The 113,767-nt window shown below is 67.5% G+C and carries 106 protein-coding genes (2 of these 106 running past the window's edge); 46 read left to right on the top strand and 60 right to left on the bottom strand.

The window, feature by feature from the left end:
- Positions 1–389 carry the 3' portion of a hypothetical protein gene (locus tag ACIBH4_RS07490; protein WP_362768610.1) on the top strand. Its footprint begins 1,411 nt before the window's first position, so the window shows 389 of its 1,800 coding nt (coding positions 1,412–1,800); its start codon lies beyond the left edge, outside the window; its stop codon occupies positions 387–389.
- Here the strand turns inward: ACIBH4_RS07490 and ACIBH4_RS07485 are convergent.
- Positions 373–990, bottom strand: coding sequence for a helix-turn-helix domain-containing protein (locus ACIBH4_RS07485; RefSeq protein WP_362520665.1), 618 nt, complete (start codon positions 988–990; stop codon positions 373–375). The genes ACIBH4_RS07490 and ACIBH4_RS07485 overlap by 17 nt on opposite strands.
- Positions 991–1,214: 224 nt before the next feature.
- On the opposite strand from ACIBH4_RS07485, the gene ACIBH4_RS07480 reads away from it, so the two are divergent.
- Positions 1,215–2,795 (top strand): NCS1 family nucleobase:cation symporter-1, encoded by a 1,581-nt coding sequence (locus ACIBH4_RS07480; protein WP_362520538.1) that lies wholly within the window; start codon positions 1,215–1,217, stop codon positions 2,793–2,795.
- Positions 2,795–3,535: an aspartate/glutamate racemase family protein gene (locus tag ACIBH4_RS07475; RefSeq protein WP_362520533.1), complete on the top strand. Its 741-nt coding sequence runs from the start codon at positions 2,795–2,797 to the stop codon at positions 3,533–3,535. The genes ACIBH4_RS07480 and ACIBH4_RS07475 overlap by 1 nt, the downstream gene beginning before the upstream one ends.
- Before the next feature lie 102 nt (positions 3,536–3,637).
- Here the strand turns inward: ACIBH4_RS07475 and ACIBH4_RS07470 are convergent, their stop codons facing one another.
- A complete protein-coding gene (locus tag ACIBH4_RS07470) occupies positions 3,638–4,288 on the bottom strand; it encodes a hypothetical protein (RefSeq protein WP_362520531.1) in 651 nt (216 codons plus the stop codon).
- Between the two features lie 532 nt (positions 4,289–4,820).
- Here ACIBH4_RS07470 and ACIBH4_RS07465 point away from each other — a divergent pair.
- On the top strand, positions 4,821–5,369 hold the full coding sequence (locus tag ACIBH4_RS07465) for a pyridoxamine 5'-phosphate oxidase family protein (protein WP_362520528.1): 549 nt from the start codon (positions 4,821–4,823) through the stop codon (positions 5,367–5,369).
- Here the strand turns inward: ACIBH4_RS07465 and ACIBH4_RS07460 are convergent.
- Both ACIBH4_RS07460 and ACIBH4_RS07455 read right to left on the bottom strand, forming a co-directional pair.
- The gene (locus ACIBH4_RS07460; protein ID WP_362520525.1) at positions 5,329–6,462 is read right to left on the bottom strand and encodes a glycosyltransferase; all 1,134 of its coding nucleotides are present in this window, start codon (positions 6,460–6,462) and stop codon (positions 5,329–5,331) included. The genes ACIBH4_RS07465 and ACIBH4_RS07460 overlap by 41 nt on opposite strands.
- Before the next feature lie 215 nt (positions 6,463–6,677).
- The gene (locus ACIBH4_RS07455; RefSeq protein WP_362520522.1) at positions 6,678–6,890 is read right to left on the bottom strand and encodes a DUF397 domain-containing protein; all 213 of its coding nucleotides are present in this window, start codon (positions 6,888–6,890) and stop codon (positions 6,678–6,680) included.
- A gap of 158 nt (positions 6,891–7,048) precedes the next feature.
- Between ACIBH4_RS07455 and ACIBH4_RS07450 the strand changes: the two genes are divergently transcribed.
- Positions 7,049–7,579: an ATP-binding protein gene (locus ACIBH4_RS07450; protein WP_362520519.1), complete on the top strand. Its 531-nt coding sequence runs from the start codon at positions 7,049–7,051 to the stop codon at positions 7,577–7,579.
- A 271-nt stretch (positions 7,580–7,850) separates the two neighbouring features.
- On the opposite strand, the gene ACIBH4_RS07445 is transcribed toward ACIBH4_RS07450, so the two are convergent.
- From ACIBH4_RS07445 to ACIBH4_RS07395, 11 genes are all read right to left on the bottom strand, one after another.
- Complete coding sequence (locus tag ACIBH4_RS07445) at positions 7,851–8,225, bottom strand: nuclear transport factor 2 family protein (RefSeq protein WP_362520516.1); 375 nt, start codon at positions 8,223–8,225, stop codon at positions 7,851–7,853.
- 544 nt (positions 8,226–8,769) lie between these two features.
- Positions 8,770–9,684, bottom strand: coding sequence for a LysR family transcriptional regulator (locus ACIBH4_RS07440; RefSeq protein ID WP_362520513.1), 915 nt, complete (start codon positions 9,682–9,684; stop codon positions 8,770–8,772).
- A 117-nt stretch (positions 9,685–9,801) separates the two neighbouring features.
- Complete coding sequence (locus tag ACIBH4_RS07435; protein WP_362520509.1) at positions 9,802–10,974, bottom strand: glycine C-acetyltransferase; 1,173 nt, start codon at positions 10,972–10,974, stop codon at positions 9,802–9,804.
- Between the two features lie 118 nt (positions 10,975–11,092).
- The gene (tdh, locus tag ACIBH4_RS07430; RefSeq protein WP_362520504.1) at positions 11,093–12,121 is read right to left on the bottom strand and encodes an L-threonine 3-dehydrogenase; all 1,029 of its coding nucleotides are present in this window, start codon (positions 12,119–12,121) and stop codon (positions 11,093–11,095) included.
- Between the two features lie 385 nt (positions 12,122–12,506).
- Entirely contained in the window at positions 12,507–13,604 is a 1,098-nt protein-coding gene (locus ACIBH4_RS07425) for an SPFH domain-containing protein (protein ID WP_362520501.1), read from the bottom strand.
- A 75-nt stretch (positions 13,605–13,679) separates the two neighbouring features.
- Complete coding sequence (locus ACIBH4_RS07420) at positions 13,680–14,117, bottom strand: NfeD family protein (protein ID WP_362520496.1); 438 nt, start codon at positions 14,115–14,117, stop codon at positions 13,680–13,682.
- 171 nt (positions 14,118–14,288) lie between these two features.
- On the bottom strand, positions 14,289–15,434 hold the full coding sequence (gene fahA, locus ACIBH4_RS07415) for a fumarylacetoacetase (RefSeq protein WP_362520493.1): 1,146 nt from the start codon (positions 15,432–15,434) through the stop codon (positions 14,289–14,291).
- Complete coding sequence (locus ACIBH4_RS07410) at positions 15,434–16,513, bottom strand: hypothetical protein (RefSeq protein WP_362520490.1); 1,080 nt, start codon at positions 16,511–16,513, stop codon at positions 15,434–15,436. The genes fahA and ACIBH4_RS07410 overlap by 1 nt, the downstream gene beginning before the upstream one ends.
- A gap of 143 nt (positions 16,514–16,656) precedes the next feature.
- On the bottom strand, positions 16,657–17,826 hold the full coding sequence (locus tag ACIBH4_RS07405; protein WP_362520662.1) for a homogentisate 1,2-dioxygenase domain-containing protein: 1,170 nt from the start codon (positions 17,824–17,826) through the stop codon (positions 16,657–16,659).
- Positions 17,827–18,055: 229 nt separating this feature from the next.
- A complete protein-coding gene (locus tag ACIBH4_RS07400; RefSeq protein WP_362768612.1) occupies positions 18,056–18,508 on the bottom strand; it encodes a DUF1801 domain-containing protein in 453 nt (150 codons plus the stop codon).
- A gap of 174 nt (positions 18,509–18,682) precedes the next feature.
- Entirely contained in the window at positions 18,683–19,039 is a 357-nt protein-coding gene (locus ACIBH4_RS07395) for a VOC family protein (protein ID WP_362520484.1), read from the bottom strand.
- A gap of 217 nt (positions 19,040–19,256) precedes the next feature.
- Between ACIBH4_RS07395 and ACIBH4_RS07390 the strand changes: the two genes are divergently transcribed.
- A complete protein-coding gene (locus ACIBH4_RS07390; RefSeq protein WP_399171626.1) occupies positions 19,257–22,037 on the top strand; it encodes an ATP-binding protein in 2,781 nt (926 codons plus the stop codon).
- Positions 22,038–22,074: 37 nt separating this feature from the next.
- Here the strand turns inward: ACIBH4_RS07390 and nhaA are convergent, their stop codons facing one another.
- The 3 genes from nhaA to ACIBH4_RS07375 form a co-directional block, all read right to left on the bottom strand.
- Complete coding sequence (gene nhaA, locus ACIBH4_RS07385; protein ID WP_362520478.1) at positions 22,075–23,391, bottom strand: Na+/H+ antiporter NhaA; 1,317 nt, start codon at positions 23,389–23,391, stop codon at positions 22,075–22,077.
- Between the two features lie 250 nt (positions 23,392–23,641).
- Positions 23,642–24,454, bottom strand: coding sequence for an SAM-dependent methyltransferase (locus tag ACIBH4_RS07380; protein WP_362520475.1), 813 nt, complete (start codon positions 24,452–24,454; stop codon positions 23,642–23,644).
- Positions 24,455–24,578: 124 nt separating this feature from the next.
- Positions 24,579–25,211 carry a helix-turn-helix domain-containing protein gene (locus ACIBH4_RS07375; RefSeq protein WP_362520472.1) on the bottom strand — a complete coding sequence of 211 codons (633 nt, stop codon included), beginning with the start codon at positions 25,209–25,211 and terminating at the stop codon, positions 24,579–24,581.
- Between the two features lie 282 nt (positions 25,212–25,493).
- On the opposite strand from ACIBH4_RS07375, the gene ACIBH4_RS07370 reads away from it, so the two are divergent.
- Entirely contained in the window at positions 25,494–25,859 is a 366-nt protein-coding gene (locus ACIBH4_RS07370; RefSeq protein ID WP_362520469.1) for a response regulator, read from the top strand.
- A 60-nt stretch (positions 25,860–25,919) separates the two neighbouring features.
- On the opposite strand, the gene ACIBH4_RS07365 is transcribed toward ACIBH4_RS07370, so the two are convergent.
- Entirely contained in the window at positions 25,920–26,579 is a 660-nt protein-coding gene (locus ACIBH4_RS07365) for a response regulator transcription factor (protein WP_362520466.1), read from the bottom strand.
- Positions 26,580–26,755: 176 nt separating this feature from the next.
- Here ACIBH4_RS07365 and ACIBH4_RS07360 point away from each other — a divergent pair, with 176 nt between their 5' ends.
- Positions 26,756–28,627, top strand: a complete 1,872-nt coding sequence (locus tag ACIBH4_RS07360) for a DUF4118 domain-containing protein (protein WP_362520462.1) — start codon at positions 26,756–26,758, stop codon at positions 28,625–28,627.
- Between the two features lie 59 nt (positions 28,628–28,686).
- On the opposite strand, the gene ACIBH4_RS07355 is transcribed toward ACIBH4_RS07360, so the two are convergent.
- A complete protein-coding gene (locus tag ACIBH4_RS07355; protein WP_362520459.1) occupies positions 28,687–29,433 on the bottom strand; it encodes a HAMP domain-containing sensor histidine kinase in 747 nt (248 codons plus the stop codon).
- 458 nt (positions 29,434–29,891) lie between these two features.
- Here ACIBH4_RS07355 and ACIBH4_RS07350 point away from each other — a divergent pair, with 458 nt between their 5' ends.
- Complete coding sequence (locus tag ACIBH4_RS07350; RefSeq protein ID WP_362768618.1) at positions 29,892–31,202, top strand: hypothetical protein; 1,311 nt, start codon at positions 29,892–29,894, stop codon at positions 31,200–31,202.
- Positions 31,203–31,224: 22 nt separating this feature from the next.
- On the opposite strand, the gene ACIBH4_RS07345 is transcribed toward ACIBH4_RS07350, so the two are convergent.
- Together ACIBH4_RS07345 and ACIBH4_RS07340 are read right to left on the bottom strand one after the other, a co-directional pair.
- Positions 31,225–32,901 (bottom strand): hypothetical protein, encoded by a 1,677-nt coding sequence (locus tag ACIBH4_RS07345; RefSeq protein WP_362768620.1) that lies wholly within the window; start codon positions 32,899–32,901, stop codon positions 31,225–31,227.
- A 689-nt stretch (positions 32,902–33,590) separates the two neighbouring features.
- Complete coding sequence (locus ACIBH4_RS07340) at positions 33,591–33,806, bottom strand: EF-hand domain-containing protein (protein WP_350945705.1); 216 nt, start codon at positions 33,804–33,806, stop codon at positions 33,591–33,593.
- 200 nt (positions 33,807–34,006) lie between these two features.
- Between ACIBH4_RS07340 and ACIBH4_RS07335 the strand changes: the two genes are divergently transcribed.
- A complete protein-coding gene (locus tag ACIBH4_RS07335) occupies positions 34,007–34,330 on the top strand; it encodes a hypothetical protein (protein ID WP_362520449.1) in 324 nt (107 codons plus the stop codon).
- 379 nt (positions 34,331–34,709) lie between these two features.
- On the opposite strand, the gene secD is transcribed toward ACIBH4_RS07335, so the two are convergent.
- The gene (gene secD / locus ACIBH4_RS07330; protein WP_362520446.1) at positions 34,710–36,986 is read right to left on the bottom strand and encodes a protein translocase subunit SecD; all 2,277 of its coding nucleotides are present in this window, start codon (positions 36,984–36,986) and stop codon (positions 34,710–34,712) included.
- A 208-nt stretch (positions 36,987–37,194) separates the two neighbouring features.
- Positions 37,195–37,587 (bottom strand): hypothetical protein, encoded by a 393-nt coding sequence (locus tag ACIBH4_RS07325; protein ID WP_362768623.1) that lies wholly within the window; start codon positions 37,585–37,587, stop codon positions 37,195–37,197.
- Between the two features lie 117 nt (positions 37,588–37,704).
- On the opposite strand from ACIBH4_RS07325, the gene ACIBH4_RS07320 reads away from it, so the two are divergent.
- A complete protein-coding gene (locus tag ACIBH4_RS07320) occupies positions 37,705–39,366 on the top strand; it encodes an alpha-amylase family protein (RefSeq protein WP_362768626.1) in 1,662 nt (553 codons plus the stop codon).
- Positions 39,367–39,529: 163 nt separating this feature from the next.
- On the opposite strand, the gene ACIBH4_RS07315 is transcribed toward ACIBH4_RS07320, so the two are convergent.
- The gene (locus tag ACIBH4_RS07315) at positions 39,530–40,171 is read right to left on the bottom strand and encodes a TetR/AcrR family transcriptional regulator (RefSeq protein WP_362768629.1); all 642 of its coding nucleotides are present in this window, start codon (positions 40,169–40,171) and stop codon (positions 39,530–39,532) included.
- 78 nt (positions 40,172–40,249) lie between these two features.
- On the opposite strand from ACIBH4_RS07315, the gene ACIBH4_RS07310 reads away from it, so the two are divergent.
- A complete protein-coding gene (locus ACIBH4_RS07310; protein WP_362768632.1) occupies positions 40,250–40,984 on the top strand; it encodes an SDR family oxidoreductase in 735 nt (244 codons plus the stop codon).
- Positions 40,985–41,022: 38 nt separating this feature from the next.
- Here the strand turns inward: ACIBH4_RS07310 and ACIBH4_RS07305 are convergent, their stop codons facing one another.
- Entirely contained in the window at positions 41,023–41,439 is a 417-nt protein-coding gene (locus ACIBH4_RS07305) for a VOC family protein (protein ID WP_362768635.1), read from the bottom strand.
- A 333-nt stretch (positions 41,440–41,772) separates the two neighbouring features.
- On the opposite strand from ACIBH4_RS07305, the gene ACIBH4_RS07300 reads away from it, so the two are divergent.
- Positions 41,773–41,910, top strand: a complete 138-nt coding sequence (locus tag ACIBH4_RS07300) for a hypothetical protein (protein ID WP_362768638.1) — start codon at positions 41,773–41,775, stop codon at positions 41,908–41,910.
- A 289-nt stretch (positions 41,911–42,199) separates the two neighbouring features.
- Complete coding sequence (locus ACIBH4_RS07295) at positions 42,200–42,418, top strand: helix-hairpin-helix domain-containing protein (RefSeq protein WP_362768640.1); 219 nt, start codon at positions 42,200–42,202, stop codon at positions 42,416–42,418.
- Between the two features lie 94 nt (positions 42,419–42,512).
- Here ACIBH4_RS07295 and ACIBH4_RS07290 read toward each other — a convergent pair whose 3' ends face one another.
- Positions 42,513–44,021, bottom strand: a complete 1,509-nt coding sequence (locus ACIBH4_RS07290) for a glycosyltransferase family 39 protein (protein WP_362520427.1) — start codon at positions 44,019–44,021, stop codon at positions 42,513–42,515.
- A gap of 589 nt (positions 44,022–44,610) precedes the next feature.
- Between ACIBH4_RS07290 and ACIBH4_RS07285 the strand changes: the two genes are divergently transcribed.
- Positions 44,611–45,099, top strand: coding sequence for a hypothetical protein (locus tag ACIBH4_RS07285; RefSeq protein ID WP_362768643.1), 489 nt, complete (start codon positions 44,611–44,613; stop codon positions 45,097–45,099).
- Between the two features lie 34 nt (positions 45,100–45,133).
- Here ACIBH4_RS07285 and ACIBH4_RS07280 read toward each other — a convergent pair whose 3' ends face one another.
- Complete coding sequence (locus tag ACIBH4_RS07280; protein WP_362522086.1) at positions 45,134–45,697, bottom strand: hypothetical protein; 564 nt, start codon at positions 45,695–45,697, stop codon at positions 45,134–45,136.
- 677 nt (positions 45,698–46,374) lie between these two features.
- On the opposite strand from ACIBH4_RS07280, the gene ACIBH4_RS07275 reads away from it, so the two are divergent.
- Positions 46,375–46,893 carry an FBP domain-containing protein gene (locus tag ACIBH4_RS07275; RefSeq protein WP_362522088.1) on the top strand — a complete coding sequence of 173 codons (519 nt, stop codon included), beginning with the start codon at positions 46,375–46,377 and terminating at the stop codon, positions 46,891–46,893.
- 239 nt (positions 46,894–47,132) lie between these two features.
- On the opposite strand, the gene ACIBH4_RS07270 is transcribed toward ACIBH4_RS07275, so the two are convergent.
- The 4 genes from ACIBH4_RS07270 to ACIBH4_RS07255 form a co-directional block, all read right to left on the bottom strand.
- The gene (locus tag ACIBH4_RS07270) at positions 47,133–48,200 is read right to left on the bottom strand and encodes an ABC transporter ATP-binding protein (protein ID WP_362522091.1); all 1,068 of its coding nucleotides are present in this window, start codon (positions 48,198–48,200) and stop codon (positions 47,133–47,135) included.
- Positions 48,197–49,708 (bottom strand): iron ABC transporter permease, encoded by a 1,512-nt coding sequence (locus ACIBH4_RS07265; protein ID WP_362522094.1) that lies wholly within the window; start codon positions 49,706–49,708, stop codon positions 48,197–48,199. The genes ACIBH4_RS07270 and ACIBH4_RS07265 overlap by 4 nt, the downstream gene beginning before the upstream one ends.
- Before the next feature lie 110 nt (positions 49,709–49,818).
- Positions 49,819–50,880: an iron ABC transporter substrate-binding protein gene (locus ACIBH4_RS07260; protein WP_362522097.1), complete on the bottom strand. Its 1,062-nt coding sequence runs from the start codon at positions 50,878–50,880 to the stop codon at positions 49,819–49,821.
- Between the two features lie 101 nt (positions 50,881–50,981).
- Positions 50,982–51,419: an ester cyclase gene (locus ACIBH4_RS07255; RefSeq protein WP_362764176.1), complete on the bottom strand. Its 438-nt coding sequence runs from the start codon at positions 51,417–51,419 to the stop codon at positions 50,982–50,984.
- Positions 51,420–51,798: 379 nt separating this feature from the next.
- Here ACIBH4_RS07255 and ACIBH4_RS07250 point away from each other — a divergent pair, with 379 nt between their 5' ends.
- On the top strand, positions 51,799–52,974 hold the full coding sequence (locus ACIBH4_RS07250; RefSeq protein ID WP_362522103.1) for a hypothetical protein: 1,176 nt from the start codon (positions 51,799–51,801) through the stop codon (positions 52,972–52,974).
- A gap of 149 nt (positions 52,975–53,123) precedes the next feature.
- Here the strand turns inward: ACIBH4_RS07250 and ACIBH4_RS07245 are convergent, their stop codons facing one another.
- The 3 genes from ACIBH4_RS07245 to ACIBH4_RS07235 all read right to left on the bottom strand — a co-directional run bounded on the left by ACIBH4_RS07245 (position 53,124) and on the right by ACIBH4_RS07235 (position 61,681).
- The gene (locus ACIBH4_RS07245) at positions 53,124–53,594 is read right to left on the bottom strand and encodes a hypothetical protein (protein ID WP_362522105.1); all 471 of its coding nucleotides are present in this window, start codon (positions 53,592–53,594) and stop codon (positions 53,124–53,126) included.
- Between the two features lie 126 nt (positions 53,595–53,720).
- The gene (locus ACIBH4_RS07240) at positions 53,721–58,058 is read right to left on the bottom strand and encodes a hypothetical protein (RefSeq protein ID WP_362764179.1); all 4,338 of its coding nucleotides are present in this window, start codon (positions 58,056–58,058) and stop codon (positions 53,721–53,723) included.
- Positions 58,059–58,576: 518 nt separating this feature from the next.
- Complete coding sequence (locus ACIBH4_RS07235; RefSeq protein ID WP_362764182.1) at positions 58,577–61,681, bottom strand: BTAD domain-containing putative transcriptional regulator; 3,105 nt, start codon at positions 61,679–61,681, stop codon at positions 58,577–58,579.
- A 245-nt stretch (positions 61,682–61,926) separates the two neighbouring features.
- Here ACIBH4_RS07235 and ACIBH4_RS07230 point away from each other — a divergent pair, with 245 nt between their 5' ends.
- From ACIBH4_RS07230 to ACIBH4_RS07195, 8 genes are all read left to right on the top strand, one after another.
- Positions 61,927–62,931 (top strand): MarR family transcriptional regulator, encoded by a 1,005-nt coding sequence (locus ACIBH4_RS07230; protein ID WP_362522111.1) that lies wholly within the window; start codon positions 61,927–61,929, stop codon positions 62,929–62,931.
- A 387-nt stretch (positions 62,932–63,318) separates the two neighbouring features.
- The gene (locus ACIBH4_RS07225; RefSeq protein WP_399171614.1) at positions 63,319–64,437 is read left to right on the top strand and encodes a hypothetical protein; all 1,119 of its coding nucleotides are present in this window, start codon (positions 63,319–63,321) and stop codon (positions 64,435–64,437) included.
- Between the two features lie 212 nt (positions 64,438–64,649).
- Positions 64,650–65,168 (top strand): YlcI/YnfO family protein, encoded by a 519-nt coding sequence (locus tag ACIBH4_RS07220; protein WP_362522115.1) that lies wholly within the window; start codon positions 64,650–64,652, stop codon positions 65,166–65,168.
- 132 nt (positions 65,169–65,300) lie between these two features.
- On the top strand, positions 65,301–66,149 hold the full coding sequence (locus ACIBH4_RS07215; RefSeq protein ID WP_362764186.1) for a DUF4097 family beta strand repeat-containing protein: 849 nt from the start codon (positions 65,301–65,303) through the stop codon (positions 66,147–66,149).
- Between the two features lie 21 nt (positions 66,150–66,170).
- Complete coding sequence (locus ACIBH4_RS07210) at positions 66,171–67,121, top strand: ATP-binding cassette domain-containing protein (protein WP_362522119.1); 951 nt, start codon at positions 66,171–66,173, stop codon at positions 67,119–67,121.
- On the top strand, positions 67,118–67,909 hold the full coding sequence (locus ACIBH4_RS07205; RefSeq protein WP_362522121.1) for an ABC transporter permease: 792 nt from the start codon (positions 67,118–67,120) through the stop codon (positions 67,907–67,909). Before ACIBH4_RS07210 ends, ACIBH4_RS07205 begins: the two co-directional genes overlap by 4 nt.
- Before the next feature lie 197 nt (positions 67,910–68,106).
- Complete coding sequence (locus tag ACIBH4_RS07200) at positions 68,107–69,306, top strand: cytochrome P450 (RefSeq protein ID WP_362764189.1); 1,200 nt, start codon at positions 68,107–68,109, stop codon at positions 69,304–69,306.
- A gap of 151 nt (positions 69,307–69,457) precedes the next feature.
- Positions 69,458–70,519: a hypothetical protein gene (locus tag ACIBH4_RS07195; protein ID WP_362764192.1), complete on the top strand. Its 1,062-nt coding sequence runs from the start codon at positions 69,458–69,460 to the stop codon at positions 70,517–70,519.
- Positions 70,520–70,542: 23 nt separating this feature from the next.
- Here ACIBH4_RS07195 and ACIBH4_RS07190 read toward each other — a convergent pair whose 3' ends face one another.
- Positions 70,543–71,337 carry an MBL fold metallo-hydrolase gene (locus tag ACIBH4_RS07190; RefSeq protein ID WP_362764194.1) on the bottom strand — a complete coding sequence of 265 codons (795 nt, stop codon included), beginning with the start codon at positions 71,335–71,337 and terminating at the stop codon, positions 70,543–70,545.
- A 74-nt stretch (positions 71,338–71,411) separates the two neighbouring features.
- Between ACIBH4_RS07190 and ACIBH4_RS07185 the strand changes: the two genes are divergently transcribed.
- Positions 71,412–72,005: a TetR family transcriptional regulator C-terminal domain-containing protein gene (locus ACIBH4_RS07185; protein WP_362764197.1), complete on the top strand. Its 594-nt coding sequence runs from the start codon at positions 71,412–71,414 to the stop codon at positions 72,003–72,005.
- Between the two features lie 90 nt (positions 72,006–72,095).
- Here the strand turns inward: ACIBH4_RS07185 and ACIBH4_RS07180 are convergent, their stop codons facing one another.
- Both ACIBH4_RS07180 and ACIBH4_RS07175 read right to left on the bottom strand, forming a co-directional pair.
- The gene (locus ACIBH4_RS07180; RefSeq protein ID WP_399171658.1) at positions 72,096–72,386 is read right to left on the bottom strand and encodes a hypothetical protein; all 291 of its coding nucleotides are present in this window, start codon (positions 72,384–72,386) and stop codon (positions 72,096–72,098) included.
- Between the two features lie 125 nt (positions 72,387–72,511).
- Complete coding sequence (locus ACIBH4_RS07175; RefSeq protein ID WP_362764200.1) at positions 72,512–73,978, bottom strand: MFS transporter; 1,467 nt, start codon at positions 73,976–73,978, stop codon at positions 72,512–72,514.
- A 698-nt stretch (positions 73,979–74,676) separates the two neighbouring features.
- Between ACIBH4_RS07175 and ACIBH4_RS07170 the strand changes: the two genes are divergently transcribed.
- Both ACIBH4_RS07170 and ACIBH4_RS07165 read left to right on the top strand, forming a co-directional pair.
- Complete coding sequence (locus ACIBH4_RS07170; RefSeq protein WP_362764202.1) at positions 74,677–76,029, top strand: hypothetical protein; 1,353 nt, start codon at positions 74,677–74,679, stop codon at positions 76,027–76,029.
- Between the two features lie 27 nt (positions 76,030–76,056).
- Positions 76,057–76,197 (top strand): hypothetical protein, encoded by a 141-nt coding sequence (locus tag ACIBH4_RS07165; RefSeq protein WP_362764204.1) that lies wholly within the window; start codon positions 76,057–76,059, stop codon positions 76,195–76,197.
- Between the two features lie 7 nt (positions 76,198–76,204).
- Here the strand turns inward: ACIBH4_RS07165 and ACIBH4_RS07160 are convergent, their stop codons facing one another.
- A complete protein-coding gene (locus tag ACIBH4_RS07160) occupies positions 76,205–76,624 on the bottom strand; it encodes a VOC family protein (RefSeq protein WP_362764206.1) in 420 nt (139 codons plus the stop codon).
- 79 nt (positions 76,625–76,703) lie between these two features.
- A complete protein-coding gene (locus ACIBH4_RS07155; RefSeq protein ID WP_362764208.1) occupies positions 76,704–76,844 on the bottom strand; it encodes a hypothetical protein in 141 nt (46 codons plus the stop codon).
- Between the two features lie 49 nt (positions 76,845–76,893).
- Here ACIBH4_RS07155 and ACIBH4_RS07150 point away from each other — a divergent pair, with 49 nt between their 5' ends.
- The gene (locus tag ACIBH4_RS07150; protein WP_362764211.1) at positions 76,894–77,517 is read left to right on the top strand and encodes a class I SAM-dependent methyltransferase; all 624 of its coding nucleotides are present in this window, start codon (positions 76,894–76,896) and stop codon (positions 77,515–77,517) included.
- Between the two features lie 99 nt (positions 77,518–77,616).
- Positions 77,617–79,359 (top strand): prolyl oligopeptidase family serine peptidase, encoded by a 1,743-nt coding sequence (locus ACIBH4_RS07145; protein WP_362764214.1) that lies wholly within the window; start codon positions 77,617–77,619, stop codon positions 79,357–79,359.
- Between the two features lie 942 nt (positions 79,360–80,301).
- Here ACIBH4_RS07145 and ACIBH4_RS07140 read toward each other — a convergent pair.
- Together ACIBH4_RS07140 and ACIBH4_RS07135 are read right to left on the bottom strand one after the other, a co-directional pair.
- Positions 80,302–81,750 (bottom strand): S1 family peptidase, encoded by a 1,449-nt coding sequence (locus ACIBH4_RS07140; RefSeq protein WP_362764216.1) that lies wholly within the window; start codon positions 81,748–81,750, stop codon positions 80,302–80,304.
- A 361-nt stretch (positions 81,751–82,111) separates the two neighbouring features.
- Complete coding sequence (locus ACIBH4_RS07135; RefSeq protein ID WP_362764219.1) at positions 82,112–82,978, bottom strand: ATP-binding protein; 867 nt, start codon at positions 82,976–82,978, stop codon at positions 82,112–82,114.
- 107 nt (positions 82,979–83,085) lie between these two features.
- Between ACIBH4_RS07135 and ACIBH4_RS07130 the strand changes: the two genes are divergently transcribed.
- Positions 83,086–83,592 carry a hypothetical protein gene (locus ACIBH4_RS07130; RefSeq protein WP_362764222.1) on the top strand — a complete coding sequence of 169 codons (507 nt, stop codon included), beginning with the start codon at positions 83,086–83,088 and terminating at the stop codon, positions 83,590–83,592.
- Between the two features lie 45 nt (positions 83,593–83,637).
- Here ACIBH4_RS07130 and ACIBH4_RS07125 read toward each other — a convergent pair whose 3' ends face one another.
- The 4 genes from ACIBH4_RS07125 to ACIBH4_RS07110 all read right to left on the bottom strand — a co-directional run bounded on the left by ACIBH4_RS07125 (position 83,638) and on the right by ACIBH4_RS07110 (position 86,303).
- The gene (locus ACIBH4_RS07125; RefSeq protein WP_362764225.1) at positions 83,638–84,141 is read right to left on the bottom strand and encodes a PIN domain-containing protein; all 504 of its coding nucleotides are present in this window, start codon (positions 84,139–84,141) and stop codon (positions 83,638–83,640) included.
- A 10-nt stretch (positions 84,142–84,151) separates the two neighbouring features.
- Positions 84,152–84,970, bottom strand: coding sequence for a hypothetical protein (locus ACIBH4_RS07120; protein WP_362764228.1), 819 nt, complete (start codon positions 84,968–84,970; stop codon positions 84,152–84,154).
- Between the two features lie 368 nt (positions 84,971–85,338).
- Entirely contained in the window at positions 85,339–85,968 is a 630-nt protein-coding gene (locus ACIBH4_RS07115) for an ATP-binding protein (RefSeq protein WP_362764231.1), read from the bottom strand.
- A gap of 5 nt (positions 85,969–85,973) precedes the next feature.
- Positions 85,974–86,303 carry a hypothetical protein gene (locus tag ACIBH4_RS07110; protein WP_362764233.1) on the bottom strand — a complete coding sequence of 110 codons (330 nt, stop codon included), beginning with the start codon at positions 86,301–86,303 and terminating at the stop codon, positions 85,974–85,976.
- 954 nt (positions 86,304–87,257) lie between these two features.
- On the opposite strand from ACIBH4_RS07110, the gene ACIBH4_RS07105 reads away from it, so the two are divergent.
- Complete coding sequence (locus ACIBH4_RS07105; protein WP_362764236.1) at positions 87,258–88,481, top strand: helix-turn-helix transcriptional regulator; 1,224 nt, start codon at positions 87,258–87,260, stop codon at positions 88,479–88,481.
- Positions 88,482–88,509: 28 nt separating this feature from the next.
- Positions 88,510–88,713 carry a DUF397 domain-containing protein gene (locus tag ACIBH4_RS07100; protein ID WP_362764238.1) on the top strand — a complete coding sequence of 68 codons (204 nt, stop codon included), beginning with the start codon at positions 88,510–88,512 and terminating at the stop codon, positions 88,711–88,713.
- Between the two features lie 61 nt (positions 88,714–88,774).
- Here ACIBH4_RS07100 and ACIBH4_RS07095 read toward each other — a convergent pair whose 3' ends face one another.
- The 3 genes from ACIBH4_RS07095 to ACIBH4_RS07085 form a co-directional block, all read right to left on the bottom strand.
- Positions 88,775–90,616 (bottom strand): DEAD/DEAH box helicase, encoded by a 1,842-nt coding sequence (locus ACIBH4_RS07095; protein WP_362764241.1) that lies wholly within the window; start codon positions 90,614–90,616, stop codon positions 88,775–88,777.
- Complete coding sequence (locus ACIBH4_RS07090) at positions 90,613–92,028, bottom strand: transcriptional regulator (RefSeq protein ID WP_362764244.1); 1,416 nt, start codon at positions 92,026–92,028, stop codon at positions 90,613–90,615. Before ACIBH4_RS07090 ends, ACIBH4_RS07095 begins: the two co-directional genes overlap by 4 nt.
- A gap of 105 nt (positions 92,029–92,133) precedes the next feature.
- Complete coding sequence (locus ACIBH4_RS07085) at positions 92,134–92,814, bottom strand: hypothetical protein (protein WP_362764246.1); 681 nt, start codon at positions 92,812–92,814, stop codon at positions 92,134–92,136.
- Positions 92,815–93,160: 346 nt separating this feature from the next.
- Between ACIBH4_RS07085 and ACIBH4_RS07080 the strand changes: the two genes are divergently transcribed.
- Both ACIBH4_RS07080 and ACIBH4_RS07075 read left to right on the top strand, forming a co-directional pair.
- Entirely contained in the window at positions 93,161–93,787 is a 627-nt protein-coding gene (locus ACIBH4_RS07080; RefSeq protein WP_362764249.1) for a hypothetical protein, read from the top strand.
- 136 nt (positions 93,788–93,923) lie between these two features.
- Entirely contained in the window at positions 93,924–94,112 is a 189-nt protein-coding gene (locus ACIBH4_RS07075) for a hypothetical protein (protein WP_399171604.1), read from the top strand.
- A gap of 186 nt (positions 94,113–94,298) precedes the next feature.
- On the opposite strand, the gene ACIBH4_RS07070 is transcribed toward ACIBH4_RS07075, so the two are convergent.
- On the bottom strand, positions 94,299–94,796 hold the full coding sequence (locus ACIBH4_RS07070) for a very short patch repair endonuclease (RefSeq protein WP_362764252.1): 498 nt from the start codon (positions 94,794–94,796) through the stop codon (positions 94,299–94,301).
- A gap of 95 nt (positions 94,797–94,891) precedes the next feature.
- On the opposite strand from ACIBH4_RS07070, the gene ACIBH4_RS07065 reads away from it, so the two are divergent.
- Positions 94,892–96,334 (top strand): DNA (cytosine-5-)-methyltransferase, encoded by a 1,443-nt coding sequence (locus tag ACIBH4_RS07065; RefSeq protein WP_362764255.1) that lies wholly within the window; start codon positions 94,892–94,894, stop codon positions 96,332–96,334.
- A gap of 91 nt (positions 96,335–96,425) precedes the next feature.
- A complete protein-coding gene (locus ACIBH4_RS07060; protein WP_362764258.1) occupies positions 96,426–97,172 on the top strand; it encodes an NgoMIV family type II restriction endonuclease in 747 nt (248 codons plus the stop codon).
- Between the two features lie 377 nt (positions 97,173–97,549).
- Here the strand turns inward: ACIBH4_RS07060 and ACIBH4_RS07055 are convergent, their stop codons facing one another.
- Positions 97,550–98,314, bottom strand: coding sequence for a transposase family protein (locus ACIBH4_RS07055; RefSeq protein WP_362764261.1), 765 nt, complete (start codon positions 98,312–98,314; stop codon positions 97,550–97,552).
- 531 nt (positions 98,315–98,845) lie between these two features.
- Here ACIBH4_RS07055 and ACIBH4_RS07050 point away from each other — a divergent pair.
- Together ACIBH4_RS07050 and ACIBH4_RS07045 are read left to right on the top strand one after the other, a co-directional pair.
- Positions 98,846–99,643, top strand: coding sequence for a hypothetical protein (locus ACIBH4_RS07050; RefSeq protein WP_362764264.1), 798 nt, complete (start codon positions 98,846–98,848; stop codon positions 99,641–99,643).
- A 666-nt stretch (positions 99,644–100,309) separates the two neighbouring features.
- Positions 100,310–101,851 carry a 3'-5' exonuclease gene (locus ACIBH4_RS07045; RefSeq protein ID WP_362764267.1) on the top strand — a complete coding sequence of 514 codons (1,542 nt, stop codon included), beginning with the start codon at positions 100,310–100,312 and terminating at the stop codon, positions 101,849–101,851.
- 136 nt (positions 101,852–101,987) lie between these two features.
- On the opposite strand, the gene ACIBH4_RS07040 is transcribed toward ACIBH4_RS07045, so the two are convergent.
- Positions 101,988–102,182, bottom strand: coding sequence for a hypothetical protein (locus ACIBH4_RS07040; protein WP_362764270.1), 195 nt, complete (start codon positions 102,180–102,182; stop codon positions 101,988–101,990).
- 200 nt (positions 102,183–102,382) lie between these two features.
- Complete coding sequence (locus tag ACIBH4_RS07035; RefSeq protein ID WP_362764273.1) at positions 102,383–102,811, bottom strand: hypothetical protein; 429 nt, start codon at positions 102,809–102,811, stop codon at positions 102,383–102,385.
- Positions 102,812–103,481: 670 nt separating this feature from the next.
- On the opposite strand from ACIBH4_RS07035, the gene ACIBH4_RS07030 reads away from it, so the two are divergent.
- Complete coding sequence (locus tag ACIBH4_RS07030; RefSeq protein WP_362764276.1) at positions 103,482–104,357, top strand: phosphotransferase; 876 nt, start codon at positions 103,482–103,484, stop codon at positions 104,355–104,357.
- A gap of 168 nt (positions 104,358–104,525) precedes the next feature.
- On the opposite strand, the gene ACIBH4_RS07025 is transcribed toward ACIBH4_RS07030, so the two are convergent.
- Positions 104,526–105,407, bottom strand: a complete 882-nt coding sequence (locus tag ACIBH4_RS07025; protein ID WP_362764278.1) for a TIGR03619 family F420-dependent LLM class oxidoreductase — start codon at positions 105,405–105,407, stop codon at positions 104,526–104,528.
- A 659-nt stretch (positions 105,408–106,066) separates the two neighbouring features.
- On the opposite strand from ACIBH4_RS07025, the gene ACIBH4_RS07020 reads away from it, so the two are divergent.
- A complete protein-coding gene (locus ACIBH4_RS07020; protein ID WP_362519595.1) occupies positions 106,067–106,597 on the top strand; it encodes a DUF6879 family protein in 531 nt (176 codons plus the stop codon).
- A gap of 401 nt (positions 106,598–106,998) precedes the next feature.
- Here ACIBH4_RS07020 and ACIBH4_RS07015 read toward each other — a convergent pair whose 3' ends face one another.
- Positions 106,999–107,487 carry a DUF1579 family protein gene (locus tag ACIBH4_RS07015; RefSeq protein WP_362519592.1) on the bottom strand — a complete coding sequence of 163 codons (489 nt, stop codon included), beginning with the start codon at positions 107,485–107,487 and terminating at the stop codon, positions 106,999–107,001.
- An 88-nt stretch (positions 107,488–107,575) separates the two neighbouring features.
- On the opposite strand from ACIBH4_RS07015, the gene ACIBH4_RS07010 reads away from it, so the two are divergent.
- The gene (locus ACIBH4_RS07010; RefSeq protein ID WP_362519589.1) at positions 107,576–107,914 is read left to right on the top strand and encodes a metalloregulator ArsR/SmtB family transcription factor; all 339 of its coding nucleotides are present in this window, start codon (positions 107,576–107,578) and stop codon (positions 107,912–107,914) included.
- Positions 107,911–108,336 (top strand): SRPBCC family protein, encoded by a 426-nt coding sequence (locus tag ACIBH4_RS07005; RefSeq protein ID WP_362764281.1) that lies wholly within the window; start codon positions 107,911–107,913, stop codon positions 108,334–108,336. Before ACIBH4_RS07010 ends, ACIBH4_RS07005 begins: the two co-directional genes overlap by 4 nt.
- A 12-nt stretch (positions 108,337–108,348) precedes the next feature.
- Here ACIBH4_RS07005 and ACIBH4_RS07000 read toward each other — a convergent pair whose 3' ends face one another.
- The 3 genes from ACIBH4_RS07000 to ACIBH4_RS06990 form a co-directional block, all read right to left on the bottom strand.
- Positions 108,349–108,792: a GNAT family N-acetyltransferase gene (locus tag ACIBH4_RS07000; RefSeq protein WP_362764284.1), complete on the bottom strand. Its 444-nt coding sequence runs from the start codon at positions 108,790–108,792 to the stop codon at positions 108,349–108,351.
- Positions 108,793–108,967: 175 nt separating this feature from the next.
- Entirely contained in the window at positions 108,968–109,786 is an 819-nt protein-coding gene (locus ACIBH4_RS06995; RefSeq protein ID WP_362764286.1) for a sugar nucleotide-binding protein, read from the bottom strand.
- A 138-nt stretch (positions 109,787–109,924) separates the two neighbouring features.
- Positions 109,925–110,176, bottom strand: coding sequence for a hypothetical protein (locus ACIBH4_RS06990; protein ID WP_362764289.1), 252 nt, complete (start codon positions 110,174–110,176; stop codon positions 109,925–109,927).
- Between the two features lie 133 nt (positions 110,177–110,309).
- Between ACIBH4_RS06990 and ACIBH4_RS06985 the strand changes: the two genes are divergently transcribed.
- The 3 genes from ACIBH4_RS06985 to ACIBH4_RS06975 all read left to right on the top strand — a co-directional run bounded on the left by ACIBH4_RS06985 (position 110,310) and on the right by ACIBH4_RS06975 (position 112,801).
- Positions 110,310–111,062: a DUF429 domain-containing protein gene (locus tag ACIBH4_RS06985; protein ID WP_362764292.1), complete on the top strand. Its 753-nt coding sequence runs from the start codon at positions 110,310–110,312 to the stop codon at positions 111,060–111,062.
- A gap of 156 nt (positions 111,063–111,218) precedes the next feature.
- On the top strand, positions 111,219–111,800 hold the full coding sequence (locus tag ACIBH4_RS06980) for a sigma-70 family RNA polymerase sigma factor (protein ID WP_362764295.1): 582 nt from the start codon (positions 111,219–111,221) through the stop codon (positions 111,798–111,800).
- Between the two features lie 2 nt (positions 111,801–111,802).
- Complete coding sequence (locus ACIBH4_RS06975) at positions 111,803–112,801, top strand: LCP family protein (protein ID WP_362764298.1); 999 nt, start codon at positions 111,803–111,805, stop codon at positions 112,799–112,801.
- 90 nt (positions 112,802–112,891) lie between these two features.
- On the opposite strand, the gene ACIBH4_RS06970 is transcribed toward ACIBH4_RS06975, so the two are convergent.
- Together ACIBH4_RS06970 and ACIBH4_RS06965 are read right to left on the bottom strand one after the other, a co-directional pair.
- Positions 112,892–113,206: a hypothetical protein gene (locus ACIBH4_RS06970; RefSeq protein WP_362764301.1), complete on the bottom strand. Its 315-nt coding sequence runs from the start codon at positions 113,204–113,206 to the stop codon at positions 112,892–112,894.
- A 176-nt stretch (positions 113,207–113,382) separates the two neighbouring features.
- On the bottom strand, positions 113,383–113,767 hold the 3' portion of the coding sequence (locus ACIBH4_RS06965; protein WP_362764303.1) for a hypothetical protein. The gene runs 203 nt beyond the window's last position; 385 of the gene's 588 nt are visible here — the last part of the coding sequence; its start codon lies beyond the right edge, outside the window — the gene reads right to left on this strand; it ends in the stop codon at positions 113,383–113,385.

Genomic DNA, 113,767 nt, shown 5'->3' with positions numbered 1-113,767 from the left:
ACTGGGGGTTCGGGCTGCTCGCCGAGCGGCGGCTGTTCGAGCGGGGACCCGAACTGCTCGACACGATGCGCACCGGCCGCAGGCCCGCCCCGAAGCCGGGCGCGCGCGGACGGCTCCCCTTCGACTCCCTGCCGCGCCACGAACAGATCATCATCGGGTTCTGCTTCACGGTCGGTGCGATCCCGCTGTTCCCGCAGGGACTGCTGGCCGGCTATCTCAAAGTCTCGGAGAGCCCGACGCGCTCGTGGTTTCTCGCCCTCTACCTGCCTCCGTGGCTGCAGTGGCCCACGATCGTGTTCATGGTCCTGCTGGGGGTGGCCCTCTACACGACGGGCGTGGTCCTCTCCTATCGCCGTAAGGAGTCTCCGACGATCAGTGATGGACGATGAGCCAGGTCGCGACGGCGGTGACGGTCTCCGAGCGGTTGCCGATGATGTGGGGGCGGCTGCACGGGAAGGTGATGGAGTCGCCCTCGGCGAGGGTGACGACCTCGGACTCGAAGTCGATGGTGAGCTCGCCCCTGGTCACGGTCCCGACCTCGTAGCCCTCGTGCTTGAGGAAGTGGCCGTGCGCGTTGGAGATCGAGTTCGGCGGATAGGTCGACTCGAAGAACTCGACGTCGGGTGAGGGGGCGGGCGAGAGCCTGCGGAAGGTGATGCCGCCGCTGAGCCGGATGGGGGCGACCTCCCACGAGCGCCGGATGGCGAACCCGGGGGGTGCGCTCGGCCCCGCCGGGTCGGCGTCGGGCGCCTCCGCGGTGTCGAACACGGCCGCGAGGGGCACGCCGATCGCGGAGACGAAGGCGATGAGCCTGCTGACGGACGGCCGCATCGTGCCGAGCTCGATCTGGGAGACGGCGCTGGGCGAGATGCCGAGCTCGCGCGCCAGGGCGCGCAGCGACATACCCGATCGGAGCCGCAGTTCGCGGAGCCTGCGGCCGAGGTGCTCGTTCGTGATCGCCTCGATCTCCGCGCCGGGTTCCGGGGTCATGGCTGTCACGGCCTCCACACCAATTGTCACAAGGCCTTTACGCGGCCGAAATTAGGGGTCGGGTGTCAAGGCATACATTGACGGCAGCTGTTAAGTGACCACTTAACAGCCCACGCCACAGCCCCTGCGGGGGCGACTGCGTCAATCCCGAGCACCTTCCGCCCTGGCACACCCGCGCGCGGGACACACCGGTCTCCCGCACCGTACCCCCCACGGAAGCCGACATGACCGAACACAGCGCACCGTCCCAGCCGAAACTACACGACGTCGTAGAGGCCGCGGGCATGCCCGTCGGCGACGGCCTCGTCAAGCCCGACTACGACCCCCGGCTCGCGAACGAGGACCTCGCCCCGCTCCGCGAGCAGAGATGGTCCTCCTACAACATCTTCGCCTTCTGGATGTCCGACGTGCACAGCGTCGGCGGCTACGTCACCGCGGGCAGCCTGTTCGCCCTCGGGCTGGCGAGCTGGCAGGTCCTCCTCGCCCTGATCGTGGGCATCGTCATCGTGAACGTGTTCTGCAACCTGGTCGCCAAGCCGAGCCAGGTCACCGGCGTGCCGTACCCGGTCATCAACCGGGCGATCTTCGGGGTGCGCGGCGCGAACATCCCCGCCATCATCCGCGGGCTCATCGCGATCGCCTGGTACGGGGTGCAGACCTACCTCGCCTCCCAGTCGCTCATCATCATCTTCCTCAAGTTCTGGCCCGCGTCGGCGTCGCTGAACGAGGGCGGCTTCCTCGGCCTGTCCGCGCTCGGCTACATCTGCTACGCCATCCTCTGGGTGGCACAGGCGGCCGTGTTCTGGAGGGGCATGGAGGCGATCAGGCGGTTCATCGACTGGGCGGGGCCCGCCGTGTACGTCGTCATGGTCGTGCTCGCCGTCTACCTGGTCAGCCAGGCAGGCTGGGAGAACATCAGCCTCGACCTCTCCGCGGGCGAGAACCTCGACTTCGGCGCGTCCATCCCGGTCATGCTCAGCGCGATCGCCCTCGTCGTCTCGTACTTCTCGGGGCCGATGCTGAACTTCGGTGACTTCTCCCGGTACGGGAAGTCGTTCGCGGCGGTGAAGAAGGGCAACTTCCTCGGGCTGCCGATCAACTTCCTGTTCTTCTCGCTGCTCACGGTGATCACCGCGTCGGCGACCGTGCCCGTGTTCGGCGAGCTCATCACCGACCCCATCCACACGGTCGAGCGCATCGACACACCGTTCGCGATCCTGCTGGGCGGGCTCACCTTCGTCATCGCGACGATCGGCATCAACATCGTCGCGAACTTCATCTCCCCGGCGTTCGACTTCTCCAACGTGAACCCGCAGAAGATCAGCTGGCGGACCGGCGGCATGATCGCGGCGGTCGGCTCCGTGCTGCTCACGCCGTGGAACTGGTACAGCAATCCCGACGCCATCCACTACACGCTCGGCATCCTCGGCGCCCTGATCGGGCCGCTGTTCGGGATCCTGATCTCCGGCTACTACATCGTGAGCCGCCAGCGGATCTGGGTGGACGACATGTTCACCCTCGAACCGACCGGCCGCTACTTCTTCCAGGGCGGCTACAACCCCAACGCGGTCTGGGCGACGGTCCTCAGCGGGGTCCCCGCGATCGTGTCGGTGCTCGTGCCGAAGATGCTGCTCGACCTGGAGCTCACCACGATCGACGTGACCTGGATCGCCGACTACAGCTGGTTCGTCGGCTGCGGGCTCGGGTTCGTGGCGTTCACCGTGCTGGAGCGGATGTCGCCGAGGATCGGCGGTCTCGACCGTGACACCGACCGGGTGTCGGACGGCACGACCCTGGTCGGTTGATGAACCGCGTCGAACTCCGGGTGATCAACCCCAACACCGCCCGGGCCATGACCGAGAACATCGGCCGGTGCGCCCGGGCGGTCGCGGCGCCGTCCACCGTCGTCACGGCCGTGAACCCGGCGATGGGCCCGGAGTCGATCGAGAGCCACTACGACGAGGCCCTCGCCGTGCCCGGCCTGCTGACGGAGATCGCGGCGGGCGAGGCGGCGGGGGCGGACGGATACGTCATCGCCTGCTTCGGAGACCCCGGCCTCGACGCCGCCCGCGAGCTCGCCTCGGGGCCGGTGGTCGGGATCGCCGAGGCGGCCATGCACGCCGCCACCCTGGTCGGCCGCAGCTTCAGTGTCGTGACGACCCTCGCCAGGACCACGGGCCGGGCGTGGGACCTCGCCACCCGGTACGGCTTCGCGGGCGCGTGCCGGGGGGTGCACGCCTGCGACATCCCCGTACTTGAGCTGGACGACCCCTCCTCGGACGCGCGCAAGGTGGTGACCGCCCTGTGCGCGGAGGCCGTGGAACGGGACGGATGCGACTCGATCGTGCTCGGCTGCGCGGGCATGGCCTCCTTCTGCGCGGACGTCTCCCGCGCCGTCGGCGTCCCGGTGATCGACGGCGTCACCGTGGCGACCAAGCTCGTCGAGTCGCTCGTCTCCCTCGGCCTGCGGACGAGCACCCGAGGCGAGTTCGCCCCTCCCCGCCCCAAGAGGTACACGGGTCTGCTCCGCGACTTCTCCGTCTGACGTACGAGACCCGGCGCCCTGTCCCTCGATGTCCCTCGACACCGCGGGACAGGGCGCCGGCCGTTTCGTTCGGGAACCTCGTACGTCTCCACCCTCGAAGAGCTACGTTCGGGGCGCCCCGTACCACCGCCAGGCGGTCAGGCGCGGGCGTCCGGGAAGTTCGGCGCGGCCGGTGGCCCACAGCAGGGTGGGCCAGGGGTCCGTGTCCGTCGGGGCGTCCGGGAACAGCCGGGCGAGCGTCCGCGCGCACAGGTCCGCGGGCGGGGTCCAGTCGAGCCCGAGCCCTTCGGCCAGGTCGTGGGTGTGCACCAGGGTCTCCACGATCCCCATCGCGGCGAAGCCCTCGGGGTCGGACGCCCCGTGGCCGTGGTGGGCGCGAACCTCCGGCGGCGTCGTCCGCACCATGGCGACCAGCAGCGCGCCGCACGCCTCCAGCGCCTGCAGCAGCCCGGCCGGCCCCGCCGCCCGGTCCATGTGGATCGCGTTCGCCGGACCCTGCGGGCTTCTGCGCTCCCATGCGAAGGGCACGGCACCCTCCATCGGCGGCGTCCGGGGGCCGATCTGGGCGGCGTAGGAGAAGAGGTCGTCGGCGAGGTGCTCGGCGGTCTCCCAGCAATCCCACTCCAGCGAGCCGGCCCTGCCCTCCCAGGCCGCCGGAGGCGCCTTGCGAAGGACACCGACGGCGAGCTGAACGGCCAGGTCAAGGTCGTCCGCCGACACGAGGGAAGATCCGGTTTCGGTTGATCGGTGCATGGAGGGAACGATATCTGGCGCTCTGTCCTTCGGCGCCGCGACGCGGAACAGGGTACCGGTTGCTCAGGAACCCTCGTAGAACCCTCCCGTAGCCTGGCGAATCGCATTCAGCACGAAAGTCTTGCCCAGACGGTGGCCCTCTGGACACTACGCCAAGTCACCATGGCTGCAGCACGGCATGAGCGTAACCCGGCGGCACGCGCACCGTCTGGAGATCAGGCTGTGGCACCCAGCCCAGGGCCTCCATGAGTTCGGCACGTGTTGGATTCCTCCGACGCAGATCCTTCGCGTTCTCCTTGTGACGAGGCTGTCCACCATTGCCGCAGTCAATCGCTACCTGTGGCCCCCTTTTTTTCTGGTGATTCCACAAGTCTTCATGGACCAAAGACAGACGGAGCCACTGCGCGACGTACGGTCCGCCAGATGGGGGAGAAACATGACACAAGGTGTCGGGTTTTGGGGCGAACATGGGCTCCTCGGTCGGCGTCGATGCTGGGCGTGGACCGGGCCCTACGGATAGACAAGGACTTCAATGCGCGAAACGCCAGCAGAGCTCAAAGAGCTCCAGGCCCTTCTCGATGACTCTCTCTCCCGCTCCACCTCGCACCTCCGCTCGATCATCAGCGACGAGCGCACCCTGAGCGCGCAGCAGCTCACCCAGATCCTCACCGGCATGTGCCCCCTCGCGCTTTCCACCGTGACGGCGAAGGGCGAGCCGCGGATCAGCGGGGTGGACGGGCACTTCCTGCACGGAAAGTGGCACTTCGGTACGGCGCGCAACGCCGCCAAGGCCCGCCACCTCGCCGCCCGGCCCGCCGTCAGCGCCGCGTACATGCGCGGTGAGGAACTTGGCGTGTTCACCCACGGCACCGTGGAGATCCTCAACCCCCAGGACGGTGAGCCCGCCGCGGACTGGCCGGACCTGCTCACGTACTTCAAGGACTTCTACGGCGACGACGCCTTCGACTGGACCAACGAGGTGGTCTACTACCGGCTGCATCCGCACTGGACGGCTGTCTACGCCGCCGACGTCGCGAAGCTCACCGCGCCGCCCCAGCACCGGCCACCGGGTAGCGGCTGAAGATCTCGGCTCGCTGCGTCGCCGACGGCCGGTGGAAGTAGAGCAGCTCGCCGGAGGTGTCCACGCACTGGACCGGGCCGGCCAGCTCGGCGCCGAGGGTCTCGTCGATGACGAGAAGATCGCTCGTCGCACCGCTGGCCGCCAACTCCGCCGTCGCGGCGTCGACCGTGTCCTCCTCGACCACCACGAGCCGGTAGGTGCCGGGCACCGGCAGCCGGCCGTCGAGGGCCCGCGCGGCGAGCTCGAAGCAGCGCATCGCCTCCACCCAGCCGATCCGCCGGCCGGCGGGGTTCATGGCCAGGCCGACGATCGACTGGATCGCCACTTCGGGCGCCTGATGCTTGGCCATCATGTAGGCGAGATTGCGGACCCAGTCGCCGTACATTCCGGCGTCTATCCCCCGGCGCCGCTGGTGGTAGGCCACGGCCGAGACGTTGAAGGCGAAGGCCAGTCCCGCCTGCCGCAGCCGATACCCCAGGTCGGTGTCCTCAAGTCCCCAGCCGAGAAACGCCTCGTCGAAACCACCGAGGCGGCGCAGGTGCTCGACGCGCACCGAGGCGTTGCAGGTGAACAGGAGATGCCAGCAGATGGCGAGCCGGTTCATGTTGCCCGAGAATTCGGCCAGCAGCTGCTCGCGCGGGTCACCCCAGGCGACGGCGGGCATGGCGTCAAAGGTGAATTCGCGGCGGAGGCGCTCCTCGTCGAAGTCTCCGTCTCCGAGGTCCGGGCGGGGGCCGATCACCACGAGATCATTCCTGAGCCGGTGATAACGGACGTGTTCGGCGAGATAGGTCGGCCCGACCACCGTATCGGCGTCGACCATGACGATGAGTTCCCCGGTGGCCTTGGCGATGCCCGCGTTACGGGCGGCTGCCCGGCTCGACCGATCGGTGCGCGGAAGGTGGAGGTAGGTCAGATTGTCACGGCCCGCCAGCTCGGCGACCATCTCGCCGGTGCCGTCGGTGGAGCCGTCGTCGGCGACGACGATCTCGAAGGAGTCTTCCGGATCGAGCACGCTGTGCGCGAGGGTGTACAGCAACAGGCGCAACTTGCTCCGCACGTTGAAGGCGGGAATGACGACGCTGACCTTCACGAAACCTCCTGTGAATGGGCGACAAAACGACCGTGGCGCGGTAGGGCAGCACCCTGAGCTCCCGGTTGTGACGGTGACGGTCGTGGTGATCACCCCGTCCACCGGGAGCTCTCTTGCTTCGTCAGGCGAAGGCCGGGCTCTCGATCACGCTGTGATCGGACAGCGGTCCTCAGCGGGATGAAAAAGGTTCGCCGCTGTGGCGTTTCCTTGGGTGGTCAGTCGAAGTGGCCGTTCTTCACGCCGGTGATGAAGGTGTTCCATGCGGTGGGGGTGAGGACGAGGGCGGTGGCGGTGGGGTTTTTGCTGTCGCGGATGCCTCGGTGGCCGTGGGAGAGGCTGGCGATCTCGACGCAGTTGCTTCCGTCTCCGCCGGAGAGGGGGGATTTACGCCAGTGGGCGGTGTGAAGTTCTTGGGTCAGGTCGTCCATCGCTGGATCGCCTCCTTGATCATGTCGTGTGAATCGCTCCGGGGTAGGGCATCCGCACGGATCAGGTCATATCTGAATTCTAGCCTTTTTACCTCTTCGACCCGCTCGCTCATCCGGTCCCCGGTGCTCTGGGAATCTCGGTCGGAAGGCGCAATCCCATGGAACCGGAGACGTTTAGCGAAATACTTCTGCTCGGTAATGTCGAAGCCGCTTCGAGGGCGCGGGAGAAGGTTCGTAAATGGCTGGGGGAGAGTCATCCGGCCTACGAGAACGCGCGGCTGGCCGTGTCCGAGCTGGTGACCAACGCCGTCCGGCACGCTCGGCACGGGGTGAGCGGGCAGGTCGGGGCCGGTGATGACGACCCGCTGATCCTGCGGTTGCCGGCGTACGGTGGCCTGCTGCGGGTCGAGGTCGTGGACGCGGGCCTGAGCGTCGAAGAGCCCCGCCTTCGGGCGGACCCGGTGTGCCTGCTGATGGAGAACGGCCGAGGGCTGGCCATCGTCGGCATGCTCTCGGGCGGAAACTGGGGCTACCGCTCCCACGGCCGGCAGCCCGGCCGGACCGTCTGGTGCGAGCTTCCCTCGGGTCCGCTCCCTGATGAGGACCTCCCTGAGCCGTCAGGCCCATCGGCCCCAGCAGCCCCGTCCGCTCCGGATGATCTCCTTCCCGGACCGCCCGCCTCCGTCTGAACGGAGGCCCGGCAGCGGCCGGGACCCTGAACCGCCCCCGGCGGGTAGTGGCACGCGGGTCCGTCCCCCAGGAACCCGCGACCTGTGCCGCCCCGGCTCCACCTCCCCCGTTGGAGCCTCCGCCGGGGGCCTCGCCACGATCAGCGGATACCGCCGCGCAGGGGCGAGGGGCGCCGCGACGCTTCGGTACAGCCGAATATCGACCTCGCGAAGACGGCAGACGCCCGGCGCGGTGTGCCGGAGTGCGTCCGGCATTCGGGTGAGCCGGAAGTCATTCCGGGGAGTCGGCGAAGATCACTATTTCGTCGATGTCGCCCTCGACGGTGACGTGCACCACGTCCATCCCGGTCAGCAGGCTCCGGCCCGAGGCGTCCTCGTAGCGCCACCCGAAACGCGCCCACTCGCCCGGTGCGTCCACCCGGGTCGTACGGACCATCCGGCAGGGGCCGGACGGGTGCCCCTGCACCACCTCGGTGATGAAGTCCTCGACCGCCTTGCGTCCGACACCTCGGCCCAACGGCCCCCAGAAGACGACGTCGGCGGTGAGGGCGCGGCTCAGAAGCGTGGCCCGCTGGGCCTGGTCACCGGTGTTGGCCGCCGCGATGAAGGCGTCAATGGCGTGATCATGAAGAGCGTCGTCTGTCACTTCGCGATGATAGCCAGCCGACCCGCGCCGCGAAGACGCGGGCGCACCTCGATGTTCCGCAGGAACGAACGCGGGCCGGCCCCATTCAAAGCGTCGAACACCCGAGAGGTGCGCTCACTTTCCCGGTGTGTTCACTCGGGGCGTGTGGGGCGTGCGGGATATGTGGGCCGGAAGAGGTCATTGGAGGGTGGGGGTGGGTAAATCGCATTTCAAGAAGATGCAACCCGCGATGCATCCATGTATCCCTTGCTTCACGAAAAGCCCCATACAGAACTTTAAGGATGGGGGGGACATATGTACTCGGTGCTCCAGGCAGTGGTCGCCGGGCTGGTCGCCACGACCGCTCTGATGATGGGGGCGGTGAGCCATCACTGGCGCCATCGCCGAAACCGGTTGCCCCTCCTGGCGAAATCGTGGACGGACGACGAGGAGCTCACCTCACCTCCGAAACCTCCGAAACCTCCGAAACCCGAAGGCGAGGACGACGGTCACCTCGCTGCCTCGTACATACCGAAGATGCCCTCGGTCGCGACGAGCGTCCGCGTCACTGGTATGGAGTCCTGTGCAGTGTCGTCGCAGCGTCCTGGAGGGCGTTCAGCAGGGGGACGAGCAGGGGGTGTCGTTCCGCGCCTCGGCGTACGGCGGTGAAGACGCGGCGTTCCGGGCCGGGCACCGGGCGGATCACCACGCCGGACGGGTCGGTGCCGCGCAGGGCCAGCCGGGGCACCATCGCCACCCCGGCCCCGGCGGCGGCGAGCGCGACCACCGCGCTGAAGTCGTCGGAGGAGTGGGCGAACTCGGGGGTGAAACCCGCGTGCTCGCAGGCCAGCGCGATCACGTCGTGACAGGGATTGCCGGGGTAGGGGCCGATCCACGTCTCGCCCGACAGGTCCGCGACCGTCACCTCGCTCCCGGAGAGGCGGTGGCCCCGGGGGAGCACCAGGTCGAACGGCTCGGAGTAGAGCGGGATGCGCGACAGCCGCCGGTCGTCCTCGGCGGGAGCTCCGCGATACTCCACGGCCACGGCGGCGTCCACTGCGCCGTCCAGGACCATGGTGAGGCTCTGGTCGCCCTCGGCGTCCAGGACACGCACCCGGATGCCGGGCTCCTTGTCCCGCAGGGCGCCGACCGCGGGAGCCACGACGAGCCCGATCGCGGTGGCGAAGGAGGCCACCTTCACCTCACCCGCCGTACCGGCCGTGTAGGCGGCGATGTCGGCTTCCGTCCGTTCCAGCTGGGCGAGGATCTCGTTGGCGTGGTCGAGGAGGATGCGCCCGACGGCGGTGAGCCGTACCCCCCGGCCGTCGCGGTCGAGCAGCCGGTGGCCGACCTCGTGCTCCAGGGCGGCGAGCTGTTGGGAGACCGCCGAGGGGGTGAGGTGCAGCGCGGCGGCGGCCGCGGTGACCGTGCGGTGGTCGGCCACCGCACGCAGGGTCCTGAGCCGCCGCGTGTCTATCACCTCTTTATTCTCGCCGAGGTCACTCGCTGACTACGACAAATGCTCTTTTGGAGGTGCCTGCCAGCGGGCTGAGCCGGCGTTCGGCCGCAAAAGGGTTCGTTCGTGGGCGAACGCCGTTCAGCCGCGGGCGGTGGCGAAGGCCTCCAGCGCGCGGTCGACGTCCTCGGACGAGTGGGCCGCCGAGAGCTGGACCCGGATGCGGGCCTCGCCCTTCGGGACGACGGGGTAGGAGAAGCCGATCACGTAGACGCCCAGCTCCAGCAGGCGTTCGGCCATCGCGGCGGCCTCGGCGGCGTCGCCGATCATCACCGGGACGATGGGGTGGTCACCGGGCAGGATGTCGAACCCGGCCTCGATCATGCCGATGCGGAACCGCTCGGTGTTGGCGCGCAGCCGCGTCCGTGCCTCGTCCGAGCCGCTGATCAGGTCGAGGACGCGCAGCGAGGCGGCGGCGATCACCGGGGCGAGGGAGTTGGAGAACAGGTAGGGGCGCGAGCGCTGGCGGAGCAGCTCGCAGATCTCCCTGCGCGCCGCCACGTAGCCGCCGCTCGCCCCGCCGAGCGCCTTGCCGAGCGTGCCGGTGAGGATGTCGACCCTGTCCCGTACGCCGTGCAGCTCGGGGGTGCCCCCGCCGCTGTCCCCGACGAAACCGACGGCGTGCGAGTCGTCGACCATCACCATCGCCCCGTACCGCTCCGCCAGGTCGCAGATCTCGTCCAGCGGCGCGACGTAGCCGTCCATGGAGAAGACGCCGTCGGTGACGATCAGCCTGCGCCGGGCGTCGGCGGACTCCTTGAGCCGCGCCTCCAGCTCGGTCATGTCACGGTTGGCGTAGCGCAGGCGCCGGGCCTTGGACAGGCGGATGCCGTCGATGACGCTCGCGTGGTTGAGCGCGTCGGAGATCACCGCGTCCCGGTCGTCGAGCAGGGTCTCGAACACGCCGCCGTTGGCGTCGAAGCACGAGCTGTACAGGACGGTGTCCTCCTGGCCGAGGAAGTCCGAAAGCCGCGCCTCCAGCTCCTTGTGCACCTCCTGGGTGCCGCAGATGAAGCGGACGGACGCCATGCCGAAGCCCCAGCGGTCGAGGGCCTCCTTGGCGGCGGCGACCACCTCGGGATGGTCGGCCAGGCCCAGGTAGTTGTTGGCGCAGAAGTTCAGCACCTCACCGCCGCCGGCCACGGCGATGTCGGCGCGCTGCGGGGTGGTGATGACCCGTTCGGGCTTGAGCAGCCCGGCTTCTGCGATCTCGTTCAGGGTCGTACGGAAGTCGTCGCGCAGGTTGTCGAACATCAGGCCGTCCAATCCGAGGTGATCTTTCCGGTTCCGCCGAAGGGAGGGCCGGACATCAGGGTGTCCAATCCGAGGTGGTCTCGCCGGTCGCGCCGGGGTCGCGGCAGGGGGCCGGGCATCAGGCCGTCCAATCCAGGATGACCTTTCCGGTCCTGCCTCCGGCGGCGGCGTCGAAGGCCGCGTCGAAGTCGCGGTAGGAGAAGCGGTCGGTGATCACGGGGGTGAGGTCGAGGCCCTTCTCCAGGAGTACGGACATGGCGTACCACGTCTCGTACATCTCCCGGCCGTAGATGCCCTTGATGGTGAGCATCGAGGTCACGACCGTCGCGAAGTCGACGGCGAACTCCTCGGCGGGCAGGCCGAGCATGGCGATCTTCCCGCCGTGCGACATGGAGGCGATCATGTCGCGGAGCGCCTTCGGGTTGCCGGACATCTCCAGGCCCACGTCGAAGCCCTCGCGCATGCCCAGCCCGTCCATGCCCTCCCGTACGGAGGTCTCGGCGACGTTCAGGGCGAGGGTGACCCCGAGTTTGCGGGCCAGCTCCAGCCGCTCGGGGCTGACGTCGGTGATGACCACGTTGCGGGCGCCCACGTGGGTGGCGACCGCGGCGGCCATCAGCCCGATCGGCCCGGCGCCGGAGACCAGCACGTCCTCGCCGACCATCGGGAACGTGAGGGCGGTGTGCACCGCGTTGCCGAACGGGTCGAAGATCGCGGCCACGTCGAGGTCGACCGGGACCCGGTGCACCCAGACGTTGGAGGCGGGGAGGGTGAGGTACTCGGCGAAGGCGCCGTCGCGGTTCACCCCCAGTCCGACCGTGCTGCGGCACAGGTGCCGCCGACCGGCCATGCAGTTGCGGCACTTGCCGCAGACCAGGTGCCCCTCGCCGCTCACCAGGTCACCGCGGATGATGTCCTCCACGCCCGGCGCCACCTCGACGACCTCGCCGCAGAACTCGTGGCCGACGACGATCGGCGTGCGCAGCGTCTGCCGGGCCCATGCGTCGAAACTCCGGATGTGCAGGTCCGTGCCGCAGATCCCGGTGCGCAACACCTTGATCAGCACCTCGCCGGGCCCGACGGACGGCTCCGGTATGTCGATCAGCCACAGACCGGGCTCGGCCCTCTCCTTGACCAGTGCCTTCATCGCGGATTCCCCCTCGGTTTCGACCATACGCACTGTGCCCGGTCGCCTTCGGGGGTGTCCATCGCGGTTTTCTTAACCCCGCCCACAGCGTTGCTTCACGCCCGGGTCCCGGGACCTGGAGGGATACCCAGACATTTCTCCCTGAACCGGCCGGACAAACGACCCCGACCGCGAGATCTCGGCTGGAGCACCGGTCAGGTGGTCCCATCAGCCCTTGATCAGGCGAGCGCCGGCTGCGACGACCCGATGCCGGGCGCGGATGCCCGCGCCGATGAACACAGGGCGAATCACCAAGTGATCGGTGTCCTGTGAGCTTCGGTCATGAAAAAAGGTCCTCCCGCCCGGATCGCCGGGCGGGAGGACCAGGAAGAGAAACCCTCCGGGGTCAGGGGCGGTGCTCCCCCTGAAGGTGACGCTCCTGCTGCGACTCCGTCTCCGCTCCGAGGAGGCCGTTGCCGGGAGGGGACGCCGGGGGCGCGTTGAGCTGGCGGGGACCGAGATCGGTCTCGGCGGCCTCGGCGACCGCGTCGGCGGCCGCCTGCTCGGCCTGCTTCCTCTCCTCGGCCGCCGCCTCGTTCACCCTGGGGGTCTCGCGGACGGCCGACGACTGCGGCAGCGCCTCGGTGAACGCCTTGGAGACGCCCTGGATGGCGGAGGTGACCTCGCTGGGAATCACCCAGAACGTGTTGTTCGGGCCGTTGGCCAGCTCGGGCAGGACCTGCAGATACTGGTACGCCAGCAGCTTGGGGTCGGGGTCGTTGCGGTGCACGGCCTGGAAGACCTCGTCGATGGCCTGCGACTGACCCTCGGCCTTGAGGATCGCGGCGCTCCGGTCACCCTCGGCCCGCAGGATCGCGCTCTGCTTGTCACCCTCGGCGGTCAGGATCTGCGACTGCCGCTGGCCTTCGGCGTTGAGGATCGCGGCGCGCTTGTCCCGCTCGGCGCGCATCTGCTTCTCCATCGCCTCCTTGATGCTCTTCGGCGGGTCGATGGCCTTGATCTCCACCCGGTTGACCCGGATGCCCCACTTGCCGGTCGCCTCGTCGAGCACTCCGCGCAACTGGCTGTTGATCGTGTCACGCGAGGTGAGCGTCATCTCCAGGTCGAGCGAGCCGACGACGTTACGCAGCGTGGTGACCGTGAGCTGCTCCACGGCCTGGATGTAGTTGGCGATCTCGTACGCGGCGGCCCGGGGGTCGGTGACCTGGAAGTACAGGACGGTGTCGATCTCGACGACCAGGTTGTCCTCGGTGATCACCGGCTGGGGCCTGAAGGAGACGACCTGCTCACGCAGGTCGATCATCGGATAGACCCGGTCGATGTACGGGATCACGAAGTTCAGGCCTGGCTTCAGCGTGCTGTGATAGCGGCCGAGTCGTTCCACGTTGCGGGCTCGCGCCTGGGGGACGATGCGCACCGAACGGATCACGGTGAACACCGCCAACAGAGCGATGAGCAGTCCGGCTACGAGTAGAGGATCCATGGCGTCACTCCCGACGTGGATTTATTTATGGCGGCACTCCCGCGGTCTGGCTGGATGGGCAGAGGGGCCGTGGCGTCACTCTCGTGGATACACGAGTGCGGTCGCGCCTTCGATCTCGATGACGTCGACGGTCGCGCCGGTGGGGATCACCAGAGTCTCGTCGTAGGCCCTGGCGGACCACTCCTCGCCGCCGATCCGCACCAGGCCGTCCCTGCCGGTCACCTCGCGCAGGACGTAGGCGGACTTGCCCACCATCGCCTGGATCCCGAACCGCTGGCTCCGGGGTTGCAGCTTGGCGATGTGGCGCTGGGCGACGGGGCGGACCATGGTCACTCCGGCGGCCATGGAGGCGACGAACACCACGAGTTGGAGCGGGATCGGCAGCCCCAGCGCGGCGGCGATGGAGGTGATGAGGGCGGCGCCCCCGAGCAGGCCGAGAGCGGTGGTCAAGGTGAGTATCTCTGCGACACCAAGCGCCACAGCCAAGATCAACCAGATGACCCAATACTCCATGCTCCGACCCTCCTGTCCTATCTTGTACAACGTTCCGGACGTCAGGTAGGTTCCTTTGCTCACCGTATGCTTTTCACCGGGTCGCTGACAGACCCGGTTCTCCCCGTCGGTCGCCGATTTCGAGCGCCGAGTGCGGGGGCCTCGGCTCATCCCTTCCCCCGAATCGCCGGGTTACCGCGCGGGCTCGATCCTTCCGGAAACCTCACCCAGAGCGATGACGGTTCCGTCGGGTCCCGGAGCGGTCGCGGTGATCGTGACGGTGTCCCCGTCCTCCAGGAAGGTCCTGGCGGAGCCGTCGGGGCCGTCGGGCAGCTTCAGCGGCTCGGTCCCGTTCCAGGTCAGCTCGATCAGCGAGCCGCGCTCGCCCGGTCCGGAGCCGGAGACCGTACCGCTCGCGTAGAGATCGCCGGTGCGCAGGGCGGCGCCGTTGACGGTCATGTGGGCGAGCATCTGGTCGGGCGTCCAGTACATGTCCCGGTACGGGGGCCGGGAGACGACCTCGCCGTTCACGGAGACCTCCATCCGCAGGTCGAGTCCCCACGGCTCCTCGCGGCGCAGGTAGTCGAGCGGCTCGGGATCCTGCAGCCTGCCCTCGACACGCGCCTCCGACAGGGCCGCGAGCGGGGTGATCCACGGAGACATCGAGGTGGCGAAGGACTTGCCGAGGAACGGGCCCAGCGGGACGTACTCCCACGCCTGGATGTCGCGGGCGCTCCAGTCGTTGACCAGGGTCACGCCGAACACGTGGTCCTCGAACCGCCCCGCCCGCTCGCCGAGGGCGGTCGGCGTGCCGACGACGAATCCCAGCTCCGCCTCGATGTCCAGCTTGGCGGAGGGGCCGAAGACCCCCGCGCCACGCTGCCCGGAAGGCCGGGTGACCGGGGTGCCGGACACCACGACCGTCCCCGCTCTGCCGTGGTAGCCGACCGGCAGGTGACGCCAGTTCGGCTTGAGCGGTTCCTCGTCGGGGCGGAACATCCGGCCCAGGTTGGAGGCGTGCTCCAGCGAGCAGTAGAAGTCGACGTAGTCGGCCACCTCGATCGGCAGGTGCAGGGTGACCTGGTCGAGGGGGATGAGGTGCGGCTCCACCACCACGTGGTCGGTGCTCAGCTTGTTCTGGATCAGGGTCCGGGTGTCCCGCCACGCGGCCGGGCCCCTGGACATGAAGGCGTTGAGCGATCCGGTGGCGAACACCTCGTCGTGCAGGGCCCCGGCCAGGTCGACCACGTGGTCTCCGTACCGGACGCCGACGCGAGGGGTCTCTCCCTCGTGACGGGAGAAGACTCCGTAGGGCAGGTTCTCCAGGCCCCAAGCCATCACACGCTCTCCTCTGTTGTGCCGGAGGCGGTCCCATCGTGGGTCGCTCTGCCGGTGTTCGCTGTATCGGGCACGGCCGTTCCGGGGACGGCCGTGCCGGTGCCGGCGGTGGTGTTGTGGGGCGCCGTGCCGGCGGGGGCGGGCGGGCGCCGGGTGATCAGGCCCAGGGCGACCAGGTCCTCGATCGGGGTGTGCGTGTCGCACGACCCGTACGACACCAGCAGCTCCCTGGCGCGCGCCGAGGTGTCGTCGGGCACGGCCTGTGCCAGCCGTACCAGCTCGCCGACGTCGGTGAGCTTCAGCACCGGCACCGGGTCGCGGTCCTCCACGGCCGCGCAGACCGCGAGGACCAGGTTGAGGAATCCGTGCCGGTCGACGCCGAGCGCGGGATCGAAGTGGCGGACCGCGTTGTGCAACCCCGCGGTCGCCTTGAACGGCACGCCGTGCCTCGCGCAGTGCGCGATGAGGGCGCCCAGGTCCGCGGCGCTGGGAAAGGCGCCCGCGGTCAGCCCGCCGCAGCGGAACTTCAGACCGGGGCCCTCGCCGTCGCGCGGCAGGGAGGTCAGGGAGGCCAGGAGGGCATGGTCGCCGGCGGACACCTCGACGAACAGCCGGGCGTCGCCGGGCAGCCGTCCGGCCAGTCGCTCCCACACCGCCCCGGGGGTCTCGCCCGGCGCCTGCCGCACCTCGACCAGCTCGACGGCGACGTCCTCCAACGGAGGTATGTCGGGGGTGTCGAGGATCAGACCGAGCCGGATGGGAAAGGTGAGGTGGTCGCGGAGCTCCCCCAGGCGTCCGGTCGGGCAGAGGAAACGGTGGGTGAGCACCGGGTCGTTGCCCGCCAGGTCGTTCCTGTGGCGTTCCAGTGCCTCCGCCATCGGCAGCCCGGTCGGCGGGAACAGCCCCGCGTCGTCGACGAGCTCCCGGAAGAGCGCCGCCGTTCCCATGCCCACACCGCTCACACCCGCGCCGTCCACATCTGTGCCGCTCACGTCCGTGCCGTCTACACCCGTACCGCTCACGCCCGTGCCGTCCACGCCGGCGCCCGTTCCCGTACCCGTGCTCGCGTCTACGCTCATGGTTCTGCCCCTACCCCGTGGCGGGTCGGAGGTCGCGCTCGGGCCGGAGACCGTATCCGTGTTCGTGGTCACGTCCGGGGGCGCGCCCGCGTTCGTGTCCCGGCCTCGGGCCGCGTCCGGAGGCGGGTCCGGGGCCGCGTTCGTCAACGGGCCCACGTCCACGCGTAGGCGGGGTCCTCCACGGAGAGCCCGGCGGGACCAAGGTCGAGGGGGCGGAAGGTGTCGACCATCACGGCCAGTTCGCTCGTCTGCGTGTGGCCCTGCCGGACCGCCTCGATGACGGCTTCGACGGCGCCCGGCTGCGGGCCGTGCGTGAACCCCGCCGGGTGCAGGGAGACCGAGCCGACGTCGATGCCCGATCCCCTGCGCGCCGTGTAGTCGCCGCCCGCGTAGAACATCAGCTCGTCGGAGTCGACGTTGTGGTGGTTGTACGGGATCGGGATCGCGTCGGGGTGGAAGTCGAGCGGCCGTGGGCAGAACGAGCAGATCACGAAGTTGGGACCCTCGAAGGTCTGGTGCACCGGCGGCGGGGCGTGGGTGCGCTTCACGATCGGCTCGAAGTCGTTGATGTTGAACGCGTACGGGTAGAGGCAGCCGTCCCAGCCGACCACGTCGAACGGGTGGTCGCGGTAGACCAGCCGGGTGAGCCCGCCGCGCGTGCGGACGAGCACCGGCACCTCCTCACCCTCGGCGATCAGGGGCTCCTGCGGGGTGCGCAGGTCGCGCTCGGAGTAGGGGGCGTGCTCCAGAAACTGGCCGTATTTGGACAGGTAGCGCTTGGGCGGCCGGATGTGGCCGGCCGCCTCGATGGTGAACGCCGTGACGCGACCCCTCGGCACCCACCGGTGGATCGTCCCGGTGGGGACGACGACGTAGTCACCCTCCCCGGCCTCGATCGCCCCGTACGTCGACTCGAACCTGACCTGCCCGCTCGCGATGTAGACGCACTCGTCGCCCATGGAGTTGCGGTAGAGCCCGCTGGGTTCCTCGCTCGCGGCGTACGACATGCGGACGTCGGCGTTCCCGGCGATCAACCCGCGCCCGGAGACGAGGTCGCCCTGGGGCTTGAGGTCCTGGGTACGCAGGTGGCGGGGGGAGAGCGGCACGTTGGGGGTGAGGTTTCTCGACTCGTCGGGCTCGACGGCCTCGGCCTTGACGATCGCCGTGGGGAGGTGGCGGTGGTAGAGCAGCGACGAGTCGCTGGAGAACCCCTCCTCGCCCATCAGCTCCTCGGCGTACAGCCCGCCGTCGGGCCGCCGGAACTGCACGTGCCGCTTGCGGGGGATCTCCCCTACGACCCGGTAGTACGGCATCCACTTCTCCCAGCTCTGTCCGTTTATAGGACGCATACGTCCTTTATACGAACAACCATCTGTCAGGGGGATGGTAGATGTCAAACATCGTCCGAGGGTGTTCGTCCCGTGGAGGGGATCTCACCTCCGTCGGCGCCGCCCCGGTGACGTACGCGAGGCGACGCCATTCGAGCGAAGTGACGTATGACCCGACTTGGCGTAATTCGGTGCGCACATTCCCGGGCGCGCCTCAGCTCACCGCCTGCTTCACCAGCGCGCTGATCCACGCCTCCACCTCGGCCGTCACCTCGGTCAGGGCGAAACCGGCAGCCCACATCGTGCCGTCGTCCAGGTTCGCCTGGTCGCTGAACCCGAGCGTCGCGTAGCGTGTCCTGAACTTGGCCGCGCTCTGGAAGTGGCACACGATTTTGCCGTTCAGCGCGTAGGCGGGCATCCCGTACCAGAGCTTCGGCGCGAGGGCCGGGGCGTCGGCGGTGATGACGGCATGAACGCGCTGGGCCAGGATCCGGTCCGATTCCTGCATTTCGGCGATCTTCGCGAGCACGTCCCGCTGGTCCTGCGCCGCCTTGTCCGCGCGTGAGCTGCGGCGCGCCGCGTTCTTCCGCTCTTGGGCATGGTCCTTCATCGCGGCCCGCTCCTCGGCCGTGAATCCCTCGTACGTGCTGCTTTCGGTGCTGCTCATGGCGGATCTTCTCCTTGAGGATCTTGATTTTCGGGATCTTGAGAAGGGACCTTGTGGTCCTTTGTCGTGATGACGCCGTCGAGGTCGTCTCGCCGCCTGCCTCAGACGGATGCGATCTCCCACACGAACCCGTCGGCGCCGCCGAGCGGCGGACGCGTCAGGGGTGGGCGGCGATCAACGGTCCTGCAGAAGCCCCAGGACATTGCCGTCGGGGTCGATGACGGTGGCCACCAGGCGTCCGCCGCCGACCTCGTGCGCGGCCTCCTGGACGGTGGCCCCCGCGGCGATCACCTCGGCCAGCTTCGCTTCGATGTCCGGCACGTGCCAGTAGGCCACCGGCGAGGTCATGCCCTGCGGTCCACCGCCCGGCACCAGCCCGATGTGCTGGCCCTCAACCTCGAAGCCGACGTAGTAGGACGAGTCAACCTGAGGCGGGACACCGAGCAGGGCCGCATACACCGCCTTGGCCTTGGCCAGGTCGGACACCGGGTGCAGCACGGTCTTGATTCCCCGGGCGAAAGAGCCGGTCATGGTCACTCCTGTGGTTGTGGGCCTCATCGACCCGCTGTTCGCGTGTTCACAGCTTTGCTTCCGGCCTGCCGGGCCGGCATCCGTGGCGACCACGGAACCGTCCACGGACCGACGGCACGGATCGCGCCCAGTGGCCACTACGGATGAGAGCACGGAGGGGATGCGGCAATATGTGACAGTGATTGCGGCAACGGACATATCGCCCCGGGAAGCCGAAGTGTTGGAACTGGTCGGGGCCCATCTCAGCAACGCCGAGATCGGGGCACGGCTGCACATCTCGGTGCGTACCGTGGAGAGTCACGTCTCCTCGCTGCTGCGCAAGCTGGAGGTGCCGGATCGGCGGGCGCTCGCCCGCCGCGCGTCCGAGCCGATCGGCGTCGGCCCCTCTCACCCTGCACCGGTTCTGCCGGCCCCGCTGACCTCGTTCGTCGGCCGGGTGAGCGAGCGGGCCGAGCTGGCCGAGCTGATCAAGGCACACCGTCAGGTGACCGCGGTCGGTTCCGGCGGAGTTGGCAAGACGCGGCTGGCGTTGGCGGTGGCCGCGGAAGCAGCCGGCGAGTACGCCGACGGGGTGTGGTTCGTCGACCTGGTTCCGGTCACCGATCCGGATCTGATCGCCACGGCGGTCGCCGGGGCGCTCGGCCTCGGTGAGCAGCCCGGCCGCGACATGACCGAATCCGTGCTCGCCGCGCTGGCCGACCGCCATGCGCTGCTGGTGCTGGACAACTGCGAGCACGTGGTGGACGGGGTGACGCTGTTTCTCGAGCGGCTGCTGGCGACGTGCCCTCGGGTGACGGTGCTGGCGACCAGCCAGGCACGGCTGATGGTGCCGTTCGAACGGGTGTATCCGGTCCCGCCGCTGTCGCTGTCCGTCGACGGTGAGTCCGACGCGGTCGCACTGTTCAGGGAGCGGGCGGCGGCGGTGGGCCGGTCGCCGGATCCCGCACTGCGCGATCAGATCGCCTCGATCTGTGAGCGGCTGGATGGGATGGCGCTGGCGATCGAACTGGCCGCCGCCCGGTGTTCCACGCTCGGGCTGGACGGCATCAACGCGGCCCTGTCCCATCCGCTGCGGATGCTGACCGGCGGCTCCCGTGCCGATGAGCGGCACCGTTCGGTGCGGGGGGCGCTGGACTGGAGCCATGCTTTGCTGGAACCGGCCGACCGGGCGCTGCTGCGCCAGGTGTCGGTGTTCGTGGCACCGTTCACCGCCGCCGCGGCGGCGGAGGCAGCCGGATGCGAGGAAGGCATCGTCGCCGAGGGACTGGCCCGGCTGGCCGAACACAGCCTGCTGGTGGTGACGGGGTCCCCGAGCGGGACCAAGTACCGGGCGTTGGAGACCATCCGTCAGTACGGGGTGGAGCGGCTGGCCGAGGCCGGTGAGCTGGTCGACGCCCGATCCCGGCACGTTCGCTGGTGCCTGACCAAGGCCGCCGAGCTGGCGGTGGTGCGAGCCGACTGGCGGGCTCGGTTCGACGCGGTGGTGGACGATCTACGCGCGGCCCTGGCGTGGGCGGCCGACCGGCCGGAACAACGCACGGACGCGTACCGCCTCGCTCGGTTCATGGCGGAGTTGACCTTCGTCCGTCACCTGATCGGCGAGTCCCAGGGACGCTATGAGCAGGCCGCCGCGCTCGCCGACGACCCCGCCGCCGGGGCGTCGATGCTCAGGCACGCCGCGGCCGTGGCCGGCTGCCGGATGCACGGTGATGACATGCACCGCCTGCACCGCGCGGCTGCGGACGCCGCCGGCCGGTCCGGTGACACCGCCGGCGCCGCCCGTGACCTGGCGACCGCCGCCGCCAACGCCTACCGGTTCTCCGGAAAGTTCGTCCGGAAGCTGCCACAGGAGGAGGCGATCACGCTCATCGCCCAGGCGCGAGAGCTGGGCGGCGACGACCCGGCCGCCCAGGGCGCGGTGGCGCTGGCCGAGGCCGGGCGGGCGCTCACCGAGATCGGTGTCGCACCGGGCATGAACGACAACGCGATTCTCGTGGCGATCGCACGCGCCGAACGAGCGGTCGAACTCGCTCGCCGTACGGGTGACCCGCTCGCCGAGTCCGCCGCGCTCGATACGCTCACCTGCGCCCAGAGCTGGGCCGGCGACCCGTTCGCCGCCGCCGACTCGGCCCGGCGCCGGATCATGCTGCTCTCGTCCACACCGGATACCCCGGCCGGTACCCACGAGCTGATCGAGGCGCTTGGTGAGGTCACCGAGGCCGGCCTCGGCACCGGCGACCTACCGGGGGCCCGCCGGTGGGCACGGCGACTCGCGGATCATCCGCTGCTGGCGGAAGTCGGCCATCGTGCCACGAGCTGGCTCCTTGTGGCCGACGCGATGGTGGGCAACGTCGAGGAGGTACTCACGGGCAGTGTCCGGTTCCTCGACGCGTGGCAGCAAGCCGGCAGCCCCGCCAGGTCCGTCCTCGGCCCGCCGGCGGCCGCGGTGGCGATGATCCACGGCCTACGCGACGACCAGGACGCCTGGCGCGAATGGAGCACGGTCCTGAATCAGCTCGATTCCTCACCGGGGAACACCTACGGCTACGGGGCGGTCTTCGACGCGATGCTCCTGCTCCACCGTGGGCAGGCACCGCAGGCGCTGGAGCGGCTGGGGCCTGAGCCCGGCGAGGTATGGCAATGGGTCACCTGGATCTGGCTTCACTGGTATGTGGCGCTGCGTGCCGAAGCCGCCGTACTCGCCGGGAGTTCCGATGCCTGCGACCGTCTGGCCGAGGCTCGGACCGTCGTGGCCGGCAACCCGGTCGCCACTGCCATTGTGGAACGGGCCCAAGCGCTGCTCGACAACGACCGGGAGCGGTTGCTCGCCACGGCAGACGCGTTTGACGCCGCCGGCTGTCGTTATCAGTCGGCGCGGACCCTGGTGCTCGTCGGCGGCGACCACGCCGCCCGTGGCGCGGCCGCGCTGATCGATCTCGGTTTCGCCCCGATGGCCCCACCGGATGCGCCCCGAAGCCGTTTGCCGGTTCGATCTTGAGTACGGCCTGCCCGAGGTGTCGCCGGCAGGCGTCCTCTCAGGGGCGCTGCTGGTAGGCGTCGGGGATGCCGTCGCCGTCACGGTCGACGGTCTCGGCCTCGTGGATGCGCCGGTAGACGCGATTGCGCATGCGGAGGATGAGTGTCGCCAGCAGGGCCGCGACGAGGGAGCCCGTGAGGACCGCCACCTTGACGTGGGCGTCGCTCTCGCTGCCGGCCCCGAACGCCAGCTCCCCGATGAGGAGGGAGACGGTGAAGCCGATGCCGCCGAGTATCGCGAGCCCGGCCACGTCCACCCAGGTCAGGCTCTCGTCCAGGTCGGCGTGGGTGAAGCGGGCCACCAGCCAGGTCGCGGCCATGATCCCGATGGGCTTGCCGACCACGAGCCCGATGACGATGCCCACCGCGATCGGGTCGGTGAGGGCGGAGGCGAGGCCGCTCAGGCCGCCGATGGCCACCCCCGCCGACATGAACGCGAAAATCGGCACGGCCACCCCGGCCGAGATCGGTCGCATGCGGTGCTCGAAGTGCTCGGCCAGGCCGGGGCCGGCGCTGGGGCCACCGGCCCGCTCGCTGCGGACGACCGGCACGGTGAAGGCGAGCAGCACCCCGGCGACGGTGGCGTGCACACCCGAGGCGTGCATCAGCGCCCAGGTCGCGGTGGCGAGCGGTAGCAGCAGCCACCAGGCACGCACCCGGCGCCGCACCAGCAGGGCGAAGATCGCCAGCGGCACCAGCATGCCCAGCAGGGGCAGCAACGACAGGTGCGCGGTGTAGAAGAGCGCGATGATGGCGATGGCGAGCAGGTCGTCGACCACGGCCAGGGTGAGCAGGAAGGTGCGCAGCGCCGTGGGCAGGAACCGGCCGACGACCGCGAGCACGGCCAGCGCGAAGGCGATGTCGGTGGCCGTCGGGATCGCCCAGCCCTTGCCCGCGTAGTCGGCCGCGTCGCTGGAGAGGGTGACGAGCAGATACAGCCCGGCCGGGACGATCACACCGCCGAACGCCGCCGCGACCGGCACCGCCGCCCGCCGCACCTGGCGCAGGTCACCGGCGACGAACTCACGTTTGAGCTCCAGCCCGGCCACGAAGAAGAAGATCGCCAACAGCCCGTCGGCGGCCCAGGTGGCGAGGGTCAGATCCAGGTGCAGGGCCGCGGGCCCGATCCTGATGGCGCGCAGCGCCTCGTAGGCGCCCGACCAGGGGGAGTTCGCCCAGATCATCGCCGCCACCGCGCCGACCAGCAGCAGCGCTCCGCCGACGGTCTCCCCGCGCAGGATGTCGGCGATGCGGCGGGCCTCGTCCCACGAGCCGCGGCTGAACAGGCGAGGTGTGCCGGGAGAGGTGTTGCCCATGTGAGCTCCGCTTCAGGGGTCGGGTCGGACACTGCCGACCAGACTTCCCGGCGCACCGCCGTTCACCATACCCGTGGGCTCGGCGGAACCGGGTGGAGGGTGCCCCGTGTCAGGGCCGCCTGTGGCGCGGGTGCCCGGAGGTCGTCCGCGGTAGGGGGCCCGCGCCACGGTGATCCCGAGGTTCAGGGCCGTCGTGGCGCGGTCGCACGCGGTCGCACGCGGTCCGGCGGGCCTGAGGGGCAGGGCCTGCTCAGGGCTTGCGGCCCACGGCGCAGAACTCGTCCACCTCGCGGAGGCCGCCGACGATCGACGGTCCCGGACGCCAGAGCGGGCACGAGACCACGCCGGGTTCTACCGGTTCCAGCCCTTCGAAGTAGCTCTCGATCTGCTCGGGGCTGCGGAGGGTGTACGGGACCGAGCCGGCCTCGTTCCAGATGGCGATGGCCTTCTCGAACTCCACACCTCGGATCACGTTGGTGCCGTCGGCGACCGCCAGGTAGCTGCCGGAGGGCAGGGCGGCGAGCAGGCGGCGTGTGATCGTCCGTCCCTCTTCGATGTCGGTGATGTGACCCAGGATGTTCATCAGCATCAGCCCGACGGGCCTGTCGAAGTCCAGGGTGTTCCCGGCGGCCTCCAGGATCCTGTCGGGGTCGCGCAGGTCGGAGTCGATGTACTCGGTCGCGCCCTCGGAGGTGCCCGTCAGCAGGGCGCGGGCGTGCGTGAGCACCATGGGGTCGTTGTCGACGTAGACGATGCGCGCGTCCGGGGCGACCCGCTGGGCGACCTGGTGGGTGTTGTCGGCGGTGGGCAACCCGGTGCCGATGTCGAGAAACTGACGGATCCCGCCCTCGCCGGCCATGTACTCGACGGCGCGGGAGAGGAATGCCCTGGACGAGCGAGCAATATCGACGATGTCAGGAAAAATCCCGACGAACTGGTCGCCGATTTCGCGGTCGATGGCGTAGTTGTCCTTGCCGCCGAGCCAGTAGTTCCAGATGCGGGCGGAGTGGGCCACGCTGGAGTTGATCGTGGAGGCATTGTGCGGGGAGGTCTCGTCGGACACGACCTGCTCTTTCTCTGATGCAGGGGAAGGAAGATCCTATTTTGCCATCTTGCCGGTTCCGTGCCGCTCTTGTCCGCATTTGTCTATTTATTTGATTATTTAGCTGGCCGATGGTGAGGAAACCTCAGGTCAGCGAGGCGGACAGCTCCTCGGCGGCGGCGACGACCCGGGGCCCCACGGTGTCCGGGTCGAGCCGGGTGAAGGCGACCACGCCCACCGACGCCTCCAGCCAGGGGAGACCGGCCACCGGGGCGGCGATGCCTCTCGCCCCCTCCTGGAGCTGACCCTCGGAGAGCAGATAGCCGGTGCGGCCCTCGCGCAGGGCGAGGATGGCCAGTCCCGCCGCACCCCGGCTCAGCGGGTGGCGGGAGCCCTCGCGGTAGGCGACGTGCATGTTCGTCCAGGAGGGTTCGACCACCGCCACGGCGAGGCCGTCGTCGCCCTCGGCCACCGTGAGGTGCGCGGTCGCCCCCACCTCCTCGGCCAGCCCGCGCAGGGCGGGGAGGGCGCCCTCCCGCAGCAGCGGCTGCACCGCACGGGCCAGGACGAGGACCCCGAAGCCCAGGTGGACCCGCCCGCCACCGTCCCTGCGGACGAAGCCCTCGTTCTGGAGGCTGGTGAGCAGCCGGTACACCGCCGGGCGGCTCAGCTCCAGCTCCGCCGCCAGCTCCGTGGGGGTGTGACCCCGCCGCCCGTCGGCGAGCAGGCGCAGCAGGCGCAGGCCGCGCTCCAGGGTCTGCGAGGATTCGGCCGGCATCTAGGAGGCCCGCTGGGCTGGAAGCATGTCCCGATTATCGCCCGGTATCCGGGATGCCCTCCTGCCGGGAACCCCGCTCGGGTGCGGGCCGGAGGCTCCTGCGAGGGCGGACGTCCCTGCAGAAGGTGGGGCCTTGCGGGGGCGTCCCGGCAGGAGGTGGGGTCTTGCGGAGCCGAACGTCCCGGTAGGGGGCAGGAGCCGGTGAACCGTAGAAGCACTCCCGCATCCGATTTTCCCGCTAGCTGCAATGTCAGGAAGCCGCCTCCCTGAAATCCTTGAGGCGTGGCCATACGCTGTCTCATCGTCGACGACAACGATCACTTCCGCTGCGCCGCCCGCGCGCTGCTCGAGGGGGAGGGGATCGCCGTGGTCGGCATGGCCGCAGCGAGCGACGAGGCCCTCCGGCAGGTCGACGACGCCCTGCCGGATGTCGCGCTCGTCGACATCGATCTCGGTGAGGAGAACGGCTTCGAGGTGGCCCAGCTACTCGTGGACGGTCGTCGCCGCCCTCCACACGTCATCCTGATCTCGACATACGAGGAAGGGGACCTCGAGGAGATGATCGCGAGCAGTCCCGCTGTCGCGTTCCTCTCGAAATCCGCCCTTTCCGGGGCGGCGATCCGTGAGATCCTCCAGGAGGCCGGGTAAGGAGGGGGATTTTCACCGGTGACATCGTGCTTTCGTGGCCGACGTCCTCGTGATCGTCTCTCAGCGGGAGTCGAGGAAGGTCAGCACGGCGAGAACGCGGCGGTGGTCGTCCTCCGTCCCCGGGATCTGCATCCTGGACAGGATGCTGTGCACGTGCTTCTCGACCGTCCCCTCGGTGATCCAGAGTTTGTGCGCGATGCCGGAATTGGAGCGCCCCTCGGCCATCAGGGACAGGACCTCCATCTCACGCGTCGTGAGAAGTCCCAGCGGGTCGTCCCGGCGATGGGACCTGATGAGCTCCTTCACGAGGCTCGGATCGACGACCGAGCCGCCCTGGGCGATGCGCTCAAGCGTCTCCACGAAGTCCTCCACGCCGGTGACCCGGCTCTTGAGCAGGTAGCCGACCCGATGCCCCGCCGCGAGAAGCTCCATCGCCTCCTCCACCTCGATGTGCGCCGACAGCAGGAGGATCCCCGTCTCGGGAAACTCCTCGCGGATCACCCGCGCCGCGTCAAGGCCCTCGTTGGTGTGGGTCGGGGGCATTCGGATGTCGAGAATGACGAGATCGGGCCGGTGCAGCCGGACGAGGGCGAGAACCCCCTCCGCGTCCCCGGCCTGGCCGACGACCTCCAGGCCCGACCGCGACATGAGGCTCGCCATCCCCTCGCGGAAAAGCACGTCGTCGTCCGCCAGCGCTATTCTTATGCGGTCCTCGCTCACCGTTCTCGCCTCCTTTCCCACTGGTTTTCGCCGCATTCTTGTTACAGAAACGGTCATGCTGGATCAAAGGATTTATTCCTTTGTCGCTCCGGGTGGCCGTCTATGCGCCGCCAGACCGGAATTCGGCCGGACAGGAGCCGTCAACCCCTCTCTGACATGCGAGTATCTTAGTCTCTATGCCGGAACGGCTGCTGTCGTTGTTGCTGCGCACAAAGCGTCCACCCCTCTCGTTGGGGATCATCTGTGTCGTCCTGAGTGTCGCGGCGGGAGTTCTGCTGTCTCTTCTCCTGGAGAGCATGGCTCCGGGCATTTCCCTGGGAGGGGTCTATCTTCTCGGCATTCTGCTGATCTCGCTGGAGTGGGGGCTGGGGCTGGGGCTGGTGAGCGTGGTCGCCAGCGCCGCCGCCTTCGACTACTTCAACCTTCCGCCCCCGGGGACCCTCTTGCTTGAGACACGCTGGCTCTGGGCCCCGCTCCCGATTTTCATCGTCGTCGCGCTGACGACCAGCGCGATCGCTGTACTGGCGCGCTCACTGGGCATCCGGGCGGAGCAGCGTCGTCGCGAGGCGGACCTTTCCACACGACTGGCCCACATCCTGTTGCGCGCGGAGAATCTGCGGGCGGCGCTGCCACCGGCCTCGCGTCTGCTGGCGGAGACGATGGAGGCGCCGAACGCGGAGATCCGGCTCGGGGAGGTGCCCGCGGATGAGGGAGGAGAGGCGATACCGCTCACGGAGAACGACGTCAGGACCGGCACACTGCTCCTGCCCGCCCGCCTTCCCGAGGCCATACGATGGCGCCTGCGTGAGCGGATGGTGCCCTCCCTGGAGGCGCTGCTGCTGGCGGCCCGTGATCGCGAGAACACCGGGATCGCCCTGGCGGCGAACCGTGACAAGCTCCGCCGGATCGCGGAGGAGCAGATGGCGCTGCGGCGCGTCGCGACACTCGCGGCGCAGGGCATCTCCTCGTCGGAGCTGTTCAGCGCGGTCGCCTTCGAGGTCGGGGCCCTCATGGAGGCGGAGCACGCGGCGATCACTCGCTACGACCCCGACCACGTGACGGTGGTGGGCTCGTGGAGCCGGCAGGACTGCTTGGAGAAGACGCTGCCGATCGGCTCGGAGTGGCCACTCGACGAGGTGAGCCTCGCGGCCATCATGATGAAGACGAGGCGTCCGGCACGAAGGACCGATTACGTGAAAGGCGCCGGGGCGATCGCGAGGTGGTCGAAGGCGGGAGGGATCGTCGCGGGGATGGGCGCTCCCGTGATCGTCGACGGGAGCCTGTGGGGCGGGCTGCTCATCTTCTCCAGCACCTCGCAAACGAAGTTCGAGGAGATGGAGGAACGCCTGCTGGACTTCGCCGAGCTGGTCGGTACGGCCATCATGAAAGCCCAGGCCCGCGCCGATCTCGCCGCCTCCCGCGCCCGGATCGTCGCCGCCTCCGACGCGACCCGCCGCCGCATCGAGCGCGACCTGCACGACGGAGCCCAGCAGCGCCTGGTCTCGCTCGGGCTCGAACTGCGCGCCATGGAGTCATGCGTTCCCCCGTCGATGACGGAGCTGAGGAAGCAGATCTCCCACACGGTCCACGGGCTGACCGGGGTCGTGAACGATCTGCAGGAGCTCTCACGCGGTATCCACCCGGCGATTCTCTCGAAGGGCGGGCTCGTGCCCGCGCTGAAGACGCTCGCGCGCCGCTCCGCCGTTCCCGTCGATCTCGAACTCGACTCCGTCCCGCGCCTGCCGGAGCGCGTCGAAGCGGCCGTCTACTACACGGCGGCGGAGGCGCTCACCAACGTGGTGAAGCACGCGCACGCCTCCGTGGTGTGCGTCACCCTGGGCATGAACGGATCGGGCATCCGGCTCTCGGTCCGCGACAACGGAAGCGGGGGAGCCGACTACGGCAAGGGGTCGGGGCTCATCGGGCTCAAGGACCGTGTCGAGACGCTCGGCGGCAAACTGAAGGTCGTGAGCAAGGACGGGGAAGGGACAGCGCTCTCGGTGACGGTGCCGGTGGTGACGGTGCCGGTGGTGACGACGCCTTCGTGACGGTGCCGAAGGGCGATCACGGCTCGCCGGTGACGGGCGAAGGGAGATCGGGCCCGGCATCAGAGGTGTGCGGACACCTGGTGATCGGCGAGCGGAAGGCGGAGGACGAAACGCGCGCCGCCCATGGCGGAGTCCTCCACGTCGATGGTTCCCCGATGGGCTGTGGCGATGTCACGGGCGATCGTGAGGCCGAGCCCGGTGCCTCCCTGGGTGCGGCAGCGTGCCGTGTCCAGGCGGGTGAACCGCTCGAAGATCCTTTCACGGTCGGCGGCGGCGATGCCCTCGCCGTCGTCGGCGACGGCGAGTTCGCCGTACTGGCCGTTCCTGCGCACCTCGACCAGCACCGCGTGCCTGGCGTGGCGCTGGGCGTTGTCCAGGAGATTGGCGAGGAGGCGGGTGATCTCCACGTCGACGACGTTCGCCCGCACACCGGGGACGACCCGCAGTCTTATGGGGACGCCCTTCCCGTGCCGGGAGACCGCGGCGCGGACCATTTCCCCCAGATCCACGTTGACGAACGAGTCAGGCGTGTTCGCCCCCACCTTGGCCAGCACCAGCAGGTCGGTGACGATCGTCTGGAGTCGGCCGACGCCCTCCAGCGCGTCGTCCAGAAGCTCGTCCAGCTCCGTCTCGTCGGGGTGTAGCCGTGCTTCTTCCAGGAGTGTCCGAAGCCCGGCGATCGGCGTGAAAAGCTCGTGCGAGGCGTCGGACACGAAGCGGCGCTGCTGGGTCAGTGAATGATCGATTCTGCTTCTGGCGCTTTCCAGCCGGTTCAACAGATTGCCGGTCGCCAGCGCGAGATACATGATCTCGTCTGCCCCTGGAAGGCCGTGGAATCCGTTGCTCGGATTCTTGGCACGCGGCGACATGAGAGTCCGTTTCGGTATGCGTCGAGGAGTGCTCTTTCGTCGACGGCGGTGGAGCCTCTCACCCACGGCTTGACGGCCGGGGGAGTCCTCCAGCTCTGGACAGTTACCCACGTCATCATCATTACCCGGCCCGTTGCCCGTCGTCTGCGCTGGCAGCCTCCGTTCGGCACCCCATGCCACCGGGCTCCGGGCATTCCCGCTAGCCGTAATGCCCAGGTCCTCTCGCGGGGACGGTCCACGCAGGTGTGACGGGGGTGCCCGGTGTGATGGCTGGTATGGGTTCGACGGGATATATCGGAATGCTGATGATTCCCTGACCGGGGCTGTCGGGTCCACCGTGATCTGGGTAAAGTGCGGGTCGATCGTTTTGTCCAGTTTGCCGGGGAGTTCAGACCATGCGACTTACACTGCGCCGGGCCCTCGCCATGGGTGCCACGCTCGCGCTCGTCGGTGTCATGACCCCCGCGGCCGCGTACTCGCAGGACGATCCCCGCAGCTGTAACGACACGATGGGACCCGACACCCCGGCCTACGTCGTCTGCCACTGGCTGGCCAAGCCCGACGAGGCCCTCGGGGTCGCGCTGTTCTGGGGGGCCGACGACAACGCCAACCTCAAGGAGGCGACCCCGAGCGACGGCAAGTTCATCGACTGCTCGGCCGCCGGCTCGGTCTGCCCGGAGCCGCCCGGTGGTGGTTCCGAGGGCGACGAGAACTCCCCCTTCCCCGAGGGGGCCGGAGAGGGCGGCGTGCCCGAGTGCGAGGAAGGCCAGCCGTGCTCGGTCGACGGGCACGGTGAGGGCGGCGACGGCACGCCCTCCAGAGCCGAGCAGACCGGTACCTCCACCGCGAAGAACGTCCAGGATCCCGCGATCGCGGCCGCGGCACTCACCCCGGCCGGCCAGGCGATCACCGCGGCGAAGGCCCTGCAGCTGAGGGTCTGGATCGACACCGAGCTGGCCGACGACTGGAAGGCCGGCACCGAGACCTTCACCGCCGCCGTCAAGCGCATCGGCGCGCTGGCCGCGCGTCCCGAGGTCGCGGGCATCCGGTTCACCTCCCAGCTGGGCTACAACACCACGTTCACGACGAACGAGGAGGTCGCCGCGTTCGTCACCGCGGCCTCCGACGCCCTCCGCCAGGCCGCGCCCGGCAAGCGGCTGGGCATCCACACGGTGGTACCCGAGCTCGCCTGCGGCGCGAACGACACCTGCAAGGCCGAGATGCGCAAGCGGTACCCGCTGCTCGCCCCCGAGAAGATCGAGTCTCCCCTGATCGCGGGCCGCGTCGACCAGATCTCCCTGGACACCGGCCTGCTGTACGGCGGCTACGACACCTGGAAGATCAACGCCGAGCAGGCCCACCTCAACCAGTGGATCCAGGTCCGCGCCCGGTCGTGGGACGTCCTCGCCCAGGTCGCCGCCGAGGAGACCGGGATCGTCGGCGAGGTGACCGCGGAGAAGGTCGTCTCCCGGCTCTCGGTGCCCGTCAAGGACAACGCCGCCCAGCAGGTGAACGTGTGGACGAGTGTCCAGGACGCCCAGGGCGCAGTGAAGAGGCTGACCGCCTGGGACCAGCTGAAGAAGCTCGCCCCGATCCAGCGCCGCCTCGCCGCCGTCTACAACCCGGCCAACCCCGAGACGGACATGACCGCCGACCTCAAGAAGCTCTCCGAGGTCTTCGGCCAGATCTATCTCAAGACCGCCTGACGCGTCGCGGCCCTTTCCGGCGTCACGTTCCCCCGAGATCGGCGAGATGCTCCATGGCGGTGAGGTCGATCTCCATCGCGCTCGTCCCGGGGGGCAGGCCCAGCGCCTGAACCGTATCGGGGCGCAGCTGGCCCGCATGGCCCAGCACGGCCTCGCCGACGAGGAGCTCCAGGCAGCGTCCCGGCAGCCAGGGCACGTACTCGGTGGGCCGCGTGACCAGCCCGGCCCCCATGACGTGCGCCGCCGTACGCGCGGCGTCGACCGCGCGGGCCCACGACGACTCGCCGGTGAGGGCGGCGGCGAGGTGCCTGGGCTGGGCGGGGATCGCGGCCTCCAGCGCGTCGAGCTGGGCGCCGGTGGGGCGGCGATCCGCGCTGGGGCGGGGCGGAGGGGCGTCGCTCGTGAGGGGTGCGAAGACCACCCCCTGCTCGAAGAGCGCGGGGACGAGGTTTCCCCGTTTGAGGTTCAGGCCGAGCGTCGTGAGCAGCCCGGGGAGAAGCGTGGTGCGCAGCGACGGCTCGCGCGGGCTGATCGGGTTCGTGAGCGTGAGCGTGGCGCGGCGCGGATCGTCGGGTGCCAGGCCGAAGGCGTCCCAGGCGGCGTCGCAGACGAAGGGGAAACCGGGTGTCTCGACGTATCCCGCTCTCGCCAGCGCGTGCCCGATCCGCCGCCGCAGGTCCTGTGACGGGGGCAGCCCTCCACCGGCCTCCCGTCTTCGGGTGCTCCCGGCGCGGTGGCCGCCGCGCGCCAGCGGGATGATCTCCATGTCGGGCACGGCCCGCGCGGCGGGCACGGCCCGCGTCATCGCCGTGTTCGTGACCCTGTCCAGGGGAAGGAGCATGGGCCGCGACCTGCCGGGGGCGAACCCGTCCATCTGAAGGGGAAAGCGGACGTCGCCGTCGACGACGTCGCGCATGTCCTTCAGCCCGTGCCGGAGCATCAACGTGCGCTCGATGCCCATGCCGAAGGCGAAGGCGCCGTATCTGTGCGGATCGACACCGCAGGCGGCCAGCACCCGGGGATGGACCATGCCGCACCCGCCCCACCCGATCCATCCCTCTCCACCGCACGTCCCGCACGGATCCGAAGGGGTGCCTTCCCGGAGAGCCCTCGCCGGGTCCTCCTTCGGGAGGTCACGGCAGACCGCGCACTCCACGTCCACCTCGGCCGACGGGTCGGCGTAGGCGAACCGGCGGGCGCGGAGCCGGGTCGCCGTGCCCCTGCCGAACATGGAGACGGCGAAGTGGTCGAGGGTCTTCTTCAGGTCGACCATGGTGAGGCCCACGTCGACGGCGAGGCCCTCGACCTGGTTGAACACCGGGCTGTGGGTGACGTCGGCCGCCTCGGGACGGAAGACGCGGCCCGTGCAGATCACGCGGAGGGGCGGGGGCGTGCCGAGCATCGCCCTCACCTGCACCGGTGAGGTGTGCGTACGCAGCAGGAGGCCCGACCTCCGGCCGGAGCCCGCGGGGTTCTCGATGTGGAAGGCGCGTTCTGGGGCGCGGGCGGGGTGGCCGTCGTCCATGTTGAGGGCGTCGAAGGCGAACCACTCGGCCTCGACCTCGGGCCCCTCGGTGACGTGGTAACCGAGGTCGAGGAAGAGATCGGTTATCTGCTCGGCCATGATGGTCACCGGATGCCTGGCCCCACGCGAGTCATGCGGCGCACTCCCGGCGCTGCCGCTGGATGCGCTCCTCATCTACTGTTTCTGCCTTCTTCCTCTGTGAGGCTTCCCGGGAGGGCCGGCTCTTGAGGCGGTCAGGCGAGAGCCGCCGGATCGCCTTCCGGTCGGGATGTGACGGGAAGCGAGCGGAAGCGCGGATCGTGGCGACCGGACGACCTCACGCGTGAGACGCGAGATCACCTTCTGGAAAGGGACGGGCGTGCGAAAACCGCTCGGGAACATCGGTGTTCACACGTCAATCCGAGCCTTCGCTACGCCTTGCGCTCATATGACTACCCAAAGTTATTGCCCGGTCAATGGCGCGTCAACATGCCACCAGGTCGGCGACGGGAACGGCGGCGAGGGCGGGGGGAAGGCCGGTGGGGGGGCGAGGGTGAGAGAGGCGGGGCGAGACGGGAGGGTGGGGTGGAACGGCGGGACCGGATCCGATCGGGGTGCCCCTGCCCGGGTGGGGTGGGGTGGGGTGGGCTGTCCCGATCGGATCCGGTTCGCCGACCGGTCCGGGGCCCGGTGTCCGGATCGGCTCCGGGGTGCCGGGGCCGACTCGGCCTGAGGTGTTCGGATCGGGTCCGAGTGCTCAGGTCGGTTCGGCCTGAGGTGTTCGGATCGGGTCCGTGGGCCGACCGACTCGATCTGAGATGTCGCGGGCGGGCCCGGGCGTTCAGGTCGGTTCGGCCTGAGGTGTCCGGATCAGGACTGGAAGGTCAGCTCGGCCGGGTCTGGGCGAGGTAGTCGGCGAACTCCTCCAGGGAGATGAGGCCGTCACCGTCCTGGTCGATCCTGGCGACGGCCGCCGCGGCCGCCTCCGGGGTGATCGGCTGGCCGAGCACCTCCATGAGTCTCGTCAGTTCGGGGATCGAGATGAGGCCGTCACCGTCAACATCAACGATCTTGAAAGTTGTCGCGTAGTCGTCCGCCACGATTGCATCCGCCTTCGGCAGCAGGGAAATCAGACGCCAAGCACACTAGCGGGATTCGAGGCACATCTTCCGATTGAAAGCGGAGTATTCACCCCGGAAGGGGGCGCCGCCGATTCGATCGGCGGCGCCCCCTTCGGTCCCGCGTCCCCTCACGTCGTCCCGCGTTCCGCCGGCGTCATACCTTAGGCGTGGATGCCGGTATGGACGCCGGCCGTGCGGGTGATGCGGATGTCGATGTGGACGGCCCGGTAAGGGCCGGGCGGGGGCGGGTGGACGGTCAGGCCCGTGCGCCGGCCATCGCCTGGCACGCCTCGGCGCATGCGCGGCAGGCGTTGGCGCACTCCTTCATCATCGTGTCGCTGCCCATGGACATGCACGCCTCGGCGCACTTGCTCGCGACCTTCGCGCACATCGCGGCCATCTCCATCGCCATCGGCGACTGGCGCATCATCATGTCCGCGCACATACGGGTTATGTCGGAGCAGTCCATGAGCGGTGCCATCATCGCCGTGTCGGCATGCTGACCCCCCTGCCTCAGGCAGTAGGACATGGTCTGCTCGCAACGGCTGTGGCTCTCCATGCAGGCATCGATGCACTTCTGCATCTGAGGGCTCATCTTCACCGCGTGACTCATACTTTCTCCCCGTTTTCGTGACCGGCATCGCTTTGACGGCCAAAGGTGTCGCAACAGGGTTGTGCCCCTGCCGGATACCTCTGCTCGCCGGGGAGTTCCGCCTTTAGCCGCAGATGGAAATAGTTTTGTGTATGAATTCACCCTTAATTTGTAGGGTTAACGGGAAAAAGGGGGCGGCGGTCCGAGCACCGTGCTCGGACCGCCGCCTGGCCTCCGTTCCCGGGTTCGTCCCGGGCCTCGGCCAGATCACCTCGGTCGGATCGCCGTTGTCAGACCACCGCGCCCGAACCCTCACGAGCCCGTTTCGGCCCCTTCTGCTTGGGCGGGGGCGGAGTGCCGGGGCTGCGCTTCTCCAGCTCGATGGCGAGCGGCCCCGCGACCAGCGCGGAGGAGAGCGTGCCGACGACGATTCCGATCAGCAGCGCCACCGCGAAGTCGGTGAGCGAGTCACCGCCGAGCACCGCGAGCGCGGCCAGGATGAACAGCGCGCCCAGGCCGGTGTTGACCGTACGGGGGATCGTCTGCAGGATCGAGGCGTTCGTCACCTCGGCGAACGAGGCCTTCGGCCGTGCTCCCCACAGTTCGCGGACCCGGTCGAAGACCACCACCTTGTCGTTGACCGAGTAGCCGATCACGGTGAGCATCGAGGCGAGGAACACCCCGTCCACCGGCTTGCCCATCCACGCGAACGCGCCGATCACGATCGCCGCGTCGGCGGCGAGGGCGAGCACCGCCGCCAGCCCGAACGTCCAGCGGAACCGGAAGGCGAGATAGGCGAGCTGCGCGGCGAGCGCGACCCCCAGTGCGATCAGCGCGTTGCGGCGCAGCTCGTCCCCGAGGCTCGGCCCGATGAGTTCGTCACGCTCCTTGGTGACCTGCGCACCCTGGCTCTCCAGCGCGTTCTCGATCCGCACCACCTCGGCGGGGCTGATCTGTCCGGTCCTTACGGAGATGTCGTCGCCGGAGGTCTGCACCACCGCGTTGGGGAACCCGGCCTCGCTGACGAGCGCGCGGGCGGCGTCGGCGGTCATCGGGGTGCTCGAGGAGTACTCCACGAGCCTGCCCCCGGTGAACTCCACGCCGAAGTTGATCCCTCGCACCGCCACTCCCGCCACGGAGGCGGCCACCAGCACGCACGTGACCAGGAGATACAGCGCGCGGCGGCCCATCAGGTCCGGCTTGTGCGTGTTCAGCCAGGTGCGGACACGGCCGATGCTGGACAGGCCGGTCATTCTGGGCCGTGAGGCCACGCCCTGGAGGGACACCGCCCACTGGGCTATGACGCGGGTGATGACCATCGCGGTGATCAGCGAGGCGATCACGCCGATGCTCAGTGTGACGCCGAAACCGCGTACCGGTCCGGACGCCAGGAAGAACAGCAGCCCGGCGGCGAGCAGCGTGGTGATGTTGGAGTCGGCCACCGCGCTCCAGGCGTTGCGGAAGCCCTTCTCCAGCGAGCCCCGCAGCCCCGGCTCCGCCTCGTACTCCTCCCGGGCCCGCTCGAAGACCAGCACGTTGGCGTCGACCGCCATGCCGATCGCGAGCACGAAGCCCGCCAGCCCCGGCAGGGTGAGTGTGGCGCCGAGCCCCACGAGCGCCGCGTACGAGATCAGCGCGTAGCAGGCGAGGGCGAAGGCGGCGATGAGGCCAACCAGCCGGTAGATCACGATGATGAACAGCGCGGTGAGCACGATGCCGATGACCGCGGCCTGGGCGCTGGCGGTGATCGCGGCGGCGCCGAGCGTCGGGCCGACGGTCCGCTGCTCGACGATCTCGACGGGCACCGGCAGCGAGCCGCCCTTGATCAGCAGGGCGAGATCCGAGGCCTCCTCCGCGGTGAAGGTGCCGGTGATCTGGGTGGAGCCGCCGGCCAGGCCGACGTTGCAGCCCACGCTCTCGTTCACCTGGGGTGAGACGATCACCTTGGAGTCGAGCACGATGGCGACCCTGCGCTTGGGGTCGCCCGGCTGGTTACAGGCGGCCTGGCCGGTCAGCTCGGCCCACTCCGCACGTCCGCCGTCGCGGAAGTCGACGGTGACGAACCAGCCACTGCCCTGCTGGGCGTCGATCCCTGCCTGGGCGTCGCTGACGCCGTCACCGGTGAGTGCGGCCGGTCCCACGTGCAGCGGGTTGCCGTCCTCGTCGGGCAGGATCAGCTCGCCGTCCTTGGGCTTGGTCTCGTCGGCGGGGTTGGGGACGGCGATGACGGGGTGGAAGGTGAGCTGCGCGGTCTTGCCGATGACCTCGGCGGCCTTGGTCGGGTCCTGCACGCCGGGCAGTTCCACGATGATGCGCCGCTCGCCGGAACGGGCCAGCGGCGCGTCCGCGACGCCCAGGCCGTCGGCCCGGCGGCGGAGCACCTCAAGGGTGCGGTCGGTGGCCGCCGCGTCGGCCTTGACGGTCGGTGAGTCCTGGGTCTCCAGTACGAGCTGGGTGCCGCCGCGCAGGTCGAGACCGAGGCGCGGCGACATGGTTAAAGCGATGAACAGCGAGGTGGCGATGACGGCGAACGCCGCCACCGCGCGTACCAGCGGGGCACGCGACATGGAAGCCTCCACAGGCTGGGAAATTGTCCTCGGGAATGCCGGAGGTGCCTTTTCCTGGACGTCGGCATGTCTCGCGTACGGGAGAGACACCTTCCAGGCGCGACGGCCTCCGGAAGGACGACCTTCGAAAAGGCGGCCTTCTGCCCCTTGGGGGAAGGAAAGGCGTGCTCCGGGTACGGCGAAAGGCCCGGAAGGGCTCCGGGACGATTCAGCCGACGGTGGAGGCGGGTGGTGCGCGCCCCGGCCTGACGAGCAGGGCCGCGAGCGGACGGGTGTCGTCGTCGCGGGTCGGGCGCGTGCCCAGGCCGGTGGCCAGGGAGAGGTGCCGGAGGTCGGACGGCGGGGTCGCGAGCGGATGGCCGCCCCCGCCACCCAGCAGGCCGATCCCCGCGACGGAGAGGCCGGAGACGAGGGCGTTCCTGTGCCCGACGTCGGAGACCGGGCGGGAGGGCCGCTGATGCTCGCCGGAGACCTGGGCGACGGTGGAGTGCCGCAGGAGGACGGCGGCGGCGCCGCCCCCGCTCAGCCCTCCGGAGACGAGCATCGGCAGCAGGAGAGCGAGCAGCCAGCCGAAGGGCGCGCCGCGCCTCAGCTGTCGCATGATCTCCTCCTGGCCATTCCATCCACCGTAACGTGTCGGAGGCCCCGGGATCTCATCGACGTCGACCCAGTGTCAACGTTGTCCCATAAAAAGGTCAAGGGAGGGTAGTGCGGACGCATGCGCCTCACCTATACAGCTGATCTGTGGTGGAAGAACGCCGTCGTCTACTGCCTGGACGTGGAGACCTACAAGGACGGGAACGGTGACGGCATCGGTGATTTCCGGGGCCTCACCCAGGAGATCGACCATCTGGACCGGCTCGGGGTGACCTGCATCTGGCTGATGCCGTTCTACACCACCCCCAGCCGCGACGACGGTTACGACGTCAGCGACTTCTACTCGATCGATCCCCGTCTGGGCACCCTTGGCGACTTCGTGGAGTTCATGCGCACCGCCAGGGACCGGGGGATGCGGGTGATCGCCGACCTGGTGGTCAACCACACCTCCGACGAGCACCCCTGGTTCAAGGAGGCCCGCTCCAGCCGCGACTCCCTCAAGCGCGACTGGTACATCTGGCAGGACGAGCCCGACCCCGTCGACCCCAAGGCGATCGTCTTCCCCGACAAGGAGGACAGCCTCTGGGAGCTGGACAAGAAGACCGGCCAGTACTACTACCACAGCTTCTACAAGACCCAGCCCGACCTGAACACGGCGAACCCGCAGGTCCGCGACGAGATCGCGCGCATCGTGGGCTTCTGGATGGAGCTCGGCCTGTCGGGCTTCCGGGTGGACGCGGTGCCGTTCCTGATCGAGGAGATCAGCGGTGACCCGCACGAGTTCCTCGCCGACCTGCGCGCCTTCATGAACCGCCGCGACGGCTCCTCGATCCTGCTGGGCGAGGTGAACCTGCCCTACCCGGAGTTGCTGAAGTACTTCGGTGACGCGAGTAACGGCGACGAGGTCACCATGTGCTTCGACTTCATCGCCATGCAGCGCTTCTACCTGTCGATGGCCCGCCAGAACCCCGAAGCCCTCGCCGACGCCCTGCGCGACCGGCCGGACCCGCCCGACGACTCCCAGTGGGCGATGTTCGTCCGCAACCACGACGAGCTGACCCTGGACAAGCTCACCGAGGCGCAGAAGCACGAGGTCTTCGACGCCTTCGGCCCCGACAAGAACATGCAGCTGTACGACCGGGGCCTGCGCCGTCGCCTTCCTCCGATGCTCGGCGGCGACATGCGGCGGATCAAACTGGCCTACAGCGTGCTGTTCTCCCTGCCGGGCACACCGGTGCTCTTCTACGGCGAGGAGATCGGCCTCGGTGAGAACCTGAAGGCCGAGGGCCGGATGGCGGTCCGGGTCCCGATGCAGTGGTCGGCGAAGGGCGGCTTCTCGCCCAACCCGAAGACCAAGGTCCCCTCGCCCGCCGGCAAGTTCGGCCCGCGCAACGTCAACGTCGAGGACCAGCGCCGCGACCCGGACTCGCTCCTCAAGTGGATCATGCTGCTGATCGAGCGCTATCGGGAGTCGCCCGAGCTGGCCTGGGGGAAGTACGAGATCCTGGACGCCGGTGACACGGCGGTGCTGGCCCACCGGGCCGACGCCGAGCGCGGCACCGTGGTCGCCGTCCACAACTTCGCCGACCGCGAGGCGAAGGTGGATCTCGTGCTCGAAGGCCTCGGCGACCGCGACATGCTGGTCGACATGCTGGTGGACGGCACCCTCGATCTGCCCGCCGACGGCCGGGTGAAGTTCACCCTGGAGCCGTACGGCACCCGCTGGCTCCGCACCTCCCTCCGCGACGCGGCGCCGGAGGAGACCTCGGTCAAGAGCGAGTGACCCGGCCGGGAGGTCACCCCGGACCACGTCCGGGGTGACCGTCCCGCTCCCCGTCCAGCGGGCCGCCTCGATCCTCGTCCAGATCCCCGTCCAGCGGGCCGCCTCGATCCCCGGCTCGCTCCCCGTCCTGCGGGCCGTCCCGCTCGCTGTCCGGTTTCCCGTCCTACCTCCCTTTCCGCTCGCCCTCCCGCTCCCCGTGGCGCTTTCCGCCGCGTTCCCCTTCCCGTTCTCCGGGCCAGGCGAGCATCGCGAGCTCGGCGATCCGTTCCAGTTCCTGCCGGGTCGCGCCGTCGCGGGACTGGGTGGACATGCCCTGGATCGTGGCCGCGTAGAACATGGCCAGGGCTCCGACGTCGGTGTCCTGGGGGAGCAGGCCCGCCGCCACGTCCGAGGCGATGCGTGCCGCGATCGCCGACTTGGCGGCTTCCCTGATCTCGCGCATCGCCTCCCGCACGTCGGCCGACTCCGGGCCGACGTTGACCGCCGCGCTGATGACCAGGCAGCCGGGCGGATGGCTGGGGTCCGCGTACACGATCGCGGCCTGACGCAGCATCCTGGCGATCGCCGCCCGCGCGGTCGGCTCCTCGGCGAGTGCCGCCGGGGCGAAGTCATGCGTTCGGTAGCGCGCGACGACCTCGTCGAACAGGCGTCGCTTGTCGCCGAAGGCGGCGTACAGGCTGGGCGGCCGGATGCCCATCGCGGCGGTGAGGGAGGCGATGGAGGTGGCCTCGTAGCCGTGCCGCCAGAACTCCAGCATCGCCGTCTCCAACGCGGCGTCACGGTCGAAGGCTCGTTTCCTGCTCACCGGAGCATTGTATAGCGATCGCTAAAAAATCCTGCTACGGTTCCGTTTTGTAGCGATCGCTAAAAAATGGGAGGCGATGTGAGAACCGCATTGGTGACGGGCGCGAGCAGGGGAATCGGCAGGGCGATCGCCCTGCGGCTCGGACGCGAGAAGGTGCGGGTGGCCGTCCACTACGCCAGGGACGAGGCGGCGGCGGAAGAGGTTGTGACGGCGATCACCGAGGCCGGAGGAGAGGCCTTCCCGGTTAGGGCGGAGCTCGGGGTGGAGGGGGACGTGGAGACGCTCTTCACCGCCCTGGAGAAGGAGGTGGAAGGGCTCGACATCCTCGTCAACAACGCGGGGATCGTCATTCGCGCGGGCATCGCGGAGACCACGCCCGAGGCGTACGACAGGATGTTCGCCGTCAATGTCAGGGCGCCGTTCTTCATCATCCAGCGGGCACTGCCACTCCTGCGCGACGGCGGGCGCATCGTCAACATCAGCTCCGGTGTGACCAGGATCGCCTCCCCCGACATTGCCGCCTACGTCGCGACAAAGGGGGCAATAGAAACGCTGAACCGGACGCTGGCCAAGAAACTCGGTCCGCGAGGGATCACGGTGAACTCGGTCTCGCCGGGCCTCACCGACACCGACATGAACGCGGGCTGGCTGCGGGGCAACCTCGAAGCCGAGGGTTACGCGGCTGAACTGACGGCCCTCGGCAGGGTCGGCACCCCGGAGGACGTCGCCGACGTCGTCGCCTTCGTCGCCTCCGACGACGCCCGCTGGGTCACCGGCACCACCATCGACGCCACCGGCGGCGCCGTACTCTGAGCCCCGCCCGGCTCCGGGTGCGGCGCCGAGATCGAGGGCTAGCGGGCTTCCTGGGGGTCGGCGGCCTCTTCCAGCTCGGTGAAGAGCGTGAGCTGGAGCCCGGCCGGACCCTCGAGTCGGGAGTTGAGCGAGTTCCAGGGGGTCCGGATGGGTTCGGCGATCACCGTGGCGCCGGCCCCGGCCAGCTCGGCGGTGACGGCGGGCGAGTCGTCCACCTCGAACGCCACCCGGATGTGCCCGGCCACCCTCCGCCCCACCTCGACCCGGTCGATGAACTCCGCCTGCGGCGGGTCGGCGATCTCCAGGGTGGCCCGGCCCGCCTCCAGGATCGTCACCCGGCCGTCGGGCGAGGAGTACGCGGCCCGCTCGGGCAGGCCGAGCACGTCACGGTAGAAGCGCAACGCCTCGTCGTAGTCGGTGGCGGTGACGACCAGGCGTAGCTCTCGAACGGTCATGACGGCTCCCAGGGTGATCGCGGATCTCTCGACCACGACAGCGCGGCCACCCACGTCCGGCATTCCCCGGATTGGTCGTTGACCGGTGTTTCGCGTTCCTGCCGGTTCGTACACCGTCTACCGCGGGCGGTACGTGACGTGCCATGACTTCCTGATGCACCCGAGGCCGGGCTTCCACTACCTGAGCAGATAGGGAGCCCGCGGACGGGAGGACCCGAGGGGGCGGGGAGGGGGGAGGGGCAGGAGGGGATCGGGGGAGTTCCGTCAGGCATCTCCGCAGGCCCGGGTGTGAGGACATCTTCAGATACGCATATGCTGCGCATCGTCGTTTCCATGTCAGGCAGTGTCCAAAAGGGGCCAAGCGTCCAGAGGGAGAAGATCACCGTGTACAAGGAGTTCGCGATCGAGGCCGTGGTCTGGGTGATCCCCGTCGTAGTGCTGCTCGGACTCGCTTTCATGATCACTGCCTGACCTGGAATCCCGGCGCGGACCTCGCCGCCGGGATCCCCGAGGAGCTCCGACGCCCGGTTTTCGGGGGAACGGTTTCCCCAAGGTCGCCAGATGTCCGCGATCGTTCAACGCTCGTGATCACTCGACGCCCGGTACGCGTCTCGCCGGTTTTGTCGTAGGGGCATGCCAAACTTGCGCCACCGTGCCGCGGGTTTCCACGGCACGGGGTCCCCGGCATGCCGGGTCCCCACGACGCGGTGTTCTCCCGCGTCGCCGGGCGACCGGCCGCCCGTTCCCCCGAGGAGACGTCATGACGACCCCAGGCCAGGGCGACGTTCCCACCGACATCCCCGCCAACATCGGACGGCCCGCGGGCCGGGCTCTCGCCGCGGCCGGTTACACCACGCTCGCCCAGGTGGCCGCCACGACGGAGAAGGAGCTCCTGCGGCTGCACGGTGTGGGCCCCAGGTCGATCCGCCTGCTGCGCGAGGCCCTCGCCGAACGCGGGCTCCCCCTGCCCGCCCAGTAAGCCCACCCGGAGGGACCCGAGCCCCGGGAAACCGGTAGGCCCACCCGGAGGACCCGAGCCCCGGGGAGAGCGACCGGTTCGCCGCCGGGGCAGGTCAGCTGTGGTGCCGCATCTCGGGCCAGAGCTGCGGCCAGGGCAGCAGCGGGTCGCGGCAGACGAGGACGGGCAGGTTCTGCTCCTCGTTGGACAGGCCGACGCCGTTGTCGATCCTGCCGCGCTCCTCGCAGGTGGCGAACGCGCGGGCGTAGCCGCCGGGGGAGTCGGTCACCACCACGGCGATCCGGGCGGACGCCGGCGGCGGGCCGCGCCAGTAGAGCTCGTTGTGCCCGCTGTGGACCTCGGGAAGGCCGTACTGGTCGGCGTAGCGGTCCAGTGCCCCGGCCTCGCCGTAGTTGTCGGTGAGAAGTACGGCCCGTGCGCGCTCCTCGGGCGTGAGCCCGTCGACCACCGCCGCGACCCGCGCGGCGAACTCCGGCCATCCGATCGACTCGCGCGCCACCTCGTTGATCCCGGCGACCGGGGTGCCCTCCAGGGCCGGGGGAGGGATCACCGGCAGCGCGATGACGACGGAGGTGACCGCGTTGACCGCGAGCGCGCCGACGACCAGCGCGCGCCGTCCCCCACCCGACGACATCCACCGGGTGACCGGGCCGCACCCCGCCGCGAAGAGCAGCACAAGCAGGCCCGCCACGTAGTCGGGGCGCCCGCCGGAGTAGAGCGTCAGCGCGCAGGCCAGCGGATAGGCGAGGGCGAGGCAGCGCAGGCGAGGTTCCCGCCACAGCCGCACGGCGCCGACCACCTGGAGGAACGCCTGGGGCGGGCCGAGCAGCAGGAGTTGCAGCGGTAGGAAGGCGAGACGGTTGTCGGCGCCCTCGTCCGCCTCCAGAGCCCCGGCCATCACCAGTTGCGGCCAGCCGTGGGTCGCCTGGTAGACCAGGTTGGGCGCGGCGATCACGAGCGCGAGCAGCGCGCCGAGCCAGAGCCCACGCTCCCGCAGCACGTCGCGCGGCCCCGCCACCAGCACACCCACACCCAGGCTGACCAGGAACAACACGATCAGCTGCCGGTTGTACGTCGCCACCCCCGCGACGGCGCCCACAGCGAGCCACCAGCGGCCGTCGCCACGCAGCGCCCGTACGGCGAACAGCGCCGCCGCGACCCAGAACGGAAGATCGACACCCAGGGTGAGCAGGGAGTGCCCGCCGATCAGGAGAAGGCTCGTGGTGGCGATTCCCGCCGCGGCGACGATCTGCGCCCCGCGGTCGCCGCCGAGCTCCCGGGCCAGGAGGGCGACGAGGACGACGGTGAGCGACGCGATCAGGGCGGGAACGACGCGCAGGGCGACCACGGTGTCGCCGAACACGGCGACCGAGGCCCGCGCGATCAGCGGGGTGAGCGGCGGGGTGTCGAAGTATCCGAGGGCGGGTTGCTCGCCCAGCATCCGGAAGTACAGCTCGTCTCGGTGGTAGCCGTAGCGCGGGCTCACGACCAGCAGCACGGCGAGCGTGGCGAGCGCGACCGCGGCGACAGGCCGCCCGGCGAAGGGGGCGGCCGGTACGGTCGTGCCGGGGGTGCGCGGGGCGGAGGGAGAGGTGGCGGGCACCCATTCATCATCGGCTTTCGACGCCGGTGACGCGAGGGGGATTTCCGTTCGCCCGCCGTTCGATGCGGGAGGTGATTCCGAGCCGCCTGACATTCGGGGCGGGGGGAATCCCGGGTCGTCTGTCATCCGGGACGGGGAACGACCCCGAGTCGCCTGTTATGATCACCGCGGAAAGTCCGGCGGAGGATGCTCGCAAAGGACATCGATTTACGCGACGTGAAGCCGATGAACGATTCGAGGGACTGTGCGCTGATGATTCCGATGAACGATTCGGGGGGTCGCGCTCCGATGATTCCGATCGAGGGATGACACGGAGTGCGGAGGCCGATGGATAACGAGGGATGGGCGGTCGGTGTTCCCCGAGGATATCGCGTCGGTGAATGGCGGGTCGGCAGGCCCGTCGCCACGGGGAGTTGGGCGAGCGTCTACGTGGGGGTTCGGGACGGGGAGTAGTCGACGCCCTCGGCGTTGAAGTTCCTGCCCACGGGAACGGTCACCCGACGGCAGTTGAAACATCTCATGGAAATGACACAGCGGGAAATACGCCTGCACAGCAGGCTCCAGCATTCCCGGCTGATCGGGGGCCGGGATGGTCGACGCGTCCGTGGCCGATCCGTTCGGGCGCTGGTTGCGTCCCGATTCCGACATCCCCCGGGAGTACCGCGCCCTGATCGTCGAGGTCGGCACGATGTGCGACGAGCCGGGCCTGAGCCCGGCGCTGGTCGCCGCGATACTGAAGACGGAGAGCGGCTTCGACGCGGAGCTGCACGACGTGGCCAAGGACGAGTACGGCCTCGCGCGCTGGACGCCGTCGGTGCTGCAGTACTACCTGCCCCCCGACCGCCGAGGTGTCATCCTCACCCCGCCCCTGTCTCCGGAGGACACCATCCCCGCCGTCGGCCGCTATCTGTGCGTACGTCTCCCCCTGCTGGCGGGGGTGCCCGGAGATCCGGGTCTCCTGGGGGCCGCGGCCTTCCGCTCCTCCGACGAGGTGATCCGCGGGGAGAACGGGGTGCCCGAACGGTTCCGGTCGTTCGTCGAACGCGTGCGGAAGCACCGGGCCGAATACCAGCCGTGATCACGCGGAGGGGAACGCCGGGCGTCAGCCGTGATCACGGGCTCAGTCGCTGCAGGTGCTCCTCCCGCACCAGATCGAAGCGCAGCGCGACGGAGACCAGCGCGGCGCGTTGCCAGTCGGCCTTGCGCGAACCGGCCGACGGTTTGACGCGCAGTTTCTTGCGCGCCAGATAGTCGATGTGGAAGTTGACCGCCGTGCGGGTCAGTCCTTCGCAGCCGGGAACCTCGCGCAGCAGCTCCAACACCTCCGGCACCGTCGGGATGACCGAGGAAGCGCAGTCGCGAAGGCGCGGCTCGCAGAGCGCGACCAGCACGAGAAAGTATTTCGCCGTCTCGTCCAGGGAGAAGCTGGAGATCGTCGGCTCGCCGACCGTCAGGCTCTCGGGTGTGTCGGGGTCGATGAAACTGTGCTGCGAGGCGAACACCAGGAAGGAACAGGCGCCGCCCGCCACCGGAAGCACCACGCGGGCGAACTCGAACGGCACGGGCGCCGCGACCCGCCGCGGAGCCACCTTGAGGAACTCCCCTCCGCCTTCGGGATTCTCCACGACCAGGGTGGAATTCTGGCTCAGATTGGTGAGCAGCCAGTAATCCTCCATGGCATGGATGACCCCGGCCCGCCTGGAGATCTCCGGATGATCCAGCGGAAAGTCGACGGGGACGCCCGTCGTCCCGCGACCAAAAGTGATCTCGTGGCCTGGGGAAAGCTCAACGACGGCGGGTTCGGCGCCAGGGCCTTCGCCTTGTAAGAGGATCGTTCGCATCCATTCCACCCTCACGGCATCCTAGAAGCTTCCAGGTTCCCAGGACCTCAGCCTACGTCGAATACTGTTTCGTTCAGCGCTGTATTACCGGGGCTCAGCGCGTTGACGGACTGCCGTTTGGCGAGGGCCGAAAAGGCATGAGGTCCCTTCGAGGGACGGAACACCTCGTCTGAGTCAGGATCGTTGAAGCGGCGGCCGGTCCCGTTGGGGTCGGCCGCCGTCTCTTTTCGGCCGCCCTTCGGTCGCCGAGCCGAGGAAAAATCCCTCGACGTCCTCTGGGGCGTGCTGAGACACTGGCCGCTGCCCGAAGGTCGAGAGCACCTCGGCCCGGCCGAGCCCTGCCCCGGCCTGCCCATCCAGGTCTGACCTGGTCTGATGGGTCCGCAGACTGGCCTAACCTGTCTTGGTCGCGCATGACCTGACCGCTCGCGGGCCGGCGGAGGCGCCGAGCGTGGTGCCGGCCGGGCGGGGGCGCGGGGAGATTTTCCGATGATCGCTGTGATGGTAGGTGAATGATGAATCCGGTCGGCGAGAAAGAGATACGCAGAGCCTTCGTCAACTGCTCCAAGGGGGAGGCGAGCAGGATCAACCTGCCCAGGAGCCTGCCCGAGCTCCCCTGGGCCGACCTCGACTTCCTCGGCTGGCGCGATCCCGGCGCCCCCGACCGGGGCTACGTGGTCGCCGAGCGGCAGGGCGAGCTCGTCGGCGTCACCCTGCGTGTCGCGCAGGAGGTACGCAGGAGTTTCGCCAAGAGCACCGTGTGCTCGATCTGCGTGACCCCCCACTCCGGCAGCGGAGTCGCCCTGTTCGTCGCACCCAGGGTCGGCGCCGCGGGCCGCCAGGGCAACACGGTCGGCACCTACATCTGCGCCGACCTCGCCTGCTCCCTCTACATGCGGGGCATCAAGCGGACGGAGGCCGGGGTGCGGTTCGAGGAGACGCTCACCATGGAGGAGCGGATCGTGAGGACCACCGTCAACCTGGAGGACTTCCTGGACAAGGTCTTCGACGGAGACCTGCGTTCGGCATGACCTGATCGCGGGTCCAGAGGAGGACCGCGACCCGATCGCGGGCCCGCGCGAGGACCGTGACCTGGTCGCGGGTTCGTATGAGGACCGTGACCTGGTCGCGGGTTCGTATGAGGACCGTGGTCTGATCGCGGGTTCGTATAAGACCGTGGTCTGATCGCGGATCTACACGAGGACCGCGACCGCTGCCGCCGCCTTCACCCCGGCAGGAAGACCGGGCGCCAGGGCGCTCTCCTTCCGCGTCACCCCGTGCCCGGCCGGTCGCGCCAGGCCAGGCCGCTGCCCTCCACCTGGACACCGACCCTGTCGCCGACGGTCGTCGGCTCGGTCGGGGCCGTCACCCGCGCGGTGACGTGCGTGCCGTCGGACAGGCTCAGGGTGACGAGCGCGTCGTGGCCGTGGAAGTCGTCGCCGACCACGGTCGCGATCACGGCCTGCGGCGCCGGTGGCGTGGTGATCCGGACCTGTTCCGGACGGACCAGCACGGTGAGCGCCCCGTCTCCCGGGGGGAGTTCGGCCACCACGACCGGGCCGAGCGCGGTGCGCAGCACCGCGGGATCACCGTGGTGACCTGGCTCGTCCTGTGCGTCCAGCAGGACCGCGTCGCCGACGAAGGCGGCCACCCAGGCGTCGGCGGGCCGGTGGTAGACGTCGGTGGGGGAGTCGCTCTGCACGATGACGCCCTCGCGCATCACCGCGATCTGGTCGGCCGTCGACAGTGCCTCGCCCTGGTCGTGGGTGACCAGGATCCCGGTCGCGCGGTCCGCGCGCAGCGCGGCTCGCACGTCGTGCCTCAGCTCGGCGCGGAGCCCGGCGTCGAGCGCGCTGAACGGCTCGTCGAGCAGGATGAGGGAGGGGCGCGGCGCCATGGCGCGGGCGACCGCCACCCGTTGCTGCTGTCCTCCGGACATCTGGTGCGGCATCCGGTCGCCGTACCCGGCCAGGCCGACCAGGCTCAGCGCCTCGTCGATCCTGTCGCCACGCCGCTCGGCCCGGCTCAGCCCGTACCCCACGTTCTCGCGTACCGACAGGTGGGGGAAGAGCGCGCCCTCCTGCGGCACGATCACGATCTGGCGCCGCTGGGGCGGCGTGTGCGCGGCGGGACCGGCGACGACCCGCCCGTCGACGGTGATCTCGCCCGCGTCGAGGCGTTCGAAGCCCGCCACGCAGCGCAGCAGGGTCGTCTTGCCGCAGCCGGAGGGGCCGAGTACGGCGGTGAGGGTGCCGCTCGGCACGGTGAGGTCGACCCCGTCGAGGGCGGCGACGGACCCGTAGCGCCGGGCGAGCCCGCGCAGTTCCAACCGGCTCACCGCTGAACCTCCTTGCTGAGAATCCCGGTACGCGCGGCGAGCAGCCAGGTGGGCACCGATGACAACAACACGAGCAACACCGCGTAGGGCGCCGCGCCCGCGTAGGCGGCGACCGCCGTGTTCGACCACAGTTCGGTGGCGAGGGTGTCGACACCGGTCGGGCGGAGCAGCAACGTCGCGGGCAGTTCCTTCATGCAGGTGAGGAAGACGAGCGCCGCGCCGGCGCCGATGCCCGGCAGGGTGAGCGGCAGGGTCACCGTGCCCAGCACCGCGAGCGGCCCCCGGCCCAGGGAGCGGGCGACCTCTTCGAGTACGGGAGGCGCCTGGGCCGTCGCGGTGGCGACGGCGGCGACGCCCAGCGGCAGGAAGAGCGCGGCGTAGGCGAGCGCGAGCAGCCAGGTCGTCTGGTAGAGCGGGAAGGCGACGTTGATCCCGAAGAACACCAGGGACAGGCCGATCACCACTCCCGGCAGGGCGTGGCTGAGGTAGCTGAGCCGCTCCAGCGTCGCGGACAGACGCCCCGGCACCCGGGCGTTCAACACCCCGACAGGCAGCGCGAGCAGCATGGTCAGCGCCGTCCCGGCCAGCGCGAGCAGGAGGGAGTTGCCGGCGGCGGCCAGCACCTCCGGCCAGGTTCCCGGACGGGAGATGCCCTCGGCCATCCGCCGGGCGAGGCTGTACGCGGTGACGCCGAGCGCGAGGACCGCGACGGCGAGCAGCGCGGCCGCGGCGGGCAGGCGTGCCGTGCCCAGAGCGGCCCTGGCAGGCGGGCGGCGGGTGCCGCTCAGCCGGGCGTAGCGGGCCCCGCGCCGCCGGGTCGCGCCCTCCCCGGCCAGGATGAGCACGGTCAGCGCCACGAGTACGGTCGACAGCACCAGCGCGCCGGTACGGTCGAAGCCGAGGTCGAAGGCGAGGAAGATGGCGCGGGTGAAGGTGTCTGCGCGCAGGATCGAGACCGCGCCGAAGTCCGACAGCACGTACAGCGCCACCAGCAGCCCGCCACCGGCGATCGCGGGGCGGATCTGGCGCAGTGTCACCCGGGTGAAGGTGTGCCAGGCGTCGTGGCCCAGCGACCGCGACACCTCCTCCTGCGCCGGGTCGGCACCGGCGAGGGCCGCGGCGGTCGGCAGCAGGACGTAGGGGTAGGAGCAGAGCGTCAGCACCAGGGCCGCCGCCCAGAAGCCCTCGAAGCCGTCCACCGCCGACACCCAGGCGAAGGCGGCGATGTAGGTCGGCACCGCGAGGGGCAGGACGGCGAGGACGGCGAAGACGCGGCGGCCCGGCAGGTCGGTCCGCACCAGCAGGAAGGCCGAGCCGACCCCGAGCACCAGGCAGGCGACGGTCACCACGGCCGCCAGCGCGAGCGTGCTCGCCGCCAGCGCCGCGACCCGCGCGGTGAGCAGCTCCTCGGCGATCCTGGCGCCGCCCGCCTCGGCGGTCCGGACGGCGAGGTAGGCGAGCGGGATGAGGGCGACCGCCACGGCCAGCACCGACAGCGCCAGCACCACGGGCCTGGCCGGACGGGACCACCTCGCACCCCCTGCCGGGAGGCCGGGACGGCCGGGCCGCGGCGAGGATCCGCCGCGGCCCGGCCGCCTCACGGAGAGCGGCGACGTTCTCAGGGGACCAGTCCCGATTCCTTGATGAGCGCGATCGTCGCCTCAAGCTGGTCGAGGTCGTTCAGGTCGATCGAGGGGACCTTCAGCTCGTCCAGGGCAGGCACCCCGGCGGGCGGGGCGGCGTCGGCCAGGACCGGGTACTCGAAGGTCTCCTCGGCGAAGTACTTCTGCGCCTCGGCGCCGAGCAGGTAGTCGACGAAGGCCTGCACGTCGGGGTTGCCGGCGGCCTTCTTCAGCACGCCGACGCCCGCCACATTGACGAGGGCGCCGCTGTCCCCGTCGGGGAAGAAGTGCAGCTTGGCGGCGAGCCCGTCGGGCGTCTTGCCCCGCTCCTTGGCCAGCTCGCCCAGGTAGTAGTGGTTGATCAGGCCGACGGCGACCTTGCCGGAGTCGACCTCCTCCAGGATCGGGCCGTTGCCCTCCCGGATCTGCGGCTCGTTGGCCTTGAGCCCGGCGAGGAACTCCTTCGCCTTGGCCTCTCCGTGCTGCACGGTCACGGCGGTGACGAACGACTGGAAGGACGCGTTGGTCGGGGCCACCCCGACCTTGCCCTTCCACTCCGGAGCGGTGAGGTCGAACACCGAGGCGGGCAGCCGGTCGGTGGGGACCAGGTCGGGGTTGTAGACCAGCACCCGCGAGCGGGCGGTGACGCCGACCCACTCCCCGCTCTTGGCGCGGTAGGTGGCGGGCACCTTGTCGAGCACGGTGCCGGGAAGCGGGGCGAACATCCCCTTCTTGGCCACGGCGCCGAGCGCGCCGGCGTCCTGGGCGAAGAAGACGTCCGCCGGTGACTTCTCCCCCTCTTCGAGGAGCTGGGTGGCCATGGCCGAGGTGCTGGCGTAGCGGGCCTCGACGGCGATGCCGCTCTGCGCGGTGAACTTCTCCAGCAGGGGCTTGACCAGGGCCTCGTTGCGCCCGCTGTAGACGGTGATCTTCTTCTCGGCCGCCTGGCCGGCGGCATCGCCGGTGTCCGCGGACTCGCCGCCGCACGCGGCCAGACCGAAGAGGAGAGCACCCGTGGTGGCCAGTTTGAGCATGGTTCTGGGGAGGGACGTCGGCACCGGGGTGCTCCTTCGATCATGGCGCTTGCAACTACATCGCTGTAGAAGTTAGCAGAGCCTAACCTAAGGATCTGTGGCAGGGGGTGGGACGAGCGCCTGATCTACGTGTTGGGGAGACCGAGGCCGGTCAGGCCGAAGCCGAGTTGGCTGTACAGCTCCAGCTGGTCGAAGTAGTCCCGTTGCGTAATGATCTTTTCGTTGGCGACGTAGGCCATGCACGCGCCGCGGACGGTGATGCGACGGCCGGTCTCCTCCACCTCGCGCCCGTCGGGAAGGAGGAAGGGCCCCGTGTGGGTGCCGGTGAGCGTCCATTCCGCGATCACGGGATCCTCGCAGGGGGCCTCCAGCCAGACCGTCTTCTTGAAGTCGGGAAACGCCTTGAAGTACTGCTCGTAGAACCAGGCGATCTGCTCATGTCCCTCCAGCGTGCCCGCCGGTGAGACGAGGACGGCGTCCGGGCTGTAGCAGTCGAGTACTCGGTGCAGGTCGTGAGCGTTGATCGCTTCGATCAGGCGGCGTTCGAGCTCCAAGGAATTCACGTGACCCTCCTGGTGCTGGACGAGGCGTTGGGCTTCCGGGACTTCCGATCCGACCGGGATGCCGTACGTCGAGGGGTGCTCAGGGGGCGTCGGACCGGGAGCCTTGACGGCGCTCTTTCAAAGCTATCCAGCGGAAAGTGAGCCTTTGGTCCAGGTGTCGCGGTATTCGCACCATAGAAGGTGCCGTAGGTTCCCGGTCACACCATGGGGATGCCATGTCTTCGTCATGCCCGCTCGTCACGTATGTCAGCGAGGAGGATTCAGTCACAAAGTAGCTGAAACCGCCAAAAAAGCGATTTATATTGAACTACACAACATAAAGGGAAATCAGCGAAAATAATGCTGGTCGGTGAGTCCCGTGCGGGTTAGGTTGACCAGCATGAGCACCTCCTATCACCCCCCTCACAACTACAGGGTCGTGGCACCCGACCAGCTGCGCGGATTCCCCAAGGCGCTGGGGATAAGCGACTACTGGACGCCGGGGACGATCACCCTGGCCGCGCAGGGGAAACCCGGCGACCTGGCCCTGGTCAGCGGCCCGCCGTACGACTCCTCTCAGCACGATTCCTTCGGGATCGGTGTTGGCACGTTCCAGTTCGACATGGCGACCCGCACCTCCCGGGGGTGGGGTGGTGGCATCGTCCGCTATCTCCAGTCGGGCAAGCCCTGCGTGTGGAAGCCCGAGGAGCCGAAGGAGGGCACCTTCAACCTGGTGGCGGAGATAACCACCGAGGACGCCGCCGAGGTTCGCGTCTCCGAACGGGAGCACATCGAGGATTTCCAGCGCGCCTGGGACTGCTCCTTCGGACTGGTCGCCGGTCTGGCGCCCAAGTGCTCCGCCGACTCGACGGAAGGGGCGATCAAGGCACTGGTCACCCGTCTGATCGAGATGGGGGCGGCGTACGTGATCCCGGCCGACCCCGGTGACCTGGCCAACTGGGGTCCCCGCGTCCTCGCGGTCTACAAGGCCCTGTGCGCTCACTCCTACAAACGCGACGACAAAGGCCATCACTCGCCGACCGAATACCGGTTCACGGTGCACGAGAAGACCATCACCGTGCGTTTCGCCTTCGGCCCGAGACATCCCGGCGAGGAGTTCGTGGTTCCCGGGGAGATCTCCCCGGTGTTCACCGCCGCGAGCTACGAGGATTACCTCCAGGCGAAGAAGGCCGCGGTCTCCCAGCCTCCCGTGGTGGCCGGTGCGGGATTGAAGGTCGGCACCGTGGTCGTGTGGTCCGATCTCGCCGCCGACGGCCGGCTGTTCGAGGACTATCCGCTGGGGCTCTCCTTCGCGGAGCAGACCGTCTACACCGTCCCCGACCTTGAAACGAAACGGTGGGTGGTGGACATGCCGGCCATCAACGGCCGGCTCCACTTCGAGCAGGGAGAGGTGGTCGAGGTGGCCGACACCCACGCCTGGGTGAAGATCGACTTCCGGGATCACAATGATGACGGCACGTCCTCCTGGGTCACGCCGAAGGTGGCGGAGCTCAACCTCCCCGGCGGGTACGGCTACGTGTGGCTGCGGCACCACCTGCTGAAGCCGAAAACCTGATCCGCGTCACCGGCCGCCGGAGCTCCGGTTACGAGGATCAACGTCGAGACTTTTTGGAAGGTGTGACGGGGTTCTTCGGCCACCCGCGGGCGGGCCGGGCGCGGCGCCGATGCGGCGCCGATGCGGTGCCCGGCCCGCCCGCGAGACGACTACCACCAGTCGCTGCAGCGCACCGTCGCGTCGCCGGAGACCGAGCCGCAGACGCGGAACTTCCAGTTGGAGTTGGTGCTGGTGAGCTGGGCGGGGGTGGTGGCGGACAGGCTGTAGCCGCTCGGCGAGAACGGCCCGCACTGGATCCAGGTCCTCCTGTCGTCGCGGGTCCAGTCCATCCAGAAACGGTCGCCGGGCGAGGTCGCCCCGTCGATCTTCGCCCAGCCGATGGCCGGACCGTAGGGCGCGCCGTACTGGATCGAGAAGTAGGTGGGCTTGGCGCCGGTCTGCACCTGGAAGCCCACCGCGTACCGGCCGGACGCGTTGTCGGGCATGTCGCGGAACCCGTTCTCCCCGTTCAGGCACTGTGCCGGCCAGGCCTGGGCGGCCTGGCTTGAGACCAGCGGCAGTCCCGCGCCCAGGGCCAGTACGAGGGCGGTCCTGGCCAGGACCGTCGTGACTCTCTTCATCGTTCTCTCCTCTTTCTCTCCTGCGGTCTCTTCGGCCGCGGGTTCTTCGCGCGGTTTTCGCACGCGGTCTTCGGCTCGTGGGTTTTCGCGCGTGAGTGGGCGACGGCCCACAGCCATGACGGGGAATCACCCGTAGTCGGGATGCGGCAGGGTCTGGTCGCTGCAGAAGATCATTTTGGCCGGGTTCACGCCGGGTCCGTCGATGAGGACGATGCCCCAGGGGTTGCCCTCCTGGTCCTCACGCGACGGGTTGGTCGTGAACCGGTCGCAGGTGCCGTACTGGTTCGCCCTCGACGGGATCGCGGAGAAGTTCTGGAAGTTCCCCCGCAGGACCGGATCGGCCGAGGCGCGGCTCGAACCGTCGAGGTTCATCGCCTGCCCGTCCCGGTACAGGTACTGGTCGGGCATGTAGCTGCTGAGCAGCACCGGAGTCCGCGCGTCGACCCTGCGTAGTGAGAGGTCGGCGCAGGAGGCGAAGTGCAGCTCCTGGTGGATCGGCGGCGCGTGCGCGAACGCCGACCCCAGTTCCAGCGGGTGGTTCTCGAAGAACATGTTGAAGACGTCCAGCGCCGTCTGGGCCACCCCTTCCGGGATGTTCTTCGCGTTGCGCCCGTCCGCCACCTTCCGGGCCCATACCCTGATCTGGGATTCGACGTAGTCGTTGCCGATCAGGGTCCGGTAGCCGATCACCCCGCCGCCCGCGCCGTGCGCGACGACGCAGTCCACGTTGCCGCCCGCGGTCCCCGGCATCTGTCTCGTCTGTGGCGGCGCGCCCCCGAACCGGTACGCCCTGGCGAGCAGCACCCCGTTCGAGTTCGCGTTGCCGTGGGTCGCCTGGTGGTTGTGCACGTTGGCGTCCACCAGGTCGTACTGGATGTCGGGCCGCGTGATGCCGTAGTCGGCGGACAGTGCGGAGAACAGCCGCGTCACGAACGCGGGCAGGTGGGTGTTCGCTGTGCGGTGCTGGTAGTCGACGTCCTCCGACCCCGGCACGATGCGCCCGTCGCTCCCCAGGACGAACGAGGCCGTCGCGGTGGTACGGATCTTGTACGCCAGATCGTCGTTGAGGAACCAGCTGGGAAGGTAGGCCGATGTCGGCCGCTGGCTCACCGGGTTGGAGAATCCCATCCAGGACGGGATGCTCTTGCCCCGGGGGTGGTTGACGGGATCGACGCCGGCCTGGATCACCTCGTCACGCCACTGCGTGAAGACGTCCCTCGTGGCGGCCCGGACGCACTGGTCGCTCATCGTGCTTCCCTGGCACACCGGCTTCGACAGGACCCGTCCGGTCAGGTCGGTGGCCCAGTCGTAGAGCGCCTGGCGGCCGGCCATCTTGCCGCCGATCCAGCTGGCGGGCGCGATGGTGTCCAGGTTCTGGTTCTCGTCGAAGTAGGCGACCGCGTCGACCTTGTCCTCGTGGTAGGTGCCGCTGACCGGCACCAGCGCGAGCGCGTCCCAGGCCACCGTGACGATGTCCCCCACGGTGTCGTGTTTCGTGACGTTGCTCAGCTGGATCTGGGAGTTGGGACCGAGCACCTGCACACCGAGCGACTTCCAGTGGTTGAAGTGCTCGTGCTGGTTGATCACCCGTTCGGTCACGGTCCCGTTGGCGTTCGTGATCTTGTAGGTGGCGCTGCCGGCCGACGCGCCCGCGGTGGGGATGTGCGCCCTGATCATGTAGGTGCCGTTGGTGCTGAGGTTGGGCTTCCAGGTTCCGGTGACCCGGCGCGCGGTGTCGGAGGGAAGAGCGTTACCGGCGAACCAGGTGTGCGCCCCCAGCCCGGCGGCCAGCTGGTGGAAGTTGATCGTCGACAGTGGCATCCCCTCGGCGGTCTTGCCGTATTCGAGGGTGAAGGTGCCGCCGTTCGTCCAGTCGACCCCGGAACAGAAGATGTTCACGTTCGGCGTGGACAGGTCGTCGATGATGATCGTGTCCGCGGGGAGCTGCTTCTGGCACGCGGGCGGCCACGGGTTGTCCCCGGCGGGCTCCCGGTCGCCGGTCGCGAAGTCGTACGCGGACCGCGCGCACTGGGTCGCGCAGTCGATGTTCATCTGCACCCGGCCGTTCCACCAGCAGTGGAAGGCCAGGTCGCCCTCTGTCATCTGGCAGCGCTTGACCGTGGTCGGGTCACATCTGTTGGCGGTGGTGCACAGCTGCCTGCGGTCGGGATAGGAGACCGTGTTCCCGGCCGGGTTGAGGGGGCCGTTCACCGCGGGGAGATAGGCGTCGTCGCCCTTGAAGTCCTTGATCGGGGTCTCCGTCCAGCCGATCACCCGCTCCTGGTAGGGCCATTCCCACGGCCGGGCGGCGTCGGCGTAGCTCTCGCGGAGGAAGACGTCCCGGCCTTCGCGGTAGGAGTCGTTGTTCGGATTGTTCGTCCAGCCCAGACCCCAGTTGCCGGCCCTGTCGGTACACGAGGGGCCGGGGGTGCAGCCGGTGGGGTTGCCGTTGGCCGCGTTCGGCTGGACACCCGAGTTGTAGGCCCACAGCGCGAGGTACCAGTTCTCCACCAGCGCGCTGTCGCCGTTGTTCATGACGATGCCCGCGTCGTGGAGCTGGTTCCACTTCTCGGCCAGGATCTGCATGCCGGCCTGGACGTTCTCGGCGTAGTCGACGGCGATCTTCGCCTTGCCGTTCGGGGAGATGCCGGTGTCCGTCGCGGTCATCCCGGTCGTCACCTGCGCGATGCCGTAGCCGCAGTCGGCGTTGTCGTAGTCGATGACGTCGAGGGTGCCGCCGGATCCGTAGTAGTCGCCGATCAGCGGGTTGCCCCCCGAGCCGGGCAGCGAACGCCAGGTCGCGTGCTTGTACGCGCTCTCCTGGGCCAGGACGCCGTTCATCACCACGGGCGGCACCCGGCCGCCGGACGGTTTCAGCGAGGGGATCGCGAAGTCGGAGCTGGGGCTGTAGGCGGGCAGCCCGGTCTGCCGGTAGTTGGCCGGCCGGGAGTTGACGCCGCCGAGCGCGTTCAGCGTGGCGAGATCCACCGCCCAGGCCGCCTGCCGGGCCGTGGGCCCGTAGACCTGCCGGTTCGGCGTGTTCCGCGGCACCGCGCACTTGGGAGTGGTGAAGTTCGCCTGGGTGCTCACCCCGCCGTCGGCGCTCATCCGGCGGGTGGGAAGACCGCCGCCTGACTTCGCGCCCGGTACGAGCTGCACGCCGGTCCGCAGCGTCTCACGGGTGCCGAGCCACACCAGGGCCGACCCGTTGCCGAGACCGAGGCCCTCCCGGTCTCCCAGCCCGTCCACCACGGCCTTCGGCAGGTCGGTGAGAGCCACCTTGCCCTCGGCGCTGACGTCGCGCACCCGCATCTCCGCGCCGGGCCGCGCCGCGTCCACCTTCTTGTCGTCGTCGGCCTTCGTGCCCTGGTTCGCTGTCTTGTCGTCGTCGGTCTTCGTGCCCGTGTTCGCCTCCTTGTGGCCGCCGGTCTTCGTGCCCGCGTACTGTCCGGCCCTGGGCCGTCCGGCCGCCGCGCCGCCGCGCCGCGCCTTCTCCGTGGCGAGCAGACCGGCCGCGGCCGACGAGGGCGCCACCAACTGGGCCCTGGCGTCCTCGGCCGAGGCACGTTCGGAGACCTTGCGGTCGCGGAGGTCGAGAACGCGCAGCGAGGTGCGCCCGTTCGCCCGCTCGGCGAACTCCAGCGTCGTGCCGCGCACTCCGGCGAGTTCGAGCGCGGCGCCACCGTCGTGGACGGTCTCCGCCCGGTCCGGCCTGGCCGCGTCCACCCGCACGATGCGGCCGCCCTGCCGGAGGAAGACACTCTCGCGGTCGAGGACCGGGTCCACGAACTGGCCGTTCAGTTTGGCGACCTGCCTGGCCTCGGCGCGGGCGGCGTCGACGGCGAACACCCCCGTGGTCGGGTTCTCCGGGGTGGAGTACGTCAGGACGGCCGCCCGGCCGTCCTGACCGCACCGCAGGCCGGCGCTGTTGACCGCGGCGCCGACGGCGACCGGCCGGACCGAACCGTCGGAGAGCGCGACCGAGTACACCAGGCCGCCGTTGGCCAGGTGCCGCGGACGGTTCACCGCCCGCCGCGTGATCAGGGTGGCCACCACGTGCTTCCGGTCGCCGGTGAGGCAGTAGGTGCCCAGCCACTCGTCGTCGGCGTCGAACGGCTTGATGGACACCAGCGGCCGGAAGGCGTAGGAGGAGTCCTCCCTTCCGACGAAGAGATGGAACCCCTCCTCGTCGCCCTGGCCGGTCACGATCACGTCGTCGCCTCGCGGCCAGTCCCTTTCGAGGGCCGAGAGTCTCTTCGCCACCGCGTGCTGGGTGTCGGCGGGTTTCGCGGTGTGGGCGGGTTTCGCGGTGCCGGTGGGTTTCGCGATGTCGGCGGGTTCTCCGGACGCCTGCCGGCCGGGATCGTGACCCGGGTGGCGGGCCTGGGCCGTGGCCGGCCCGGCGAGCAGGCTCGTCGTCACGACGAGGGTGGCCACCACGGACCTGGCGTGGCGCCTCAGCACCGGCCACACCGGGCGTCGGCACCGGCCGGCGGTCGACGGCCGGGGCCGGCCGGTGACGCGCGTGTTCACTCCAAGTGCGCGCCGCACACGGAAACGGTCGTCATGCGTGTTCATCGGTTCACTTTCGGTACGGGTCGGTAGGCGCGGATCGGCCGCGAGTCGGCGCGGATCAGCCGCAAAAGGCGCAGGGAACAGAAAGGACACGGATGTCGAGTGAGAAACCGGTGTTCGCCCCCGTGGCGCGGTTTCCTTTCCATCTCGACCGAATGACCACCCCGGTCATTCAGTGGAGTCAGGCGAAAGCCTAATGACGTGCCGACGCGTGTAAAGGGGTTTCAATCCTGCCTGAAGGTGTTGCGTTTCCCGGTGGCGTCGTTATGCTGCGTCCGATCCGATCGTCCGTCGCCGACGGGTGACAGACCGCCGGGCAGTCCGTGTCACGCGCTGCATTCCGTGTCACGCGCTCTCGGTCACCGCGCGTGACCGTGGATCTCGCCGCGGCCGGGAGCGCCACCTCGTCACCGGAGACCGCACGGGGGCGACAGCCGCGACCGGACGTCCGCCGCGCTCGGGTGGCCGATCTCCTCGAAAGCGGCCAGGGCCTTGTACCAGTACCTCCTGCCGCGGGCGTACCGGCCGGTGGCCTGCATCAGCGTGCCGAGGGTGTCGAAGGTGGTGCCCTTGCCCTCGGCGTCGCCGATGTCGTCGCGGATGGCCAGTGCCCGCTCGTAGTGCTGTATCGCCTCCTCGAACCGGTCGTCCCGCTGGCAGGTGTGTCCGAGGTTGTGCAGTGCCATGGCCTCCATGTGCCGGTCGCCGAGCCGACGAGCCAGTGACAACGCCTCGGCGAGATACCGTCTCGCGTTCTCGATCCGGCCGGAGTCGGCGCTGACGAGACCGAGGTTGCAGAGCACCTTCGTCTGCCCTGCCGGCAGGCGCGTCCGCCGGCACAGTTCGAGGGACTCGCCGAGGGCCGCCAGGGCACGGTCGGTCTCCCCGGTCTCCTGGAACACCATGCCGAGACTGTCCAGAGCGCCCGCCCGCCCCTTCACCTCGCCGTGGTCCCCGAACATGCGCTGTGCCCGATCGAGGTGCAGCCGGGCCTTGTCGAGATGGCATCGGCCGTACCGGTAGGCGGCGCCCAGGCTGTAGTGCATGGCGGCCTCGGCCTGCCGGTCGCCCTCGTGCCGTGCCGCGTCCAGTCCCGCCTCAGCCATGGAACACCACGTGGACACGTCGTAGCTGCGCCACAGGTAGCCGCGGAGGACGTCGGTGAGCCGCCAGGCGACGGCCCTCGGCCCACGCTCGGCGGCATGGCGGACCGCGGCGGCGAGGTTGGCGCGCTCGGCCGCGAGCCAGTCGAGGGGGGACAGTACGTTCTCCCAGGTCGCGGGCGCCTTCCCCGGAAGCTCGCACAGCCTGAGCATGCCCGGGTAGAGAATGCCCGTGGCCTGCCGGGCGGTGTCCAGATAATGCTCCAGCAACCGCCTCCGGGCGTCGTCCCGCTCCCGCTCGTCGTCCACCTCGGCGCAGCGTTGCGCGGCGAACAGGCGGAGGAGGTCGTGCATCTGGTACCGGTCCCGCGAGCGTCGCTGGACGAGGTGCGCGCGGACCAGCTGCCCGAGCATCGCCGCCGTCTCCCTCTCGTTCGCGCCGGCCAGTGCCGCGACGGCTCGCAGGCTCACGTCGGAACCGGGGAAGAGTCCGAGCAACCGGAACAGCCGGGCGGCTCGCGGCGGCAGCGCGGCGTACGAGAGGGCGAAGGCGGTCTCCACCGCCGTGTCCTCGCCGTCGACCGCCAGTTCGGTGAGCCGGTTCCCCTCCCGGAGAGCCGCGACGTAGTCCGCCACCGTGTCGTAGGTGCCCCGGCTGATGTTCGCCGCCGCGATCCGCAACGCGAGCGGGAGACACCCGCAGAGCCGGGCGAGTTCCTCCACCGTCTCGGGAGGTGTCCCGCAGATGTCCGCCCTGAGCAGCTTCGTCAGCAGGGTGACCGCGTCCGCGTCGTCGAGTACGTCCAGCTCCACGATCAGCGCGTCATCGTGCACCTTGAGGCCGGAGAGGTCGTTGCGGCTGGTGACGAGGACCGCGCTGTGCGGATTCGCGGTGATCAGCGGGCGAATCTGGTCGGGGCCGGTCACGTTGTCGAGCACCAGCAGCGTCCGGCGGTCGACCATCATCGAACGGAACAGCGAGGTCCGGGCGTCGACGTCGAGGGGTACGGTCGACGGCGACACCCCCAGGGCCAGCAGGAAGGCGGTCAGCGCGTCCTCGGCCGTTCTGGAGACGTTGTCGGAGTATCCGTGCAGGTTGTAGTAGAGCTGCCCGTCGGTGAACCGGTGACGCACCTGGTGAGACCAGTGCACGGCGAGGGCCGTCTTGCCCACTCCGGCCGTACCGGTGACCACCAGCACCCTGGCCGCCGTCGGGGGTGGGTCCGTGGCGGTCAGGTAGGTGTCCAGCTCGCGGGTCTGCCGGTCGCGGCCGGTGAACGTGGCGATGTCCGGCGGCAGCTGGGCGGGAACGGGATCCGCCCGCGAGAGGCGGGGGGCGGTCCAGGTCGCGGCGGTGCCGATCTCCTGACGGAGGATCCGCAGGTAGGCGTCCCGCAGTTCCGGGCTCGGTTCGATGCCGAGGTTGTCGGCGAGCTGGTCGCGGAGGTCGCCGAACAACCGCAGCGCGGCGGCCCGTCGCCCCGACGCGGCGAGGGCGAGCATGATCCGCGCGTTCAGGCCCTCGTGCAGCGGCTCGGTGTGGACGATGTCCCTGAGCCGTTCGAGCGCGGCCCGGTGGTGCCCGCGGTCCATGGCCAGATCGGCGTAGTCCAGGACCGCGGTCAGGCGTTGCTGGGAGACGGCGACGACGACCGGATGGTGTCGCGCGCGGGGGGTGAGGTCGGCGAGTATCTCGCCCAGCCACATCGACAGCGCCTTCTCGTAGGCCCGTTCGGCCTCCTCCCGCTCTCCCGCGGTGCGATGGGCCGTGGCCTTCGCCATCGTGTCCGCGAACTCCAGCAGATCACTCCGGTCGGGCGACAGGGTGAGGAGGTAGCCCGCGCCGGTGCGGCTGATCAGGGCCTCGGCCATGCCGATGTTCTCGAAGAACTTCCGCAGGCGGGACACATGGGTGTGCACGAGGTTCTGGTAGGTGGGGGGAATCTCCTCGCCCCAGAGGAAGTCGACGATGTCCGCCTGCGTGACGACGCGGTTGGCCTGGAGTGCGAGCAGACCCAGGAGACGGCGCTGCATGGGAGGTTCCAGGTCGACGGTACGGCCGTGCAGGCGGATCGTGAGCGGCCCCAGCAGCTCGATCCGCAGGATCGGGTCCTCTGTTCGCCGCGACCGGGACCGATCCGCATCCTCTGTTCGCTGTGACCGGGACCGATCCGCCTTCTCTGTTCGCCGTGACCGGGACCGATCCGCCTTCTCGATCGCGTCGAGATCGGTGACGGACAGGCCGGCCGCCTCGGCGAGCTTGCGCACCGACCGGGTGTGGGGGCGTTTGACCACGCCCTGCTCGATGTCCCGCAGCGTGCGGACGCCGACGCCGGCGCGGGCGGCCAGCTCGTTCTGGGTGATGCCCGCTCGCTTCCGGTAGGCGAGTAATAAATCACCCAACGTCATGGGGCCCCCTTGGTGAACGTTCCCCCTTTATGAGGACAAGCTACTTGTCTCGGTTCTGCCGACGATGAGGGGTCCCCGGTTCTGCCGGTGGGTGAGGATTTCTGCCGATCGTCGAAAACGGACGGCCATTGGTGCAGATCAGCGGATCGACGGCTGAACTTTCCGGAGTACGGCGTCCAGGCGAGGTACAGGGCCCGGACATTCGGTCTTCTTAAACTCGGCGTACCGACCAACGGGGGGTCACGATGTTGCGCATCCATTTTTCGGCCGAGGACCTGCTGCGGATACGTGTCCAGGCCGAACCGAACGTGATGTGGGAGGTGCTGCTGAGCCTGCACATGGTCCAGACGGGGTATGACGGCCGGGTCTTCGGACCGTGGCGGCGCGCGGTTCGTTCCCGGCTCGCGCCGTCCGTCGGCCTGCTGCGGACGCTGGCCAGACCGCGGGGATACTCGCCGGACTTCCTCACCCCGTCGGCGGATGTGGCCGACCTCGACACCGGGCTGGAACTGGTGATGAGCACCTCGCGAACGCGGCTGCGGGCCGATATCGCCTCCCTGGCGGATCAGGTCGCCCTGCCGACGTGGGTGTCCGGTGTCGCCGACGGAGAGCCGGAGACGATGCGGCGACTGCGCGACGCGCTCAGGGCGTACCACGCGGAGGCCCTCGAACCGTACTGGCCGAGCATCCGCCGGTACGTGCGGGCGGACCAGAAAAAGCGGGTCGAGGCCGTGATGGGCAACGGCTTTGAGTCGTTGTTTGATTCGTTTTATCCGATTATGAGGTGGAGGGCTCCCGTACTCGAAGTCGTCTATCCGATCGAATGGGACCTGCATCTGGAAGGGCGCGGGCTGACCCTGGTGCCGTCGTTCTTCTGCTGGCCGGGGCCCATCACGCTGGCGAACCAGTCCGGACCGCCCGTACTGGTCTACCCCGTCCAGAAGGGGCCGGCCCAACCGCTGGTCGCGGAAACCGAACGCACGCGGGAAAGGTCGCTCCGGTCGTTGGTCGCGCTGATGGGTCAGACGAGGGCGGAGGTGCTCCGCGAGATCGCGGAGAGAAACCACGTGAACACCACGGAGCTCGCCCAGACGCTCGGCATCTCCCTGGCGGGCGCCAGCCAGCACGCCGCCGTGTTGCGCAACGCCGGTCTGGTCACCACCGCCCGGCATCGGGGCTCGGCCCTGCACAAGGTCTCCAACCACGGTGCCGCCCTGCTTCACTCGGCCGCGTCGCCCGTGGGGCACTGACGGCGCACGGATTCACAACCGGGCAACCTGTGCCGTCCAGGCGGCTCCAGGACCACGCCACGGCACGTGTCACGTGCCGCATGTGCTCGGCCCGGACGATCCCCTCCACACGTCCCATCAGGATGCCGCACGAGGAGGAGTCCTCGGCCGCCGACGGCGTTGGGGCGGGGGTTTCCGGTAGAGGGGATCTGTGTGGAGCCGGGGTGTTGGACGGTGACGACGACGCCGCGCGGGAGGAAGGCCGCCATGTCGAAGCTGTCGAACAAGAGTCAAGTTCGTTGGTCAATTTGGGTCTTCCCGGCCGCCGGTCGACGGGTTACCAAGGGTTGGAGAGCACGCGCGCCATCCCGGCCCGCGGACGCCACCCCGATGTGGATGAAGGACGACATGCGCCGACTATGGGCAGTGATCGTACGAACGCTCTGCATCGCGGCCCTCGCCGCGACCGGGCTCACCGCGACAACCGCGACTGTCGCGACCGCCGGCGCCGCCACGACCGCCACCGTGGCCGAGCCTCCCCGCTGGGGATTCGCCGTCGTCAGAAGCGGCGCCGCGGTGGATTCCATGCGCCAGGCGGGCTCGTGGCCGTCCGGGCTCAGGGTCGAGGCCACCCAGGGCGAGCCCGGTCAGGTGTTCGTGAGGTTCCCGCAGATCGGAATGGCCGCAGGGGGAGTCGCCCACGTCACGGCGATCTCCCAGTCCGCCGACTGGTGCCAGGTCGAGGGCTGGTGGCAGTCGGGCGCCGACGAGATCGTGGCGGTGCGGTGTCACCGGTACGGCGTCGGTCCGATCGCCTCGTGGTTCTCGGTCACCTTCGGCTCCAGCGACCAGTACCTGCCCGTGCGCCAGGCGTTCGGGTACGTGCACTGGGACGGCTCCGCCGTGGCCACGCGGTTCAACTCCTCGGGACCGACCGCGGTGAACACCGTCGAGCCGCTGACGATCCCGGGAGCGTGGAGGGTCACCCTGCCGGGACTCGGCTCGGCGGGCCACGCTGGGAACATCCAGGTCACCGCGGTCGACCCGGCCGTACCGGCACACTGCAAGCTGGGCGGATGGAACGCGACGACGGCCGCGCAGAGCATCGTGGTGCGCTGCTACGACGCCACCGGCACATCGCTGAACACCGGATGGAGCCTGACCTACCACCGCGAGCGGGCCATCACCTGGACACCTTCGGGGTACCGCTTCGCCTACACCTTCGACAACGCCCCCACGACCCAGGGCCCCTACGTACCGACGCCGTACCCGGTCAGCTACAACTCGCAGTCCGGGGGTCTGCAGCTCAACAGGTTCGGGGTCGCCAGGAAACAGGTGTTGTTCGGCGGGGTCAACGGATACGCGGACAACGTCCAGGTGACCGCGTTCGGCTACGGCCCGGAGTTCTGCAATCTGTACTCTCCCTGGGAGACGTACTCGACGTATGTGAACATCCGGTACGTCACCTGCTACAACGGCACCGTCCCGGTCGACCACCCGGCGATGATCACATACATGGCCCGCTGACCTCGGCCTTCTTTCCCTTCCAGGCACCGGGCCGCCGACGGCGGAAACGAGCGTCGGCCTTTCCCCGCGGCGGTCGGCGGTGATGACGACGCCGTCGAACGCCGCGTCGCCCGCGAGGTCGATATCGCCCGGACGTTCATCCTGAGCCAGAGTGATGCCAAGCTGAGCCAATGTGGCTTGTTTGTGGCATCACCGTGTGCCATAGTGATGCCATGGACTTGACCCCGTACGTGGCCGCGCTCGGTCGCGAGTTGCTGACCGCCGCCGAGACCGGTGAAGGCGACGCCAGTGTGCTGATCGAGCGGTTGACCGTTTCGATGGAGTCGGCGATCCGGCTCACCCTGCTCGAGGCGCTGTCGGCGGCCGCCGACGAGATCACCCGAGATCTGGCTCCCGGTTCTGTCCAGGTTCACCTGCGTGGGCGTGACCCGAGCTTCGTCGTGGCGGTTCGGCAGATGGAGCATCTCGCCGCCGCCCCTCCGGCTCCGAGCGCGTCGTCGGCCGACGACGCCGCGGCGAGCTTCGAGGACGGGCCGGTGACACGGATCAACGTCCGCCTCCCCGAGCAGCTCAAGGCCGCGATCGAGGAGGCGGCCGCCAAGGAGGGCCGTTCGCTCAACGCCTGGCTGGTGCGGGCCGCCTCGACCGCGCTGCGTGCCCCGGAGCGCGACCACGACTCCGACAGACGCGGCAAACGCGGCGCGCAGCGTTCCACCGGCTGGGCTCGCTGACCCACCCGACCGACGCGGCGCACAGCTCCTACGGAGCGGGCTCGCCGGCCCAACCCGACATCCAGAGCCACTTTCTCCCGCACACCTCCGACCAGCGGAAATGTTCTTCTGACTCACTCCGAGGGGACAGCCATGCCAATTTTCGCCACACCCGAACCGATTTCCGCCACGATCGAGCTCTCCGTCGGCGACGTCCAGATCATCGCGAGCGACCGGACCGACACCGTCGTCGAGGTGCGGCCGAGCGACGCGTCCGACGCGTCCGACGTGGACGCCGCGCAGAAGACCCGCGTCGAGTACGCCAACGGCACCTTGACGGTGAGAGGGCCGAAGGCCCGCATGCTCGACTTCTCCAAGAAGACCAGGTCGGTCGACCTGCTCATCGAGCTCCCCACCGGCTCGCACGTGCAGGCGGACCTCTCGATGGCGGACCTGCGCGGCGTCGGCACGCTGGGAGAGTGCCGGTTCAAGGTGTCGGCCGGGCACTTCCACCTCGACCGGACCGGGCCGCTTCGACTGAGCACCTCCGGTGGCGACATCACCGTCGAAGCGGTCACGGGCGACGTCGACGTCTCCACCGGCACCGGGCGCGTGCGCATCGGCGAGATCGACGGCGCCGCCGTCGTCAAGAACTCCAACGGCAGCACCGAGCTCGGCACCGTCACCGGTGAGCTGCGGGTGCGCTCGGCCAACGGCGACATCTCCGTCGACCGGGCCGACGCGCTGGTGGACGCCAAGACCTCCAACGGAGCCATCCGCGTCGGCCGGGTCGCACGCGACACCGTCACGCTGCACACCTCGACCGGCCACCTCGACATCGGTGTCGCCTCCGGCACCGCCGCATGGCTCGACCTGGACACCTCCTACGGGCGGGTGTCCAACTCGCTGGACGACCTCGGCGAAGCACCCGAGGAGTCCGAGCAGACCGTCGAAGTCCGCGCGCACACGTCGTTCGGCGACATCACCGTCCGTCGTTCCTGACCAGACCGAGAAGGGCCTCTCATGAACATGCCGTCCCCCTCCGCGATCACGGCGACCGGGCTGCGCCGCTCGTACGGCGACCACGTCGTGCTCGACGGCGTCGACCTGGACGTCCCGCGCGGCACCGTCTTCTCGCTACTCGGCGCGAACGGCGCCGGCAAGACCACCACGGTCAAAATCTTGTCCACCCTCATCCGGGCGGACGGGGGCAGCGCGCGCGTCGCGGGCCACGACCTGTCCGCCGAGCCGGACGCGGTGCGTGCCGCGATCGGCGTCACCGGCCAGTTCTCCGCGGTCGACAACCTGCTCACCGGTGAGGAGAACCTCGCCCTGATGGCGGACCTGCACCACCTCGACCGCAAGACGGGCAGGCGCAGGGTCGCCCGGCTGCTCGACCAGTTCGACCTCGCCGACGCGGCGAAGAAGACGGCGGCGACCTACTCCGGCGGGATGCGGCGACGGCTCGACCTCGCGATGACGCTGGTCGGCTCACCACAGGTCATCTTCCTCGACGAGCCGACCACCGGGCTCGACCCGCGCAGCCGCCGCGCCATGTGGCAGATCGTGCGGGAGCTCGTGGCCGGTGGCGTCACCATCTTCCTCACCACCCAGTATCTGGAGGAGGCCGACGAGCTCGCCGACCGGATCGCGGTGCTCGACCACGGGAAGATCGTCGCCGAGGGCACCGCGGACGAGCTCAAGCGGCGCATCCCCGGCGGCCACGTCCTGCTGCGGTTCGCCGACGAACGCGACCTCGAATCCGCCGCACGCGCCGTGGGCGAGGTGTCCCGCGACAGCGACACGCTCGTCCTGCGCGTACCGCACGACGGCAGCCTCGGATCGCTGAAGGCGCTGCTCGACCGGCTCGACCGCGACGCGGTCGAGGTCGGCTCGCTGAGCGTGCACACCCCCGACCTCGACGACGTCTTCCTCGCTCTCACCGGCAACAAGGAGAAGGTGGCCCCCCGATGAGCACCATGTCGTACGCCCTGACCGACTCGGCGACGATGCTTCGCCGCAACCTCAAGCGCATGGTGCGCTACCCGTCCATGACACTGCAGCTCATCGGCATGCCGATCGTCTTCCTGCTGCTGTTCGTCTACGTCTTCGGCGGCACACTCGGCGCCGGGATCGGCGGAGTCACCGGCGGACGCGCTGAATACGTCAACTACGTCACCCCCGCGATCATCCTGATGACGATCACCGCCGCGATCCAGGGCACCACCATCTCGATCGCGATGGACATGACCGAGGGCATCGTCGACCGGTTCCGCACCATGGCGATCGCCCGCGTGTCCGTCCTGACCGGACACGTCATCGGCAGCCTCATCCAGACGATGCTCAGCATCGCGGCGGTGCTCGGCGTCGCGCTGCTCATCGGCTTCCGGCCGTCGGCGGGGCCGGGCGACTGGCTCGCCCTCGTCGGGGTCCTGGTGATGATGGCCTTCGCCTTCATCTGGCTGGCGGTCGCGCTCGGTCTGGCCAGCAAGTCCGTCGAGTCCTCCAGCAACGTCGGCCTGCCGCTGGTGCTGCTCCCGTTCCTGGGCAGCGGGTTCGTCCCGACCGACTCGATGCCGACCGTGCTGCGCTGGTTCGCCGAGTACCAGCCGTTCACACCGCTCATCGAGACCCTGCGCGGCCTGCTGATGGGCACCCCGATCGGCAACAGCGCCGTCATCGCGGTCGGCTGGTGCCTCGTCATCGGCCTCGGCGGCTACCTCTGGTCGAAGAAGCTCTTCAACCGCGAATCCACCCGCTGAACCGCGTCCGGTCGAAGAACCCCGCTGAGCCCTGCCTGGTCGAAGAAGCCGTTCGACCGCGAGTCCACCCGCCAAGCCGCGCCCCGACTCGCGGACACCCGGTTCGGCTCATGCGCCTGCCGCGGTCGACAGGAATTTCGAGCCGCGAAGGACACGCGCCATCGCGAGTAACCCCCAAGCCGAGAAGAGGAACGACCATGAAACACATCGTCACCACGCTGCCGACCGCGCGCATGCCCGGCTGTCCCTTCGACCCGCCCAGGGAGCTGCTCGACGCCCGTGAGCACGGCCCGATCAGCCGCTTCACCTTCCCCGATGGTCACGAGGGTTGGCTGGTCACCGGATACGACCTGGTCAGGTCGGTCCTGGCCGACCGCCGGTTCAGCTCACGCAGGGAGCTCATGCGCCACCACCCGCTGGTCGACGTCGGCGACCTCGAGGTGCCCCCGGCGCCGCCCGGCGAGTTCCTGCTGATGGACGAGCCGCAGCACAGCCGCTATCGCAAACCGCTGGTGGGCAAATTCACCGTACGGCGGATGCGGCAGCTCACCGAGCGCGTCGAGCAGGTCACCGCCGAGCACCTGGACGCGATGGAGCAGGCCGGACCGGCAGCCGACCTGGTGGCCGCGTTCGCCAGGCCCATCCCCTCCGTCATCATCTGTGAGCTGCTGGGCGTGCCGTACGAGGACCGGGACCGCTTCCAGGAGAACATCGACAAGTTCCTCGGCGGGGAGGTCGCCGACGAGGAACTGTTCGCGGCCTACACCGCGACCCAGGACTACCTCGCCGAGCTGGTGGCCGCCAAGCGCGCCAATCCCACCGACGACGTGCTCAGCGACCTGCTCGACAGCGACCTGACCGACGAGGAGCTGAAGGGCATGGCCCTGATCCTGCTCTCGGCCGGGTTCGACACCACCGCGAACATGCTCGCGCTGGGCACCTTCGCGCTGCTGCGCAACCCGGAGCAGCTCGCCGCCCTGCGCGCCGACCCCACGCTCGTCGACCGGGCCGTGGAGGAGCTGCTGAGATATCTGAGCGTCGCCAAGCAGTTCTTCAGGGTCGCGCTGGAGGACGTCGAGCTGGGCGGCCAGACCGTCAGGGCCGGCTCGATGATGATCCTGTCGTACAACACCGCCAACCGTGACCCCGAGCGCTTCGCCGACCCCCACAGGCTCGACCTCGGCAGGCAGGACGGCGGGCACCTCGCCTTCGGCCACGGTATCCACCAGTGCCTGGGCCAGCAGCTCGCCCGCGTCGAGCTGCGGGTCGCGCTCCCCGCCCTGCTCGACCGCTTCCCCACCCTGCGCCTGGCTGTGCCGGCCGAGGAGGTCGCCCTGCGCCCGGAGACCGCCGACATCTACGGGGTGAAAAGCCTCCCGGTCACCTGGGACACGTGACCGGTCCGCCCACGCAGAGCGTCACTTCCCCCTTTTCCGGTTGATTTGGGTCTTCTCAACCGCTTGGTTGGCGGGTTATCAAGGGCCTAACCCCCCTCTCTCCAACGTGGTGAAGGATGTCATGCGCCGGTCATGGGCAATGATCGTACGGATGTTCTGCGTCGTGGCTCTGGCCGCGACCGGGCTCACCGCGACCGCCACGGCGGCCACGGCGGCCGACCCTCCCCGCTGGGGGTTCGCCGTCATCAGGAGCGACGGCATCCCGGACTACTCACGCCAGGGGGGCTCGTGGCCAGGCGGATATTGGGTCCAGACCACTTTGGGCGGTCCCGGTCAGGTGTTCGTGAGGTTCCCGCAGATCGGAAGGGCCTCGGGGGGAGTCGCCCACGTCACGGCGATCTCCTCTTCCGCCGACTGGTGCCAGGTCGAGGGCTGGTGGCAGTCGGGTGCCGACGAGGTCGTGGCGGTCCAGTGCCACCGGCACGGTGTCGGCCCGATCGCCTCGTGGTTCTCCCTCTCCTTCGGAGACAACTCCCAGTATCTTCCCGCGCCCCAGGCGTTCGGGTACGTGCACTGGGACGGCTCCGCGGTGGTCGGGCGGTTCAACTCCTCGGGTCCGGCCGCGGTGAACACCGTCGAGCCGTCGACGCTCCTGGGAGTGTGGATGGTCACCCTGCCGGGGTTCGGTTCGGAGGTTCATGCGGGAAACATCCAGGTCACCGCGGTCGATCCGTCCGTACCGGCGCGTTGCAAGGTGGCCGGATGGCAGGTAACGCCGCCCGCGCAGAAAATCGTGGTGCGCTGCTACGACGCCGCCGGCGCGCCGCTGAACACCGGATGGAGCCTCACCTACCACCGCGAGCGGCCTCTCGTCGGGCACTCCGAGTCGAATCGCTTCGCCTACACCTTCCACATCGCCCCCGGCACGAGCGTCATCCCGATGACAATGACCCATCTGAACTACAACTCCCGGCGCGGGACCGTGCAGATCAGCAATAGTCCCGATGGCCCCAAGAAGCAGGTGGTCTTCACCGAGGTCGGCGCGTCCCCGGACAATGTCCAGGTCACCGCGGTCGGCTACAACGCGGAGTTCTGCAACCTGTCGGCCCCCTGGGAGTGGTACACGACCCGCGTGATGATCCGGCATGTCGCCTGCTACAACGGCAACTGGAAGGTCGACCACTCAGCGATGATCACGTACGCGGGCCGCTGACCGGCGGTCTCAGGAAACAGCCCTCAGAGGGTGATGTCCTCGCCCTGCCTGAGAGCGGCGACCTCATAGGTCTCGGCCGAGGTCGCGTCCAGGAACCGGGAAAGCTCATCGGGCCGCGTGTCATAGAAGCCGTCGATGTGGAATCCGTCGTAGTGGATCGGCACCGCGACCCGCGCTCCCAGCAGGCGCGCGGCCACGGCCGCCTGGCCGGCGTCGAGCGAGGCCGGGTACGGACTCGGGGGCTGACAGTGCGGGAAGCACACGATCGGCCCGTTGATGGGAGTGAGCACCGCGTCGAACGGCCCGAACCGGTGAGCGGCGCGCCACCAGTAGCCGTGGAACATGCTGTCGCCCAGGTGCAGCACGCGCTTTCCGCCCGCTTCGACGGCCCAGGACACCTGCGGATCACCCAGGGTGTCGACGGCTGGAACGGCCGCGATCGTGAAGGGGCCGATCGTGACCGTCTCCCACAGACCCATCGGACGCCGGGACAGGTGCCGTTCGTCGAGCTCGCGGTCGGCCTTGAGCGTCCACAGATTCTCGTGGTCGTCGCCACCGAAGGAGACGGGATGCAGCACCCGGCCGTCGGGGCGGAGCGCTTCGGCCAGTGCCGCGGCATCGGTGTGGTCCCGGTGCAGATGCGTGCACAGCCCGGCGATCACGTCCCCCTCGGTGCGGGGCCGGACGACCTGCGGCATGGGCGCCGACAACGGGGTGTCCTCCAGCACTCCCTCCGGACGGCCGAGCAGGTCGATCACCACGCTGTGACCCCGCGCTTCCAGCTCCACCCCGGCCCAGCCCAGCCACCGAACACGCATCTTCCGGACCCCTTTTTAGCTTACGATCGTTCGTTAATCGGTTAGCGTACGATCGTTTGCTAAACTCGTCAATCATGAGAAGATCCGCTGAGGCGGCCCAGCTGACCCGCGACCGAATCGTCGCCACCGGCGTGACGAAGGCCTCCAGCGACGGCCTCCACGCGCTGACCATCGGCTCCCTGGCCGAAGCCCTCGGCATGAGCAAGGCAGGCGTCGTCGGCCCCTTCGGCTCCCGCGCCGAACTGCAGTCCGCCGTGCTGACCAAGGCGGCCGACATGTTCGTCGCCGCCGTCGTCGCGCCGAGCATGAAGGAGGAGCCGGGCCTGCCGCGCCTGCGTGCGCTGATCGATCTGTGGTGCGGCTACCTGGACAGCAGCCCGTTTCCCAACGGTTGCTTCATCACCGCCGCGTCCTGTGAGCTGGACGGCCGGCCAGGCGAGTTGCGGAGCCTTCTCCTCACCACCGTGACCCAATGGCGGGCCTTCCTGCGCGAGCAGATCGTGATCGCGCGGACCGCGGGCGACATCACCACGACGCAGGACGCGGACGACCTCGTGACGACCCTGATCGGGATCGCGATGTCGGCCAACCAAGAGATCCAGCTCCTCGCCGACGCCACCGCACCGGCACGCGCACGACGTCTCATGCTGGCCGCCATCACCCGCTGAACGCGGTGACCCGCTGTTTCCCGGATCAGGCCGGACAGCGTCGACGCGAGTGATCGCCGCGGCGTCGTCATCGGCTGAGCAAGGACGGCGTCACGTCCGCGTGACGGACGCGAGGAGCGCCAGCCTGTCGGCACTGTCGGTGCCGGGGGCCGGGTGGAGGATGACAAGCGTCTGGCCTGTCGCGCCGCTGACGCCCAGTCTCTCCCGGTTCAGCCACAGGCCACCGACCTGGGGGTGATCGATGTGCTTGAGGGTGCCCTCGCACGTGTTCACGTCGTGGCGGGCCCAGAGCCTGCTGAAGCGAGGACTGCCGAGGGAGAGCTCGCCGACGAAGTTCGATGAACCGGGGGTCGTCGATGTCGGTCCGGCCTCCGCACCCAGGCCGTCATCTGGCGCTGACGGGAGCCACCGGGTCAGCTGATCGGGCAGACCCGGTGGCTGGTAGCCGCTGGTGAGTGAGCACTTTCCTGCGCTGGACCGATGTTCGAGTCCCGGGGGCAGACCGTTCAGCCGGTGGGGTGCAGGTCGGCGGTGTCCGGGTCGGGGGCGGGCTGGGACGCGGCGGCGCCCCGGGCACGCGGACCGGGGAGCCTGAGGGCGGCCAGAACAGCCGTCAGCATGACGGCGCCCAGGACGTAGACGGCGGCGCGCATCCCCTCGGCGGAGGCGACGCGCAGCGCCTGCCCGGACAGCCCTTCGATGCCGTGGTTGGCGACGGCCACCAGAACCGCCAGACCCGCTGCGGTTCCCACCTGCAGCGCGGTGGAGGCCACCCCGGAGGCCAGCCCCTGCTCGTCCGCCGAGACGCCGGTGCCCGCGGCGATCCACATCGCCTCGTAGGTGATGCCCATGCCCAGACCGATGACGACGATCCCGGCCAGGACGGTGAGGAAGGATCCATCCGTGTGCATGCCGGGGGCGAGGAACGCGGCGCCCACGGCGTTGACGACGATGCCGGTGATCAGCGTGCTCCGGGTGCCGAAGCGGTGGACGAGTCGCTCGCTGAGGAAGTTTCCCGCAGTGATCGAGAGGGTCGGGCCAAGGAACGCCAGCCCGGTCTCCAAGGCGCTGAAACCGAGGACACCCTGGAAGTACAGGGTGAGGAAGTACGGTACGGCCTGCATCGTCAGCCCGAAGACGAGGATGACCACGACCGCTCCGCTGAACGCGCGGTTGCGAAACAGTCGCAGCGGCATCAGCGGCGTCCGCCCCCGAGCCTGGACGTGCAGGAACGCGGCGAGCAGGACCACCGCGAGAACGGCCGAGGCGACCACCTCGGCCCGCGTCCAGCCGACCTCGGAGCCGTGCGCGACCGCGAAAATCAGCAGCGTGATGCCCGCCGTACCGGTGAGGGTTCCGAACACGTCGACGCTCCCCGAGGTGACACGGCCGTCCGGAGGCAGCAGGGCGAAGGCGGCGGCGGCCCCCACGACGGCCAACGGGACGTTGACGTAGAACACGGCCTGCCAGCCCAGGGCCTGGGTGAGCACCCCACCCGCGAGCGCGCCCACCGTGAGCCCACCGGCGCCCGCCATCGCCCAGACCGTCAGCGCGCGGTTGCGCTCCCTGCCCTCGGCGAAGGTGGTGTTGACCAGGGCGAGCACCGCCGGGAACAGCGCCGCACCGGCGAGACCCTGCAGAGCGCGTGCGGTGAGCAGCACCGCCGGCGCCGTGGCCAGGCCGCCCAGCACGGAGGCCACCCCGTACAGCACCATGCCGAGCACGAACATCCGCCGGCGTCCCACCAGGTCGGACAGCCGACCGCCGAGCAGCAGGAAGCCTCCGTACAGGACGACGTACGCGGTGACCACCCATTGCAGGGTGTGCGGGGTGAAGCCGACATCGGCCGCGATGTCGGGGAGGGCGACGTAGATGATGGTGAAGTCGAGACTGATGATCAGATGCCCGAGCGCGAGCAGCGCGAGGCTCCATCCCGGCCGTCGGCTGCGAGCCGGGGACTGGGTTGTGGACATGGGTGTGCCTTTCGTCCGTATGTGGTCCGGTGGCCTGTCATGGCTGCACCGGGACCGGCGGACATTTGTTGGCACACCCCCTGAGGGCACCGGGAGGGGCGGCCCCCGTGCTCGGCCCGTCCGGTCCGATCATCGCCCCTCCCTTCCCTGGGTGTTCCGCGCTGTCTTCGCGTGTTCCGCGCTGTCTTCGGGACGACTATGCCGTTCGTTGTGGCCGACGGCATCGGACGTCCGGTCGGCATGGTCTGGGACCTTGGACCTAAGACCACCGGTGGTCTCCGCGGTGACCGGCTCGTCCTCGGGGACGACGCCGCTGGTCGGGGGCGTGGCGGCGTCGCCCTTTCGAGCTCGCGTCGGTCTGTCAGGTGAGTTCTAACCAGATGACGGTTCCTGTGGGGTCGCGGTGGAAGCCCCAGCGGGTCGCGAGGTCGTTGACGAGCAGAAGTCCCCGGCCGCCTGCCCCGCCCCCGTCACGACACAGACAAGCCGCTGCGTCCAGAAGCCGCTGCCGACGTCGGACCGGACGGTGGAGGCCCGGTGGCCTGCGACCACGTATCCAACCGGCCCGAGACGGTCCGTTGTGCCCGTGGCCGTATCCGGCCACCCGCACGCCCTTGCCAGTAGTGGGGCACGGCCGGATACTCAAGGCCGCTGACGATCTTCACGGCGGATCCTCCTACGGAATGGGACGTGATCGCATGCCCGATGAAAGCACCAGCCAGGACCAGGCCAGAGCCGAGGCCGATGCCCTCGCCGCTTGGCAGGCCATCCCGTACTCCGTCTCCCACGAGGAGGCGCAGCGGATCTCCCGGGAGTATCTGGAGGCGGCCCGCCAGGAATTCGAGGAGCAGACCAGCCGGCTCCCTCAGGCCGACCAGGACAGGGCTCGCCAGATCGAGACGCAGCTGAACGCCAACGGTATGCAGGTGTACGCCAACGCGAGATGGTGGGGCTTTGAGATCATCCTCAACGCCGCAGCCGCCCAAGCCGCCGCCGAGATCTCGGAGTTGGTAGGGGAGATCGTGGCCAGGGCCATCCGTCCCAGGGCGCTCGGCCGGTTGATCGAGCTCTCCTTCCAGATCCGTTCACTTATCATCCAGATCGTCGGCAGGGACCACGGTTGTCGGCTGGTGTCGCCCTGGTTCGCCCCGGGGATGCTCCTCCCCATCTCTCTGGCCCCCAGGCAGGACACCTCGCTGTGGTGGACGGCCATGAACACCTCCCACAACTGGAGCGACAACGAGAGATTCCCCGGCCACCTGTCCAGGTCCAATCCGGCGCTGGCGGAGTTCCGCGGCCGGCTGTACGCCGCGCACCGCGGGGACCGGGACGAATCGCTCTGGTGGACCGCCTACGACCCCGGCAGCAATGAGGGCTGGAGCGACAACATCGCCTTCCCCGCCCATCGCAGCGCCGACGGCCCTGCCCTGGCCGTTTACAACAACTTCCTGTACTGCGTGCACCGCGGCGGCGGCAACGACAGGGGCCTGTGGTGGACCCGCTTCGACGGCAACCGCTGGAGCCCCGACACCCGCATGAACGGCGCGTCCAGCCGAGGCCCGGCACTGGCGACCTTCAACGGCATGCTGTACTGCGCTTACCGGGACGCCAACAGCGATCAGATGTGGTGGACCCGCTTCAACGGCACCAGCTGGAGCAACGACCAGCCGTTCGGCAGCCACTTCACGGCCTCCAACCCCGCTCTGGCCGTCTACGCCGGCGTGCTGTATTGCGTGTTCCGCGGCGGCGGCTCTGACCACTTCCTGTGGTGGACCAGTTTCGACGGCACGCGCTGGAGCACCGCCCACCGACTGCCCGCCCACCGGAGTGCGGAGGGCCCTGCCCTGGCCGTCTTCAACAACAGGCTGTACTGCGTGCACCGCGGCTCCGGCGACCAGAGCCTGTGGTGGACCAGCTTCAACTCAGCCGACTGGAGCCCCGACACCCGGCTGCCCGGCCACCTGAGCGCTCAAGGCCCCGCCATCGTCTCCTACCGCGAACCCTACGGCACCGAAGACCAGCTCTTCTGCGTCCACCGCGGTCATGGGTAGAAGCCGCCACTGCCCCCGCGCAAAGGCGTGCTGCGCGTTGAACTCGACGACCACGGGATCCACACCGCCGAATGGGACAAGCTCCAGCTGGTCGACCACTGGCGCCGCTACCTGGCCAAGCCCGAGCTCTACCTGCGCCACGCCCTGGACCACGGCGCCGGGCCGTGAGGCGGCGTCAGTCCTGGCGTGATGTTTCGAGGGCGACGAGTTCGACCTCGAACCCGTCGGCGTCCTCCAGATAGGCGGCATAGTGCCGCTCGCCGCCGGCATAGGGATGGCGTTCCGGGAACAGCAGCGTCCAGCCGTGCAGCGGCGCCCGTTCGACCAGGACGTCGACCATGGCCCGGCTCTCGACGTGGAAGGCGAGATGGTTCAGGCCGGGACGGCATCGGTCGTGTTCGTCCGCGCTGAGAGCGGGCGACCGCTCAAGGACCAGATAGGTGGAGCCGAGCCGCCAGCTGCGCCCGTCGGCCCAGTCCTGGAAGAGGGTGTAGCCCAGCTCACCCAGCAGCCACCCCCAACCGGCGACGGCCCGGGGCAGGTCGGGCACCCAGAGCTCGACATGGTGCAGCATGCCGGTGGTCGCCTTGCTCATACCGAGATCCCTTCCGTGCGTCCGACCAGGATGGCGTACTCGAAAGGGCCGCCGGCCCGACCCGCGCTCACCACGATGCTCACCGCGATGATTCCGGCGCGGCCAGAAGCGCGAGGTCAGGGGCGTTCGTGGCCAACCAGGAGGCGAGCCGCCGGGAGTCCTCACCGAGTCCTTCGGCGTGAGCGTCGATCAGCCTGCGCAGGATCATGAGGGGCAGCAAGAGCGTCCAGGGCCTCCTGGCTGACCTCAGTCGAGATTAGCCTGGGGTGATGTCGGTTGAAGGTACGGCGGCGTATACCGATCTGGCGGGATTACCGCCGTTGGTGGGACGGGCTGTGGAGACCGCTCGGCGGGCCGGCTTCGGGTCATCTTGCCGCCCTGAGCAGGGCAGGTTGCTGTACGCGCTGGCGGCCGGTGCCGAGGTGATCGGGGAGACCGGGACCGGATGCGGGGTAGGGCTTGCCTGGCTGGTGTCGGGAGCTCGGCCGGGGACCCGGCTGGTCAGCGTCGAAGCGAATGCGGATCGGTCGGTGCTGGCCACCCAGCTGTTTTCCGATCATCCACATGTGTCGGTGATTCACGGTGACTGGAAGGAGATTTATCGGGATGGGCCGTATGACCTGCTCGTGCTCGACGGCGGTGGGCAAGGAAAGTACGGTGAACTCCCGGCTGATCCGTATCGGCTACTGAGCCCTGGCGGAACGCTGGTCATTGACGACCTGACTCCGGCCCGGCACTGGCCACCCCGGTTTGACGGCGCTGTTGATCAGGCTCGGATGCACTGGCACGATCACCCTGATCTGGACACGGTGGAATTCCGGCTCGCCCCCGATCTGGCCGCGCTGGTGGCTACCCGCCGTTTCGTTGATCCGCCAAGCCCGGCAGCTCATTGAGCGGTCACGTAGCCGGATCCTGATCGAGGCGATGTCTACGGCATCCTGGTGGTTGTCGGTGTGCCGCGAACTGGATGACTTCGTCCGATCATTGCAAGAGTGAGCCCTATCCCCGCTGAGGTCGTCGCCCGCGCCACCGTCTCGTACGACGCGGTCCAAGCGGTCGGTGAGACCGTCTACTGGATCGAGGGACGACCGAGCGGGGATGTGTTGGTGCGGTGGACCGCTGCCGACGGCCGCCAGGACGTGCTGCCGGAGGGGTTCCACGTCGCTTCCTACGTGCATGAGTACGGCGGAGGTGCTTACCTGGCCGCCGAGCGGGATCTGTGGTTCTGCAACGCGGATGACCAGCGGGTCTATCACGTACGCGACGGCGGACACCCCGTGCCGGTGACCCCCGCGTCGTCGGGAACCTGGCGCTATGCCGACCTTCGTCTTCTTCCGGGCACCGGCGAGCTGGTCTGCGTACGGGAACGTCACGAAGAGACCGGCGTCCACAACGAGCTGGTCCTTCTGTCGGCTGAACCGTCGATCATCGCCTCTGGCGAGGACTTCTACATGTCCCCGGAGCCCAGTCCTGATGGGAAGCAGCTCGCCTGGGTCTCATGGAACGCGCCGCTCATGCCGTGGGACGGTTCCCGGCTCTGGCTGGCCGACATCGGGCCTGATGGTGCGCTTACCGGTACGAGGCTGGTTGCGGGCGGGGACGAGGAGTCGGTGTGCCAGCCGCGGTGGAGCGACGACGGGGTATTGCACTTCGTTTCTGACCGCTCGGGCTGGTGGAATCTGTACGCCTGGCGCGACGGCCATGCCGAGCCGGTCATCACGGGGAAGTTCGAGGTCGCGGCGGCTCCCTGGGAGTTTGGGTATCGCACCTATGTTTTTCAGGGTGACCAGGTCATGGCCGTCATTCAGCAGGGGCCGCTGCACTCCTTGGTCGTGAAGCGCTCCGGCGGTGATGTGGAACGGCTCGCGTTGCCGTACACCTCGATCAAGCCCTACCTGGCGACGGCAGACGAGAAAGTCGCCTTCATCGGCTCCAGTCCCACTTGGTTGCCCACAGTCGCGTTGGCCGAGGCCAGCGGTGCCGTTCATGAGCTCACACCGGCCGATGTCACCCTTGACCAGGCATCGCTCGTCCGGCCGGAACCTTTCACTTTCGGCACCCGCGACGGGGGGGCGTACGGCCTCTACTACCCGCCCTTGGGAGGAAGCGATGGGCCTCCGCCACTGCTTGTACGGGCTCATCCGGGGCCGACGGCGAATTGGCCGCTGCGGCTGGACCTCCACGCGCATTACTTCACGAGCAGGGGTTTCGCCGTCGTTGATGTCGACTACCGGGGGAGTACTGGGTACGGCCGCGCGTATCGGTTAGGTCTTCGTCATCGATGGGGGCTTGTCGATGCCACCGATTGCGCTGATGCGGTTTGTCACCTGGTTTCCGCCGGTCGAGCGGATCCTGGGCGGGTGACGATCTGGGGGGCCAGCGCCGGCGGGTACACCGCCTTACGGGCCTTGGCGATCACCGATGTGTTCGCGGTCGGGATCGCCAGGTCAGCCGTGGTCGATCTGGAGAGCTGGAGCAGAGCCGCACCGAAGTTCCAGGCCCATCACGCAGAGCTGCTCCGCGGTGAGTTCTCCGGTGGATCAGGAGCCGCGATTCGGCGTCCGTTGCTTCTGATCCATGGAGACGAGGATCGGGTAACCCCACTGGAGCAGGCCAGGAGCCTCAACGCTCGTCTGATCGTCATCCCCGGAGCGGGTCACACGCTGCGAAGACCTGCTGATGTTCGCCATGTTCTCCGCGTGGAATTGGAGCACGTGCTTCTACCGGGAATCTGATCACGGCACCGAAGCCAGAGGCAGTAGATCGGGGGCGTTTGCGGACAGCCAGGCCGCGAGCCATCGGGAGTCCTCGGCGCTTCCCTCCGCTTGCTGCTTGGGCGTTGATCAACTTGTGCATGATCACGAGTGGAAGTAAGGCATCAAAGGCCTCCCCATCGGCCGCGTCGGTGCCGTACCCTTCCAGCAGTCGTCGCGGACGAGCGCTATGTGGCAGGTCGACGGCGAGGTACTGAGGCGATCATAAGTATTGAGATTTTCCGGAAATTCCCCTGCTCCGCTGCCGTTTCAGCAGGGGAAGGACTTGTCTTCCGGCCTTCTTGGAATTTCCAGAACTTATGATCGACCCAATATGGGGAAAATTATTGACGGATAATTGACTCCAACGGATTTACCGCGAATACGGAGTACTCGATACCGTCAAGCATGCATGCATTGGGAATACTGAGACCAGGAGGAGTCGATTGACTCCAGTCGGCATACCCACCCGCGATCTTCAGCGTATCGCCGTCGGCGACAACCCCACTTCCAGGGACGTCAACCCCGCGCTTACCGTTGCGATTTAACGGCTCGCTCCCCTTTGGCCAAACAGGGAAAATTATGCCATTCGATCGCCGATCGAGATTGCTGATCCGTAGACATTTACTTACCGGATCGTATACTAATTGACCGTTAAGAAGAGCTTCCCCTCCTCCTGTGTCCCCGTGAACGACGATCCTCGGGTCATTGCCGATTAGAAACACTTTATTCACTGAATCTCTATCGCTTGCACTTGTCGAGCATCCCGAGAGAATAAAAATCAAACTAAAAACCGCTGCAATGCAAGCTGTCTTTCTCTCGGTCATTTGCTTTTTCTCGCCTTCTCGGGAATTCTAAACGATAGTATCCGGGCTCGCCGTGAGCCCGGATACTATCGTTTGGATCAGCTTCCCGTCACACGATTCACGTACCCGGGGGTGCCGTCCAAACGTACCAGGAGGAACCCATAACACTAGGAATCAAGTATGCTGGAGAGAAGAACGACGATGCGTCGCCCCCGCACACTCCTCCGCTACAGACACCTCCGTGAATTCCCCAGGCGCGGTTGCCGTAGTACCAAGGGCCTCCACTGTCTCCACCGTCGCTCACGTCACTTTCCATGACGATAATTCCACGACTGGTGACGCCGCCATTGGTTAAGGTGACGTTAGTGCTTTCGATTTCGCTACATGACGCACCGGATGTTACTCCGAAATGACAGATCGTCTGTCCGATGACCGGGCTGGATCCAACGTCGTATGCATACCGTGGACTATGCCAGTCATAATAGAATGTTCTGGTCAGTGTCATCGTACCGCGTGTCCATGCGGCGATGTCGTAGTTTGAGTTGGTGGTGTAAAAGTCGCTAGTCGTGCTCCCCCCCTGCACGCTGTGGTTTGAATAGGTCCTGGATCCGCTGGTACCACAGTGCTTGGCGGTAGTTGTCCGGTAGGACGTTCCATTTGTTACATTGAACCCGGTAGTGCAACCGCTGAAATGCCCTCCGCCCCGCATGTAGTTATCCTGAGCGACTGGCTTCGTATCCTCGCCAACCGTTAGGACGATCTTAATTTTTCTGTTGGTCGGCTGTGCCGGCTTAAGCTGCGAAAGAAGCTGCTTCCGTCCAGTGTCATCCTTCGGTACAATCCGAGGGCTCGCCTCGAAGGAAACCACGCCGGTCTCTATATCATAGCTGCCGTGGATGGCCTTGAGATCGGCTCGCTGGGAAATTGCATCGTGAGCGGCGTTGAGCGTTTGCTTCAGCTCTGCTTCCGAAAAGCCTTTGTTCCCAACTAGCTCCACAGCGACTGGAAGGGTTTTCGCTAAGGCGGCAGCTCGCTCCGGCACCTCCCCCTTGAAGCCAATGCGAGCTCCATAGCCATTGTTTAAGATGGCCAGGCCCGAGATTTCATCGGGATATGTCTTCGCGATTTCGGCACCCAGTTGATTGATTCGTGGCTGCCAGCCGACGCTTTCAATCGCCTCTTCGAAGGTAATGTTTTTGGTTTTGGCAACGAGCTTGAGATCCGTCAGCTCGCTGAGCCAAAGATCGTCGATCTTAATCTCTGGTTCAACTGTGTCGTCGACCTCTTCGCTCCTGGCCCTTGCGGTAACGCTTGGATCGCTAGCTACTATTTTCGCTACGTACTCGTCCAAGGCTTCAGCGAGGCTTATATTCTGCTGCTTCGCAGCAAGCTTGATGGAGTCTAGTGTAGGACGGTTTATGATGGGCTGCGTTTCTCTTGCGAAAGCGATGATCGTTCGCTTTTCGTCCGCAATCGCGGCTCCGGATGGGCTGGCGGTGTAGATCGCGGGAGCGCTAATAGCCAGAACCGTTACCACACGAATTAACTTATACGTAAACTTCAACATCAACCTTTCTGTGAATCCTTTTGAAGCAACTCGAAAACCTCGGACACTCTTAGGAGTGTGTGGGTGCAGTGAGAATCAGTCAAGATCTTTTTTTTGTGATAGATTGATCACGGGAAGTAGTAGGCGCTCGAGAATGGCGTGATTGCCATGATTTGGTCATCGTTAATCCCGAGCAGTTGACTGTAATGTGGCCAGACCAATATTCCGGCGGCATCTAGGTGAATCCGAGTGGGGCGTTACGGATTGCAGTCATCATGTTGGTTCCATCCCGAGATTTCGGCAGGGGACAAGAGTCGTCGGATCGTTTCTGCTCAGGCGTGGCGACGCGGCTCCTCCAAGACAGCGTCGCCACGCCGGGTGGTTAGGTGAGTTCGAACCAGATGACGGTTGTTGTGGGGTCGCGGTGGAAGCCCCAGCGGGTGGCGAGGTCGTTGACGAGGAGGAGTCCTCGGCCGCCGGTGGCGTTCAGGCTGGGGTTCTTGACGTGGGGGATCTGTGTGGAGCCGGGGTCTTGGACGGTGATGATGACGCCGCGTGGGGTGAAGGCCACCGTGACGACGAACTCTCTTGACGGGTCCTTCGGCTCGTGAGCGGCTGGTTCGGTCTCGACCGGCCGGGTCTCGGTCGGTTTGGTGGTGTGTTCGACGGCGTTGGTGGCGAGTTCGCTGGTGAGGAGGGTGGCGTCGTCGCGCAGTGGGTGGTCGTCGCCGAGGATGTCGGCGACGAAGGCGCGGGCGCCTCTGACCTGGTCGGGGGTGGCGGGAAAGCGTTGGGAGATGACGGGCGTGTGGTTCGGCGTCGTCGACCAGCCGGGGATTCGGCCTGGCCATCGTCGCTCCCCGCCGTAGGTCAGTCCGACGCCGCGTACCGGGTCATGCCAGCGCAGCGGGCGCCTGCTCCCGACCGTGAAGAACACGTTGGGCAGCAGGTACGCCATCCGGACGACCAGGTCCTCCAACCCGCCCCGCTCGGGCGGCAGGACCTGAACGTTCTCGAACGTGTCCAGTACGCAGAGCGCCAGCACCGGGCTCTTCCGGCGGATCCGCTCCAGGTCCGCGCTCAGCAGGATCGGCAGGTAGCCGAGCATCCTGTCCGGATCCTCCTCCTGAAGGATCGGGCTGAACGCCGGTAGGTCACGCCGGAGCCGGCGCAGGGCGATCGACTGCCGTGCGGAGCCGCCGACCAGATCGAGAACCCGGTAGGCGGTCGTGACGGCACCGAGCCCCATGAACAGGCCGTCGACGCTTGAGGCGATCGCTCGGACAGGCGTAGCGAGTCGGCGGCGGCCCCGACCGAGGAGGACTTTCCGAGGAACCGGACCAGGGACTCGCCGGGGTGCTTGCGCTCCCAGTACGCCGAGAGCGCGATGTCGAAGGCGGGCCACGACCTGCCCAGACGTCCCAGCGCGGCGCGTACCCGGAGCAGTACCGTTTCGAAGCTCTGGCTCGACAGGTCCGCGAAGTCGATGACGGCGACCGCGCGGTCATCCGGGAGCCCGTCGAACTCGCCGCCCTGGGCGAGATCGGCGAGGTGACGGATCAGCGTGGACTTCCCGATGCCGCCCTCTCCGCTCAGTCCCATCACGTTCCGGGCGGGCCGCTGGAAATCCATCAGCCTCTCGACGGGCCATTCCTCGGCGAGGTGAGCGGCAATCCGCTGCTGAAACGCTCGGATGTACTCCTCCCGGTCGGTGAACACCCGTTTCGCGGTGAACGGCACCTCGGGTCCGAACGCAAAGAACTGGTCAAGGTCCACCCGGACAGAGGATCATCCGGTGGCCGGGAAAGTAAAGCTGACCTGGGGTTTCGGCACTCCCCAAAACCGGGCTGGGGGTTGTCGTGATCGCTCCTGGCGGCGCCGTACCGGTTTGTCAGAGCCTTCGGGCTTCTACTCCATCTCCAGTCGTAGTTTTTCCGGCCATATGATGTCGGGACGGATGATCTTCATCCCGTCAATGGTCTGTCCGAGGGGGAAACCCTCATCGCATGTCATGAAATAGCTGCACTTCGCGCGGAGTGCGGCTGCCAGGTGCAACGCGTCGGTCGCGCCGAAGGGCTTAGAGCCTTTTTCATGCTGCGATCCGTAAGCCTCACGGAGGCGAACAGCTTCACGGACAAGGTATCGATCTATGTCAACCCATATGGTGCCAGGGGCGATGAACCACGTTCGGAGCAGCTCGCGTACCTTCTCGGAACGTTCCCGGCGTAGGCGTGCGTTGCCGTTACACAGAACCTCGGCTTCGACCAGAGGAGAGGCAACCATCTCGGCCTCCCGGGTGAAGATTCCCTCGAACACCGCAGCGGCGCTGCGCCACCGCTCCTCACCCGTGCTCTTGTTGATGTCCTCATTGCGGATGATCAAGTCGAGGTACACGTTGGCGTCGGGATACACGCGGGGGAGGCTAGGCACGCCTCGCCTCCCGGATGTAGTCGTCGACGCTCTGACCGCCCAGCCAGTCCGGTGCGATCCCCAGCAGCTCCGCGACCGGTGCGGGTGTTGCCGGCTCTTCCGGGAGAGGCTCCAGGTGTTCAATATCGATCTTGACGACCTGTCCGTGGTCGTTGCGCCATACCGTCCCACGAGCCAGTACTCGTCTGCGCCACATGCTTTCGACGACGGCCTGCATCTCGGCGGGAAGCCGTCCAAGAACGGCCCGTCGCGTTGAGGGGTCGAACAGGCTCACCGAGGACACGCCCTTGTTCAGACGGCGCACGCTCATCTGGTCGATCCAGCCGGCTACCGACCCGAGGGAGACCTGCGTTCCGGTCATGGCGAGCCGGGCGTGCTCCCGGACCGGCTCGGACACCGGAAAATGAGGGCCGGCCGTGTCGTTGACCGTGGCGAGGGATACCTCCTGGACGCCGTTGCCGGGCTTCCCGATCTTCAACAGCCGCTCCACCGTGGTCGCGGTGTAGTACTGGGGAACCTCGGGAGTCTCCTGAAGCTGCTCCACCCCGGAGACCAGCGCGTCGATGGAGGCGAGCAGGGAAGCGGGGTCGCGGCGCGGAGTCTCCCTGGCGCTCAGACGTACGACGAGCTCATGGTCGTCGTGGCCGAGGTCCTGCACGACCCACGCGGGTCTGACGGTTTTCCGCTGGGCGAGGACATGGTCGATGTCGTTCAGCGCACGCTGGACCTGGGTGAGAGTGTCGGTGTACCGCGCGAGATCAATCCGTTCGCTCCCCTCGCGGAGGCGGATTTCCAACGCGTTGGCACTCATGGCCCCACCGTAACGGGACCGATGCGGCAGGACCATCAACCGGGGCCGTCGCTCGCGCCGCGTCATCGTCGATACCTCTGTGTTAGAAGGTCAGCACTCGGGGTGAACAACACGTGAGCATCATGGACCGTTCTCCAAGCCGGGGCGACCGCTTCTGCCGAAAGGGACTGACCTTGGGGCAGATTCGGGCTCTGCCCCAAGGTCGGTACATTCGGTCGGGAGCGCTCGTGCCAACCCCGACCGGCATCGCGATGTCGACCGATCAGGAGATCCGGCTACTCGCCGACGTCGCCGCACCGGCGCGCGCACGGCGTCTGATACCGGCCGCCGTCACTCGGTGAACGCCTCCCTCTTGAGCTGTCGGTTTGTCAGGTGAGTTCGAACCAGATGACGGTTGCTGTGGGGTCGCGGTGGAAGCCCCAGCGGGTGGCGAGGTCGTTGACGAGGAGGAGTCCTCGGCCGCCGGTGGCGTCCAGGTCGGAGTTCCTGACGCTGGGAATCTGCGCGGAGCCGGGGTCCTGGACGGTGATGATGACGCCGTGCGGGGTGAAGGCCACCGTGACGACGAACTCCCGTTGCGGGTCCCTCGGCTCGGGGGCGGCTGTTCCGGCGTCAGCCGATCGGGTGCCGGTTGGTTCGGTCTCGACCGGCCGGGTCTCGACCAGTCGAGTGTCGGTCGGCCCGCTGTCGGTCGGTTTGGTGGAGTGTTCGACGGCGTTGGTGGCCAGCTCGCTGGTTAGGAGCATGGCGTCGTCGCGGAGCGGGTGGTCGTCGCCGAGGATGTCGGCGACGAAGGCGCGGGCGTTTCTGACCTGGTCGGGGGTGGCCGGGAAGCGCTGGGAGATGACGGGGGTGTGGTTCGGCGTCGTTGACCAGCCGGGGATTCGGCCCGGGTAGGGCGGCCAGGTGGTGGCGGCCGGTGCGTCGGGGGCGTCGGTCGTCGTCCGGAATCGGTCAGTGAGCACTCCGGCGAGTGCGGACAGCAGTCGTGCGGTCATCTCGGTCACCTCCCTTGCCTCTCGTTGCCTGCGTTGTTTTCGGCGACCCCGAGGTCCTCGTCGGTTGTCTGGTGGGCTTGTTCGGGGTGGGGGTGGAAGTCCTCGATGTGCTGGATGCGGGCGGCGAGTTCGGCGGGGGTGTCGGCTTCGACGAGGCCGATGCGTTGCCGGTATCGGGTGGGGGAGAGTGCCCACCAGCGTCCGGTGGCGTGGCCGTACCAGGGACGCCAGTCGGGGAAGCGGAGCCTCAGGGTGCGCAGCGCGCGGGGGTCGTCGCCGGGTTCGTGCCGGAGGTGTTCCGCGTCCGCCTCTGCCTCGATGGGAGGTGCACTCATACCGTCACTCCCTTCCGGTGCGACTCGCGCCTGCCGGGCCGCATACCCGGCGGCGATTCACGCCCATACGGCGGGGAGGCAGGTCGCGCGTGGCGTCCCCGGCTGATGGGGGATTCCGTGAGGGGGTGGCTCGGCGGGCGCGGGGTCACGGTGGCCGGTGCGAGGGGCGCGGGTAGTCGGACGCACAGGCCGAGGCGACGCCGGGCCGTCATGCGGGTACGGACCTGGGCCGAGGTGGGCTGCTCCCACAGGTGCCCCGGCCGATGCGGCAGACTGACGGCGTCGTGCGCATACGGGGGATGACCGCACCAACGACAGCCGAGAGGCGAGGGCGGACGCTCGGCATGCCAACGGATACGGATGATCTTTATGGCTCTACTAGGGTTGAGCACAGTTTGCACCTCCGGTGTGCAGGCGAGGCTCTGCCAGGCGAAGCCACTCGCCTGGCAGAGCCGTTTTCTCTGGCGGTATCACCGGCCATGTCCGTGCCTTGGCTGGTGACGAAGGGTTTCCGTGTGAGGGGCGGTGCGTTTGTCAGGTGGGTTTGGTCACCTGCTTCGGCGCCCGATGTGCTTCACGGAGTTCGGCGTATCGGAACGCGGGACGCCCTGAACGGCTGCGCGCATGGACGGCATGCCCCTAACGGACGTTTCAGCCGATCTCCCACTCCGGCGATTCCGCCCGTCACGCCACACGACGGGTTCGCGCTGCACGAACAAGAGCATCGGTCCGTTGTGTTGATGCGCGTCCGTAGAGACCCAGCACCGCGGGCTTCCACTGGAGTCCGTTCGACAGCTGCTCCGACCGTCAGGTGACGGGAGTATCGGCCACTTCCACGCTCATCTCTCCTCACGGAAAGTGAAGTTATGAGTGCGGAGAGGTGTGGACATCAACGTCCTTGATACTTTGACGAGGAAGGGAGTCAAGAGAGTCAAGGCAGGTTACCGTGAGGCCATGACCTACTCAGACCCGACTGCGGAGAGTGTGGGAAAGCGCGTACGACGTGCGCGTAAGCGCCTGGGCATCACCCAGACCGAACTCGCCCGACGCGTCAGCCGAGCGCAGTCCTGGGTGTCCGGCGTCGAGAACGACAGCATCCCTCTTGACTCCATCGCGTTGATCAACACCGTTGCCCGAGTGTTGCGCGTGCACCCGAACGAACTCACCGCGCGCCCCTATCGGGGCGACACTCCCGCCGAGGATCGGGGACACTCTGCGATCCCCGAGATTCGCCGCCATCTGGAGCGCTACGACCTCGACCCCGAATGGGTCGGCGAAGTGCGGTCGCTGGACGCCCTCCGCGCCGCCGTCGAGCATGCCTGCTGGTTACGGCGAGAGGCCCGTTACACGGAACTGGCCGATGGGCTACCGGCTCTACTCTCCGAACTCCAGGCTGCGACTCATCTGTACACCGAGCCTGACCGGAGTACGGCGTTCGGGCTGCTCGCGTTCGTTTACCAGACGGCGGACTCGGTCACCTACAGCTTGGGATACGCCGATCTCTCTCTGATCGCCACCGGTCGAGTCCGTTGGGCCGCCGAACGCTCAGGGGATCGGTACCACGAGGTCGTATCCACATATCTGCGGATACGAAACTTGTGGTCCTCCAACTCGTGGAATGACGCGCTCACCGTGATCAACTCGGCCTGCGCGAGCATCGAGGACGAGTACGTCGCGGGTAAGCCTGAGGCTCTGGCCGTCTGGGGTGGCCTGCAACTGCGGGCCGCAGTCACCGCTGCCCGTAGGAACGACGCCGACGAGGCGTGGTCGCGGCATCGTCTCGCGGCCGAGGCGGTCACCCGGCTCGGTGCTCGACAGCGCACCAATTACTACGATCTATGCACCAACCAGCCCAACATCGACATTCATGGCGTCGCCGTTGCCGTCGAGCTCGGAGATGGGCCCAAGGCGGTAAGCCGGGGAGAAACGGTTCGGCTCCCGAAAGGCATGCAGTCCGGTCGCGTGGGACACCACCACCTTGACTACGCGCGAGGCCTACTGTGGTGCGGCAAGCGCGACGCCGCCCTGGCCGAACTTGAACGCGCCGAGAAAGCGGCACCTCAACTCGTCCGCAACCATCCAATGGCCCAGCAGGCTGTACGGACCTTGCTGGACCTGGAGCGGTACAGCTACCGGGAGCGGATCCGTCGGCTGGGAGTGCGGATGCACATCCTTTGAGACAGTTAATTGGTACGAGGAGAGGGTTATGGACCTGATCACTCCGGCGCTCGTCTGGCGCAAGAGCAGCCAGAGCGCTCAGCAGGACAACTGTGTGGAGACGGCAGAACTCCCCGACGGTGGCCGTGCCGTACGGGACAGTAAGGATCGGAACGGGCCGGTGCTGTGCTTCGCTGACACCGAATGGCAGATCTTCATCGGCGGTATCAAAAACGGATCCCTTAAGGTCTGATTTAGCCAGTGCTTCGGTCAGGTCCTCCAAAGCAACCAACCCATCGTTGCATGACCGGAGTTCACGGTCGTCTTGGAGCACCCTGCTCAAGGTGGCGCAGGAGTTCGCGAACATCTGCCAGGTCCAGGCCATAGTTGCCGACGGGTTCTTCGACAAGGTCTGCGAGCTGGCGCACCTCTGGGTCGTCCAGGATGCTGCCCATGAACTTCAGCTTTGCCTCAAGACGCAGCTGGACTACTTCGTCGATGGTGCCTTCTGCGACGAGAACGGTGACTTTGGTCTCCGTTTCAGGGGGCAAGCCCAAACGGTGGATGCGGTCAAGGCTTTGCAGGAACCGGCCGGCCATAAAGTCACGATCGATGTAGATTGCGTCGTGACAGACCTGGTGCAGGCTTATGCCTTCACCGAGGGTGGCTGGATTTGAGATCAGTACCATGCAGTCGGGATCTTCGCGAAATCGCCGGATCTCCTCGTCCCGGTCGGCTGTGCCGCCGTGGACGACGGCAGGGCAATGGGGGGAGAGAAGCTCGGCCAGGGTGGTGATGTTGCGCACGAAGGTCGTCCACACGATCGTCTTGCGGCCAGCTGCTGCGTTGGCGGCAACGATCTTAATGGCCTCCTCGAACTTGGGGGAGAGTTCGTAGCTGGGTAGGTCGCGCAGAAGCGCATAGAGAGAGTCTCCAGGTGTGGCCTCCAGTGGTGATGGCCCGTAGGCGAGCGGTTCGTACGGACTGCTGCCTTCGATCAGAAGCGCCGGGCTGGTTGCGGCCATGAGCAGGCGTAGCGCGGCCCGGCCGAGAGCTTCGATGTCGTCGCGGCATGCCTCAGCTCGTGCAGAGAAATTTCCCTTGAGTGCCTCATACACTTCCCGATGGATCGTCGGCAGACTGACATACCGGATTTTGGGCTCGAACGGCGGGAGGCCCAGTTCCCGCTTGGTGGTGCGGGTGAACAGCGGTCGCAGCACGGTGCTGGCATAGGCAAGGTCCCCGCCGCGTACGGCGTCAGAGACAACGCGTTTGCCGCGACCGGGCCAGACGAACGACAGCAGGTTCTCCAAGTCCCGAGCCCCGTTCGGAGCCGGAGTACCGGTGAGGATGAGCCGCCGAGCGGCGGCGGGCCCGAGTGCGAGACAGGCTGAACCGTAGGTTCCGTTGGCTCCAAGCTTCATGCGGTGGGCCTCATCGAGCACCAGCATCGATGGTGCATCACCCAGCCAAGATGCAAGTTTTGGGACAACCCGGGACAGGCGCTCATAGTTGACCAGCAGCACTTCGGTGCCGTAGTCGGGAGTGCGGCTCATTACAGCGGTGCGCGGAGGCGTGCAAAAGCAGAGCTGGCTTTCCGTCAGCCAGGCCTCGTAAGCGGACTTGGGGCCGACAACGAGGAGCCGCTTGGCCAGGCCCTGTTCGCGCATGGCGGCGTAGACGGCGAGTGAGACGCGGGTTTTGCCAGCACCGGGGACGCTGAAATTCGCGCCGTGGCCGAGCGATAGCAGCCGTGCGGCATCACGGAGCTGGAAAGGGGTGAGGTCTCCGATCCAGCTTTCACCAAGCAACGCCAGCACGTCGTCCGGCGCTATCGCGCCTTGGTTTACATCTGTGCCGCTGCGGAGTGTCTGCTCGGCCCGCTCGGCGTCGTCGAGGACGCCGTTGACGAGCTGGAGAAGCGCGTCTTCCCACTCGACGCCGTCGTGGTGCCAGGAGCCAAGCTCGATGAGGCGGTCGAGGAAGTCATCAAGGTCGAATTCCCCCACCAGCGGTCCACGCTGGCCGCCTGGGGCGATGCGTGAGGCGAGGGACGCGAAATCTTGCTCGTGCCCGGGTACGGTGCGCAGGACCACTCGGGTTCGCGAGACGTCGAATGCGATCCGCAGCGACGGCTCCGTTTGTGTCACCGTCACTGCTGCCTCCCCACAGCCTTCTTGAGCCATGTCAAGCCCTCTCCTGGGAGGGGCACGCTCTTGCCGGCCTCAATGGCAACGCGCTCCATGATGGTGCGCAGCTGTAGTAGGGCGTCGTCGAACGCGTCTTCGTCCAGACTCCCGTTGCCGCGGGCGAGGACGAGGTCGGTCACACACTGCTCCAGGTCCTTGCATGCGGCAGTGACGCGGTCGGGAGCAGCGAGACGCTTTTTGCGGAGTCGGCCGTCCTTGCCCGCGAACTCCAGCGCCTCTTCGAAGACATCGTGTACGCGCTCAAAGACATCGGCTGCTGCTTCCTTCTCCTTAGCAGTTGCGGCGGAGCCTGTCGCCTTGACAGCTTTGGCCCGCAAGAGGGAGTCAGTGAGCGCCTTGGCTGCAGTGACCCTCGCGCCGGCAGCTTGGACAGTGCGGCCAAGGCCAGGGATGGCTACAGCTGCGGTTTCCTGTGCGGGTGCGGGCCTGAATTCCGTGGGCAGTCGCTGATCCAGGAAACGCTCGTGGAAGTCGGGCTCGATGAACCGGACATCTGTCTTGGCGAACCCGAGCACGATGGCCGCGAGTCGTCCCTCTTTCATCAGGTCGGCCCGCTCCCGGTTACGCGCGGATTCGGTGTTGTATGTGCGGTAGAGCTCAAAGAACCTCTCCTTTGCGTCCTCAAAATCCATGAGCCGTAGCGAGGCAGTGCTGGTAGCACTGCGGTTGAGAAGATCCCGCAACTGGGCCAGGATCCACAGGTCACGGTCACATGCCGGTGTCGTGGTGTGGAAGTTCCGGGCGATTGCCGACAGAGGCTTGCCGAGCTTCACCTGCTCCTCCAGGGCGAGCAGATGGTTGATGTAGGAGTAGTCCCGTCGGGTATCCGGGCGCAACTGGAGGGAGAGCTCAACAGCGTGAATGTCGCTCCACGTGCAGCTCTCAGGCAGGACGCCGACCCGCATACTGGGCCGCCCGAGTTCTTTGAGGGCGGCGCGGCGGGTGTTGCCGTTAACGAGGATAGCGTCGCGGGTGATCAGCCCCGGTTCGTTCTGCTGGTACTCACGCAGGCTTTCTGTCAGCTCCTCGAAGGCCTTGTCGGTCATGGAGGGGTCGGCCGGCAATGCCTTCAGCAAGAAGTGGAGGTAATCCTGGCTCTCAGGGCTCCAAGGATCTTCGTCCAGTGCCCGGTCGCGAGCCGGGTCGTAGGCGCGCTGGGCGCGGATACGGTGCGTGCCGGGGTTGTAGCGCAGAACCTCGACTGGCATGTCAATGACCTCGACATGGGTTAGCTTTTCCCGCCATTCGACGGTCAGCGTCTCTGGGACCCCGCTCCCGTTGCGCAGCTCCTTCAGCCGCTGGGCCACAAGCCTGCGGTTGTCGGCAGCCTCGCGGGGCTGGCCGAAATCAATCGACATGTGAGTGCTCCTTCAAGTGGGTAAAAATGATTAGAAAGCCGGCAGGGGTGGCACCGGCAAACGGGTTTCGGTGCCCGCCCTGCGTGCGGCCTCGGAGAGCGAGGGCTACAGAAGCATGCCGCGGATCTCGGCGCGCGCCGCCGCTGGCAGAGTGCGGTAGACGCCCCAAAGCTTCTCGACCTCGTTGAAGCTACGAGCGTCCCGCTCTATCCAAGCGGACAGCATCTTGCGCTCGTATGCCGACAGCTGCGTCACTGCTACCTTAAGAGCGCTTAGATCACAGTTGGCGTCACGTCCGCCGACACGGCACCGGTTGCACTCAGTGACCAACTGCACTTCGGTGCCGCCACCGGGCAAATTGACCTGGCGCCGCGCGATGTCCAGATGAGAGGTGGCTCCGTAGTCGTCGGCGTACGCTTCACCGTTGCCGATGCCGCAGGTTCGGCACAGATAGTTGTCCTCCATCAGCACGGTACGGCGCTGTACGGCTCCCATGGATTCGGTCGCCTTGCGGCTTGCCATGCCGGGCTCCCACACTGGCAGCCCTTGCCGTACGAACCGGTGCTCTCTGGAATCGAGAGCTGGATCCTCCCGGTTGGTATCGATCTGCCACTCGTGGTCTCGCAACTCCCTCATACGGCGGTCAACCTGACTGACACCGTCGAACGCGGTTCGCAGCTGCTCCTTGGTAAACACGCTTCCGGTTCCGACCTCCTGCACTAACCACAGCGCCACGCGCTTCTTCGTGCCGAGTCCTTCGTCCGTCCAGGACGGTGTTGCCGTCATGCTCCTCGGATCCTCTCGTCTGCAACGCTATGACGGCCCTAGAGGCTGTCATCGAGCCGGTTTGACCAGCTCTTCTAGCGAAGCGCAAGTATCTGCATCACGGGAAGCTTTTCCTGTCCCTGCTGTGTCCCTTTTGTGCTGTGTCCCGACGTGTCCCTCTGGCGCGACAGAACCCCTCAAACTGTCACAGGCATCCGCCAAGATGGAACTGATACCCCAAAGGGACTTTAAGGAGTTGTTTGTGCCTCCACGTGGGCGAATGAAGCCCCTTCCATCCTCCCTTTTACCGGCACAGCGCGAACTTGCCCAGGTGGTGCGTACTCTGCTGCACGACGCGGGCGGGTCATTGCGCAGCATCGAGAAGCAGATTCACAGCTCCCGCTCCGTTCTCCACCGGCTCGCGTCGGGGCAGGTACAGAATCCCGACCTGGAGACGGTCTTCAAACTCCGCCGACTCGCGGAGCATAAGAAACCTGTTGGGACTGTGACCGAGAAGGACCTGCGAAACCTCATACAGCGAGTCTCGGACGAGAACCTGTGTGCCGCCGAAGGGCCGGCCGGGCATGCTGTTGCGCGCGCGGATGATGGGGCATCGGCGGCAACGGCAACCGGGATCGGTACTCCAGCCGTTGCGCCGGTCCCGGCCGCCGACGGGGACCGGCGCAACGGCGTGACGGCGGACGCGCTTTGGCCGGTTGACGAACTGGCGCTGCATCTAGACAGCGGCCGTTACGAGCATGCCGTTGGAATGTTGGACTATGCCGGCGGCAAGGCACCTGCGGTAGAGGCCGCCGCCGCGATTCAGGCGTGCCGGGGGCGAGGGCTTACTGAGGCCACGGATACGCTCCTCCGGAAGGTTGGTAGTAGGCCCGAAAAGGTCGTCTTAGCAGTAGTCAGCCATCTGATGGACCTCGGCAATGTCCCGGATGCCCGGGCAGTGGCACGAATCCGCTGCAGCGCTCAGGATGCATGAGCACTCCCGTTGCGAGCTTCCCCTCGCAGAAGGGACACGGTGCTGGAGGCCGAGGTTGCTCTGACGGCGCTGGTGGCTGAGTTAGTTGGAGTTGAAGCATCCCAGGATGGCGGCCTCACTGTGTGAGGTTGAGGGTATGGACGAGACGCTGACTGTCTTGCGGCTGGGCATGCCGTCGATGCTGACGTGTACGCTGCGCTCGACCAATCCGATCGAGCCGATGGTCTCGATCTGCTGTGACCATGCCGTCAACGTCAAGAGCTGGAAGAACGGGCAGACGGCGCTGCGATGGTGCGCGGCCGGCATGGCCGAGGCAGTCAAGTAGTTCCAGCGGGGCGACGCTTCCTGTACCTTCCTAAGCTCCAAGCTGCTCTGGCACGGCATGTTGCCCCCAGGAGACCGCCTCGGCCTGCTAACAACGAGCACATTGCCTGCCTACGGGGCTGTCCTTCAAGTTCCACGAACCGTGGGACATCCTCCTGCGAGATGCTCCTCCCCGATTGCGAAGTCGTTACCTGTTCACGCTACTCTCGCTCGCATGTTCGGTACCGGGATTCACAGCTGCAACTACCGCCGCTACGGCCGTGGCCAGCGCTTCGTGCTCCCAAAGCCGGATCACACGCCAGCCCGCAGCCTCAAGCGCCGAGTTCACGAGTTGGTCACGCTTCATGTTCCGGCGGAGCTTGGGCGTCCAGTACCACTCGTTAGTGGTCGGCTGCCGGCCATGTTCGGGACATACGTGCCAAAAGCAGCCGTCGACGAATACCACGATCTTCTTGGCGGTGAAGACGATGTCAGGCCTAACCCTCACCTCGCCAAGATCCAGCCGGAAATCCTTGCGATAGCGAAGGCCCATCCGGTGCAGTGCACGACGCAGCGCCACCTCCGGCTTGGTGTTCGAGCGCCGGTTCGCCTGCATGTTGCGCGACCGGCCCGGGTTCAGCGGCGCCGGGTAGAGACCACGTTCATGGGCCTGCTTCCTGGCTTGCGCTCTCTTGCTCTCTTCCATATTTGTCCCATTGAGCGTACGGCCGACGATCTCCTCCGTGAAGATACAGCCGTTAGCTGGCCTACCGCTTCCTCAGGACTACGAAAGGGATCCTTGTGACCGAGAACCACCTTCGCGTCACCGAGATTTTCGCCGACGCTGGCGGGCAGGTCCCTGGGCCGGAGGAAGCAGCGGGCGAGCTCACAGTTGCGGATACTGAATCAAGAGTGTCGCCATTAGAACGCGAGGATATGCTCGAGGTTGTCGAGATTTGCGCCGGCGCTGGAGGGCAGTCGCTCGGGCTGGAGCGCGCAGGATTCCGGCATGTGCTTGCAGTGGAACTTGACGGACAAGCTGCCGAGACGCTCCGCCACAATCTTGTAAAGGTCCTTGGGTACGACGAGAAGGAAGCCGCCGACACCGTCAAAGTCGGTGATGTTGCCTCTGAGATCTGGGACCCGGATGAATATCTTGGTGTCGATTTGCTCGCTGGAGGTGTGCCATGCCCTCCTTTTAGCATTGCAGGCAAGCAGCTGGGAGCCACTGACGAGCGGGACTTGTTCGCCTGGGCTGTAAAGCTTTGCGGTCGAATCAAGCCGAAAGCGCTTCTGCTTGAGAACGTTAAAGGTTTGAGCGGCAGCCGGTTTACAGCATATCGGCAGCGCGTACTCGACCAGCTGAGGGAGTATGGCTACATAACCGAGTGGAAGCTACTGAAAGCGGATCGCTATGGGGTTTCTCAGCTCCGGCCTAGATTTGTACTGATCGCGCTCAGGCCTGAATACGCGGAATACTTCGAATGGCCTGAGCCGCATGCAGAACCACCCCCCACAGTTGGTGAGTTGCTCAAGGATTTAATGGGGAAGGGCGATTGGTCCGAGGAGAAACTTGACGAATGGGTTCGGCAAGCAAACAAGATAGCCCCAACCATTGTCGGGGGCTCCAAGAAGCATGGGGGAGCTGACCTCGGTCCTTCGCGGGCTAAAGCCGCGTGGGAGGCGATGGGGGTTGACGCCAAGGGGGTAGCAGACGACCCTCCTGGCCCCACCAACCCGCGGGTGAAGGGTGTAAAGCACCCAATGCTTACCGTGGATATGGTTGCGCGCATTCAGGGTTGGTACGGCGAGGAGTTCGCTGAGTGGGAGTTTCAGGGAAAGAAGACCTCGAAGTACCGGCAAATCGGCAACGCCTTCCCGCCTCCGGTTGCGAAGGCCCTTGGCGTAGCGATTATAAAAGCTCTGCGGAAAGAAGGCGACCGGCGCATCCTGGTCGAGGAGACCAGCGCTGCCCTGGATCCTGTTTATAAGGTTCTGCTTGGCAGTAGTCGGGCGTTGACGGTTGAGCAGATCGTGGAACGACTAGCTGGTACGGAGGAGCCATTGGAGCAGCCAGAGGTGGAGCGGCACCTGAACCACCTCGGCCGTGATTTCGAGCTGATAGCAACTGAGCGCTCCAACGGCGATGTCGCATACAAGCTCGGTGATTTCAAGGCGTTCCTTGGGCAGGAGGGTCATCAGCGGCATGACCTGTTCAACAAAAACAGATCAAAGATCAGTTAACGCAACAGCTCGATGTCCCATTTCGACCAATTTCCTGCTAGAGGTTCGTATAGCGACAGGTCTGTGTGGCTTGTCCTGTAAGATCTTTTGAGTGACCGCCCCCTTCGCGAAGCAACTCCTGGGCTGGCTGCTGAACAAGAAGAAGCAGCTCCTCGTTCCTAACTCTGCTGACACCGACAGCGATCAGTCTGTTGCGCTGGCTGGGGAGGTTCTCAGCCAGCTTGGGGTTCAGGCAGGGGTTCCTACGGATGTTCCCGGTAATCCTGGTCTCGTTCTGGAAACCTTAGTTGAATCCGACATCGCTGTCCGGCTTGCAGAGCACTGGGCTGACAGGGCTTGGGTTGTCAAACGTGGCAGGATCGTCACTAACTTCGCTCAGTATGAACACCTTCGTGTAGTTGATAGCCTTGTGAAGGATGATCCAACACTTGCTGTCACCATTGGCCGTGACTATCTGATCAAGCCTGATGTTACGGTGGGCATTGCTGATCCGAGCGGAGGTTCGCCGTTCCTTCACGCCGCGATTTCCTGCAAGTGGACAATCCGATCTGACCGCGTACAGAATATTCGCCACGAATTCAATCAGATGATCCGGCACAGGCGTGGACGCCAGCCTCATCTCGTCACGGTGACGGCTGAGCCGCTTCCAAGTCGTCTCCAAGCCATTGCCCGCGGTACTGGTGAAGTCGATGCCGTTTACCACATCGCTTATGACGCACTTTCCTCTGCGGTTCAGAACGTCGGTAACCAGGTCCAGCAAGCAGCATGGAACGAATGTACTCAGCAAGGTCGTGTGCTCAACTACGCCACCCTCGTGCCCACACTCTCTACTTGGTAAATGCGCTGCACAGCATTTCTTGTCAGCGTTAGCGTGGACCGCCTAATTTTTCGGGAAGAACTGGCTTCCCTCTAGCTCTTTGGTCAGGACGATAATCGGTTCGTCGCCGAGCCGAGCTAGGGTAACCGTGCACTCATGGAACTCAGGTGAGTGAGGTGCGGTTTTTCCTTCCAATCGACAAACGATCAACTCAGGTTGGATTTCTGTCCTGCGCAGGGAAGGGCATGAAATGAGGGACGTAATGACGCCAAGTGTCAATGAATCCTGTGGTTCGACACGATAGATAATAGTCGGGAAGCAGTAAATTCAACCAGCTTTGAACCAAAAAATGTGTGAAGAGATATGTCGCTTCAGGGAGGACGATCAATGAACGTATTTCATCCCGATTCGCGGGCCTGGAGAACACAGATGGCTTTGATGAGCTGACCTGCGCGAAGGGGACAACAGCGTAGTTTCCGCAGGATGCGCCAGGTCTTCAGCACCGCATTGGCGCGCTCGCCAGGGCCCCGGAGCTTGGCGTGGGCGGAGTTGGCCGCCTTCTGCGAGGCAGGCTTCTTCCTCCCTTTGTACGGCACCAGCACCCGCTGACCAGCGCCGATGTAGGTCTTATCGGCAAGGGTGATCAGTCCGGCGCTCTCCAGACGCCGGATGATGCCCCAGATCCGCGCCGCCGTCAGGTCGTGCACCGCCCCTGGAAGGGAGCCCGACGTCCACAGCGGTGTGCCGTCCGGAGCGGCGACGATCTGGACGTTCATGCCGTGATGATGGTGTTTGCCGGAGTAGTACGGCCGATCGGCGGCGACCCGGTCGATCGGGATGAGCGTGCCGTCCAAAACGACGAAGGCGTATCCGGCGCGCTTGGCCGCGCGCAGCGCCTGATCCAGCGTGGGCGAACGCCGCGCGAGCAGGGCCACGGCCTCGTGAACGTAGCGCCAGGCCGTGGCCGCCCCGACGCCGAATCCGGCCGCGACCTCGGCGAACGTCTCTCCCTTGCGCGGGTGGACCAGGACCAGCAGGGTCTGCTGCCCGGGGTTGAGTCGGCGCCAGGTCGAACCGATCGAGGTTCGATGACGGCGGATCACCCCGGCAAGGTAGGTCAGGGTCCGACGTGACAAGGGCAGCGCAGCACGATAGAACAGCAACTCGAAGCCTCTGGTTACAGGTTGATCTTGGTCGACAACCCTTATACCAGGGGCTTCTCTACGTCAGGGCCGAACCCAGCGGCCCACAGCGAGCTCACGACCTGCGACACCAGGTTGAAATCAGCTCAATGCATGAAAGATCTCTTCCGAAGTGAGGGATCCGCTTTTAAAGTCGGCCAACAGGTCGAACAATGCGGCGGCATGAACCACCGGTTTGGGCGGAAGTCCCGCTGTCGTGGAGTTCTTCGGTGGCCTCGCGCAGTTCGTCATCCTGTCGCCAGCTTTGGCTTGCCACGCTGGGTAATTGCTCGGGATCGAAGGCCGGGCGAGACCACTGGCTCATCTCCTCGGCCAGTTCGGAGCACAGCCCGTGGTCCTGTGCTAGCGCATGCCTGAGTAGGGCGAGTGTCCAACTAGCCCTGCGGACTTGTCGGTTCAGCTCCAATAACCGCAAATATGTCGTAGTCGTTGATTACGGTTCTATCGGACAGGCTGATCACTCCGACCCACCCCACCCCCGGGAGGCGGCACATGGCGGTGACAACTTCGCAGGACGTCCTCAAGCTCTTCAAGGTCACAAGCCTCGCAGAGGCGGTGTTTCAGCGCTGGATATCCGACACGAGTAAGGCAGAGGTTGTCCCGCACGTAATGGAACATCGCACATCGGTCGTCTACGACCTGACGCCGGCCAGTGTAGAGAGTGTCTGCAGGGCGACAGCTCATGCTCTTGGAAACGTAAAACGTGTGGTAGCTGAACGCGAGAGGGCCATCGTTGACTGGCACCCGCCGTTTGCCTTCACTCACACGCTCCACTATGCGCTGGAGACGTTGGGACACCTGCCAACCTGGCAAGAGTTCTCTGTCTTCGCTCGTGATGATGCCAAGGGCCACCACATGCTATGGGGCCCGGCGATCAGGGTAGCCAGCGACGTACATCATGCGTGGGGCGGGCCGAGTTGGGATGACGCTTGGGACGGAGTCCGCTGGCGGGTGGGAAACGCCTACTACTCCTTCTTGCGGGAGATCTACGTTGTCGCCCACCTGCGTGCTAGCGGCTTGGATGTTCGGGTCCATCCGCTCGCGGACGCTCTGTTCCGTGTCGACTTCTGGTCTGGTCGCACGGCATGCAGCCTTTTGATCAAGAATGCCAAGTTCAAGGAGGGCGACCAGGGCCGAAAAATTCCGACCGATCGGATCTTGGAAGGAGCCGAGCCGGGGTTCCGCTTCCACAAGATTCAGCTCGAACCGGCAACTGAGTTCGGTGTTGTCCGTCTGCCCAGCTCGGAGGACATCCATCGAGTCGCGGATGTCCTCCGAGCATCACCATGATGTCGAACAGTGCGGCGGCCTGAACCGCTGATTCGGACGGAAGCCCGCCGTCGTGGAGTTCTGAGACCGCCTCGCGTGGCTCGTCGCCCCATCGCCAACTGCGGTCGGCCACGCCGGGGAAGTGCTCAGGGTTGGCGGCCGGATGAGACCATCGGTGTTCATCTCCTCGGCCAGTGCAGAGGATGACCCATGCTCCTGGGCCGACGCGTGCCCGAGTAGGGCGAGTGTCCGGTCGGCCTTGTGGGTCGGCGTCGGCGCTGATGCTTGGCCGAGGTCTTCACCCAGCACGACGGTGCGGAGCTTCTGCGCTGGGAGTAGCGCGGTGGTGTCGGTGCACGGCCTCATGCATTGTTGCGCGTGCGGGATAGCCGCTGATCACGAACAGCCTGGTTGTCGAACACCAAGTGATCTCCAACCATGTGGAGTTTGATGAATTATGCAGTTGGCGACCTTGAGGGCGACATGTGCATATTTGACTGAATCCGGTATCCCTTGCCGGAAAATCTGACAGATATAAACACGTCTTGTGCGTGAATGGTCTCAGGTGATCCGCTATGTTTGCGAGCTTGGCTATCGCCTGTTTTTTGTTTCATGATCTTTATGTGAGGTAGCGACATCTTTGCCTTCGGCCAGCTCACCCGAGCAAACGGAATCGACCCCCGTGGTTTGACCTATGCCGTGATCGATCTGGAGACAACGGGGCTTAACCCTGCACGCGGCTCGCGGATCTGTGAGGTAGGCATCGTTCGGATGCGCGGGGACGGCGTGGTCCTTGACGAATACTCCACACTCGTCGACCCCGGTATGCGAATCACCAACGACGAGTATCACGGCATTACGAACGCCGACGTCAAAGGTGCCCCGACCTTCGAGCAGGTCGCCGGCGACGTACTTGCTTATATCAGCGGAACGATCGTCGTCGGCCACAACCTGGAATTCGAAGACAAGTTCCTCACAGCCGAGTTCGGTCGCCTCGGGATCAACCTTCCCGCGATCCCGGGCCTGTGCACGCTGGTGATGTCTCGAATGCATCTTGACCTGTACGGCTACCGCCTCGATGAGATTGCCAACCTGGTCACCGGTGAGTGGCCCCGCGCCGCACACTCCGCGCTTGGCGACGCTCGAACGTTGGCATTGACTCTGTCGAAGTTCATCTCTGAGGCGCCGCAGCGTCTCGCCTGGGCCGGTGGGGCGCCGGTTCCTCTGCCGCCGTATCCCCGAACTGGATTTATCGCCCCTCGCGCCGCAGGACTACGAAGGGGTACGGAGGGTTGGCTGGCCACGCTGACCGCTCGTTTACCTCTCATGGCGCAATCACCCATGCCTCGCCCGCAGGGGGTGGCGGAATACCAGGCCATGCTTGGTCACGCGCTCGCCGACGGTCGCATCGTGGGAGAGGAGGCCGGACAGCTCGCGGTGCTCGCGGCACGGGCGGGCCTGACCCAGACAACCGCGCGTCAAGTACATGAACACTTCCTCGCCACCGTACGCGCCCGAGCCGAGGCAGACGGGATAGTGACCCCCGTTGAACTCAAGGAGCTCCAGCGCGCGGCGAAGGAACTCGCAGCCTCTCACTTGATCAGCGACCTGGAGGAGGTCGCCAGGGCCGACCGGGCGAAGAAGAACGGACCGCTCAAGGGGTGGCGCCTTCTGCCGGTGGGGGACGCCTCCGGCGAGGTTATGGACTTCGCGGTCACAAACGGAGCCACAGCCGCGGTCAACGTGACCAAGACCGTTCGTTTGGTGATCGCTGCCGATGCGGCTGACGATCCGCGTGTGATGAAGGCGCTGGCCGAGGGAATCCGGGTGGTCACTCCAGAACAGGCGCTGGAGATTCTGCAGGCTGAGATCAGTGCCAAGCGTGGGGGGTTGTTCGCCAACTCCGAGGGACAGGTGCTGTCGGAGCAGTTGACGGCCGAACGTGAGCAGCAAGCCCGAGCGGGACGCCCGGAGTGGCATGAGGCTTGGCGTCGACGGGAGCTGAGCCCTGCCGATTACAGGAAGGAGTTCGTCGAGCGCCACACCGAGTGGGACAGGACTCCGAGGGGTGAGCGTGTCGCTCACGTTTCTGTACAGCCGCAGCCCTCTCCTCGTGCCCAACGCGCAAACAAGACGGCGGCTAAGCAGGGTGGCTGCGCAGGCGTCCTGCTTGTCGTCGGAGGAGTCGGTGCAGTACTTGCCGAAGTCCTACGTCAGATCGTCGTCTAAACGGCGCGGCTTTCGGCCAGAGGTGTGATTAAGACCCACCCGATCTCCGGTCGGCAACCAGAAGTCGTTGCCGGGCAGTGCGATCCTGGACGCTTGGAGCCGAGAAAGCCGCCGGCCCTGCTCGTTGGCGACATGGTCAGACTTCGTCGTGCAGGCTGATGGTGAATGCCAGGCCGTCGCCGTAGTCGAGGTTCAGCTGCAGATGGGACTTCATTGCTTCGAAGTCGCTGAAATCGACGACGTCGCGGCTGTAACGGAACAGCGAGAACACCGCCGACCTGTCATGCCGTACGTCGCGGGCGAGGGTGCGAGCCGCGGCGAGCACGGCCAACAGACGGCCTCCTCATCCTGGGGTATGCCGGTGCGAGTGGTGTCCTCGTCGGTCCATGCCACGGCGTCGGCCCACGCGGCGGCTGTGAACGTGACGGGGAGGTGGCCGAGTTCGGTGCGGAGCGCCTGGGGGACTTCGACGAGGGCGCCGTTAGCGATGGCGTCGGCGCGGTTTCGGCGCCCGGCGAACTGCGGGTCATCTTACGCCGGAGTGATGCACTCGATGCGGACGCCGTTCAGGATGACGTCCTGTGCGGCGTCCCGAGCACGGCCGGTGTTTCGGGCGATCGTGTATGACGTCCCCCAGGAGCCCTGAACGGTGCTGCGGACAGTCCATCCGGGGCCACGGTGCCGAGTTTCCGTGCCGTGGTAGGTGACGGTGCTGCCGGTCGGCGCGTACGCCTCGTGGGGGATAACCGAGACGACGATAGCGCTGCTGAAAGCAGCGCTGAGCAGTTCACCTTCTGCGCACATGCCGTCTTGGCCGATGCGACAGGAATAGCAGAAGCGAACGTGATGGCCCAGTTCGGACTGGGCGATGTCTGCGGCGGTCCGGGCGGTGATGGCTGCGGCGCGTGGATCGGTTGTCGCGGATTCATCTGGGATGACCTGGATCTCGTTGCTGGTCATGTGGCTCTCTCCCTAACATCGTCTGGCTATGCAGACGATGTTAGGGAGAGAGCTGAAACTTTGTCTGAGAGAACGGACAAAGAAAAAGGGTCTCGTTCAAAGACGAGACCTGGCGACTGCCTTTTCGGCTTCGGCCCTCCACCTGCGCCCTGCCCCGGTCGGTCGGCCTCCCAGGCACGCCACTCCGCTTCCCGCTCCGGCAGCCAGCCCTTCACCGCCAGCCTGCCCTCCCCGATCTCCGCGTCCGGCTTTGGATACGGATGCGTCTCCGCGTACCGGTCCAGCCACTTCGTTATCGTGCCCGGCGACACCTCGAACCACGCCGCGACACCGGCCACACCCACATAGCGGACTACCGCCAACCCCTCACTCCGCTGTCCACTCACGCGGACAAAGTAACCCAAGGGTGGCCGCCCATCGACCGTCCCACTCGGTAATGGCCGAGTGCATGTCGCCGCTGGTGGTCAGAGGTCATGAGATAGTGACCGTACGTGATCAGGGTTGTGATTCCGTAATCGGCCAGGCATGACCACTCTTCCCGTCAGCATGATTCTCGATCCGGTGGCCACGATTGGGACCATGCGGGCTACGGGCCCGTCAGTCGTCCCGAGACGTGGATTTCCGTTGTGAAGTGCAGCCAGTGGTGCCGACGACCCCAGGGAGAGCCACCATGAAACCCCAGTGGAATGACCTCCCCAGCAACGTACGCGCCACCGTCGAGCGGCAGGTCGGCCAGGTCCTCAAATCCGACTCCGTAACCAAAGGGCTCATGCCAGGGATCACTGCCCGCCTGTACACCGATGACTACAGGATCGTCTTCCTCAAGGCCATCCCCACCGCCAACCCGGCCGCGACCCTGTACGAGCGCGAACGACGAGCCGGTGCCGTACTGCCACCCGGCCTGCCCGCACCCCGCCTGCGCTGGAGCGGCGAAGTGGACGGGTGGATCGTGCTGCTGTACGAGTACGTCAACGGTCGGGACGCCGACCTGTCGCCCGGTTCGCCGGATGTGCCGCTCGTGCTGGATACCCTGGTCGTCCTGAACGAGGCGCTCACCCCGTGCCCCGACGGGCTTCCGGAGGTCGCGGTGAACATCGCGGGACTCCAGGCCAAGGCCGCGAGCCTGCTCGCCGGGGAGCTGCCGGACCGGAGCATGTACGAGAAGGCGCTCACCACGTTCAGCCTCGACGCGCTGAAGGGGGACACCCTTCTCCACTACGACCTGCACCCCGGCAACTTCCGGATCGACGACGGGCGAGCGTACGTCATCGACTGGGCGTTCGCGGCGCGCGGTGCCGCGTGGGGGGACGCGGTCATGCTCGCTCCTCGTCTCATCGAGGCGGGCCATACCCCGGAGCAGGCCGAGGCGCTTTTGGCCCGCGTACCGGCCTGGCGGTCCGCACCCGCGGACGCGGTCACCGGCCTGGCCGCGCTGTGGACACTGTTTCGCCGGTACAAGGCGCGGTTCGGCCCAGTGGAAGGGCGCGATTTCCGTACGCGGGCAGCCGACGCCGGGCGAGCATGGGTGCACCATCGCTCCACCTGACCGGCCGCGTCAAGCACCGGTCCCGAACCCTCCTCAGAGGCCGGCGCGACAGAACGCCCTGTTCCGGCGGGGACTCGACCTCTCTCCCGGACCGCGCGACCGCGGTAGCCGGTCAACACGGCAGAACAGCGTGGTGGCGGCTACCGCGGCCGAGAAGCGTGGCAGGCGTCAGACGCGCGCACCCGCCTCGGTGGTGTCGAGAAGGGCGAACCGCTGGGCGAACGCGGACATCTCCTCGCGTTGCCGTTCCGGTTCGGTGGCGGTGGCACTCACGACGATGCGGGTCACGCCTTGCGCGGCGAACGCCTCGACCTGTTCGGCGGTCATGTCGATCGCCCCTGATCGCGTGTACTCCAGCGTTTCCGGGCTGCGGCCCGCCTCGGTGGCGGCGGCCCGGGCGAGGTCCATCTGGAGGGCGCGTTCGTCCGGGGTGAGCGCGCCACCCGGGAAGTAGCCGTCGCCGCGTCGTCCGGCGCGGCGTGCGGCCGCCCGGCTCGATCCGCCGACGTGGATCGGCAGGTGGGTGACCCCGTATGGCTTCGGAAACTGGCACAGCTTGTCGAAGGAGAAAAACTCCCCGTCGAAGTCGACCCCCTCTTCGCCGCCGGCCCAGAGCAGCCGCATCACGTCGATCGCCTCGTCGGCGCGACGCCCACGGGTGCCGAAGTCGACGCCCGTCGCCCTGGCCTCACCGGGCAGGGTGCCGAGCCCCACGGTCAGCAGCCGCATCCGCCCCTTGGACAGCACGTCGATGGTCGCCAGGCGCTTGGCGAGGATCACCGGATGGTGGTACGGCAGCAGCAGCACACCCGTCCCGAGCAGGATTCGTCGCGTGGCCGCGGCGACGAAGCTCAGGCAATCGAGCGGATCGAAGTACGGTAGCGACGGCGGGAACTCGAAGTGCCCGACCGCCGCACCGGGGTACAGCGCGATGTGCTCGGGCAGATACAGCGCCTCGAAGCCGCAGTCCTCGGCGTGCCGGGCGTAGGCCACGATCGTGTCGGGGTCGACGCCGTGGTAGGGCGTGCTGTAGCTGACTGCGAACTTCATCGTCGTTCCTTCGGTCGGCCGGTCGGTGCGATGGATGGGCGGTCGCAGATCGGTATGGCCGGTACCGAGGCGGCGTCATGGCCTCACCATGCGTCGACGACGTCCCCACCCGTCTGTCGCGGCCACACTAGAACCCTGTCACCGGCGTCAAGGCAAGGCAGAGCGAGCATGGACGCATCATTGCTCCACCTGACCGGCCGGACACGTCGATCGAAGCCGCCACCGGTCTGCCGATCGTCGCGGCTCTCGCCGATCTACTCCTGGAGGAACGACCGTGACCGTTCATGGCACGTTCGCTCTGGTGACAGGGCGGCAGCGAGCTCTTGGAGAGAATTCACTCGCTTTCTGCCGAGTGGCTGCGAAGACTCGTAGGTGCAGAACCTTGACGCCATGTGCCCCGTCACTCGTTGTCGGGATTGCTAGCCATCTGTAGCAATCTCAGGGAAGGATCATGCACATGCGTCTGCGGTTCCTTGGCACGTCCTCCGAGAACGGTGACTGTCCCGCTGCCTACGAGACCTCCGGTGGCACGGTGGCCATCCAGGGCAAGCTCATCCTGGACCCCAGGCGCTCGGCGACGCCGTCAACCTCGGGCCGGGAGAGGCTATCGTCGAGATCCCCCGCGAGATGCTCACGTTCATTCCGAAGGAGTAGCAAGGGTGACGGAACTCGTCAGAGGTGACCGCTTCCAGGAGTTGTTCGCCTCGTTCCGGTCCACCGCACAGCGTCTGGAGACGCGCGACCGCTACAACTCGCCGGTCGAGCAGGAGCCGTTGCGGCGGTTCCTGGAGGGGAGTCCCGATCCGGAGTGGGCGGACAGGCCGTGGCTTCACGCGGTCCGTCAGGCGGTGATGGAAGAGCGATACTTCCAGAGGGTCCGGGTCGTCTCCATCCCGCTGTCGGATTACGCCCGCTTCGGATTGCACGGAGCCATGGCCGACAACGCGGCGGGGGAGGACATCCGATACCTGGATCGCGACACCGCGCTCAGGGCGGGTGTCCCTCAGCTCGACGTGTGGTGCTTCGACCGCTCCCTGTCCGCGGTCCTGCACTTCGACGAAGAGGACGGGTCGATGCTGGGCGCCGAGCTGATCGATGATCCCGACATCGTGGCCGAACACCGCGGATGGTTCGATCTCGCCCGGAAACTGTCGGTCTCCCACGAGGAATTCGTGAAGCGTGTCGAGTGACATCCGCGGGCATGCGGCCGTCGGCGGTGAGGCTGGGTGGCGGTGCGGAGGTCGCCCTGCTGGACGTGGCGACCGGTTCGCAGGCCACCACCCGGCCAGAGGCGGGTGGGTGGGCGGTTGAGTTGGGCGCGGACCGACCGTGTACTCCACGTCGGCTGCGGGACAGGATCCCCTTGGCTCTGTAGGTGAATTCAAGAGCCGAATGTCGGTCAGTGGCTCTGTGGCGCTCGGTGGGGGAGCCGTGTCAGCGAATTCCAGAGCTACCTGAGGGTTAGCGGTGCGAGTATCGAGGCGTTACTCCATGTGAGGAGACGCTGGTGATACACCCCCAGTCCAAGGTGGAGGTATTCGCGGCGATTCGCCGGGATTCTCGTACGGGGCTGTTCCGATCTGCGAGGGAATCAGCGGCGCGGGATGGCACTGGGGCTGGAAGCCCTCGTGAAGTTCATGTCCATCCAGTGCCGCCAGTTCGAGCCGTTGTCAGTGCGCTCCCATTCGGCCGTCATGGAGTCGCCGTCTTCGGCGATCACCAGCGTCGCCCGCTCTGTCTCACCGGCGAACGTCCAGACACCCTCGTCGTCGACGCTTGCCCGCATGGTGACGAAGTTGCCGTGCTTGTCGAAGGAGCGCATGGGGTAGGTCCGGCTCGCTGGATCGTAGGGTCCGATCATCTCGATGACCTCGATGTGCTCCTCATTCATGCGCACGTCCACACGGTGAATGAGGAAGTGCTCGCCCGCCAGCCACTCGTAGGTGTCCGACCCGGCGATGCGGATCGCCGGGTCGATCGCGGTGGCCGCTATACGCCCCTGCGAACGCCAACGGCCAACCAGCGCATTCAGGCGCTGGTTCTCCGATCGCGGGGCACGGGTGTTGTCGTCTCCTGACATGGCGGATCCTCGTCGTCGATGGTGTGTAAGATGTTGCTTAAACACTTACACGCTGTCCCGGCGGTGCGCAAAACGAAGGCGGTGGACCATGGACGAGGCGCTTCGCGCGGTGGCGGACCCGACCCGCCGCGCCATCCTCGTCCTGGTGCGGGATCGCGAGGTATCGGCAGGCGAGATCGCCGAGCGCTTTCCCGATATCAGTCGCCCTGCGGTATCCCAGCATCTGCGAACGCTGACAGCAGCCCGCCTCGTCGACGTCCGCCGCGCAGGCAATCGCCGCTTCTATCGGCTACGTCCGGAAGGGCTGGCCGAGGCGGTGACGTTCCTGGAGACGATGTGGTCCACCTCGCTCAGCCACCTCCAGTACGAAGCCGAGCAAGAAGAACGCGCGCACACTGGTGCCCAGGACGTGAAGGGATCGTTGTGAGCAGGACGATTGAGCAGACGTTGCACATCCGTGCGCGTCCCGAGACGATCTGGCGGTTCTTCACCGACCCGGCGCGCCTGGCGCGATGGTGGGGAACGGCCAAGCTGGACGTCCGCCCCGGTGGCGCCTTGCAGGTTGCGATGCACGAGGGCCCACGCCCGGTGATGCGCGGACGGTTCGTGGAGTTCGTGCCGTACGAGCGTCTCGTCTTCACCTTCGGATGGGAGGCCACACCGGGAGCGCCCGACATGGCACCAGAGGCATCCCGAGTCGAAATCACCCTGACCCCGGACGGTGATGGCACCGAGCTCACCCTGCGCCACAGTGGTCTGCCGGCCCTGCTCGAAGAGGAGACCAGCGATGGCTGGGCGCACCTGCTCCATCGTCTGAGCGAAACGGCAGAACGCCAGGAACTCCGCTGAACCTGGTCGAATCTAGAGGCTCCGCGGGTCGCGCACCCGCAGGCCGAAGGCCGACAAGCCCTGCTCGTGGTGCTCGATCAGGTCGAGGCGGCGGTAGAAGGCGTGGTTCGCGGGGCCTGCCGGGGTGGACTCGTGGTCGGTGGTGAGAACGAAGTAGCGGCAGTGCGCGTATCGGTCCTTGAGGTGCTCCAGGAGTCGGCGGCCGACGCCCTTGCCGTGGTGTCGGGCATTGACCAGCAACTCCTGCACGTAGCAGACGATCTCGTCGTCGGATACCGTCCGCGCCAGGCCGAGCAGCCTGCCCGACTCGTCCCTGGCGGTGATGACCAGGTGCGAGTTGGCCAGGCTCCGGCACACCCGGGTGACGTCGTGCGTCCACGGGCGCCAGCCGACCGAGTCGTAGAGCTCGAACACCTCGGCCTCGTCGAACGACGTCTCCTGAGCGATGATCACCACTTATGGGGCTCCCTGATGTGCTCGGCATGAAGTGACGCGCCCGAGCCTATTCGGCCCTTGGGCGGCAGCCAATCGGCCGGTGGCGCCAGGTCTCCGCTGAAGACAAGTCACGTGTGGAAAACGGGGCTAGCGGGTCCGGCGCACTCCGCGACGCCGGACGTCGGCGATGGAAACGTCACCCCAGAAACCGCCGCGCGCCACGCAGCCTGGTCCGAAGTCGTCGCTGGGTCATGTCGCACTCCAAGCGCACATCCAGCGGGCCGGGCACGTTGGTGTCCGCTCGCCGACCCGAAGGCAACCGGTCGGCGTCGAGCCCGTCGCGTCGGGCGATGAGCAGCCCCAGCTCGTACCGGCTGATCGCGTCGGTGCCGGCGACATGGTGGACACCGTGATACTCGGATGCGGCGAGTTCGAGGAGCGCCGCAGCGAGATCGACGACATGTATGGGACATCGCACGTCGTCGGTGAACAGCACTCCGCTCGCTCTGCCAGTGGCCAGTGAATGCACCAGCGCCTCGTGCGGAGAACCACCGTCACCGATGATCAGGGATGTCCGGGCTATCACCGAGGTCGGCGCGATCGCGCTCACCGCTGTCTCGGCGGCGGCCTTGGCCGCACCGTACGGGGAGATCGGGTCGGGGAGGCACGTCTCGTCATAGCGAATCGCGGCACCGGAGAAGACCGTGTCGCTGGACACATGAACCAGGCGCCCACCTGCCGCAGCGACGGCGAGAGCCACGTTCACGGCTCCGGTCGCCGTGGTCGCCCAGTCCGTCTGCAGGTACGCGGCGTTGACGACCACCTCCGGCTGAAACGCGTCGATCAGCGCGTCGACGTCGTCTCGTCGGCGCACGTCGAGCGGCGACCACTCGGCACCCGCGGTCTCTCCCGGCCGGGTCAGGTAGGTCGCGGCCACCTCATGCCCGGCCACCAGACACTGCCGGACGAGTTCGCCGCCAAGGAAACCACTGCCGCCGACGACAAGGAATCTCATGGCCGGTCCGAGCCGGATTCGCTGAAAGAAGTGCCCACCGGCTCATCATGCATTCATGGCCGGTCTCGTGTCTGCGGCGCCGCGAACCAGATCCCGGTGTGTCCCGCCCGAGGCTGACGCACGGGACTGCGGGGAGGTTCAGGCGATCAGCAGGCGAAGGCCGAGCTCTGCCGCGTCGAGATCGACGAGCTCTTGGTTGCGTTCGGCCCACCGGCCGGATGCGAGGTCGTCACGGAGGCTGCGCACCGCGCGCTGCTCGACGTCCGGCCCGACTCTGGTCCAGACCGATCCTCCGCGACGGACGTTCTCGTCGAGGTATGCCTCGGGTCGACGCCAGTGGGCCTCCAGGAAGCCGTCGGCGCAGTCCCACGGGATGAGCACCGGTTCCATCCGGGCCCCGATCGCATCGGCCTGCTCGGTCACCGAAGGTCGGCCGACAAGGAGGTTCGCGACCTCGGGCAGGTAGTCGCGAGTGAGCCAGAACCGATGACGCCATGAGCAGCTGGTGTTTTATCGTGAAACGGTGCTCACGGTTGGTGTTGACCTGGCGACAAAAGCAAATAAGACGGCGGTGGCCTGGCTTGATTGGTCTGCCGACAGGGCCCGCGTCCGCAGGCTGGAGATCGTGGCGGACGATGATCTGATCGTCGAAGCGATCAAAGGCGCGGACAAGGCCGGTATCGACTGTCCGCTTGGCTGGCCGGACAAGTTCGTTGATTTCATCACGGCTCACCGCACGGGACATGTCGCTGTGCCCGGGGGCAGCACGGACGTCGCCTGGCGCAGGCAGTTCACCATGCGGGTCACCGACTACGAGGTGAAGGAAGTCCTGGACTTCTATCCTCTGAGCGTTTCCGCGAATCTCATCGGCAGCACGGCCCTGCGTTGCGCGGCCCTGCTCGCCGAGCTTGCCCGGCAGGGGCAGCCGGTCGACCGTAGCGGCACCGGCGTCGTGACGGAGATCTACCCTGCGGCCTCGCTCAGACGCTGGGGCCTGCCCCACGGCCGCTATAAAAGCCCGGCGAATCGTGAGGGGCTCGCGCGGTTGGTCGATGAACTCCAGGAAGCGGCGCCATGGTTGGACCTGGGGGAACACGAACGGACCTGTCGGACGTCCGACCATGCGACGGACGCCGTCATCGCCGCGCTCACCGCCCGCGCCGCGGCTCAGGGTCTCGTGAACGTCCCGACACAGGACCAAGCTCACTCGGCGCGATCCGAGGGATGGATCGCGCTCCCCAGCGGACCTCTGAGTGAGCTTCTCCCGGCTGGATGAGCAAGCCCTTCTGAGGCCGGGGGAGGCGAGCGATTACCGTCAGGGCGCGGAACGGGAACGGATGACATGCTCGGCCACCTCGGGTCTCGCCGTCGTGAACCCGGGTGGTGGGTTGTGGCGATACATCCCTGACCACTTCCCTACAGAAGGGCGGAGATGATCACACAACCCGCCACTCGGGGTGACGCCGACCTCGTCAGCGCCTCCTGGACGCAGCCGGAAGCGTTCGCCGAGCTGTTCGACCGCTACTCCGGAATGCTTTACCGGTACGTCTCCAAACGGCTCGGCCCCGAACCGGCCGAGGACCTCGTGGGAGAGACGTTCCTGGTCGCCTTCTCCCGGCGCAGGAGTTACGACCTGTCCTATTCGGACGCCCGGCCCTGGCTCTTCGGCATCCTCACCAAGCTCATATCCCGTCGGCACCGCAGCGAGGCGGCCCGTTACCGGGCGCTGTTACGGGCGCCCGTGAACGACCACGAGGACTCGCCCGCCGACCGGGTGGCCGACGGGGTGAGCGCGCAGGCCGTTCGGCCCGCCCTGATCAGCGCGCTCGCGGTGCTGCCCGCCAAGGATCGCGACGTGCTGTTGCTGATCGCCTGGGGCGATCTGACGTACGAGGAGGTCGCGCGGGCACTCGACATCCCGGTCGGCACCGTGCGCTCCCGCCTCAACAGGGGCAGGCGGAAGGTACGGGCGGCGCTGGGCGACACCAATCCGATGCTCGATGAGGAGGCGTGACGATGGACGACCTGAAGATGCTGCGCGACCTCGGCGCCGAGCTGGAGCACCGGCCGCCGGCGACGCTGGCCCGTCGGCGCGACCGCCTGCTGACCGCCCGGTCCCGTCGTCGCCTGCGGGTGGGTTGGCCGACCATGGGCCTGGCCGCAGCCGCCGCCGCAGCCGCCGCCACTGTGGTCGCCGTGACCGTGCCCACGCTGGTGTTGAACGGTGGGGGGAGCATCGCCCCGGCCGGGGTCAGACCGGTCAAGGTGACCGGCGCGCTGAACATCCTTGTCGTCGGCACCGACAGCCAGGCCGGTACCCCCCGCTTCCGTACGGGAGGCGCGCGCAGTGACACCATCCTGCTGGCGCACCTGCCGGCGAACCGGGAGCGGATCACGTTCGTCAACCTGCCACGCGACTCGATCGTCCAGATCCCCGCCTGCGGAGCGGTGCCTGGCCGGAGGGACATGATCAATTCGGCGTTCAACAAGGGCGGGCTCGCCTGCACCGTCAAGACGGTCGAGACGCTGACCAACGTGCGGATCGACCACGCGATGGAGTTCGACTTCCAGGCGTTCAGGGAGGTGGTCGACGCCCTGGGCGGCGTCGAGGTCAGGCTGCCCAGACCTGTGAACGACTCGAAGGCCAAGCTGACGCTCCCCGCGGGCAAGAGCATGCTCAACGGCGAGCAGGCGCTCGCCTACGTGCGGCTGCGCAACTACGGCGACGGTTCGGACATCCAACGGATCAAACGCCAGGCCGCGCTCATGCGGGCGATGCTGAAAAAGGCCGGGCAGGGGATTACCGGCCCTGCCCGGCTCCAGTCGTTCCTCTCCGCGGCGTCCAGGAGCGTGAAAAGCGACATGGATCTGGGCACGATGGCCGTGATCGCCGAAAGCGCACGCGAGAGCCAGGCGACGTTCCTCGTGGTGCCCTGGCTCCCGGCTCCCGACCAACCCGGCAGGATCGTCTGGAAGCAGCCCGAGGCGAACGAGTTCTTCGGCGATCTGCGCTGACGTGATCTTGGGGCCACCCGCTCGCGCGATGCGGTCGGCACCGGCGCCGGCCGTTGCGCGACCCCGAACACCCCGAGGAGTGAGCGGGGTTCATGCCGGGTCCGGAGTGTGCCGCGCCCGGGTTCGGAGGAGGAACGTCAGCCGACAGGCTATGACCGCGATACCGGCTCCGGACGTCACCGCCAGCAGCAGCGCGAGTGCGGGATAGAGATAAGCCGCTTGCGGCCAAGAGATGTCCCGGCCCCGGTAGAGCAGGCTCACCAGGCGGTGGAGCTCCATGAGCAGGGCCGGCGGCAGCAGGTACAGCAGAAACCGGACGGCGCTCTGCCAGACGGGACGGTGGTGGGCCGCCCAGCGGCGGGACCGACCGACTCCGCGCGCACCCAGCAGCGCGGTGCCGAGCACGAGAACCAGCGTCGCCAGGTCGGAGACTGTCGGTCTCCCGCGAGGAATTCGTGAAGCGTGTCGGGTGGTGTCAGTCCGCGAAGCGGCGAGGTGATCCGCGCCCGGTACGTCCTCGACAACGCAAAAGGCCCGTCCCCGGGTCTTTCCGGGGGCGGGCTGTCGGCTGTGGTGGATGGTTATCGCAGGATGGGAAGGTCTCGCACCAGCGGGGTGGCGCCCCACCAGCGGCCGAGGCCGAAGGTGTCGCCGGCCTGGGTCATCGCCAGGCCGACCAGCACGAGGGCGTAGATGAGGTGCTCGTCCATGAACGGGTTGGTGGTCAGCGGCAGCGCCGCCGCCCACATCAGGAGCATCATCAGCCCGCCGGTGGCGGCGGCGATCCGCAGACCCACCCCCACGATGAGGGCCGTGCCGATACCGAGTAGGCCGAGCATGAACAGCCAGTCCACCCAGCCCTGTCCCGCCAGGGTCGTGAACAGGCCGCCGAGCGCGTTCTCGCCGGTGCCCTTGAGGAACCCGGTGGTCGGGCTGTCCCCGGCCACCCACGCCCGCTCGGCGGGA

Origin of the sequence: Streptosporangium sp. NPDC050284 (assembly GCF_044459525.1) — a bacterium.
Classification (GTDB): domain Bacteria; phylum Actinomycetota; class Actinomycetes; order Streptosporangiales; family Streptosporangiaceae; genus Streptosporangium.
This window is presented reverse-complemented; position numbering and strand designations above follow the sequence as displayed.

Coding starts and splice junctions, on each gene's coding strand:
- ACIBH4_RS07355 (WP_362520459.1), bottom strand. CDS start 29,433: ATGTATCTCGCGCTGGCGACCGGCAATCTGTTGAACCGGCTGGAAAGC.
- ACIBH4_RS07455 (WP_362520522.1), bottom strand. CDS start 6,890: ATGGACGACCTGACCCAAGAACTTCACACCGCCCACTGGCGTAAATCC.
- ACIBH4_RS07175 (WP_362764200.1), bottom strand. CDS start 73,978: ATGTCCACAACCCAGTCCCCGGCTCGCAGCCGACGGCCGGGATGGAGC.
- ACIBH4_RS07015 (WP_362519592.1), bottom strand. CDS start 107,487: ATGTCAGGAGACGACAACACCCGTGCCCCGCGATCGGAGAACCAGCGC.
- ACIBH4_RS07470 (WP_362520531.1), bottom strand. CDS start 4,288: ATGCACCGATCAACCGAAACCGGATCTTCCCTCGTGTCGGCGGACGAC.
- ACIBH4_RS07275 (WP_362522088.1), top strand. CDS start 46,375: ATGATGAATCCGGTCGGCGAGAAAGAGATACGCAGAGCCTTCGTCAAC.
- ACIBH4_RS07375 (WP_362520472.1), bottom strand. CDS start 25,211: ATGCCGGCCGAATCCTCGCAGACCCTGGAGCGCGGCCTGCGCCTGCTG.
- ACIBH4_RS07075 (WP_399171604.1), top strand. CDS start 93,924: ATGGACGAGACGCTGACTGTCTTGCGGCTGGGCATGCCGTCGATGCTG.
- ACIBH4_RS07485 (WP_362520665.1), bottom strand. CDS start 990: ATGACCCCGGAACCCGGCGCGGAGATCGAGGCGATCACGAACGAGCAC.
- ACIBH4_RS07250 (WP_362522103.1), top strand. CDS start 51,799: ATGAGCACCTCCTATCACCCCCCTCACAACTACAGGGTCGTGGCACCC.
- ACIBH4_RS07235 (WP_362764182.1), bottom strand. CDS start 61,681: ATGACGTTGGGTGATTTATTACTCGCCTACCGGAAGCGAGCGGGCATC.
- ACIBH4_RS07435 (WP_362520509.1), bottom strand. CDS start 10,974: ATGTTCGACAACCTGCGCGACGACTTCCGTACGACCCTGAACGAGATC.
- ACIBH4_RS07400 (WP_362768612.1), bottom strand. CDS start 18,508: ATGAGCAGCACCGAAAGCAGCACGTACGAGGGATTCACGGCCGAGGAG.
- ACIBH4_RS07195 (WP_362764192.1), top strand. CDS start 69,458: ATGTTCTGCGTCGTGGCTCTGGCCGCGACCGGGCTCACCGCGACCGCC.
- ACIBH4_RS07030 (WP_362764276.1), top strand. CDS start 103,482: ATGAAACCCCAGTGGAATGACCTCCCCAGCAACGTACGCGCCACCGTC.
- ACIBH4_RS07110 (WP_362764233.1), bottom strand. CDS start 86,303: ATGAGTGCACCTCCCATCGAGGCAGAGGCGGACGCGGAACACCTCCGG.
- ACIBH4_RS06975 (WP_362764298.1), top strand. CDS start 111,803: ATGGACGACCTGAAGATGCTGCGCGACCTCGGCGCCGAGCTGGAGCAC.
- ACIBH4_RS07320 (WP_362768626.1), top strand. CDS start 37,705: ATGCGCCTCACCTATACAGCTGATCTGTGGTGGAAGAACGCCGTCGTC.
- ACIBH4_RS07220 (WP_362522115.1), top strand. CDS start 64,650: ATGGACTTGACCCCGTACGTGGCCGCGCTCGGTCGCGAGTTGCTGACC.
- ACIBH4_RS07010 (WP_362519589.1), top strand. CDS start 107,576: ATGGACGAGGCGCTTCGCGCGGTGGCGGACCCGACCCGCCGCGCCATC.
- ACIBH4_RS07360 (WP_362520462.1), top strand. CDS start 26,756: ATGCCGGAACGGCTGCTGTCGTTGTTGCTGCGCACAAAGCGTCCACCC.
- ACIBH4_RS07085 (WP_362764246.1), bottom strand. CDS start 92,814: ATGACGGCAACACCGTCCTGGACGGACGAAGGACTCGGCACGAAGAAG.
- ACIBH4_RS07120 (WP_362764228.1), bottom strand. CDS start 84,970: ATGAGTGCCAACGCGTTGGAAATCCGCCTCCGCGAGGGGAGCGAACGG.
- ACIBH4_RS07405 (WP_362520662.1), bottom strand. CDS start 17,826: ATGCCGTACTACCGGGTCGTAGGGGAGATCCCCCGCAAGCGGCACGTG.
- ACIBH4_RS07420 (WP_362520496.1), bottom strand. CDS start 14,117: ATGGAGTATTGGGTCATCTGGTTGATCTTGGCTGTGGCGCTTGGTGTC.
- secD (WP_362520446.1), bottom strand. CDS start 36,986: ATGTCGCGTGCCCCGCTGGTACGCGCGGTGGCGGCGTTCGCCGTCATC.
- ACIBH4_RS07210 (WP_362522119.1), top strand. CDS start 66,171: ATGAACATGCCGTCCCCCTCCGCGATCACGGCGACCGGGCTGCGCCGC.
- ACIBH4_RS07170 (WP_362764202.1), top strand. CDS start 74,677: ATGCCCGATGAAAGCACCAGCCAGGACCAGGCCAGAGCCGAGGCCGAT.
- ACIBH4_RS07150 (WP_362764211.1), top strand. CDS start 76,894: ATGTCGGTTGAAGGTACGGCGGCGTATACCGATCTGGCGGGATTACCG.
- ACIBH4_RS07475 (WP_362520533.1), top strand. CDS start 2,795: ATGAACCGCGTCGAACTCCGGGTGATCAACCCCAACACCGCCCGGGCC.
- ACIBH4_RS06995 (WP_362764286.1), bottom strand. CDS start 109,786: ATGAGATTCCTTGTCGTCGGCGGCAGTGGTTTCCTTGGCGGCGAACTC.
- ACIBH4_RS07465 (WP_362520528.1), top strand. CDS start 4,821: ATGCGCGAAACGCCAGCAGAGCTCAAAGAGCTCCAGGCCCTTCTCGAT.
- ACIBH4_RS07280 (WP_362522086.1), bottom strand. CDS start 45,697: ATGGAGGATTACTGGCTGCTCACCAATCTGAGCCAGAATTCCACCCTG.
- ACIBH4_RS07100 (WP_362764238.1), top strand. CDS start 88,510: ATGGACCTGATCACTCCGGCGCTCGTCTGGCGCAAGAGCAGCCAGAGC.
- ACIBH4_RS07395 (WP_362520484.1), bottom strand. CDS start 19,039: ATGACCGGCTCTTTCGCCCGGGGAATCAAGACCGTGCTGCACCCGGTG.
- ACIBH4_RS07245 (WP_362522105.1), bottom strand. CDS start 53,594: ATGAAGAGAGTCACGACGGTCCTGGCCAGGACCGCCCTCGTACTGGCC.
- ACIBH4_RS07105 (WP_362764236.1), top strand. CDS start 87,258: ATGACCTACTCAGACCCGACTGCGGAGAGTGTGGGAAAGCGCGTACGA.
- ACIBH4_RS07160 (WP_362764206.1), bottom strand. CDS start 76,624: ATGAGCAAGGCGACCACCGGCATGCTGCACCATGTCGAGCTCTGGGTG.
- ACIBH4_RS07185 (WP_362764197.1), top strand. CDS start 71,412: ATGAGAAGATCCGCTGAGGCGGCCCAGCTGACCCGCGACCGAATCGTC.
- fahA (WP_362520493.1), bottom strand. CDS start 15,434: ATGGCTTGGGGCCTGGAGAACCTGCCCTACGGAGTCTTCTCCCGTCAC.
- ACIBH4_RS07350 (WP_362768618.1), top strand. CDS start 29,892: ATGCGACTTACACTGCGCCGGGCCCTCGCCATGGGTGCCACGCTCGCG.
- ACIBH4_RS07335 (WP_362520449.1), top strand. CDS start 34,007: ATGGACGCCGGCCGTGCGGGTGATGCGGATGTCGATGTGGACGGCCCG.
- ACIBH4_RS07135 (WP_362764219.1), bottom strand. CDS start 82,978: ATGGGGCTCGGTGCCGTCACGACCGCCTACCGGGTTCTCGATCTGGTC.
- ACIBH4_RS07070 (WP_362764252.1), bottom strand. CDS start 94,796: ATGGAAGAGAGCAAGAGAGCGCAAGCCAGGAAGCAGGCCCATGAACGT.
- ACIBH4_RS07025 (WP_362764278.1), bottom strand. CDS start 105,407: ATGAAGTTCGCAGTCAGCTACAGCACGCCCTACCACGGCGTCGACCCC.
- ACIBH4_RS07295 (WP_362768640.1), top strand. CDS start 42,200: ATGACGACCCCAGGCCAGGGCGACGTTCCCACCGACATCCCCGCCAAC.
- ACIBH4_RS07205 (WP_362522121.1), top strand. CDS start 67,118: ATGAGCACCATGTCGTACGCCCTGACCGACTCGGCGACGATGCTTCGC.
- ACIBH4_RS07325 (WP_362768623.1), bottom strand. CDS start 37,587: ATGCGACAGCTGAGGCGCGGCGCGCCCTTCGGCTGGCTGCTCGCTCTC.
- nhaA (WP_362520478.1), bottom strand. CDS start 23,391: ATGGGCAACACCTCTCCCGGCACACCTCGCCTGTTCAGCCGCGGCTCG.
- ACIBH4_RS07115 (WP_362764231.1), bottom strand. CDS start 85,968: ATGACCGCACGACTGCTGTCCGCACTCGCCGGAGTGCTCACTGACCGA.
- ACIBH4_RS07450 (WP_362520519.1), top strand. CDS start 7,049: ATGGAACCGGAGACGTTTAGCGAAATACTTCTGCTCGGTAATGTCGAA.
- ACIBH4_RS07200 (WP_362764189.1), top strand. CDS start 68,107: ATGAAACACATCGTCACCACGCTGCCGACCGCGCGCATGCCCGGCTGT.
- ACIBH4_RS07425 (WP_362520501.1), bottom strand. CDS start 13,604: ATGGATCCTCTACTCGTAGCCGGACTGCTCATCGCTCTGTTGGCGGTG.
- ACIBH4_RS07225 (WP_399171614.1), top strand. CDS start 63,319: ATGCGCCGACTATGGGCAGTGATCGTACGAACGCTCTGCATCGCGGCC.
- ACIBH4_RS07285 (WP_362768643.1), top strand. CDS start 44,611: ATGGTCGACGCGTCCGTGGCCGATCCGTTCGGGCGCTGGTTGCGTCCC.
- ACIBH4_RS07300 (WP_362768638.1), top strand. CDS start 41,773: ATGTCAGGCAGTGTCCAAAAGGGGCCAAGCGTCCAGAGGGAGAAGATC.
- ACIBH4_RS07050 (WP_362764264.1), top strand. CDS start 98,846: ATGGCGGTGACAACTTCGCAGGACGTCCTCAAGCTCTTCAAGGTCACA.
- ACIBH4_RS07305 (WP_362768635.1), bottom strand. CDS start 41,439: ATGACCGTTCGAGAGCTACGCCTGGTCGTCACCGCCACCGACTACGAC.
- ACIBH4_RS07230 (WP_362522111.1), top strand. CDS start 61,927: ATGTTGCGCATCCATTTTTCGGCCGAGGACCTGCTGCGGATACGTGTC.
- ACIBH4_RS07035 (WP_362764273.1), bottom strand. CDS start 102,811: ATGACCAGCAACGAGATCCAGGTCATCCCAGATGAATCCGCGACAACC.
- ACIBH4_RS06990 (WP_362764289.1), bottom strand. CDS start 110,176: ATGGAACCGGTGCTCATCCCGTGGGACTGCGCCGACGGCTTCCTGGAG.
- ACIBH4_RS07090 (WP_362764244.1), bottom strand. CDS start 92,028: ATGTCGATTGATTTCGGCCAGCCCCGCGAGGCTGCCGACAACCGCAGG.
- ACIBH4_RS07140 (WP_362764216.1), bottom strand. CDS start 81,750: ATGTTGAAGTTTACGTATAAGTTAATTCGTGTGGTAACGGTTCTGGCT.
- ACIBH4_RS07215 (WP_362764186.1), top strand. CDS start 65,301: ATGCCAATTTTCGCCACACCCGAACCGATTTCCGCCACGATCGAGCTC.
- ACIBH4_RS07410 (WP_362520490.1), bottom strand. CDS start 16,513: ATGAGCGTAGACGCGAGCACGGGTACGGGAACGGGCGCCGGCGTGGAC.
- ACIBH4_RS07480 (WP_362520538.1), top strand. CDS start 1,215: ATGACCGAACACAGCGCACCGTCCCAGCCGAAACTACACGACGTCGTA.
- ACIBH4_RS07345 (WP_362768620.1), bottom strand. CDS start 32,901: ATGAGGAGCGCATCCAGCGGCAGCGCCGGGAGTGCGCCGCATGACTCG.
- tdh (WP_362520504.1), bottom strand. CDS start 12,121: ATGAAGGCACTGGTCAAGGAGAGGGCCGAGCCCGGTCTGTGGCTGATC.
- ACIBH4_RS06980 (WP_362764295.1), top strand. CDS start 111,219: ATGATCACACAACCCGCCACTCGGGGTGACGCCGACCTCGTCAGCGCC.
- ACIBH4_RS07190 (WP_362764194.1), bottom strand. CDS start 71,337: ATGCGTGTTCGGTGGCTGGGCTGGGCCGGGGTGGAGCTGGAAGCGCGG.